This window comes from Candidatus Stoquefichus massiliensis AP9, assembly GCF_000455285.1.
GTDB classification, from domain to species: Bacteria; Bacillota_I; Bacilli_A; order Erysipelotrichales; family Coprobacillaceae; genus Stoquefichus; species Stoquefichus massiliensis.
Window position 1 is genome coordinate 32,344 of sequence record NZ_HG005284.1, and the last position, 83,183, is coordinate 115,526.

General features: G+C 30.8%; 84 protein-coding genes, 6 tRNA genes and 1 pseudogene. 10 read left to right on the top strand and 81 right to left on the bottom strand.

Going from position 1 to position 83,183, the window contains the following annotated elements; genetic code table 11:
• Nucleotides 1-271: 271 nt before the first annotated feature.
• The 12 genes from BN350_RS00160 to rpe all read right to left on the bottom strand — a co-directional run bounded on the left by BN350_RS00160 (nt 272) and on the right by rpe (nt 9,775).
• Entirely contained in the window at nt 272-1,273 is a 1,002-nt protein-coding gene (locus tag BN350_RS00160) for a LacI family DNA-binding transcriptional regulator (protein WP_028041788.1), read from the bottom strand.
• A gap of 230 nt (nt 1,274-1,503) precedes the next feature.
• Nucleotides 1,504-2,016: a VOC family protein gene (locus tag BN350_RS00165; protein WP_028041789.1), complete on the bottom strand. Its 513-nt coding sequence runs from the start codon at nt 2,014-2,016 to the stop codon at nt 1,504-1,506.
• Nucleotides 2,006-3,370, bottom strand: a complete 1,365-nt coding sequence (locus BN350_RS00170) for a glycoside hydrolase family 1 protein (protein ID WP_028041790.1) — start codon at nt 3,368-3,370, stop codon at nt 2,006-2,008. The genes BN350_RS00165 and BN350_RS00170 overlap by 11 nt, the downstream gene beginning before the upstream one ends.
• Nucleotides 3,363-4,331 (bottom strand): Gfo/Idh/MocA family protein, encoded by a 969-nt coding sequence (locus tag BN350_RS00175; RefSeq protein ID WP_028041791.1) that lies wholly within the window; start codon nt 4,329-4,331, stop codon nt 3,363-3,365. Before BN350_RS00175 ends, BN350_RS00170 begins: the two co-directional genes overlap by 8 nt.
• Nucleotides 4,324-5,010, bottom strand: coding sequence for a deoxyribose-phosphate aldolase (deoC, locus tag BN350_RS00180; RefSeq protein WP_028041792.1), 687 nt, complete (start codon nt 5,008-5,010; stop codon nt 4,324-4,326). Before deoC ends, BN350_RS00175 begins: the two co-directional genes overlap by 8 nt.
• Before the next feature lie 13 nt (nt 5,011-5,023).
• Complete coding sequence (locus BN350_RS00185) at nt 5,024-5,671, bottom strand: DUF4867 family protein (RefSeq protein WP_028041793.1); 648 nt, start codon at nt 5,669-5,671, stop codon at nt 5,024-5,026.
• A 1-nt stretch (nt 5,672) separates the two neighbouring features.
• A complete protein-coding gene (gene rpiB / locus BN350_RS00190) occupies nt 5,673-6,125 on the bottom strand; it encodes a ribose 5-phosphate isomerase B (RefSeq protein WP_028041794.1) in 453 nt (150 codons plus the stop codon).
• 23 nt (nt 6,126-6,148) lie between these two features.
• Nucleotides 6,149-6,355: a DUF7916 family protein gene (locus BN350_RS00195; protein ID WP_028041795.1), complete on the bottom strand. Its 207-nt coding sequence runs from the start codon at nt 6,353-6,355 to the stop codon at nt 6,149-6,151.
• A gap of 12 nt (nt 6,356-6,367) precedes the next feature.
• Nucleotides 6,368-7,315 carry a DUF7916 family protein gene (locus BN350_RS00200; RefSeq protein ID WP_028041796.1) on the bottom strand — a complete coding sequence of 316 codons (948 nt, stop codon included), beginning with the start codon at nt 7,313-7,315 and terminating at the stop codon, nt 6,368-6,370.
• A gap of 17 nt (nt 7,316-7,332) precedes the next feature.
• Complete coding sequence (locus BN350_RS00205; RefSeq protein WP_028041797.1) at nt 7,333-8,796, bottom strand: glycoside hydrolase family 1 protein; 1,464 nt, start codon at nt 8,794-8,796, stop codon at nt 7,333-7,335.
• A 17-nt stretch (nt 8,797-8,813) separates the two neighbouring features.
• Complete coding sequence (locus tag BN350_RS00210) at nt 8,814-9,113, bottom strand: PTS sugar transporter subunit IIB (RefSeq protein ID WP_028041798.1); 300 nt, start codon at nt 9,111-9,113, stop codon at nt 8,814-8,816.
• 11 nt (nt 9,114-9,124) lie between these two features.
• Nucleotides 9,125-9,775 (bottom strand): ribulose-phosphate 3-epimerase, encoded by a 651-nt coding sequence (gene rpe, locus BN350_RS00215; protein ID WP_028041799.1) that lies wholly within the window; start codon nt 9,773-9,775, stop codon nt 9,125-9,127.
• A gap of 360 nt (nt 9,776-10,135) precedes the next feature.
• On the opposite strand from rpe, the gene BN350_RS00220 reads away from it, so the two are divergent.
• A complete protein-coding gene (locus tag BN350_RS00220; RefSeq protein WP_028041800.1) occupies nt 10,136-11,161 on the top strand; it encodes a LacI family DNA-binding transcriptional regulator in 1,026 nt (341 codons plus the stop codon).
• A 302-nt stretch (nt 11,162-11,463) separates the two neighbouring features.
• Here the strand turns inward: BN350_RS00220 and BN350_RS00225 are convergent, their stop codons facing one another.
• From BN350_RS00225 to BN350_RS00245, 5 genes are all read right to left on the bottom strand, one after another.
• Entirely contained in the window at nt 11,464-12,882 is a 1,419-nt protein-coding gene (locus tag BN350_RS00225; protein ID WP_028041801.1) for a glycoside hydrolase family 1 protein, read from the bottom strand.
• A gap of 10 nt (nt 12,883-12,892) precedes the next feature.
• Nucleotides 12,893-13,819, bottom strand: coding sequence for a type I phosphomannose isomerase catalytic subunit (locus tag BN350_RS00230; RefSeq protein WP_028041802.1), 927 nt, complete (start codon nt 13,817-13,819; stop codon nt 12,893-12,895).
• Nucleotides 13,820-13,939: 120 nt separating this feature from the next.
• Nucleotides 13,940-14,389 carry a zinc-ribbon domain-containing protein gene (locus tag BN350_RS00235; protein WP_028041803.1) on the bottom strand — a complete coding sequence of 150 codons (450 nt, stop codon included), beginning with the start codon at nt 14,387-14,389 and terminating at the stop codon, nt 13,940-13,942.
• Nucleotides 14,390-14,404: 15 nt separating this feature from the next.
• Nucleotides 14,405-14,872 carry a zinc-ribbon domain-containing protein gene (locus BN350_RS00240; RefSeq protein ID WP_028041804.1) on the bottom strand — a complete coding sequence of 156 codons (468 nt, stop codon included), beginning with the start codon at nt 14,870-14,872 and terminating at the stop codon, nt 14,405-14,407.
• Nucleotides 14,873-14,931: 59 nt separating this feature from the next.
• Complete coding sequence (locus BN350_RS00245; RefSeq protein ID WP_028041805.1) at nt 14,932-16,278, bottom strand: PTS sugar transporter subunit IIC; 1,347 nt, start codon at nt 16,276-16,278, stop codon at nt 14,932-14,934.
• 251 nt (nt 16,279-16,529) lie between these two features.
• Between BN350_RS00245 and BN350_RS00250 the strand changes: the two genes are divergently transcribed.
• On the top strand, nt 16,530-18,443 hold the full coding sequence (locus BN350_RS00250; RefSeq protein WP_028041806.1) for a BglG family transcription antiterminator: 1,914 nt from the start codon (nt 16,530-16,532) through the stop codon (nt 18,441-18,443).
• A 12-nt stretch (nt 18,444-18,455) separates the two neighbouring features.
• Here BN350_RS00250 and BN350_RS00255 read toward each other — a convergent pair whose 3' ends face one another.
• The 6 genes from BN350_RS00255 to BN350_RS00280 form a co-directional block, all read right to left on the bottom strand.
• A complete protein-coding gene (locus BN350_RS00255) occupies nt 18,456-19,022 on the bottom strand; it encodes a hypothetical protein (RefSeq protein ID WP_044599998.1) in 567 nt (188 codons plus the stop codon).
• A gap of 19 nt (nt 19,023-19,041) precedes the next feature.
• Nucleotides 19,042-20,181: an SPFH domain-containing protein gene (locus BN350_RS00260; RefSeq protein ID WP_028041808.1), complete on the bottom strand. Its 1,140-nt coding sequence runs from the start codon at nt 20,179-20,181 to the stop codon at nt 19,042-19,044.
• 24 nt (nt 20,182-20,205) lie between these two features.
• Nucleotides 20,206-20,781: a TIM44-like domain-containing protein gene (locus BN350_RS00265; protein WP_028041809.1), complete on the bottom strand. Its 576-nt coding sequence runs from the start codon at nt 20,779-20,781 to the stop codon at nt 20,206-20,208.
• A gap of 9 nt (nt 20,782-20,790) precedes the next feature.
• On the bottom strand, nt 20,791-22,068 hold the full coding sequence (locus BN350_RS00270; protein ID WP_028041810.1) for a hypothetical protein: 1,278 nt from the start codon (nt 22,066-22,068) through the stop codon (nt 20,791-20,793).
• A gap of 65 nt (nt 22,069-22,133) precedes the next feature.
• A complete protein-coding gene (locus tag BN350_RS00275) occupies nt 22,134-22,952 on the bottom strand; it encodes an Mrp/NBP35 family ATP-binding protein (RefSeq protein ID WP_028041811.1) in 819 nt (272 codons plus the stop codon).
• On the bottom strand, nt 22,949-23,446 hold the full coding sequence (locus tag BN350_RS00280) for a hypothetical protein (RefSeq protein ID WP_028041812.1): 498 nt from the start codon (nt 23,444-23,446) through the stop codon (nt 22,949-22,951). Before BN350_RS00280 ends, BN350_RS00275 begins: the two co-directional genes overlap by 4 nt.
• Before the next feature lie 525 nt (nt 23,447-23,971).
• Between BN350_RS00280 and BN350_RS00285 the strand changes: the two genes are divergently transcribed.
• On the top strand, nt 23,972-25,729 hold the full coding sequence (locus BN350_RS00285; protein WP_028041813.1) for a DUF885 domain-containing protein: 1,758 nt from the start codon (nt 23,972-23,974) through the stop codon (nt 25,727-25,729).
• Between the two features lie 489 nt (nt 25,730-26,218).
• On the opposite strand, the gene BN350_RS00295 is transcribed toward BN350_RS00285, so the two are convergent.
• Nucleotides 26,219-27,079, bottom strand: coding sequence for a YitT family protein (locus tag BN350_RS00295; protein ID WP_028041814.1), 861 nt, complete (start codon nt 27,077-27,079; stop codon nt 26,219-26,221).
• A 115-nt stretch (nt 27,080-27,194) separates the two neighbouring features.
• On the opposite strand from BN350_RS00295, the gene BN350_RS00300 reads away from it, so the two are divergent.
• Nucleotides 27,195-27,869 carry a manganese catalase family protein gene (locus tag BN350_RS00300; protein WP_028041815.1) on the top strand — a complete coding sequence of 225 codons (675 nt, stop codon included), beginning with the start codon at nt 27,195-27,197 and terminating at the stop codon, nt 27,867-27,869.
• Between the two features lie 163 nt (nt 27,870-28,032).
• On the opposite strand, the gene BN350_RS19810 is transcribed toward BN350_RS00300, so the two are convergent.
• The 16 genes from BN350_RS19810 to BN350_RS00380 form a co-directional block, all read right to left on the bottom strand.
• Nucleotides 28,033-28,737: an LPXTG cell wall anchor domain-containing protein gene (locus BN350_RS19810; protein WP_049945472.1), complete on the bottom strand. Its 705-nt coding sequence runs from the start codon at nt 28,735-28,737 to the stop codon at nt 28,033-28,035.
• Nucleotides 28,734-29,708: an LCP family protein gene (locus tag BN350_RS00310; RefSeq protein WP_028041816.1), complete on the bottom strand. Its 975-nt coding sequence runs from the start codon at nt 29,706-29,708 to the stop codon at nt 28,734-28,736. The genes BN350_RS19810 and BN350_RS00310 overlap by 4 nt, the downstream gene beginning before the upstream one ends.
• Nucleotides 29,686-30,357: a CpsD/CapB family tyrosine-protein kinase gene (locus tag BN350_RS00315; RefSeq protein WP_044599999.1), complete on the bottom strand. Its 672-nt coding sequence runs from the start codon at nt 30,355-30,357 to the stop codon at nt 29,686-29,688. Before BN350_RS00315 ends, BN350_RS00310 begins: the two co-directional genes overlap by 23 nt.
• Complete coding sequence (locus tag BN350_RS00320) at nt 30,354-31,094, bottom strand: YveK family protein (RefSeq protein WP_028041818.1); 741 nt, start codon at nt 31,092-31,094, stop codon at nt 30,354-30,356. The genes BN350_RS00315 and BN350_RS00320 overlap by 4 nt, the downstream gene beginning before the upstream one ends.
• 102 nt (nt 31,095-31,196) lie before the next feature.
• Nucleotides 31,197-32,354 carry a tyrosine-type recombinase/integrase gene (locus BN350_RS00325; RefSeq protein WP_028041819.1) on the bottom strand — a complete coding sequence of 386 codons (1,158 nt, stop codon included), beginning with the start codon at nt 32,352-32,354 and terminating at the stop codon, nt 31,197-31,199.
• Nucleotides 32,355-32,730: 376 nt separating this feature from the next.
• Nucleotides 32,731-34,185: a glycoside hydrolase family 1 protein gene (locus tag BN350_RS00330; protein WP_028041820.1), complete on the bottom strand. Its 1,455-nt coding sequence runs from the start codon at nt 34,183-34,185 to the stop codon at nt 32,731-32,733.
• A gap of 128 nt (nt 34,186-34,313) precedes the next feature.
• Complete coding sequence (locus tag BN350_RS00335) at nt 34,314-35,195, bottom strand: MurR/RpiR family transcriptional regulator (protein ID WP_028041821.1); 882 nt, start codon at nt 35,193-35,195, stop codon at nt 34,314-34,316.
• Between the two features lie 27 nt (nt 35,196-35,222).
• Nucleotides 35,223-35,669 carry a hypothetical protein gene (locus BN350_RS00340; RefSeq protein ID WP_028041822.1) on the bottom strand — a complete coding sequence of 149 codons (447 nt, stop codon included), beginning with the start codon at nt 35,667-35,669 and terminating at the stop codon, nt 35,223-35,225.
• A 396-nt stretch (nt 35,670-36,065) separates the two neighbouring features.
• Nucleotides 36,066-36,148: transfer RNA gene (locus BN350_RS00345), tRNA-Leu, on the bottom strand.
• Nucleotides 36,149-36,162: 14 nt separating this feature from the next.
• Nucleotides 36,163-36,238: transfer RNA gene (locus BN350_RS00350), tRNA-Lys, on the bottom strand.
• Nucleotides 36,239-36,243: 5 nt separating this feature from the next.
• A tRNA-Thr gene (locus tag BN350_RS00355) sits at nt 36,244-36,319 on the bottom strand.
• A gap of 14 nt (nt 36,320-36,333) precedes the next feature.
• Nucleotides 36,334-36,409: transfer RNA gene (locus tag BN350_RS00360), tRNA-Val, on the bottom strand.
• A gap of 6 nt (nt 36,410-36,415) precedes the next feature.
• Nucleotides 36,416-36,491 (bottom strand) — tRNA-Glu (locus tag BN350_RS00365).
• A gap of 7 nt (nt 36,492-36,498) precedes the next feature.
• Nucleotides 36,499-36,574, bottom strand: a tRNA-Asn gene (locus tag BN350_RS00370).
• A gap of 85 nt (nt 36,575-36,659) precedes the next feature.
• Nucleotides 36,660-37,001: a hypothetical protein gene (locus BN350_RS00375; protein ID WP_028041823.1), complete on the bottom strand. Its 342-nt coding sequence runs from the start codon at nt 36,999-37,001 to the stop codon at nt 36,660-36,662.
• A gap of 58 nt (nt 37,002-37,059) precedes the next feature.
• Nucleotides 37,060-38,247, bottom strand: a complete 1,188-nt coding sequence (locus BN350_RS00380) for an aminotransferase-like domain-containing protein (RefSeq protein ID WP_028041824.1) — start codon at nt 38,245-38,247, stop codon at nt 37,060-37,062.
• Nucleotides 38,248-38,354: 107 nt separating this feature from the next.
• Here BN350_RS00380 and BN350_RS00385 point away from each other — a divergent pair, with 107 nt between their 5' ends.
• Nucleotides 38,355-38,693: a hypothetical protein gene (locus BN350_RS00385; protein ID WP_028041825.1), complete on the top strand. Its 339-nt coding sequence runs from the start codon at nt 38,355-38,357 to the stop codon at nt 38,691-38,693.
• A 21-nt stretch (nt 38,694-38,714) separates the two neighbouring features.
• Here the strand turns inward: BN350_RS00385 and BN350_RS00390 are convergent, their stop codons facing one another.
• The 16 genes and pseudogenes from BN350_RS00390 to gap all read right to left on the bottom strand — a co-directional run bounded on the left by BN350_RS00390 (nt 38,715) and on the right by gap (nt 59,828).
• On the bottom strand, nt 38,715-41,138 hold the full coding sequence (locus BN350_RS00390; protein WP_028041826.1) for an FtsX-like permease family protein: 2,424 nt from the start codon (nt 41,136-41,138) through the stop codon (nt 38,715-38,717).
• Nucleotides 41,131-41,811 carry an ABC transporter ATP-binding protein gene (locus BN350_RS00395; RefSeq protein WP_028041827.1) on the bottom strand — a complete coding sequence of 227 codons (681 nt, stop codon included), beginning with the start codon at nt 41,809-41,811 and terminating at the stop codon, nt 41,131-41,133. Before BN350_RS00395 ends, BN350_RS00390 begins: the two co-directional genes overlap by 8 nt.
• A gap of 45 nt (nt 41,812-41,856) precedes the next feature.
• Nucleotides 41,857-42,825, bottom strand: coding sequence for a sensor histidine kinase (locus tag BN350_RS00400; RefSeq protein WP_028041828.1), 969 nt, complete (start codon nt 42,823-42,825; stop codon nt 41,857-41,859).
• The gene (locus BN350_RS00405) at nt 42,812-43,495 is read right to left on the bottom strand and encodes a response regulator transcription factor (protein ID WP_028041829.1); all 684 of its coding nucleotides are present in this window, start codon (nt 43,493-43,495) and stop codon (nt 42,812-42,814) included. Before BN350_RS00405 ends, BN350_RS00400 begins: the two co-directional genes overlap by 14 nt.
• A 68-nt stretch (nt 43,496-43,563) precedes the next feature.
• Nucleotides 43,564-44,454 (bottom strand): MerR family transcriptional regulator, encoded by an 891-nt coding sequence (locus BN350_RS00410; protein WP_028041830.1) that lies wholly within the window; start codon nt 44,452-44,454, stop codon nt 43,564-43,566.
• A gap of 59 nt (nt 44,455-44,513) precedes the next feature.
• A complete protein-coding gene (locus tag BN350_RS00415) occupies nt 44,514-45,575 on the bottom strand; it encodes a GTP pyrophosphokinase (protein WP_028041831.1) in 1,062 nt (353 codons plus the stop codon).
• A 118-nt stretch (nt 45,576-45,693) separates the two neighbouring features.
• On the bottom strand, nt 45,694-46,503 hold the full coding sequence (gene lgt / locus BN350_RS00420) for a prolipoprotein diacylglyceryl transferase (protein ID WP_028041832.1): 810 nt from the start codon (nt 46,501-46,503) through the stop codon (nt 45,694-45,696).
• Entirely contained in the window at nt 46,500-47,435 is a 936-nt protein-coding gene (hprK, locus tag BN350_RS00425; protein WP_028041833.1) for an HPr(Ser) kinase/phosphatase, read from the bottom strand. Before hprK ends, lgt begins: the two co-directional genes overlap by 4 nt.
• A gap of 10 nt (nt 47,436-47,445) precedes the next feature.
• A pseudogene (uvrA, locus tag BN350_RS18050) lies at nt 47,446-50,296 on the bottom strand (excinuclease ABC subunit UvrA).
• Nucleotides 50,283-51,629 (bottom strand): CCA tRNA nucleotidyltransferase, encoded by a 1,347-nt coding sequence (locus BN350_RS00435; protein WP_028041834.1) that lies wholly within the window; start codon nt 51,627-51,629, stop codon nt 50,283-50,285. Before BN350_RS00435 ends, uvrA begins: the two are co-directional and overlap by 14 nt.
• Nucleotides 51,629-53,602 (bottom strand): excinuclease ABC subunit UvrB, encoded by a 1,974-nt coding sequence (gene uvrB / locus BN350_RS00440; protein ID WP_028041835.1) that lies wholly within the window; start codon nt 53,600-53,602, stop codon nt 51,629-51,631. Before uvrB ends, BN350_RS00435 begins: the two co-directional genes overlap by 1 nt.
• Nucleotides 53,603-53,615: 13 nt before the next feature.
• Nucleotides 53,616-55,052 carry a S41 family peptidase gene (locus tag BN350_RS00445; RefSeq protein ID WP_028041836.1) on the bottom strand — a complete coding sequence of 479 codons (1,437 nt, stop codon included), beginning with the start codon at nt 55,050-55,052 and terminating at the stop codon, nt 53,616-53,618.
• Nucleotides 55,053-55,301: 249 nt separating this feature from the next.
• The gene (locus tag BN350_RS00450) at nt 55,302-55,670 is read right to left on the bottom strand and encodes a metal-dependent transcriptional regulator (RefSeq protein ID WP_028041837.1); all 369 of its coding nucleotides are present in this window, start codon (nt 55,668-55,670) and stop codon (nt 55,302-55,304) included.
• A 40-nt stretch (nt 55,671-55,710) separates the two neighbouring features.
• Nucleotides 55,711-56,490, bottom strand: coding sequence for a ZIP family metal transporter (locus BN350_RS00455; protein WP_028041838.1), 780 nt, complete (start codon nt 56,488-56,490; stop codon nt 55,711-55,713).
• 78 nt (nt 56,491-56,568) lie between these two features.
• Nucleotides 56,569-58,722 carry a transporter substrate-binding domain-containing diguanylate cyclase gene (locus BN350_RS00460; protein WP_028041839.1) on the bottom strand — a complete coding sequence of 718 codons (2,154 nt, stop codon included), beginning with the start codon at nt 58,720-58,722 and terminating at the stop codon, nt 56,569-56,571.
• 89 nt (nt 58,723-58,811) lie between these two features.
• Nucleotides 58,812-59,828 (bottom strand): type I glyceraldehyde-3-phosphate dehydrogenase, encoded by a 1,017-nt coding sequence (gap, locus tag BN350_RS00465; protein ID WP_028041840.1) that lies wholly within the window; start codon nt 59,826-59,828, stop codon nt 58,812-58,814.
• Between the two features lie 297 nt (nt 59,829-60,125).
• Between gap and BN350_RS00470 the strand changes: the two genes are divergently transcribed.
• On the top strand, nt 60,126-60,704 hold the full coding sequence (locus BN350_RS00470) for an ATP-dependent Clp protease proteolytic subunit (protein WP_028041841.1): 579 nt from the start codon (nt 60,126-60,128) through the stop codon (nt 60,702-60,704).
• A gap of 21 nt (nt 60,705-60,725) precedes the next feature.
• Here the strand turns inward: BN350_RS00470 and BN350_RS00475 are convergent, their stop codons facing one another.
• From BN350_RS00475 to BN350_RS00495, 5 genes are all read right to left on the bottom strand, one after another.
• Nucleotides 60,726-61,115, bottom strand: coding sequence for a hypothetical protein (locus tag BN350_RS00475; RefSeq protein WP_231385207.1), 390 nt, complete (start codon nt 61,113-61,115; stop codon nt 60,726-60,728).
• Nucleotides 61,116-61,141: 26 nt separating this feature from the next.
• Entirely contained in the window at nt 61,142-61,705 is a 564-nt protein-coding gene (locus tag BN350_RS18055) for a nucleoside/nucleotide kinase family protein (protein ID WP_044600000.1), read from the bottom strand.
• The gene (locus BN350_RS00485; RefSeq protein WP_044600001.1) at nt 61,702-62,577 is read right to left on the bottom strand and encodes a DMT family transporter; all 876 of its coding nucleotides are present in this window, start codon (nt 62,575-62,577) and stop codon (nt 61,702-61,704) included. Before BN350_RS00485 ends, BN350_RS18055 begins: the two co-directional genes overlap by 4 nt.
• Nucleotides 62,567-63,547, bottom strand: coding sequence for an asparaginase (locus BN350_RS00490; RefSeq protein WP_028041844.1), 981 nt, complete (start codon nt 63,545-63,547; stop codon nt 62,567-62,569). Before BN350_RS00490 ends, BN350_RS00485 begins: the two co-directional genes overlap by 11 nt.
• A gap of 125 nt (nt 63,548-63,672) precedes the next feature.
• Nucleotides 63,673-63,939, bottom strand: coding sequence for a hypothetical protein (locus tag BN350_RS00495; RefSeq protein WP_028041845.1), 267 nt, complete (start codon nt 63,937-63,939; stop codon nt 63,673-63,675).
• A gap of 157 nt (nt 63,940-64,096) precedes the next feature.
• Between BN350_RS00495 and BN350_RS00500 the strand changes: the two genes are divergently transcribed.
• Nucleotides 64,097-64,642, top strand: a complete 546-nt coding sequence (locus tag BN350_RS00500; RefSeq protein ID WP_028041846.1) for a TetR/AcrR family transcriptional regulator — start codon at nt 64,097-64,099, stop codon at nt 64,640-64,642.
• Nucleotides 64,643-64,667: 25 nt separating this feature from the next.
• On the opposite strand, the gene BN350_RS00505 is transcribed toward BN350_RS00500, so the two are convergent.
• The 8 genes from BN350_RS00505 to BN350_RS20760 form a co-directional block, all read right to left on the bottom strand.
• Nucleotides 64,668-66,062, bottom strand: a complete 1,395-nt coding sequence (locus tag BN350_RS00505; RefSeq protein ID WP_028041847.1) for a glycoside hydrolase family 1 protein — start codon at nt 66,060-66,062, stop codon at nt 64,668-64,670.
• A gap of 93 nt (nt 66,063-66,155) precedes the next feature.
• Nucleotides 66,156-66,734 (bottom strand): PdaC/SigV domain-containing protein, encoded by a 579-nt coding sequence (locus BN350_RS21130; RefSeq protein ID WP_315968788.1) that lies wholly within the window; start codon nt 66,732-66,734, stop codon nt 66,156-66,158.
• Nucleotides 66,735-66,988: 254 nt separating this feature from the next.
• On the bottom strand, nt 66,989-67,294 hold the full coding sequence (locus BN350_RS21135) for an RNA polymerase sigma factor (protein WP_261797079.1): 306 nt from the start codon (nt 67,292-67,294) through the stop codon (nt 66,989-66,991).
• A gap of 21 nt (nt 67,295-67,315) precedes the next feature.
• Entirely contained in the window at nt 67,316-67,468 is a 153-nt protein-coding gene (locus BN350_RS21140; RefSeq protein ID WP_231385209.1) for a sigma factor, read from the bottom strand.
• On the bottom strand, nt 67,465-67,779 hold the full coding sequence (locus BN350_RS00520) for an SGNH/GDSL hydrolase family protein (RefSeq protein ID WP_028041848.1): 315 nt from the start codon (nt 67,777-67,779) through the stop codon (nt 67,465-67,467). Before BN350_RS00520 ends, BN350_RS21140 begins: the two co-directional genes overlap by 4 nt.
• Before the next feature lie 72 nt (nt 67,780-67,851).
• The gene (locus BN350_RS20465; RefSeq protein ID WP_155849085.1) at nt 67,852-67,995 is read right to left on the bottom strand and encodes a hypothetical protein; all 144 of its coding nucleotides are present in this window, start codon (nt 67,993-67,995) and stop codon (nt 67,852-67,854) included.
• 193 nt (nt 67,996-68,188) lie between these two features.
• Nucleotides 68,189-69,622 (bottom strand): 6-phospho-beta-glucosidase, encoded by a 1,434-nt coding sequence (locus BN350_RS00530; protein WP_049945475.1) that lies wholly within the window; start codon nt 69,620-69,622, stop codon nt 68,189-68,191.
• Between the two features lie 102 nt (nt 69,623-69,724).
• Complete coding sequence (locus tag BN350_RS20760; RefSeq protein ID WP_196802932.1) at nt 69,725-69,934, bottom strand: winged helix-turn-helix transcriptional regulator; 210 nt, start codon at nt 69,932-69,934, stop codon at nt 69,725-69,727.
• 231 nt (nt 69,935-70,165) lie between these two features.
• Between BN350_RS20760 and BN350_RS00540 the strand changes: the two genes are divergently transcribed.
• Nucleotides 70,166-70,396, top strand: a complete 231-nt coding sequence (locus BN350_RS00540) for a hypothetical protein (RefSeq protein ID WP_187117083.1) — start codon at nt 70,166-70,168, stop codon at nt 70,394-70,396.
• Nucleotides 70,372-70,485 (top strand): hypothetical protein, encoded by a 114-nt coding sequence (locus BN350_RS21775; RefSeq protein ID WP_081652822.1) that lies wholly within the window; start codon nt 70,372-70,374, stop codon nt 70,483-70,485. The genes BN350_RS00540 and BN350_RS21775 overlap by 25 nt, the downstream gene beginning before the upstream one ends.
• A 449-nt stretch (nt 70,486-70,934) precedes the next feature.
• Here the strand turns inward: BN350_RS21775 and BN350_RS00550 are convergent, their stop codons facing one another.
• From BN350_RS00550 to lpdD, 4 genes are all read right to left on the bottom strand, one after another.
• Nucleotides 70,935-71,666: a carbohydrate deacetylase gene (locus BN350_RS00550; protein ID WP_028041851.1), complete on the bottom strand. Its 732-nt coding sequence runs from the start codon at nt 71,664-71,666 to the stop codon at nt 70,935-70,937.
• The gene (locus BN350_RS00555) at nt 71,663-72,934 is read right to left on the bottom strand and encodes a PTS sugar transporter subunit IIC (protein WP_028041852.1); all 1,272 of its coding nucleotides are present in this window, start codon (nt 72,932-72,934) and stop codon (nt 71,663-71,665) included. Before BN350_RS00555 ends, BN350_RS00550 begins: the two co-directional genes overlap by 4 nt.
• Nucleotides 72,935-73,025: 91 nt before the next feature.
• Nucleotides 73,026-73,883 (bottom strand): alpha/beta hydrolase, encoded by an 858-nt coding sequence (locus BN350_RS00560; protein WP_028041853.1) that lies wholly within the window; start codon nt 73,881-73,883, stop codon nt 73,026-73,028.
• Between the two features lie 414 nt (nt 73,884-74,297).
• On the bottom strand, nt 74,298-74,618 hold the full coding sequence (lpdD, locus tag BN350_RS00565; protein WP_044600002.1) for a prenylated flavin chaperone LpdD: 321 nt from the start codon (nt 74,616-74,618) through the stop codon (nt 74,298-74,300).
• Between the two features lie 61 nt (nt 74,619-74,679).
• Between lpdD and BN350_RS00570 the strand changes: the two genes are divergently transcribed.
• Nucleotides 74,680-75,573, top strand: a complete 894-nt coding sequence (locus BN350_RS00570; RefSeq protein WP_028041855.1) for a LysR family transcriptional regulator — start codon at nt 74,680-74,682, stop codon at nt 75,571-75,573.
• 11 nt (nt 75,574-75,584) lie between these two features.
• On the opposite strand, the gene BN350_RS00575 is transcribed toward BN350_RS00570, so the two are convergent.
• From BN350_RS00575 to BN350_RS18075, 8 genes are all read right to left on the bottom strand, one after another.
• Nucleotides 75,585-76,145 (bottom strand): UbiX family flavin prenyltransferase, encoded by a 561-nt coding sequence (locus BN350_RS00575; RefSeq protein ID WP_028041856.1) that lies wholly within the window; start codon nt 76,143-76,145, stop codon nt 75,585-75,587.
• A 1-nt stretch (nt 76,146) separates the two neighbouring features.
• Nucleotides 76,147-76,872 (bottom strand): DUF554 domain-containing protein, encoded by a 726-nt coding sequence (locus BN350_RS00580; RefSeq protein WP_028041857.1) that lies wholly within the window; start codon nt 76,870-76,872, stop codon nt 76,147-76,149.
• 2 nt (nt 76,873-76,874) lie between these two features.
• Entirely contained in the window at nt 76,875-78,368 is a 1,494-nt protein-coding gene (locus tag BN350_RS00585) for a UbiD family decarboxylase (RefSeq protein ID WP_028041858.1), read from the bottom strand.
• Between the two features lie 151 nt (nt 78,369-78,519).
• Entirely contained in the window at nt 78,520-79,263 is a 744-nt protein-coding gene (locus BN350_RS00590; protein ID WP_028041859.1) for a hypothetical protein, read from the bottom strand.
• Nucleotides 79,264-79,478: 215 nt separating this feature from the next.
• Complete coding sequence (locus tag BN350_RS00595; protein WP_028041860.1) at nt 79,479-80,336, bottom strand: DUF4261 domain-containing protein; 858 nt, start codon at nt 80,334-80,336, stop codon at nt 79,479-79,481.
• Nucleotides 80,336-81,853: a hypothetical protein gene (locus BN350_RS00600; protein ID WP_044600003.1), complete on the bottom strand. Its 1,518-nt coding sequence runs from the start codon at nt 81,851-81,853 to the stop codon at nt 80,336-80,338. The genes BN350_RS00595 and BN350_RS00600 overlap by 1 nt, the downstream gene beginning before the upstream one ends.
• A 1-nt stretch (nt 81,854) precedes the next feature.
• Nucleotides 81,855-82,625, bottom strand: a complete 771-nt coding sequence (locus BN350_RS00605) for a MurR/RpiR family transcriptional regulator (RefSeq protein WP_028041862.1) — start codon at nt 82,623-82,625, stop codon at nt 81,855-81,857.
• A gap of 107 nt (nt 82,626-82,732) precedes the next feature.
• Nucleotides 82,733-83,183, bottom strand: a 451-nt coding sequence (locus tag BN350_RS18075) for a GyrI-like domain-containing protein (RefSeq protein ID WP_187117084.1), incomplete at its 5' end; no start/stop codon positions are given.

Here is an 83,183-nt window from a genome sequence, read left to right on the forward strand (position 1 = left end):
TAATAATGCTAATGATCCAATCATCAAGATAGGTAATGTTGCCATTAACCCTTTGGAAATAGAATCCAAATAAATATTTGTTGCGACTCGCCCAGATATTTCTAAAGCCTTATTAATAAATTTATTATTCTCCATATTACCCTCTCCTTTAATAAATATGAATTTAAAGTTATCGTAGTGTTGCAACTAACTACACATGTAGTATATATAATAAAAAGTTTAAAGTCAACGCTTTAAACTAAATATTTATTTATCATTAACTAAATATTTATTAATTATATTTAGTTACACTATTTCTTTCTACTACTTTTGTTTCAACCAATATCTTTAAAGTCGTCGTCTCATCACTACTTAATTTTTCTACAAGTCTGTGAACAGCAGTTTTTCCCAAATACATTTTATCAACTTGCACTGTTGTAAGTGATGGGTTTGACATACTTGAAAAAGGAATATCATCAAAGCCTGTAATTGATATCTGTAAATGCAATTCAGAAATAGCACGTAATGCTCCTAAAGCAATATTATCATTCACAGCAACAAATGCTGATGGAATGTCCTCTTTTTGTTCAATAAGTTCCTGTAAATAATTTTTAAAATCAGCATAACTCTCCTCTATTGTTGGTGATACAAATGATTCATACTCTGGAATAAACTGGATATTATTATCCATAAGTGCTTGCATGAAACCAAGCTTTCTCTCTTTAAAATTATTAATTTGATTAATAGAATTAATCAATCCAATCTTTTCGTGACCTTTATCAATAAGATAAGTTGTTATTTCATAAATTCCATCTCTATTATTAATAGCGACAAAATCACATTTTTGTCTAATATAAGCATTATCAACAATAACATATGGAATTTTGAAATTTTCAAATTGTATAACATCTTCTAAGTTCATCTCTGTTCCAAGCAGTAATAAACCATCACAAACACTAATATCATCAAGTTTATGAATTTCATCTTTTTGCTGACTATCAATATAAGATATATTCAACTGATATCCATTCGCACTGGCAGCTGTTTCAAAACCACGAATTAACTCTGAAAAGAACGGTGTATCCCCAACAATTCTTTCCTTACGACTGTATATAACCAAACGTAAAACACCAGTTCTTTTCCCTTTTTTAAAATATCCTAATTTCTCTGCGATATCAATAATATGCTGCCTTTTCTCTTCACTTAATGATCCTTTACGATTATTCAGTGCATTACTAACTGTTCCTGGAGATACCCCTGCAGCTTTCGCAATTTGTGCAACTGTTACTTTCATTTCATCTTCACCTCGTTTCTTATTATAACATAATAATAAGTAAACTAAATATTTAGTTTTCAATTTACCTTATAAGATTAACAAATCATCTTCACAAAATTTATAAACAACTCCATATGACATAATTAATAATGAGTTTACAAAAAGTCAGAAGGTGTCACTCCTGACTCATCTTATTAAATAACATGTTTTCAACAATTGTTTCATTGTATATATATCATAGCACATTTCTAATATTCACTTTTACCATACATTTCTTTATCTTCTTCAACATTACCTTTATGCTGTAATGATTTTTCTGTATACTGCATAATTTCAAATTTATTGCCATCAGGATCATGAACCCACATTTGCCATGTTTCAGATTGCCCTTTATTAGGTTCAATATCAATTTTAACACCAGCTTTAACTAACTCTTCTCTTGCCTCATGGATATCATCAACCATTAATGCAAAATGTGAATATCCAAGTCTTGTATCTGGTTCTTCATGTTCTAATTGATGATCAGCTTTTGGAAAAAGTTCTAGATATTGACCTGGTGCTAACTCAATAAAAATATAAGCAATATCATGAGGGCGTGTTTCAGCTCTTGCAGCCCATACTCCTCTCTCTTTTTTACCTTTATATGCTTCATAACGCATAATAATCTTAGCTTTTAAACCTAATTTATTTTCATAAAAATCTCTCATTGCATCCATTTGATCTGTATAAAAAGATAAATGCATCACTTCATTAAATTTCATTTTTACTCTCCTCTCGAATTAATTCTTGATACCAATAAAAAGAATCTTTAGGAATACGTTTTAATGTACCTGAACCATCATCATTTCTATCCACATAAATAAAGCCATAACGCTTAGACATCATTCCTTCACTGGTTGATACACCATCTATTGCAGACCATGTTAAATATCCAATAATATCAACACCTTCTTCAATAGCTAATTTCATTTGTTCAATATGTTTCTTTAAATAATCAATACGATAATCATCATGTATTTTTCCATCTTCTATCTTATCATAAGTTCCTAATCCATTTTCAACAACCAAAATAGGTATCTCATAGCGTTCATACATCTCATTTAATATCAAACGAAATCCTAATGGATCAATTGTCCAGCCAAAAGCTGTTTTTTCTAAACATGGATTATCTTTTACACCTGTATGTGATACTATTGAACTCTTATAATATGAAACAGCTATAAAATCTAATGTATTCTCTTTAAGGATTATAAGATCCCTATCTAACATTTCAATATGATATTTCTGCATTTCCTTTTGAAAATAGTAAGGGAAGATTCCTTTCACCATAACATCTGTATAACGGTTATTCTTTCTCCCATTTTCCATCATTAACTGATAATCAATTGGTGAAGATGTTAATGGATAGCAAGGTGTCCCAGCAACTTCACAGCCAACCTTTAATGTTTTATCAATATCATGACATGTTTTAACTAATAAAGCATTAGCCAATAACATATGATAAGCACATTGATGTAAAACTTCCTCTCTATCCCAATGGGGAGGAAGGACTGTTCCACCAACCATATACAATGCACTATTCATCACATTGATTTCACAAAATGAAATCCAGTGTTTCACTCGATTATGATAACGATTAACAATTGTTTGAATATATTTTTGGTATAATTCAACAGTCCTATAATCATAAAAACCATTATATTTTTGTACAACCCATAATGGCATATCAAAATGAATTGTTGTGACAATTGGTTCTATGTTATATTTCAATAATTCATCAATAACATTGTCATAAAACTGCAAACCAGCCTCATTAGGTTCATCTGTATCATCAAGATAAATACGTGACCAAAGTATTGAAAACCTTAATGCTTTTAGCCCCATTTGAGCAAATAATGCAATATCTTCTTGATAGTTTTCATAAAATTCAACACCATTTTGAGATGGATAGAAATCTGGTGGTCTTTGTAAATATTTTCCTGGTTCATTTAAATATTGAAATCTCATTTCACGACTTTGAGGTATAATATCAACAACTGTTTCACTTCGTGTATCAAATCCACCTTCACATTGTCCTCCACTTATGGAACTTCCCCATAAAAAATTTTTATCCATGATTTTGTCCTTCCTTTTGACTTAAATAAACAATATTTTCTAATAACTGAATACATCTTAAAGAATCATAATGGGACATTTGAGAATGCTGATATTGGTGATTTTTCAAGGCATCATGTACAGCTTCAATCTCGGTATAAAAATCGTCATAAATATAATCTCTTTCCATCGTATAAGATCGATCACCTATAGTTACTGTTGCCTGTGTTGGTCGATAAAATGGTGTACATTCTATCTTTCCTTTTGTTCCGATAATCGTCATTTTCTTTTCTTTATTTCTATCAAATGCACATTCAATCCTTGCTGTTTGTTGTGATTGGAAAGTGATTTCAATTTCATTATAAACATCTACACCATGTTGACGAACTTGATTAATCTGAATATTCTGAAACTGTGATGAAATAAAGTCTAAAATAGCAGCAATATTATAGATGGCTACATCATAAAGTGCCCCACCTTGTTTTCTTTCATAGAAATAATTCTTTTCATTATAGGGAACTTCATTACAAAACGATGTTTCAATTCTTAAAATAGCACCGATTTCATCTCTTTGTATCAAATGAATAATATCATTTCTTAATGGAATAAAGCGGCTCTTCATAGCTTCCATAAAGAAGATTTGTTTCTGCTGAGATATATGTACCAGATCAGCTGTCTGATGATAATAAAGTGTTGCTGGTTTTTCACATAAGACGGCTTTATGTTTCAGCAAAGCTTTTCTTGACCATTCATAATGATCTTTATGCCTTAATGCAATATAAACAACATCAATCAAGGGATCATCCAAGAGTCCATCATAATCATCATAAATTTTGACATATGGATAATTCTGCTGAAAGTGTTCTCTTGTATCAAGAGTTCTCGAAGCAACTGCATAAAGAACTGCATCATCACAATAACTCAATCCTTTTATAAAACGCTGTGAGATTCTTCCTAAGCCAATAATTCCCCATCTAATCATGAGAAATTCCTAGAATCTTTGCAGTAGAAGAACATCCAACCCCTGCACGATCAATTCCTAATTCTATGAGTTCAATGAGTCTTTCACGAGTACGAACACATCCTGATCCTTTTACTTTTATTCTTCCCTGTGCCGTCTCTACAATCAGTCGTATAACATCTGGTGATGCTCCTTCAAGATGTTCACTTTTGAAATAGCCTGTTGAGGTTTTGATGTAATCAGCCTCTCCTTGAATACAGCATTCAACGGCTGCTTTGATTTCTTCTTTTGTCAGTGCATCTGTTTCTACAATAACTTTTAAACCAACATGATGCTGATGACATAAAACACTTATCATTGTTATTTCATGAATAACTGCATCATACTGCTGACTCTTTAATAATCCATAGTTCATTACCATATCTATTTCAAAAACATCACCTTTTTTAATAATAGATTGTGCCTGCAATACTTTAGACTCTGTTGTACTTGATCCAAAAGGAAAATCACAGACAACACACAATAGTGTCTTTGAGCCATAAATGCATTCTTTGGCAATATCAATAGCTGATGGATTTACACAAACGCTCTTACATCCATAATTGACACCAATCATGATCTTTTCTTCCAACTGTTCAACAGTGAATTGTGGATCCAATACTGCATGATCAATATAACTTGCTAAAATATCCTTTTCCATTGTTTTGACCTCATTATTTATATTTGATATCAATCATCTTTCCAATGAATCCTGGAAAATCTCCTGATTGTATTTTTTCTTCATTTTGAACATGTGCAATAAACCATTTGTTTTTCTTTTTTAAAATATCATTTCTTGTAATTGTATCGCCTGTTCCTCTTAAAAGCATACAAATTGTTTTAAATCCTTCATCACTTACACAGATAGGTGTGTAATGAAGGGTTGTACTATAACACTCAACAATAGTCCCTTGGGGAACATAAAAAATCTGGCATAATGATGAATCATAAGTCTTATCTTTCATCTCCCAAAGATGACCAACGACCAAAATATAATCGCTAACAGCAATAATTGTCTCGCTGCCCTGATGATATTCAATACCATTAAACACATGGTTATGGCCAGAAACAACTCCGGCCATAACCTCCATATATCCATAAACCTTTTGTGAAATTTTTTGTACTGATGAAAATTGCTCAACTGCTGGGACGCTTGGCTGATAACGATTTCCAAGTTTGGGAGGATGGACATTTGTTGATACATAAGCAATCACATCACTGACATCTTCATCAATAATCTTTCCAAAAGTTTGGAAGCTTTTATCTTTTATACTTTTGATTGAATAATCTGGATTCAATCTTTGTAAAGTTTGTAAATTCATATTATTTCTTTTGTCTTTCTTCAATATCTTTTAACATATCAATACGTACTTGATGTCTGCCACCTTCATATTCACCTGTTAACCAGGTATCTACTATCATTTTAGCGAGTTCTATTCCAACAACTCTTGCTCCAAAGGCTAACATATTGGTATTGTTATGTTCTCTTGATAACTTCGCTGAATAAGGTTCACTGCAAGTGACACAACGAATGCCATTGACTTTATTAGCGGCTAATGAAATCCCTACACCCGTTCCACAAATGACAATGCCTTTATCCACTTCACCAGATATAACAGCATTTGCGACTGCTTCACCAGCAATAGGATAGTTAAATCTTTCAGTGCTATCTGTTCCAAAATTAATCACTTCATAACCATATTTCTCTTGAATATACTGTATTATTTCTTTTTTATATTCAACTGCCACATGATCATTTCCAATTCCTATTTTCATAATTAAGACCCCTCTCTCATTATTTATCGACGACTACCTGCCATACGTTTCCAGGTCAAACGCCGTCCTTTGGCTGTTATAGCCATTTGATATAAGTTTTCTGGCACACTCATACCATTTAATCCTGCATCTCCAATAGCATGTATATCTGCTCCTGTTTTCTTTAACTCCATTGCATTCATATCCTTAATACCATTACGTGAATTGCTAATCAATCTCATAACTGCCATTATCTATTCCTGCTATCTCAGTGGTGTTGCCATTTTCGCCCAAGTATAAGCTTTTCCTTTCATAGTAATAGCTAACTGGTAAATATTTTCTGGCCACGTTCCACCGCCAAAACCACCATCACCTATCGCATGAATATCAGCACCTGTCTGTTTCATCAAAATAGCTATTTGTCTAATTGTATCCTGATCAGCAATCTCAACATTGCTATCTAAGAAACACATCACAAGTGTTCCTGGTTTATAACGATGTGTGTATTCTGTTAATTCTCTAATCATTTCTACTGTTATTCCATGTCTAGAGCCAGGCGCAGGCAAATCAATGACATCAGCTCCCGAATCAATCAATTCTTTAATGACAGCTTTGGCATCATAATCAGCTAAAGGATCACCTAAGACTTTTTCAACAATACCATCTTCCCATTTCCCTGCAAAGATAAGCATGTCTTCTCCTAATGTTTCTCTAGCTTCCTTAGTTGCACGAATGACATCATAGATTGACGTTCCACTACCAGGATTTCCACCTAAAACAATAAATGAAGCACCAAGTTCTCTGGCTTTTAAAACGTTTTCTTTTGAATACATCATACTTCTCATTTCTGCCTTTTTAGGATCCAATGTTAATTCCTTATCATCAGCTTTTGGACATCCCATATAAATACCAACCGGTTTTTGAGATACCAATGCTTTCAATTCTTTTAGTGAAAGTCCCTGCATCCCATTAGCTCCTTTAGGATTTTCAAAGTGAAAACCATTAAGCATCACCATGTCACCACCAAAAGCAAACATTAATTCTGTACTTGTACAGCCATTGATTAATATAGGATTATTCAGATAAGTCTGTCCCATAATAACCCGACCTTCAGATTTTAAGATAGATTCTTTTAATTGCATTGGTGTATATTTTGCTACCTCACTTGCTTTCGCAGTAATTAATCTTGCAATGTTATAATTCAGTTCCATATCTTTCTCCTCATTTTCTAATCTAAATCTTCACCATTAGACTTAATGACTTTCTGATACCAATAGAATGAATCTTTTCTTGAACGATGTAAATCTCCATTTCCCTGATCATCCATATCTACATAAACAAAACCATACTTTTTATCCATTTGACCCGTTCCTGCAGAGACTAAATCAATACATCCCCAAGTCGTATAACCAAATAAATTCACACCTTCTTCAACAGCTTCTTTCATACATTGAATATGTGCTTTATGATAAGCAATACGAGCAGGATCATGACAAACTCCATCTTCATCTTCAGTTTCAATCAATCCGATACCATTTTCTACATCAAATAAAGGAGCATTGTATCTATCATTAATAATGTGTAAAAAGTGTTTAAAACCAACTGGATCGATTTGCCATCCCCATTCATTTCTTTCTAGATATGGATTTTTAATTGTTCCTAATACATTACCACCTGTTGTATCATCAGATTCTATTTCATGAGTTGTCACAATGCCAGAAGCATAATATGAGAATCCTAAGAAATCAGATTTTCCCTTCATCAAAATATCTTTATCTTCTTGAGTAATCTCTGGTTTTCCATATTGAGCCCAAATACGTTTTGCATATGGAGGATAATACCCTCTCATTTGTGTATCAGCACTATATCCAAAGAAATCCTGGAATCTTTCATATGTTGCGAGAGCATCTAATGGATCAGGTGTTAATGGATAATTCATATTGCCACAAATCATTGCTCCAACTTTAAGATTTGCATCTATTTCATGAGCAACAATTGTTGCCTTCGCTGCTGCAACCAATTGATTATGCAAATAGATGATGTTTCTTTTGGCTGTTTCTAATGGTGTATCAGTTTGAGGCATAATGATATTAATTTCATTAAATGTCATCCATTTATTGACTAAATCTTTATACTCAGTAAAACACACACGTGCAAATTCTACAAACTCATCAATCATCGCACGATTACGCCATCCCCCATGCTGTTCATTTAAAGAAACAGGTTCATCATATTTATATAGAGTAATGACTGGATCCATCCCATACTCTCTTGCGAGTGTAAAGACATGACGATAGAATTCTACACCTTCTTGATTAACACCACCTTTGATTCCATAAGGCATAATACGTGCCCAGGAAATAGATGTATTGAATGTTGTATATCCCATTTCATGCATTAATGCCAAATCTTCCTGATAATGATGATAAAAGTCAGATGCAACATGATTTGTATAATGTAAATCATCAAAGAGTTGATACTGGCACCCTTCTGGTAATTCATCAACTGGTTCCCACATCTTATGTGCTTTTTGTCCATTCTGATCTAAATACCAAATTTCTCTTCTGCCTGTCGTTGAACCTGCTGTACAATAATCAACTGAAACTGGAGATTTACCTCCTTCATTCCATGCCCCTTCAATTTGGGCTGCTGAAATACTTCCACCCCATAAAAAATCTTTAGGAAAACTCATTTTCATATCCTCTCTTTCTATTTATTTAATAATTCAATCGCATGATCTAAAACTTTTTGACCATTCATCATACCATAATCCTGCATATTGATCACTTCTACAGGTTTATCAGGATACATCCCCTGTATTTTCTTTAATTCATAACGCACTTGTGGTCCAAGTAAAATCACATCTGACTGCTCAGCATATGATGTAACAGAACCAACTGGATGGGCCTCAATATGAACAGAGACACCTTTCTTTGAAGCAGCTTCATTCATGCGGTTCACCAATAAACTGGTTGACATTCCCGCTGCACAAACTAATAAAATATTCATCATTTTTCCTCCTATAATTTTCTTAATTCAGGTATGATTTCCTGATAAGTTTTGTCTTTCCCAAATAAAGCACTTGTTCCTAGTATAAATCCATCAACTCCCTTTTTTGATAAAGTTTCAATACGTTCTGGTGAACAGGCCCCATCGAGCATCACTTTATATCCATAATGAGTTTTCTTTTCACATAACAGTTTTAGTTTTTCATCTACAAAAGCAAGATACTTTTGTCCAGCAAAACCTGGATTGACACTCATGACCAAAACATAATCTGCTAATTTTAATATCTCTTTGATAGATTCAAAAGATGTTCCTGGATTAATCGCCAGTCCTGCATAAGCTCCAGCATCCTTAATCATTTGTAAAGTCCTTGTGATATGTGGATCATTTTCTGAGTGAACATAAATAATTCGAACACCCATATCTACAAATTTTGAAACATAATCACTGGCTTTTGTAACCATCAGATGCACATCACAAGGAACTGTTGCTTGCTTTGTAATAAATTCAATATCCTGTAATCCCATTCCAAAGTTTGGAACAAAATTCCCATCCATCACATCCAAATGAAAAATATCTATTCCTGCTTCTTCCAATTCTTTAACTTCCTTTTCTAAATTCCCAAACTTTGCACACATCATTGATGGGCATAATAATCTCTTCATATTTCCCTCCTTGATTAAACGTTTACTCACTTTGTGAAGAAAGAAAGGTTTTCACCTTTACATTTCATTGAAAGTCATTGTTAAAATCTTCAAGATTGACTGTTTCTTCTTATCTTTAGACTTAAAAATTCATATTCTCATGACTTTCTTCTTTCCTTATCTTTGTACTTTTATTTTAAATCTTTTGAGTAAACGTTTCCACACATGTTAATGGCACAAGGTGTGCCATCAAGAACTCTATCTTTTTAAAGACATTATTGTTAAACTTTTAAGAGAAATATGTAATCGTTTTCTTTCGATATTTGAAAATATTGGAAAAATAAATATAAAACATTTATAATGAATGTAGGAGTGAAATTTATGGATAAAAAAAGAAGTATATCTATCAAAGAAATTGCCAAATTATCGAATGTTTCTGTTGCAACAGTTTCAAGAGTTATTAATAATAATGGGCGTTTTTCTGAAGAAACAAGAAAAAAAGTACAAGGTGTTATAGATAAATATGGTTATACAACAAATATGGCTGCGAAAAGTTTAAGGATGTCTAAATCAAAGACAGTTGGATTGATTGTTCCTAATATTGATAATGAATGGTTTTCTCATTTGGTATTAGAAATTGAAAAATATTTTTTTGATCAGAATTATTCGGTTTTTATATGCAATACATCTCAGGATGAGAAAAAAGAAATTGCTTATTTTAAGTCATTGGATTCTAAATTAGTTGATGGTATTATGTGTATTTCTGGTATTGAAGAAATACCAACTGATGTCATCAGTCGAGATATTCCTATTGTTTGTATTGATAGAAAACCTAAAGATCATAATAATGTTTATTATGTTGAATCTAATCATTATAGTGGTGGTTATTTAGCAACTGAAGAATTAATCAAAAAAGGCTGTCAAAGAATTGCAATTGTCTCTAGAAATAAGACATTATCAGTTAATAAGCAGCGTTTAGAAGGTTATCGTCAAGCATTAAAAGATTATGGATTACAGGAATATAAAGAACTACAGATTCTGTTAGATCCTAATTCAGCCAATTATGAAGGCTCACGTGAAGCAATGAATCAACTGATTAAATCTGGTATTTCTTTTGATGGTGTCTTTGCAACAAATGACTGGCGTGCTTATGGTGTAATGGTTGCTTTAGCTGAGAATAACATCAAAGTCCCTGAGCAAGTCAAAGTTATTGGATTTGATGATATTTCTATTTCACATTCATGTCATCCATCACTATCAACTATTCGACAAGATACTGCTGGACTAGCGCAAAAAGCTTCTGGTTTATTATTAAGACTGATGAATGATAAAGAAGTGCAATTAGAAGAAAGACGTTATATATTTCCAGTTGAAGTCATAAGAAGAGATTCTACTGAGAACTTATAGTACTAAACATTTACATGAATACTAACAAGTAAATTCTTTATTAATTAACATAAATAAAGAAAAATCCTGACACGCTTAAATAGAAAACATATTATCTACTACTATTTTTGCAAATATGACTGTTATCAAATGTTGAAACATTATTTATGCTTAAAATATCATCATTGGTAAGTATATATAATAATAATCAGCAAATCGAATATTGGAATGATATCCCTACTGGAAAAAAAATCATTTTTATTAGAAAAAGTGCTATTCATCATTTAAGATGTAGCACTTTTTGCCTTTAAATTCATTCATATTTAGTAGTGAATATCATCACTTAAATCTTCACCATTATTAGCAATCACTTTCTGATACCAATAGAAAGATTTTTTACGATATCGTTTTAAATCTAATAAATCATCAAAATCACGGTTAATATAAACAAACCCATATCTTTTTCTAATTTCCTTATGACTGCTTAAAAAGTCAATTGGACTCCAAGCTAAATATCCCATTAAATCCACACCATCATGTTCAACAGCACGTTTTAAACTTACAATATGTTTTTGATAGTACTGAATTCTTTCATCATCATAAACTTTTCCATCAACAAGTTTCTCATCAATTCCAATCCCATTTTCAACAATAAACAACGGTTTATGATAACGCTGATATAAATCAACAAGTGAATATCTTAATCCTTCCCCATCGATTTGCCATCCCCATTCATTCGCTGTATAATTGGGATTCTTTAACCCACGCTGATCAAATAAAATAGCATCTTCTAATTCAATGAAATCAGTTATATCATCAAATGAGCTTTGTACACTGCTTTGATAATATGAAAATGCAAGATAATCTAATTTTTGAGAAGATTCTAAAATGACTTGTCTTTCTTTTTCATCAAATTTGATATTGATGTTTCGATTTTGAATATAATTTAAAAAGTAAGAAGGCAATTGTCCAGAAGTCATTATATCAAATGGTAAATAATTATGCATCTTATTCTTAAAATCAGCAGCAATGATATCCTCACTCTTACAAGTTAATGGATAAAATGGTGCATGCCCAATCATTCCACCTACCCATGCCTGAGGATCAACACGTTTAATGACTTCCACAGCACGAGCATGAGCAATCGCAGTATTAATAGAAAGATGAACAAACAGTTCTGGCTTACTCATATTGTCTGGACAATATGCTCCAGCAACCAAATCAGATTGATAAGGTGCTAAATTTATTTCATTATATGTTAACCAATATTTGACTTTTCCTTTTAATCTATTGACAACTGTTTCTACATGTTTTGCATAGAAATCAATCACTTTCTTATTTAAGAAACCATTGTATGTTCTTAATAAATGATCTGGCATATCAAAATGAACCAATGAAACAACAGGTTCTATTCCTTTTTCTAATAAATAATCAACCATATCTTCATAATATGCCAACCCTTTTTCATTAGGTTTTTCATCATCTCCTAAAGGATGAATTCTAGACCAAACAACTGAAAAACGATAAGCTTTCAATCCCATTTCAGCCATGAAATCAATATCTTCTTTGTAATGATGATAATGGTCAGTCGCAACTGCTGTGTCACAGAACATGGGTGGAATTCCCTTTTCAGGTGTAACAACCAATGTATCATAAACATTTAATCCTTTTCCATCTTCCAAATAACCACCTTCAGCCTGTACATTACTTAAAGCAGCACCCCATAAAAAATCTTTTTTCATAATCTTTCCCTCACTTTGTTGTCATCATGATTGTCATACATCCATCTAATTGGACATGTGTTTGTACTGGAATTAAAAAACTTTCTCCTATTTTGACTGTCTGCCCATCAACCGTTCCTTGTCCTTTGACAATCGTTGCTAATTGATAGTTAACAGCAGAGTAACAGCATTTTCCTGTTACTTCTAATTTTGTTACTGTAAAAGAATCATTGGAAATAAAGACTGTTTCAATACAGTTTTCTCTCTTTGTACTGACAGGATGAATATTATTCTTCATAGCAGCTGGATTATAAGATAAACAATCAATTGCTTGTTCTAAATGTAATTCTCGTTCCTTTCCATTTTCATCTTGACGATGATAATCATAGAAACGATAAGTAATGTCAGTCGCCTGTTGTATTTCATAAACAATACTGCCTTTCTTTAAAGCATGCAAAAGTCCTGATGGTAAGTAAACAAAATCACCTGGATGTACATCTAAATATTGAATCAAATCATCCCAGCGATCTTCCTTAATATAATTTCTTAAATCTTCTTCATCTTTTGCCAAATGTCCATAAACAATATTAGCATTTTCTTTAGCTTCAATAAAATACCATGCTTCATTCTTCCCAGAAGCATAACCTAATTTCTTGGCATGTTCATCATCAGGATGAACCTGCAAACTTAAATCATCTTCAGGAGCAACCAAAGAAATAATAACTGGAAATTCTTCACCTGGATGTCCAAATAACTCTTGATGATTTTGCCATAAATCATATAATGTTTTACCAAGATAAGGTTCACTCAAACATATTGTTGAAGCATTTTCTTGAGCACTAAATGACCATGATTGACCTATTCCATCAGGAAAATCTTCATATTCAAAATAATCTTTCACTAATGTATGTCCCCAGATTGCTGGTCTAGGAATCGGTTTAAAAAATAATATGCTCATAACTTCCCTCCTTCTTCTATTCTATAAGAATTTGATTTCTTCTCAATAGTTATGATTGTCATAAGTTATGACAAAAAACTTGTTGAAAAAATACGCAATACCCAAAGTATTACGTATCTTTCACATGTTAATTAATGCAAATAGTGCAACTGCAGTTGTAAGTGTTGCAAGCACTGTTGCAGTTGTCACCAATTGAGGCTGAACACGATAACGATATTGAATATTGTATAGATTATTAACTTGTCTTGATTTTGTACAATGATAGTCTGATAATAATGCAATTAATAAAATCAATATTCTCATCCATAAACTTGTTCCTATACCCCACGAAACTGGCCATGGAAATATGGCTAATCCAAATGCTAATATTGCTGTTCCAAGAGCTGGAATAACATAAGGATTTTTTAATTCCTCAATTTTTTGTTGAGATTTTTTCTTGGTTTCTTTAGTTTGACGTTCTTCATATTTTTGACTATCACTTCGTTGTTTTACAACTATAACAGCTTCTCCACAGCTATCACAAAACTTTGCTGTATCATTTAATTTTGCACCACATTTTCGACAATACATATGACCCGCTCTCCTTTATTTTAAGATCACTGTTGAAAGATTCAACAAAGCAATATAACCACTCATAATAATCGCAACCATTGCAAACTTACTATTCCCATTAGGCTGAAAACCTCTTTTTTTATCTTGATGATCAATCACAAATGACATAACACCACAACCAATTGCACCTATATATCCAATCATACTGATAATAAAGACAAATCTTGTATTCATTCCCAATGTTCCAACAATAGACCCAACAATAAAATCAAGTCCTATTAAAGAAATGAGGAAAAGCATGAGTCCAAGTTTACTCCAACTGTTTTGACGAGGATTGTGTTTTAAAGAAGGATCAATCTTTTGATTCTCTCTTTCTTTTTCTAGTTTTTCTTTTGCTTTTTCTAAATCCTGCATACTTACTTTTTGAAGTGGCTTCCCACAATAAGTACAAAACGTTGAATCATCTGGTAAATCTTTATGACAATATGGACATTCTTTCATATTCTTTTCCTCCTCTTGTTTAATAAAGGAGACCTGATTCCAAGTCCCCCTTATTTATTTTATGCGTTTACTGCAGCAGTAACAGCAGCTTCTTCTTCCAATCTTTGCACTTCTGATTTTTCATAAGCTTTCCAGAATGGATAGAAAATAACCATACCAATAGCTAAGTTAATAAAGACAACAACAAATCCGCCAAATGAACCTCCAGCAGCCAAATATCCTAAGATAGGAGATGGTGTTGCCCATGGTAAATTCAAATACATCTTTCCTACAAAACCAATCGCTGTTAACCAATAAGTTAATGCACCAGTAATTGTGTGTGTTACAACAAATGGAATAATCAAGAATGGATTCAATACAACTGGTAACCCAAACATAATTGGTTCAATAATACAGAAGATTGCAGGTGGGAAACAAATAGCAGCCAATGGTTTTAAATGAGGCAACTTCTTACTTGAAATAAACATGTAAATTAAGATAGGCCAGCAGCTAGATACCCATTGAGATAATCTACATAAGTTTGGTGTCCAAGTATATGGTAAATTTGTAACAGCTGTTCCAGCCATAGCAGCAGCGTTATTTTCACCAATCCAAGTATTTAAGAATGCACTTGTTACAGCACCTGTAATGTTATCACCATGTAAACCACAAGTCCATAACAATGCTGATAAGAATTGTTGTAAAGAATAAACAAATATATTGTCAGCAGCAGATAATACAGGTAATAACATATTTCCAATCATTTCTGGAATATTGATACCTATGATTGTTCTAATTCCCCAGCAAATAATTGCAATAATGAAATAAGGAATAATTGCAGAGAAACTATCAGAAATAGCAGGTGGTACTGAATCTGGTAATTTAATACGAATATGATACTTATAACACAAGTGAATCACATTAATTGCAATTGCACCAGCAACCATAGCAGTGATAACACCAGCTCCACCCCAGTAAGTAATCTCTAGAGCACTAGGTAAAGCATCAGCAGCCACACCTTCAACAAATAACTTTCCTACAGCATTGTAGTTTAACAAAATAAATGCGAAGAATGCTCCAACAGCACCTGTTGTTTTGTTGAAACCTTTAATTTCAGCATATTCAGCACCCATTGCAATGACAATGTAAACAGCCATCATCCCCATAGATAAGCTGTTAATTAACGCTAAATCACCAGCCCAAGGCTTCATAAACGGCAATAATGCAGTTTCTGTTAAACCACCATCAGAACATAAAAGAAAAACAATTAAGAAAATCGAACCAACCATAGTGACACCAATTGATCCAACCATACCATTAACAACAGCTTTAATGAATGGAATTTGACCGAACTTTGTCATTGGTCCAGCGATGACATCAACTTTTGCCATCAATTTGTCCATAAAGGACATGTTTTCAGTAGACATATAAATTCTCCCTTCGTTATAGTTTTGAAAACATAGTGTAAACGTTTTCTCTTTACGCTTTTATTCTATCACGTCACTTATTTTTTTCTATATTATCTATCGGCACAACTAATGCCGAGTAACTCTTTTTTTACTTCAAAATCGTTATTTATCAATGTTTTCAAGGAATTTTGAGAAAACTTCTTTTTAGAGAAAACGTTTACACAAATGTCGAAATTTGTTATAATAAATGAAATGAGGAGGAGTTTATTATGAACTTAAAGAAAAATGAAATAGAAATCATAAAATTACTCATCGCATCAACAAATTACATTTCTTCTTATGATATTGCAACAGCAACAGGAATTAATCGACGTTTGGTTAGAGATGAAATGCTGAACATCAAAAAGATTCTCAAATCCTTAGGATATGAATTAATATCTAAAACTTCTAAGGGATATATTATTGAAGGAAAGTCATCCGTCTCTTTACAATCTTTAGCAACGATTATTGAAGATGCTGAACGTCAGCGAGAATCTATTTTTCCAACCCTCCCATGGGAAAGACAAAATTATATTATTAAACGGCTTATTGATAAAAATGATTATATGAAGATTGATGATCTTGCTGATGAATTATTAATTAGTCGCTCAACAATTTCCTGTGATTTAAAACAAGCTCGTCAAACAGTTCTTAAATATGGTCTCACAATGCATCAGAAACCGAACTATGGGATTTGTATTGTTGGTGATGAAGTCAATAAGCGCAAACCTATATGTGATTATTTATTTACAAATTTAAGACAATCAGAAATGTTTTATGATTATTTAAATTCATACATTGTTGAGAAAGATTCATTAGAATATGGAATTATTAAAATAATTAAGAAACATGAAGTTGAAATGTCAGATATTGCTTTGTGTGATTTCCTCCTCAGTCTTTCTGTAAGTATTACAAGAATATTATCTGGGTCAACTATTCATACATCCCAAGATTTATCCATTATTGAAGGACGCCAAGAATTTCTGGCAGCGTATGATATCGCTGTTTTTGTTGAAAAACGTATAAATTGCCATATGAATCAAAACGAAATCAATCAAATCGCTATTCAGTTAATATGTAAAAGATCATCTAAAGGAACAAGACCAATTAACAAACCTGAAACAATTGCCTTAGTCAATGAAATTCTTGATGAAATTTGTAAACAAACACTTTTAGAATTTAATGATCAAAAATTTAAAACAGTTTTTACACTCTATATTGAAGCAGCACTTATTCGTATAGCTTATCATGAAAAAATTCGAAATCCTTTATATGACGAATTAAAAACAACTTATCCTCTTGCATATGAATTGGCCGAAATCACATCATCAGTTATTCAAAAATATACTCACCAATCTTTATCAATGAGCGAGCTTGCATTCTTTGCAATCATTTTTAATACACATATTCATAATCGTAAAGTGACTAAAAAAAGAGTTTTATTATTATGTGGTTTAGGTGGTGGTGCTGAAGATCTTAGTGCATCACAAATTTTAGAACGCTTTGAAAATCAAATAAATATCATCAAAACATCACAATATTATAAATTACCTGATGAAGACTTAAGTCAATATGATTTTATTATATCAACTGTCCCAATTCATAAACAATTACTCATTCCTTATATTAATATCTCTCAAATTATTAATCAGGATGATTTAGATAAAATAGAGAATTATCTCTCTTATCTCTTTAATAAAAATAGAATAGAAACAATTTTTCATCCCAAACTCTTTAAATCACATGCTAAATCTAGAAATAAAACAGATGTTATTAATGAATTTTATAAAATGCTTAAATGTCAATATCCTACATTAAAAGAATCATTTAAAAACACTCTCCTTATGAAAGAGCAAAGAACAATCATTACATACAAAAATAAAATAGGAATAATAAAACTTAATAAACCCTTAAACAATAATAATATTTTAGCTGTCTTAATTTTAAATAACCCTATCACATGGGATAAACAAACTATTCAAATCATCATTCTCTTTTCATGCCTAGATACAAACAATTATATTTATAACACATTAACGAATACACTCACTAATTTAAACGTCAGAAATGTCAATATTAAGTCTTTGTTAGATCATGCTCAATATGCAGATTTCTTACGTATCATGATAAAACACCAGTCATAATGATCTGGTGTTTTATTGGGATATTCTTTCATTAAGTTGTATACTATCTTTCATTATTTCATAAATAATAGTTTTCATTTTCTCCAATGTCTGTTTTTCTTGATGAATATTTATCATGATAATTTTAATCAGTTCTTGATTATCATGATTATGAACAACTTCAATATTATTTTCATCAAAACAATAATAAATATTCAATTCATCATCAATGAGTTCATCATCTTTTTTTAATTTTTGGAATTCATCTTCATTATAATTTGATACAGAATAAATGATTTCTAGATTTTCATCTTGATTAAATGAACCTCCCTTAAAAACTATATTATAATCATCATTGACACTTCCCTGATACCAGATATCTATCTTATTGATATCACTCAATGTTTGTTTAGGTTTATCTACATCAAAATAATATTCTGGTGCATAAAAATCATAAAACTCTTTTGATGAATGAAGATTAAATATTTGAACTGATGCATATGAGTTTCCCATTTTTCTAGGAAAGCCTACAGATAATAACCAAAAAATAAATAGACATATCAAGGCAATCATAAACCCTACAAAGAATTTATTTTTCATTTGGATTCACCTCCATAAGTTAAATGTTATTATTCAATTTTTCACCACACTCAGGACAAAACTTAACATGTGCTTCTACAACTGTTCCGCATTTAGAACATATTTTTTGAAATGCTTTTCCACACTCAGGACAAAATTTTGCTTTCATAGGTACCATCATATGACAAGCTGGACATTCTTTTTCATCGGTTTGTTGCATATCTTCTCCACAATTTGGACAATATTTGACATGTTGTGCAAATTTTTCATGACATTTTGGACATTCTTTCATCTTTTGAGATGGTTTGATTTCGCTTGTTAAATCACTGACTTGTTGACCCATTGGACCACCAATTCCTACTCCCATTCCAAGACCAATTCCAGCCCCCATCATGCCACCTAATCCACCTTCATTTTTAGCAGCACCTTCTAATGTATCAAATGATCTTTCTTGTTGATAGTTATATCCTAAGATATCCATTTCAGCACGTTTAGCCAAAGCATCCTTGAGTTTTTTGACTGCTGAATCATCTTCTGGTACACTGATATCATTAATATTAAAATTGACAATTGAAATCCCATATTTAGACATTTCTGGAATCATTTTTTTATAGATATAATCAGATATTTCTTCTAATGATGCATTAATTTCTAAAACACTTATTCCTTCTTTAAGAATATAAGATGAAATTGCATCTTTTACTTTTGTTAAATAAATACCTTTAAAATAATTTGTTACTTGTTCTTTATCAAAATAAGGTAATGTTCCTACTAACGATGTTAAAAACTGTCTCGAATCGTCTATTCTAATTGCAAATTGTCCATATGATCTCACAGGTAAAAAAACTTTATATTTTGGATCTTGAAGTTGTATTGGAGATGGTGTTCCCCATTTAATATCCATTGAAACAGTTTTGTTGATAAACCATACTTCAGCTGTAAAAGGCGATTTACCTCCAAAAGGAAGACCAATTAGAGCTGTTAATAGTGGAATATTTGCCGTTTCTAAGACATGTCTCCCTGCTCCAAATAAATCTAATGCTTTTCCACCTTTATAAAGAATTGCTTCTTGTGACTCATTCACAATCAATTGCGTCCATGTACTTAATTCCTGTTCAGGATACTTCCATACAAAAACATCTGGACTTCCATCATATTTCACTAAATCAATTATTGCCATTATTTTCCCTCCATATCTGGTATATTATATTAATGTAAGTATCTCTAATTCGTTGATTTTATAACAACTTTGCCTTGCATGAATATCTCTTTGACAATACTCACAATGATTACTCTTTTTTAAATCTATAGGTGCTCCACAATAAGGACAAACATTTAAACTTCTTAATGTTTGAAAACCATTAGAAACCATATTCCTATCTTTTACAAAGACAATTCTATATTTGACACTTCTTTTTTTTATTTGTGAACCTTGTAATATTTCATGACTATCTAATGACTGATAATAATCAATCAACGCGAGTTCTACATGTGTTTCAATACAATCCATATCATTTTTAGATTCATATCCAACAATATCTATCTTTTTAACATCAATATCTTTAACTATATTTTGAACATGTCTCTCTACCATATTCTTTAATTGTTCTTGATGAATTATAAAAAGCTCTTTTGTTTCATAAGATTTTAATAAATCAATATCTTTACAAGACCATGCTTCCTCTATTTCCAAAATAACATCCTGACACCAAATATAAAAATCTTTTTCCTCAAATTGTGAATCAGCCTTAAGTATATTCAATTTTATGTTCTCATTCATTATTTTCACCTATTTCTTTTCCAATTTCCCCTCAATTAAGAAAAGATACTGACCTTCTTTTAAAGTAATTGTTTGCATTTGATCATTTTTCACTTTTCGATATTTTAAACTATGATATTTATTAAACATTTGTTCTACAAAATCCGAAAGTCCTGACTGATCAACAATCCAATAATCACATGGATATCGACTTTGAGCTTTTAATTCATATGTCCCTGGTTCGATATGTTGACCAACTTTAAAAACACCACTCGTAAAACCTTCTGTATTCAGTTTTGGAGAATTCTCCAAAGAGTAAAGCAAAACATCTTTTGATATAGACACTTTTTGATCATCTTTTAAATAAAAAATAGTATCTTGTTTCCATGAATACTGCTGATATATGCTTTCCATTTGTGGATGATCTTGACTCACTGCAATATAATAGCCTGCTAATATATCTTGTCCTACAGTATACTCACCTTGTTTATAAACTTTTTCTTTGAGTTCCTTTTGAAGTGATTTTTGAAGTTCACTTCCTTCAAATGAATGGGATTTTAATAATTCAGCATATTGATTCCAACGCTGATAATATTTTTCAAACATAGGAATATCTTTAAGAAATATATTATCTTGTTCTATTGTTTTTTGATCTATTTCATGATTTAACATTTGAATAGTTAATAATTCATCAGTCTTTTGCATCACTTGCATAAATCTTTCTTTAATGATTTCTGTAGATAATTTTTCTATTTCCAACAAATCACTTCGACTTGGTTCAACAGTATTTTGCTTTGCTAACTTTTTAAAAGCATTTAAATATTGTGTTTTGATATTTTCATCTATACTTGCATCAAAAATAATGACAATATTTTTTTCAACATAACCTTCAGATATAAAATAAGGTGATTGAACATGCGATAAGAATTTTGTAAATTGGGAAGAATCATCAATTTTACGTATATATTCATTGATTTCATCTAGCTGATAATATCGTTGTTTTGCAAGTGACTCATTTTGATAGAATTCAATATTAAAATATCTTTGAGAACTATCGTATATTGTATAACTATTGTTATAATGACCAGAACCTATTGATTTATTATATCCAGTCACGTCTTTAACAAGTTTAGATGTAAATTGATAAGCTGATATCATTGGTATTTCCTTATTTTGAGTTTGTGTTATTCCAATAATCATCACTAAAATAATAACAACACCTAATACCAAATACGACTTCCTCAATTTTAACTTTTTCTGTTGTTTTTGAAATTCTATTGGTGTTGTAAAATCTTTTGAACCTATCACTTTTATCACCTCACATCTATAATATCATTATTCTAAAAAGAAAAGAATCAAAATGAATTGATTCCTTAAAATTCTTTGATTTTTTCATTGAATTCATCTAACCAATTTGATGAATAATTTTCAATTGAACCCATATCACATAATTGTGCAAGTTCACTATCCAAAGGCAAATGACCTAAAATATTTAAATCATATTTTTGAGCAACTTCTTCAAGATGACTCTTTCCAAAAACAAAAATCTTACGTCCACAATCAGGACAAGCAACATAACTCATATTTTCAACAATTCCAAGAATTGGAATATTCATTTGTTTTGCCATATTAACTGCTTTTCCAACAATCATTCCAACTAACTCTTGTGGACTTGTCACAATGACAATACCATCCAATGGTAAAGACTGAAATACAGTTAATGGGACATCACCAGTTCCTGGTGGCATATCCACAAACATATAATCAACTTCTCCCCAACGCACATCAGTCCAGAATTGTTTAATCATTCCTGCTAATATTGGACCTCTCCAAACAACGGGATCCTCAGGACGATCTAATAAAAGATTTGTAGAAATAATCTTAATACCACCTTGACTAACAGCAGGAATAATCTCTTGACCATTAGAATAAAGTTGTGTTCCTTCCACACCAAATGTTGTACCAATAGAAGGTCCCGTAATATCACCATCTAAAACTGCTACACTCTTTCCTTCTCTTTGTTTCAGCACTGCCAATAAAGATGTGATAGAAGATTTTCCAACGCCACCCTTACCACTCACAACCCCAATCACTTTTTTAATTTGAGAGTGAGCATTCATTGGTGCTAAAAAACTTCTTTCATCACATTCTTCCTGACATGAACCACAATCATGATTACATTCATTACTCATCTTTTTTCCTCCATACTATATTTTTTAATGACCTTTGCATATAAATTATTTTCATCAATTCTTACGATATCAGCTGCATCTTCATAATAAGAATTCCCATTTTCAAAATAAATATCCAAGACGCTTTGACAGTTTCGGATATTCATTTTTAACAAAAATGATTCAGACCATTGTGTTGTTCCAATCATAACAGCATCCAATCTTGTTCGATAAGCATCTACCATTGTATTGCGTATTTTCATGATTGTCTGCAACGATTCTCTATGACCAGATATTCGCATGATTTGTTTATACAAATCAACATAGTCTAAAAATCTTTGGGGTTCTATCTTAATAACAAGACAGTTTTTATACATAAGAAGATCAGTTTCTTCAATGACTAGGTTACCTTTATACAAATAATGAATTGAATCCATAATCTTTTGTTTAGACAAAGTCTTTATAACGATGCAAGCATCAACTTCTTTATCTAAATATATATCTTTCCATTCCATTATCATCACCTGTTATTTATTATAGCATAAATTTATATATTATTGTATTGAAGAAACTTATAAATATTAATCATGAGTTTGTTGAATATAGAATATGATAAATATTGTGTTATGGATAATGCAATTGTTATACTATCTGGTTGGCATGTTTTTAATGTGCTTATATTATCATTATAGATCGAACAAGAATAAAGTCATATTACTGATTGTTCTGATCATCAATTTGATAAATAGCCATCCACTGAATATTCATTTTTCATATAGTCAAAAATGGACTTTAACATAATTTCTAATTATTGTCGTGCTTCCAAAAAAAGCAATCAATAGTGGACGAATTGTTATCTTTGCAATCCAATTGTTTGTTCAAGTCACTTAAAATAAATGGAAAATAAATTATGATAACACGACTTATACCCACTATAATCATTTTTTATAATATTGCAAAAATATGTCATTTGATTTGTTCTATTTATATTGCTGATAAATTAAAAACACATTATACTTATATATAAGGGGGAATATTTTATGAAATTTATAAAGAAATTATCACTTGTCTTTTTATCAACTATTTTAGCTGTTTCTTTAATTGGATGCCAATCAACAAACAACGAAGATGTTCAAAAGAAATTCAATGAATTTATTCAAACACAATTCGTAAAAACAATGGAAAGTGATTATACAACTGCTCATACATTTATGGTCAATCCTAAGAATTTTGGTGTTGATATGAGCAAAGTTAATGTCAATTTAGGAAATCGCATTACTGAAGAGAATATAAAAAAGAGTAAAGAAGATAATCTTTCTGCTCTTAAAGAATTGAAATCATTTGATCGTGATGTTTTAACAGATGATCAAAAAGATACTTATGATATCTATAAATATCAAACAGAATTAGAAGAGAAGTTGAATGATGACAAATTTGATTATTATCAACAAATCTTTGAAAGTATGACTGGTATTCATTATCAATTACCAACAACGTTAGCAGATTGGCAATTACGCAATGAACAAGATGTAAAAAATTTAGTTACTGTTGTTAACGATATTAAACCATATATAGATAGCGCCTTAGATTATACAAAGAAACAAGAAGAAAAAGGTCTATTGATGGTTGATCTTAATGAAGTGATTGCATATTGTGATAAAATCATTAAAAAAGGAGATCAAAGTGCTGTTTTAGAGGCTATGAAAAAAAGTATTGATGAACTTTCACTAGAGAAAGGATCTGAATACAAAAAACAACTGAGTCAAGCATTTAAAGATTCATTTATTCCTGCTTATGAGGATATTAGAGACACAATGAAATCCTTCAAATCAGGAACAAATAATACTGAAGGATATGCTAAATTTAAGAATGGAAAAGAGTATTATGAACTATTACTACAAAAAAATATTGGCTCAAATAAATCAGTATCTGATATTCGTACTATGATGACAAAAGCATACAATAATCATTTGAAAAATTTAATGGCAGTTGCCGCAAAAAATCCAAATATTAACCAGTCAGAACCAAAAACAAATTATAAGAATTACACAGAAATGTTAGACGATATTCAAAAGAATTTATTTAATGATTTCCCTGAAGTTAAAAATACAAGTTATCATATTGAAGATATTAATAAAGAAATTGCTTCATCTTCGGGTGTTGCTGCTTATTTTAATATTCCTCCACTTGATGGAACTGAAAAGAAACAATTACGTGTCAATCCAAATTCAGCAGATGTTTCAACTGTTTCAACTTATCATACCGTTGCGCATGAAGGATTTCCTGGACATATGTATCAATATGCCTATATGTATGAAAACATATCTTCTCCTTATCGCAAAGCATTAGCAAATAGTTCTGCTTATTCTGAAGGTTATGCTGTTTATGCACAATACTATGCCTTTAATTATTTAACAGATATTGATCAAAACTATTTGGAACTGACAAAAGAAAATGAATTGGCAACTTATTGTATTATTATTTTAGCAGATATTGGCATTCATTATGAAGGTTGGTCATTTGAACAATTTAAAGATTTCTTAAATGCTAAAGGATTAACTTTAGAGGATGATGAACAATTCAAAAATCAATATTATCAATTACAAGCAAACCCTTCTGCATTCCAACCTTATTATGTTGGATATGAAGAAATTATTGCTTTAAAAGAAAATGCCGAAGATAAACTCGGCACAAAATTCAAAGATAAAGATTTTCATACAGCACTTTTAAAAAGCGGAACTGCTCCATTCAGTGTTGTTGAACGCAATATAGATGCATATATTGAACAGAACAAATGATAGGTAAAAGAAAATTTACTGTCTCATCCTATTCGCAACATATGGATGTCTCATATACAGCACTATATCTATATTCGTTAGAGACTACTTAGATAATATGTTAACGGATTGATCAAATCTTGGTCTATCCGTTTTCTTTATAAGACTCAAAATCTTTTTAGGTCAAATCATATTAAAATTCTCCAAGAATATTGCTTAAATAACTTCTATTTTTCTTAATAGCATAGACAACTTTATAGCCATTAGATACACCGTTAAATAAATCTGCTAACTTAACTGTTCCAATACAAATCATAGAGGTCCGCTAATGTACATCCCTTATAATATCTGGGAAAGCAAATCTATTATACCCGCTATATTGTATGATTTCTGTTATTTGCAAATCCATGTATCATTTTCAAAATGATATTATCTACAGAAAATCAGTCACATATATAGATTGTATCTTGCAATATTATATACTTTTAAACTTTGACGAATCCAGATTTTTTAAGATTCAATATATTCCTTTTTAAACGTAAATCCTCTACCACGAACTTCATTCACTTTGCTAACAACCATAAAAGCATGTTCATCAATATTCAAAACCAAATCATTTAATTTTGGCAATTCACGATTAGAAACAACCGTCATAACTACTGGATATTCATTTTTCATATAACCTGAAATTGACTTTAACATAGTTGTTCCGCGATCTAAATCATGAATAATTGCTTCATTAATTTTGTTATATTCCTTAGAAACAATCATTACCTCAGTCTGGGCTTTTCCTACAACTAAGACCTTATCTAAAACAATTGTATATGTGGCAACTAATACAATTCCATATAAAACCATCTCTTTATCTGTATAAAATACCTGCATTAATAGAATCATAAAATCAAATATATACATTGATATAGAAACTGGAATACCTATCTTTTTATTAATAACCAATGGCGGAATATCCATCCCACCAGTTGAGGCATTACACTTAATCACAATACCTATTGCGCTTCCTATAAGAACTCCACCTAATAATGCAGCAAGTAATGGATCAGTTGTCATCTGTGTATAACCCATTGTTTTTTCAAATACACTTAAAATAAAAGGAAAATAAAAAGTACTAATTAATGTTGTTAATGCAAAAGTTTTTCCTAATATCCAAAATCCTATTCCAAACATTACAATATTAAAAATTGAAACAAATGCTGTTATAGACATACCAAAAACATGGTTAGCAGCAATTGCCAATCCCGTAGATCCACCTGTAATCAGACCATTAGGAACAATAAACAATATAACTGCTAAAGCATACAATGTATTTCCAAGTATTATACCTATGATATTTTTTATTGTTTTATATGACATAATATTCCTCCAATTCTAAACCATTTGATATTATAACATGTTTTAAGGAATAAGAAATCATTTTCTCTGTATATATCTTCTTATTATGTAAATAATACTTTTGAGGTGAAATATAATGTTTAAATATGAAAGTCGTTATTTACATCCTGTAAAAGTTGATAAACCCAATCCCAATTATGCAACTCTTTTACAAGAACAGCTTGGTGGACCACAAGGTGAATTAAAATCAGCAATGCAATATTTTGCTCAAAGTTTTAGAATCCGTGATAAAGAAATAAGAGATCTATTTTTAGATATTGCAACTGAAGAATTATGTCATCTAGAAATGATTGCTGAACTTGTTAATTTATTAAATGGTCACAAACCTTGTGCACAAGATGCAACAATCGGTAATGTTGAAGCACATGTTTTAACAGGATTAACACCGATGCTAGCAAATGCATCGGGATATTTATGGACTGCTGCTTATGTTAATGAGACAGGTGACTTAGCTGCTGATATCTTATCAGATATTGCTTCAGAACAACGTGCTAAAGTTGTTTATGAAAATTTATATCGTCAAATTGATGATCAAGGTGTTAGAGAAACGATTGATTTCTTATTAAATCGTGAAGAAGCACATAACACAATGTTTAGACAAGCATTTAATAAAATTCAGGAATCTTCTCGTTCCCAGCAGAATTGGGGTGTTACAAAAGATTCACTTATCTATTTCGATTTATCTAATCTTGATGGTCAAAACTTTGATCCTAATGATATCCCACCAAGTTTCAATTTAGATAAATTTTGAAATTTAAAAGATAACTCATTAAACAGTTATCTTTTATTTTGCAAACATAATTATACCTATAAAACAAATAAATAGCACAAAAGAGTGATAGTATTTCACTCTTTATCTTCTTATATTACCAAACTTGAACAATCTCATTTATACTTATAAAACTTTCATATTCCTAATTTTCATGTTTTTTTCTTAATAATACAAATACTAAAGCTCCTGATAATACACATACAGCAGCAATAGGTAAAATCATATTTGTATCTGCAGTTTGTGGTTTATCAGTTTTTGATCCTGTTGTATCGCCACCTGCTGAAGGAACATATACAACAGCAACTGGTGATAAGTCTTTGAAAAATTGAGTAATTGAATTTGTAGCATAATCTATTTCTGAAGGTGTTAAAATTTCCCATACATTTCTAACAGTACTAAAATGAAGAACACGTATGTCTCCTAACCCTTTCACTAGATTAGGAACTTCCCAAGTTACAGTAACATTCTTAACATCCTTCATTGGTTCACCTGTTGTTTTATCAATAAGTGTTAAGTCTTGAACCTGTGTTAAAACTTCTAATTGTTCTAATTTCGTTTCATCTAATCCTTGAATATCAATATTTGTTGCTTTTAATGCTTCTACTAATTTTTTAGGATCAGTATTCAGTTGTTGAATAGCTTCAACAACTTCTTTTTTGACCACTGTTGTTGAAAAATCACTTTTGAAACCAGCAGTTACTTTTGTTGCATCTACTTTTTTTCCATCAATTAAGATTTCATTTGTAGATATAGTTCCATTGTGTGAAATACTTGGTTTTGCAAATACTGGTGTTAAACAAACACACATTGTCACAGCAACTGTCAATACTTTCATTAATTTTTTCATTTTTTACTCTCCTCGTAAAATAATTTTAGTTTTAAATCTTCTAATTGAACTTGATCAATAAATACTTCATCATGATATTTACCAACTTGTTCTTTTCCCTCCAAAGTATAAAAAGATTGTTCAAAATCAATTTGATAATTCATTAATATTTCAGCATATGCTGATATCTCTTCTAAAGATATATTCGTTGTAGTATCTTCATAAAGATAATAAAGTTTTTGAATAACCTGCTGAAAATCTGCTTTCAATAATTTTTTTAATTGAGTCATGTAAGCTTCAATATAAACTTTATGTTTCTTCATTCGAGCAGTATTAGAATAATCTTTATCAGTATCTCTAGTTCTTAAAAACTTCTCTGCATCTTTTGCTTTCAACTGTATGGTCTTTCCACTTTTCCATTGTTGATTCAAGTCTGTATAATCCTCAGATAATTGAATTGACAATGATCCTACAACATTTTGGATAGTTTCCATTGAAGACATATTTATTGCTACATAATTAATAATTGGAATACCTCCAAACATACGAGAAACTGCATCAATTGCTAACATACAGCCATTATTTGATGACTTTCCATATGAATACGCCAAACCTAAATGTTGTTGTTTCCAACCAAGATCTTCACCAGATGCACTAAATATGCGTATATCTGTCATCATATCTCTAGATAATGATATGATCTTCATAGTCATCTGTTTTTGGTTAAGAATAATAAGTTGAATCATATCTGATTGCCCTAATTCATCCATATTTTGAGAATCAATGCCCAAAAATAAAATCATTTTTAAATCAGTATTAAATTTATACTCTTGATTATTAACAGTGATATATTGATAATCATTCATTTCATCATGATTCATCTTCTCACTTTTCTTTTCACTGTTCATTGTCATAAATATAATTCCACCTGCCATACAGCATATTATAGATATAACAACAATAATCTTCTTATGATGAGTAATATTCACCATAACCATACTCATAATAATCAGTTTGATGCTTTTCAATACGATTTAAAACCGCTCCAACAACTCGACCACCATTACGCTCCAATTCTTTTTTGACACGCTTACAGGTATGTTTCTTGACAAAATTATTACGAATAACCAAAACAATTCCATCAGCGACTCTTCCAATAATAGAAGCATCTATTCCTGCACTCATTGGTGATGTATCAATAATAACAATATCAAATTCTTCTTTTAACGTTTGAATTAGACTATCAAATTTTGAACTTGTTAATAATTCAGTTGGATTAGGTGGTATTTGACCTGCAAATATTACAAATAAATTTTCCTCACTCGTTTCATGTATAAATTCTTGACTCTGTTGACTCAAAAAATCACTTAATCCTTTTGCCTTGACTTTCACTGTAAAGAACTTTCTTAAACTTGCCTTTCTTAAATCACAATCAATTAAAATAACTTTCTTTCCAATTTCAATATAACTCTTTGCTAAATAAAATGCTGAAGTTGTTTTTCCTTCATTGGGTGTCGAACTTGTGATAGCAATAACCTGCAAATCTTTTGTATATAATAAGTTTGTCCGCAATGTATTAAACGATTCTAAAAGAAACTTATCTTCATGTAACTTCTTAATCTCTGCTTTTCCAAACTTCATTGAAACACCTTCTGACTTGCAATCTTACGTGCATTTCTTTTTTCTCTTTGTATGACTTTACTTTCAACAACTCCAGCTAAAACAGGTATATTTAACGTTTTTTCAATATCCTCTGCTGAACAAATTCTATCATTGGTTATAAACTGAATAAACAATGCACAAATACTTATAAAACATCCTATCAATAATCCCATTAAGAAAACCATTTTAGGAGAAGTATTTACCTTATGATCATTGACAATAGCATTCTCAACTAAATAAGGCTGCTTTGAATCAATCTCTTTTATACTATCCATTCCATAATTTGCTAAAGTATCAGCTATCTTTTTAGAAATAATAGGATCATCAGTTGTCACTGTCATTTTTAATATTCTTGTATTTGTCGGATTAGAAATCTGAATATGTTGCCCTAAACTTAGATAATCCATATCCAAGTCCAGCTTTTTAATAACCCTTTCCAATATAGGTCTGCTCTTTAAAATAATCTCATAATCATTCGTTAACTCTGACCCAATTTGTAAATCTTGTAACGAAACGGATGTCTTTGACCCTCTCATATAAATCATTGAACTCGCTTCATATTGTGGGACTTCAAATTTCCATAAATAAATACCAGCACAGAAAATTCCAATCAATGCTCCAATCACTACAGCATACCAATAATGTCTTATATGTAGAAATAAAGCTTTTAAATCTATTTCAATTTCATCTTCATATTGATCAGACTGTATATCCATTATATCACTTCCCTTATTTTTTATAATTAATGAATAAACATGCCTTTCTTAGAGTATCCTACTCTAAGAAAAACATGTTTTCTATTAAAGAATATATAAAACTCAACTCATAGTGACGTTATTTTTGACGTTAATAAACTGATTGAACTTATTCATATTTTCTCTCTTTAAATCAAAGGTTGGATGAACATATTTATTAAGTGTAATATTGACATTTGCATGTCCAAGTATTTCACTCAAGCATTTAACATCAAAGCCCAACTCAATACATTGTGTTGCAAATGTATGTCTTAGAGTATGAAAATGAATATTTTCTATATGATTTATGTTCATGAAAGTTTTAAATTTATACTCAAGGCAACGTGGTTCTATATATTGTTGATTTTTTCCTGTTAAAAAGTATTCATTATGATGACATTCAAATGGTTTTAATAATGATATAAGGTACTGGGGAATAGGAATTTTCCTAATAGAACATTCACTTTTAGGCATTGTCATGATAACTTTCGTTTTTGTTTGAGATAAAGTATCTTTTGTTTGAATTCTTTGCATTGTCCACATAACATAAAGTTCACCTTCATTAAGATGAATATCATCCCATCTCATTGCACACAATTCACCTATTCTTATACCAGTAGATAAAGCTAAAAGTATTCCTAAATTAATAAGATTTTGATTTTCTAAAATATAAGTATATAATCTTCTCATTTCTTGATGATTAAGAATTCTCATTTTAACTTCATTATGTTGTTTAACAGTAATTTGATGAAAATCGAAACAAACATCTCCATAATGATACTCAATATACTTCATAATATTTTTAAAGACAGAAAGAATATCAGAAACTGTCTTCGTAGACAATCCTTCACCTTTTTTAGAGCCTTTTGCTAAAAGTTCTTGAATATAACAATAAACACATTGTGTTGTCATATATTTTAATTTAATTTTACCTAAATAAGGAACAATATGTAGTGTAACAACATTATAATATTTTATATAACTTGACTCTTTCACATACTTCTTGTGAGCATTTAGCCATTCTTTACAGAATAAGGAAAACGGATATTCATTATACTGATGACCATAAATATTTAAAGTTATTTCTTTCTTACATTCTCCTAATTTTCTTTTCACCTCACTATAACTTGATGCATAAACTGACTTATACTTTGCTTTTCCAGAGATACTTCTTGATACGATAAAACGCCCTTCCCATCTTCCATCCTTCCTCTTATATATATTTTCTCCACGTCTTGGCATGAATATGCCTCCTTTCTTTATGACGACAATATTGACGGTAATTATTCTATAATCAGCAAAATGAAGTTTCAATATATAAAATATATCTGACTTTTCATTTTTATTTTGTATATTACCCTTGACAAATTGCCATATATTGCATAGAATAAAATAAATAATTGATGAATTTCTATATAAGACGACTTAAATTAGTCTTCTTATATTAGGATACTTCAAGAAACAAATCATTTCTAAAATAAAAAAACTGTTATCATTCAATAACTTTATGTTAATGATGTTAACAGTTTTATTTTATATTTTTTATGCTCTTAGTAAGTGACAATCGCTTTTAGACTGAATCCTATCAATAGAACTAACTTGAATTCCTTACATTCCCTTATAATATCTTTCCATTTGTTGCAATGACCTTTTTATACCAATCAAAAGAATCTTTCTTCATTCTCTGATATGTACCTTTTCCGTAATTATCTGCATCTACATAAATAAACCCATAACGCTTACTCATTTCACTTGTTGACATACTAACAATATCAATACATCCCCATGTTGTTAATCCAAAAAGATCAACACCATCTTCAATAGCATCACTGATTGCCTCAAAATGCTGTTTGAGAAATTCTATTCTATAACTATCATGAATCTTTCCATCTGGACTTATCATATCTTTTTCTCCTAAACCTAATTCAGCAATAAATAACGGAGCCTGATAACGATCATATAGACGTCTTAATGTAATTCTTAAACCAACTGGATCAATTTGCCATCCCCATGAAGATGAATCTAAATATGGATTTTTGACACCAAATAAATCATTACCTGTCGTCATCTCAGTATTTTCATCAATCTGTGCTTGAGAAACAACTGTCATATAATAACTGATAGATAAGAAATCACAACAATATTGTTTTAATAGTTCATCATCACCATCCTCTTTATGAATATGGATATGATGTTCTTTAAAATATTTATTCATATAAGTTGGATAATAACCTCGCATTTGTACATCTGTAAAGAAAAGATTCATTTGATCTTCCTCTAAACATTGTAAATTATCTTCAGGTTTACATGTTGCCGGATAAGATTCACGACGTGCTAACATACATCCTATTTGTGCACCTGGTATCAATTCATGTCCCCATTTGACAGCCAAAGCACTTCCTAAAAACAAGTGATGAATAGCCTGAAAACAATCTTGATCATGATTATTAGATGTGTATTCTTTGAGAATCGCTCCACCAATATACAAACTATGAAGAATTACGTTAATTTCATTAAATGTTAACCAGTATTTCACTTTATCTTTGTATCTTAAGAAAACTGTTTTTACGTAATTTTCATAAAAACCAATTGTTTTCCTATTCAACCATCCCCCATAATCTAACGCTAATCCCAATGGTGTTTCATAATGCGAAAGAGTCACTAATGGTTCTATTCCATATTTCAAACACTCATCAAAAACACGATCATAAAACGCCAAACCTTTTTCATTGGGTTCACTCTCATCACCATGTGGAAATATCCTAGACCAGGCAATTGACATTCTTAGGACTTTAAACCCCATCTCAGCAAATAACTTGATATCATCCTGATAATGATGATAAAAATCAATACCTTTTCTTTTAGGATAACATCCTTCCTGATCATTTAAACAAGCATAAACATCATCTTTGGACATCATATGAAAACATACATAGTCCTCATAATCCTGTTTACTTCCAAAATATGGAGCAGTATCTGCAATACTTGGTCCTTTGCCATCTTCATTCCATGCACCTTCACATTGATTAGCAGCAAGCGCTCCACCCCATAAAAAACCTTCTTGAAATCTCATTATCTTTACCTCCATCTCTTGCTATTATTAAACTACAAACGAACATAAAAAACTATATATCATGATGTGAAAAAAAAGACTTTTCGATTTTTTATATCAATCTCAGTCTTTATGCGAAATATCATTTCTTATTCTTCTTTTAAAATATCAGTCAAAGCAATCTTATTGCTTTCAACCATATGAGATAATTCTTTTTTCTTTATAAAATTATTCTCATAATCAAGTGCAAAATAACAAGAATATAATATATCTAAAATCAATTTAATGGATGTTTCATTGCTAAATCCAGCAATCTTACTATACATTTTTTCTTTGGTTGTAATAGTGACGGTCACATCGGCACGACTTCTTAAATAAGATTGACCTAATGATGTTATTGCAATAATTGGAATATGTTTAGATTTATACATATCTATCATATTCTTAATAAGTGGCAAGCCTCCACTATAAGAAACAATAATCGCCATATCATCTTTATCTATTAATGCACTTGTATATAAATACTCTTGTTCTAATTGACTTATCAGAACACGTTTTCCAATCCTAGACATCTTCAATGCAAAGTTATCTCCTAATAAATGTGAAAAACTCACACCACAAAAATGAATTGTCTTTGATGACTTCATCATATTTAAAGCCACTCTTAATGTATCATGATCAATTAAAGAAACTGTATCATCTATTGTTTCTTTTTCTAAAGCTGCTATTTTATGAGTAATAGACATAATATTATCAGATGCTTCAAAAGGTCTATTAGCATCTATTTGCTGAACATGTGAATTGAGATATTCCAATTCCTTTAGATAAGCTTCTTTTAACTCAACGAAACCTTGAAATCCTAACTTCTTTGAAACTCTAATCAAAACAGCAGGCGAAGTATATGTATATCTTGCTATATCTTGAATAGTCATATCTTCTAAATGTTCTTTTTCCTTTAACATGAAATCAATAATTGCTTGTTGTGAAGGAGATAAATCTTTGATATTTTTCATTAATTCTACAGTGAGCATATATTATTCTCCTAATATCTTAATTTTTTATTTATGAGTGATTTTAGCATCAATTGTATAATCTAGTGGTATGTCTTTTTGATAATCTTCAGTTTGTCCGTCCATTGTTGTTACAATTCCAGAATAGTGAAGTATAAGCAAATCATCAGTTGACTCAATATTCAGCTTAATATCTGATGTTTTATAACTATCTTTGATATATGTACAAATAAATTCATGTTGCATAACAAGATTACTCCCTTTCATCTCAATAGATGCAGCTGGTGCAGCAATTCCATTTGATGTAATTGATATATGTGGAGCTTCCATCTCAATTCCTTCTTTACCTGTCGGACCATCACTGATTACGATTTGAAAATCAGGATGATAGGAGCACCAATAATAATAACCACTAAATCCACAAATCAATACTACAACTACAACAATCATAATCAAATATAATTTCTTTACTTTAATAACAACATAATCGCTCATTGTTTCACCCTCATTTCCATTCATCTTTCTTCTATTTATTATATATAACATTTTTATAAAAAGGAAGAACTATCACTTATCCAAAAAAAACAGTTCATTTTTATTGAATTAAATATTATCTTCAATTATTAACATAAACAACTCTGTTTATTTAAACAATGATAAATACAATGAATATCTTTCTCAATAATCACTTTTTTTCATATTTTTTGTTGATTCAAGAATATATAATTCCAGAATAGTCTTCCATATTTTTGATTGTACCTAGTGTATAATAACCAAGCAGCGATTTTAATATTTATTTAAAATTGAAAGTCATTAATATTTTCATCCATTCTTAGCATAAATTATGATAACAAACAAAAAAACCTTGATTAATTCAAGGTTATTGTCTATTGGTGCGGATGACAGGACTTGAACCTGCACGCCGAAGCACTAGATCCTAAGTCTAGCGTGTCTGCCAGTTTCACCACATCCGCAGCATATATTAAAATGGTGACCCGCAGGCGACTCGAACGCCTGACCCTCTGATTAAAAGTCAGATGCTCTACCGACTGAGCTAGCGGGTCAAATCTGGTGCCGGCTAAAGGACTTGAACCCTCAACCTACTGATTACAAGTCAGTTGCTCTACCAGTTGAGCTAAGCCGGCTTATAAATAAAAAATGGTGGAGGTTAACGGGCTCGAACCGCTGACCCTCTGCTTGTAAGGCAGATGCTCTCCCAACTGAGCTAAACCTCCAAAAAATGGTGACCTGTACGGGATTCGAACCCGTGAATGCATGCGTGAAAGGCATGTGAGTTAACCGTTTCTCCAACAGGCCACAAAAATGGCGCTTGAAGTAGGACTCGAACCTACGACCGATCGGTTAACAGCCGATTGCTCTACCAACTGAGCTATTCAAGCATCTCGTTTGTGCTTAAATATATTATCATATCATTAAGATTATTGCAAGTCTTTTTATAAAAAAAAAGAAGCCATTTTTTGACTTCTATACATATTCTCCATTTTTACCCCAATGATCATATTCTTGAATTGATATATATTGTTGAGAAACAGGTATTTTTGTAATACTTTCTACTTCTTTCATAAGTTTTTCTACAAACTCTTTTTTATATGCATAATCAATTTCATGAAAGAGTTGACATTCTATTTTCATACAGTCAATTTCCTTTCCTTTAAAATACATAACCTGATTATCTTCAATATGAATCATTAGATTCTCTTCTTTTTTGTTCGGTAAAATTGAGATCAATTTTCCAGCACTGTTTTTCAATGCTTTCTCTTGATTTAATGTTAATGTTTTTGTAGTTGTAAATGTTATAAATGGCATTTTTTATTCCTCCCGACTTTCTATTATATGTTATATTTATTGAAAAATATGACGAACTTTAATACATATTATGTGTTAATTGTCCTAAAATTTTAACACCCTCTTTAATCTTCTCATCTGTTGGTGTAGAAAAATTCATTCTAAAACTATGACATTCTTTATTATCATCATCTAAGAATGCATTACCTGGTACAACAGCAACTTTTTGTTCCAATGCTTTTTTTACAAATAACTGCATATCTATATGTTTAGGTAATGTTACCCATATAAACATCCCACCTGTTGGTTTGGTATATTGTACAGCTGGATGAAAATATTTTTTCATTTCTTCTAGCATAAGGTAACATTTTGCTTTATAAATTTTTTGTATTGATGCAATATGTTGATCCATATCATATTGTGTTAAATATTGAGCCATTACTTTTTGAGCCCATAAATTAGAATGAACATCACTAGCTTGCTTTGCTACAGTAAATTTATTCACGACTTCCTGAGGACCAATACAACAAGCAACACGCATTCCTGGTGCAATAATTTTTGATAAGCTGGCTGCATATATAACTAATCCATCTTGATCTAATGATTTGATTGAAGGAATAGCCTCTCCTTCAAATCTTAAATCTCCATAAGGGTTATCTTCTAATATAAGAACTTCATATTTTTTTGCTAATTCTAAAACTTTTTTTCTGATTTCTAATGACATAGTCATACCTGTTGGATTTTGATAATTTGGAATAAAATACATAAATTTAGGTTTTGGTTGCATTTTTAATGATTCTTCTAATGCGACTAAATCTAATTGCCCATCTTTATATTCCACTCCCTGTAATATTGCTCCTAATGATTTAAATGCATTTAATGCACCTAAAAAACTTGGATTTTCACAAATCACAACATCCCCTTCATTACATAAGCATTTTGCAGCAAATTCCATAATCTGTTGAGATCCAGATGTAATTAACATTTTATCCCCATCTTTCAATGCTAGTTCATTTCTATTAAAAAATTGAGTTGCGGCTTTTATCAAACCTTGATCTCCTTCAGTAATTCCATATTGGAGAACACTAATAGGATCATTATGCAAGATTTCAGCAGAAATCTTTTCTATTTCTTTTACTGGAAATGCTTCTGCAGCTGGATTCCCACCAGCAAAACTAATCATTTCAGGATTAGATGTTGCTTTTAATATTTCTCTAATAGCTGAAGCTTTCACATTAGCCATTCTTTTTGTAAATTGATATTCCATCATTTCCACTCTCCCTTGTTTGTTATTTATTATTATAACTCAATTTTTTGATAATAACTAGATATTTGTTTCAACAAGCGATATAATAAAACTAGGTGGTGATAGTTATGCAAGTTATATTTGTTGTCTTAAATAAGATAGATTGTTTAGATGATTTATTAGCTCGTTTAAAAAAAGCAGGAGTCAATGGTGGAACAATTGTCGAATCAACTGGAATGGTCAAATCTTTAGATGAATCAGATGAAAGTTATCTTTTAGGATCACTTCGTTTATTTCTTGAAAACCCTTTGCCTGAAAGTCGCACTATATTTTTTATTGTGAATGATGATCAGGTTGATTTGGTCAGAAAAACAGTTGATGATGCTGTAGGTGGTATTAATAATCCACATACAGGTATAATATTCGGAATACCTATTAGTTTTGCAGATGGACTCATGAAAAAATAAAGCATTCACATGCTTTATTTTTTATTGCTTTGTAATTGTCTGCATTAAGTTTTCTTTCAGTTCACTATGAACCGGTAACATAAATGCTATCATGAAAATAATTCCTAAGAATGCTACATAAGGACCTTGTTGTGCAACAAAGTTACCAACAAAAGTTTCTTCAATAGGTCCTTTCATATTAATAACAATTATAAAGATAACTATACAAATTGCAATAACATAAATCATCAACCCATATATCAGATGAATAAGATAAATCTGTCTTTTGGTTGCTCCAATGGCTCTATATAAACCAATTTCATGTTTAGCTCCCAGAATTTTTACTTTTCTATACAGATATGTTAAAACAACGATTCCAGCTAAGAAAGTTCCACAGAATGGACCAACTTTTAATATAAATTGTAAACTCCACATAATACTCTCTTGCATTTCTTGTTGAGTATCCTCAAATCTGACATTATGTTTACCATTAATAACCTGTAATATTGCACTTTTTAATTGAATACCTGCTTTTTGAGTATTGGCATCAAATAATAATTTCGTTGAAGAATCATCCGGAATGTATTTTTGATAAGTTGACTGATTTGTAATCAATTGATAATAATTAGTAAAAAGTGATTGTTCTTTTCGTGTAATTTCCTCAAATGTAATAGTGCCAACAATCTTTAATGGCTGATCTATCAAGTGATTTGCCTCTGCCATTCCTTCATCAGCATATGCAATTGTTACATAATCCCCAATTTCTAGTCCAACATCCTTAATATATTCTTTATCCTCATGCGGATTTGCCAGACTGCTATCATAATATCCATCATGAACGTTTATCCAAGGTTTGACAATCAGAACTTCATGATCATTTTGCGGATATCTTCCTTCCATATGATGCTGAGATAAAACTTCCTTAATCATCTCTTCATTCTCATAATAACTTAATGATGATCTTTCAGCATATTTCATCTGTGAAGGTCTTATTCGATAATTTAATATTGATTTTATTTCTTCAATTCCCTGCCATGTCATTTCAATATCATGAACATGATGAACTTGTGATGTCATATCTTTAATTGATGTCAAAGGCTGAATATCAGAACTTGTTAAATCTCCATCATCATAAAGAATATAATCAAAATCAACATTTGTTTTTGATCGTGCTACAACCTCCTGATAACCTTCAATACTGTCAAAGAACATACTTCCCATCACAATACCAATCATAATAATAACGATCATGGATATAGATATAAATTTATGTAATAAAAATTCTCTGATAGCTAATGCAAAAATATTTTGTCTGCGGACTTTACGTACTCTAGATATTGACACCTTTTGCTTAACACTTTGCGTTAAAGAGACATAATAAGCTTCAAAAGATGGTAAATAAATACCAATAATAATGGTAATAATTGAAATAATGATTTGACTATATAACTTACTTCCCATCACAAACATAAAATCAGATTTCATAATAAGATGATAGCAAAATAAAACAATAAAACTAAATAAGCATCCTATAATAAAACCAATAATTCCTGCAATGACACTTAATATTAATCCTTCATAAACAATCATTTTTTGAATTTGTTTAGACGTTGCTCCAATGGCTTTCATTAAAGCAAAATGTTCTGTACGTTTAGTCAATGATGAAACCATTGTTCCAAATACACCAATAAATCCTAATACAGCAATTAAATATCGAAATACATTTGTAATATCATCATCAATATAATGTGGCTTATCTATATTGATTGTTTTATATTGATCATATGTTTTATCATTATAAACTGTTTTTTCATGAAGTCCTTCTTCTATCATTGTATTCCATAGTTGTTTTGTATCTTTTGCATAAAGTAAAGCTATATCTTGGGTTGTAGAATATTGGGTTGTAATAAAATCACCTATCTCTAACATTCCCTTATGTAATTGATTATCTATAATACCTACAATTTCAAATTGTTGAACTTCTGAAGTCTCACCTGTTGTGACTGTTAATTCGATATTCTGATGAATATCTTTAGCAATTCCCAGTATCGTACACTGGTTTTCTGTTAAGATTAACTCTTTTTGTTGATTTGGTAATCGCCCTTTTAATAATGTTAAGGGTGCTAATTCCATGGCATTCTGATCTAATGAATCCAATCTTCCTGCATCATAATCCTGATAAGACACATTTCCCGCATAACTAAGATATCCAACCTGAGCATCCTTGACTTTTGATTTTAAAGCATCAATATCTGATTTATTGGGCTCATAAAGAATTGCTGACCATCGGCCAAATTCTGTACTTTTTTCTTTATATCCAATAGCATCATATGAAGAAAATAAAATAGCTATACATGATGATAAGGCAAATACAAGAACTAAAGATATAAATATAAAGCGGTAAAAACTCTTTTGTTTACGAATATTATCATATGCTAATTTTTGTAAGTAATTATGTTTAAACATTCTCATCACCTACAATTTGTCCATCTTCAATTGTGATAATTCGATCAGCTTTATTGGCCATCATAGCATCATGCGTAACCATCACAATCGTCTGATTATATTTTCTTTGTGAAAGTCTTAATAAATCTACAACCTCATGACTGTTCTGTGAATCAAGGTTACCAGTTGGTTCATCTAATAGAATAATAGAAGGTTTAGATGCCAATGCTCTTGCAATCGCTACTCTTTGTTGTTGTCCACCTGATAACTCATCAATATAGGCATATTTTTTATCATCTAAGCCTAAAACATGAATAATATCATCAACATATTGTTGATCTTCTTTACGTCCATCCAAACGCATTGGTAATATAATGTTTTCATAGACATTTTGACTTGGTATAAGATTAAAGAATTGAAAAACGAAACCAATTTGACGTCTCCTTAATATTGACAAAGCATCATCTTTCAATTGATACAATGAGATATCCTGAATATTAACTTCACCTGTATCTGGTTTTTCCAACCCTCCCATAACATGTAAAAGTGTTGATTTCCCCGAACCACTCTTACCTATCACAGTTACAAAAGTTCCTTTTTCAATTTCAATACTCACATCACGCAAAGCATGAACTTTAGCCGCTCCTTCACCATAGGTTTTTGATACATGACTCATCTTAACAACTTTTTCCATCATTTCCACCTCCTATCTTTATTATAGATAGGCTTTCTTACACTTCTATGACACTTTCTCTTTCATTTCATATTTTAGAAACATAATTTCAAAAACAACACCATGATCATTATAAACATCAATATATCCATGATGTCTTTCAATAATTTCTTTTGATAAAGCTAATCCAATTCCTACACCTTTTTGATGCTGTGTATGATAAAATCTCTCAAATATATGTGGTAAATCTTTTTCATCAATGATTGGTCCATCATTATAAATCTTTATTTTAAAAGAATTTTGATATTCATCAAAAGAAATCTGAATCAATGAACAGTCATGCTCTAAAGCATTTTTTAAAATATTAGAAATCGCTTCTTGTAACCAGCTTTCATCATAATAAAACATCAAATGATTTTCTTCTATTTTGATTACTACATTCCTCTGTTGGATAAGTGAATAAACTGATTCTAGAGAAAGTTCAATAACATCTTTAATTGGTAAATAATCATATTCAAAAGAAACTTGATGACTTTGTAATTTTGCTAGTTTTAATAAACTACTTATAAGATATTTCATCTTTTCTATTTGTTCTTGTATTTTTTGTGAATTTTCATTATTTTCTTCTTCATTTAATATTAATTCATTATAAATAGAAATACTTGTTAAAGGTGTTTTTAATTGATGACAGATATCTTCAATTGTTTCTTTGAGTTTATCTTTTTCTTCTTGAATAGTCTCTTCATAAGCTTTTGTACGATTTTTTAAATGACGCATCTCATCATATAATAAACCTAGATCTCCATCTTTTATCTGGGCTTTTTGATCTTGAGAAGCATATCCAATAACGTTTCTGACATCAGTATAGAGTTGAGCAAGCATGTAATAAGATTTTAAATAAAGAATACTTAAACCAACTAAACTACTAACTAATAAAAAAGAATTATCTAATGTTATATAAATCACAATATTGATAAGTATTGTGATTAACCAAAGATTTCTCAGTTGAATAAATTCACGATTATTTGTTTTCATATAATACCTCTCTATTAATCCTATACCCAACACCTCTCACTGTTTCAATATAAGAAAAACCATGATAAGTCCCAAGCTTTTGTCTTATTCTTTTCATATGTACAGAAAGCGTATTGTCTTCTACATAATATTCATCTCTTTCAATAGCTTCTAATAATTGTCGACGTGTTAAAACTTGATTCTTATGAATAACAAGCATTCTTAACAATTCAAAATCTATAGTCGATAAATGAACATTCTGCCCCTGTATATAGACCTCCTGACGATTTATATCAATCATAAGATGTCCAATACCTAATTGATCATTTGTTTGACTACGTCTCATTAAAGCTGTCATACGTGCATAGAGTTCCTTAATACGAAATGGCTTTGTCATATAATCATCACCACCATTATTTAATCCCTCTACCAAAACATCCTCATTATCATTGGCAGTCAAAAATAAAATAGGCACTTCAGAAGACAAACGAATTTCTCGACATAAAGAAATACCATTACCATCAGGTAACTGAATATCCAATATCACCAACTGAAACAATCCATCACAAAATATTTCTTTCGCCTGATTATAACTTTCAGCAGTCACAACATCATATGCCTTAATTTCTAATGCCTTTTGTAACGAATGACATAAAGCCAAATCATCTTCTACCAATAATATTCTACTCATAAGATCACCCTCTTTTATTCTATTATATAATGATGACACTTCTATGACAAAAGAAAAGAAAGAACAAATTATTCTTTCTTACATAATTGCATTTTATGATTATAATACAACCCTAAATCCTGACAAACTTTATCATTGAGTTCTCTCCATTTTAAACTATATTCATTATACTCTGGTGATAAATCACATAATGCTGGAAGAAAGATATCATTATATCCAGCATTTTGTAATCTAATCTTCAACTTCCTTTGTGGATACTGAAATATTCTATATGACAAACGGTGTGAATTCTTATACACATATTTCATCAATTCTTTTGCTTTTTCATAAGCATCTTCACTTTCTAACAATTCACGTTTCATATTTTCTGATTTTTGAAATGCTGACATCATTTTCTCTTCACTCTCATGTCTATTTAGCCAGTAGATAAAACGTATACTCCAAGGTAATTGAAAATCAACATCATCCCAAAACCTAATAACTCTTTGATAAGCTTGTTTTTGTTTAACAGTTGTCATTGTACCTTGTAAATACGGATAAAAATGTTGCATAAACATTTTTCCATAAATACCTGGAATTTGTTCTTGTATTGCCTTGGAAATATTTTGATAATCAATTTGCTCATCAAGTTTTTTCCAAGATTTTGTTTGTTCAACCAATTGTTCTAACAATTCAATAGATTTTTCTTGTATTTTAAGTGCCTTTTTCTTTTCAACACAAATATTCCTCAACAAATCATTTTTTTCATCTTTGTTAGCCTTCAATAACCTTTTGATATCACTCATATGTATATCTAGTTTCCTATATAATGATATTTCATGGAGTTGTTCAATATCATGATCATTAAAGATACGATATCCATTCTTATCTTTGTGTACATTTAAAAGCCCCTGTTCTTCATAATAGTATATAGCTTTCTTTGTTAAGTTCAACAAGTTACAAACTTCTTGTATCTTCATTTCTCTCACCTCAAATTTAGCATACACTATCCTCCAGGGGCATAGTCAATATTTTATATTTAATTTCTTAACTGTTCTTCAATTTTTATTGATTCTTTTAATTTTTGTAAACGTTCAATACTTTCCTGAGAGAAGATTTCTTCAGGATCACTTACTCCATCATTAGCAAGCATCACTAAAGAAATCCAAATCAGGACATTGTAAATATTAATGATATGATTTTCTTTAGAATTTTCAACGCGTTCTCTTGATAACCATTCTATTTCTTTCATATGATTTTCCACAAAATCATCTAATTCATTAATATATGTATAACCCATATAATGAAATCTTTGTATAAGTCTTGATTGTGATATTAATTCAGAATCTCTTTCAAATTTAAACTGATATTCTGTATGTAGCCTTTCTAGAATACCATTAATACGTGGAGACGTATTGACATACTGGATAAGAGAATTCACATTAATATCCGTCCTTAAAACTTTCTCAATATGAACAATCCCTTTATTATATTCATCCACTTCTTTGGCAATCTGGACAAATTCTTCATCTAAGAGTTCTAATGATGCTGACAATCTCGTTAACCGTCTACGAATATCTTTAGGTATCTCATATTGTGATTTATAACCTAGTCCATGTTCAATTTCAGCCCATGAATGTTGTAAAGTTGTACGGATTTGTAATTCAAAAACAATATCTTTATATGCCGCATATTCAATTAACTGACACCTTTCATCATTGAACTTAATTAAAAGATGCAATGAATTATAGCCAAAATCTATACGATCATCATAGTTCTTTTTTCTTTTATCATTGTATTCTATAATTTCAAAATTATCTTTCACACATTCATATATCAAATCTACATCATTTTCAAATAATGTAATAATTCGACATGCAACAACATCTGTAATTTCATTAATATCATTATACTTATTTTTATAAGTAATCTTTTTCATAAGTGCATCTTCACTTTTAATTCGAATCGCCATATTAGAAATACGAAAATGATGTGTATCTATAATACGTGTAAAAATATCTTCAATATCATGTTTAAGAGATCTATAAATTTCCTGATTATCATGATATTGCTTAATAATTCTTTTAGCAGAATTATGCATGTTATCACCTCATGTGTTTATTATATACATTCTATATGAAATATTCGTGAACATTTTCAAATATCATTCTCAATTTATAATTCCTTTTTTTCTATAAGAAAAAAAGGAGTAGATGATTCTACTCCACCTGAAATTCTTCAACTTTTTTGCCTTTGAAATGTACATAGATAATCCCTGCAATACCAGCAATTAAGAAAACAATAGAAATGAGCTGTGCCATACGAATAGGTCCAAACATTAAACTATCTGTTCTCATACCTTCAACAAAGAATCTCACAATACCATATAAAACAAAATAACTAAAGAATTGAATACCTATATGTTTTTGGAATTTTCTGATTACAAAAATAATGAGTAAAAAAGCAATAATATTCCCTACAGATTCATATAAAAATGTTGGATGATGATAAGCACCACCAATATACATATTATCAACTATAAATTGTGGTAGATGTAATGATTGTAAGAAGTTTAAACTCACTTCTCCTCCAAATGCCTCATGATTAAAGAAGTTTCCCCATCTTCCACAAGCTTGAGCAATTAAAACACCAGGCATAATCGCATCTCCTGCTACAAGAAAAGGAATATTACGTTTCTTAAAGAAGAAATAACTATAAATCAGTCCCGTAAATATACCACCCTGTATAGCTAAACCACCATGCCACACCGCAAAGATTTCAATTGGATTATTAATATAAATATCATTAAAAGTAAAAATGACATACCAAATTCTCGCTCCAACAATACCAATAAATAATAATGCAAAGAAATAATCTGATAATATTTCTTTATTATATCCTAGCTGTTTAAAACGATATTGTCCTAAAAAATAAGCAAAACATGCCCCAGATAAAATCACTATCGCATACCATTGAATATGGAAAGGACCTATCGATACAAAGGTAGAAAAATTTTCAAAAAATCTCATGATGACTTACTCTTAATATTATCTAAAATACGATTCACAAATTCTTTACTAGAATCAAATCCAGAATCTTTTAATTGCATATTCATAACAGCTGCTTCAATGATAGCAGACATACTTCTTCCACCTGTAACTGGCACAACAATTTTAGGAATTTGGACAGTTAAAATCTCTTCTGTCACATCATCTTCTTCAACACCAATACGTGTATATTCTCGTGATGGTAACCATCTTTCTAACTGGATAATCAAATCAACATTATCCTTTGGCAAAATAGAAGCTACACCAAACATTTTAGAAACATCAATAACTCCTATACCTCTAATTTCTAATAAATTCTTTAATACTTCTGGAGCTCTTCCAACAATACCTTGTCCTATATGATAAAGTTCAATAGCATCATCAGCAATTAATAAATGACCTCTTTTAATTAATTCTAATGCAATCTCTGATTTTCCAATTCCACTATCTCCACGAATAACAACACCTTTTCCATAGATATTTAAAAACACTCCATGGATCAAAGTTTCTGCTGCTAATGCTTCATCCAATGTTCCTGTTAAATCAATAGAAACACGGCCTGTTGCCTGTTTTGTTTCAAAAATTGGAAAATTTCTCTTAACTGCAATATTCTTAAGTATTTCAGGACATTCATATCCTTTAGCAATAATAATACACGGTGTCTCATCATTCACAAGTTTAGAAAAACAAGCCAACTGTGCTTCTTTACTCATTTCTCTAACAAATGCAATTTCCTTCTCTCCAAAGAGAATAATTCTTCGAAAATCAGTATGTTTAAAAAATCCTGCTAGTTCAAATCCAGGTCTATTCATTTCAGCAACAAAAATTTCTCTTTCTAAAGAATCCTCATCCCCTGAAATACGTTCATAACTTGGTGATTTTAATAAATCTTTCAATTTGACTGATTTACCCATAAAACTCCTCCTACTCTAATACTTTCTTAAGAAAACGCCCTGTGTGGCTTTCTTCGCATTTTGCGATTTTTTCAGGTGTACCTGATACTACAATTGTACCACCATTATCGCCACCTTCCAATCCTAAATCAATAATATGATCAGCAACTTTAATTACATCAAGATTATGTTCAATAACAATAACTGTATCACCTTGATCAACAATACGATTTAAAACCTCTATCAATCGAGCGACATCATGACTATGTAACCCAGTTGTAGGTTCATCAAGAATATAGACAGTCTTACCAGTTGCCTTCTTTTGAAGTTCACTTGCAAGTTTCACACGTTGTGCTTCTCCTCCTGAAAGCGTTGTTGCACTCTGTCCTAATTTAACATAACCTAATCCTACATCATAAATAGTTTGGAGTTTAGAACGAATACGAGGTAAATTATCAAAAAATTCTAACGAGTCTTCTACTGTCATTTCTAAGACATCATAGATTGTTTTATCTTTATATGTTACCTGTAAAGTTTCTTCATTGTATCGTTTACCTCCACATTCTTCACACGGAACATAAACATCAGGTAAAAAATGCATGCTAATACGTTTCACTCCATCACCTTGACATGCCTCACAACGCCCTCCTTTTACATTAAAAGAGAAACGTCCTTTATCATATCCACGCATCTTTGCTTCTGGAGTTTTTGCAAATAAATCACGAATATCATCAAAAACTCCAGTATAAGTCACAGGATTAGAACGAGGTGTTCTACCAATAGGATCTTGCGACACTTCAATGACTTTATCAACATTATCTAATCCTAATATAGATTTATGTTTTCCTGGTTTTTCTTTTGAATGGTAAAGTTTTGCACGTACCGCTTTACATAAAATTTCATTAACTAACGTAGATTTTCCACTTCCTGAAACACCTGTTACACAGACAAACTTACCTAATGGAAATTTCACATTAATATTTTTAAGATTGTTTTCCTGTGCTCCCTTAATTTCAATATACAATCCATTTCCTTTACGATGCTTTTTAGGAACTGGTATTTTATATTCACCAGATAAATATTTACCTGTAATAGAGTCAGGATGATGCATAATTTCTTCAGGAGTTCCTGCTGCTACAACCTCTCCCCCATGAACACCTGCTCCAGGTCCAATATCAATAATATAATCCGAAGCACGCATCAATAATATAATCCGAAGCACGCATTGTATCTTCATCATGTTCTACAACAATAACACTATTACCCAAATCACGCATATTACATAATGTTTTGATTAATTTCTCATTATCTCTTTGATGTAATCCAATTGACGGTTCATCTAAAACATAAAGAACGCCTGTTAAACGTGATCCAATCTGCGTAGCCAAACGAATACGCTGAGCTTCTCCTCCAGACAAACCTCCAGCACGTCTTGAAAGTGTCAAATATCCTAGACCAACATCATTTAAGAAAGTTAAGCGATCCTTAATTTCCTTTATAATTAAACGTGCAATGTTTGTTTCAGTCTCATTCAATTTTAATTCTTGAATAAAAGCAAGAGCTTTTTCAATAGACATATCAGTGAATTCACTAATATTTAACCCACCTACTAAAACACTTAAAACCTGATCATTTAAACGTCTACCCTGACAAGTCGGACAAGTATGTTCAGCCATAAAAGACGCATACCATTCTTTAGACCATGATGAAGTTGTTTCTTCATAACGTCTTTCAATTAATGTCTTAACTCCTTCGATATACTTTGTTGTCTTTGAAACATTTCCAGAACTAGATTGAATCGTATATGTAATCGGTTTATCCGATCCTCTTAAAATAATATGAAGTTCCTTCTTGGTAAAATCTTTTAATGGTTTGTCTAAGTCAATATGATATTCACGACATAACACTAAAAATCTCTGCCATTCAATTCGATCTGTACCAACTGAAGTTTTAAAATAACGCAATCCTCCCTGATTAATACTTAAAGACCAATCTGGAATCAAAAGGTCATCATCCACTTCATTCTTTACACCTATTCCTTTACAATCAGGACATGCTCCTAAAGGATTATTAAAAGAAAATAATCTTGGTTCTAATTTTGGAACACTAAATCCACAATGTGGACAAGCCAAATGCTGTGAAAATAGTTTCTCAGTCTTTGTTGTTAAGTTCTCAACAATGGCTTCACCACCAGTAAGTTTTAAAGCAGTTTCCAATGAATCAGCTAATCGTGAACGATAACCTTCTTTTTTTATAATTCTATCCACAATAACATCAATATTATGTTTCTTATTCTTGTCTAATACAATCTCTTCCTCTAATAATCTTGTTTCACCATCAACTTTAACCCTTACAAAGCCTTCTTTCATTAAATCATCTAATAAATCTTTATGTGTTCCTTTTTGATTCTTACACATTCTTGCAAGAATCTGTAATTTTGTTCCATCTTCATACGTATCCACAGAATCAACCATCTGCTTAATTGTCTGAGATTCAATCAAAACATGATGAGTAGGACAATATGCATGTCCAACCCTCGCATAGAGCAGTCTCAAATAATCAAATATCTCTGTGACTGTTCCAACTGTAGAACGAGGATTATTTGATGTTGTTTTCTGGTCAATCGCAATAGAAGGTGACAAACCTTCAATACTATCTACATCTGGTTTTTCTACACCACCTAAAAATTGTCTTGCATAAGCACTTAATGACTCAACATAACGTCTTTGACCTTCAGCATAAATCGTATCAAAAGCTAAAGATGTTTTCCCACTCCCAGACAACCCTGTCATAATAACAAGTTTATCACGTGGAATTTCAACATCAATATTCTTTAAATTATTGACCCTTGCTCCTTTGATAATAATTTTATCTTTTATCATACTTTTTCTTCAAACTCCTTAATATCTTCTCTCTATTTAATCCCTGAAGTTGTAAATCATATGCTTCTTCTAACACATCTTTAAAAATTTTTTCTTCAGTCCATCCCGCTCCTATTAAATCATAGCCATTAATGATAGCTAAAGGAGCTTTCTCTCCTAATCGTTCTTTTTTATCTCTTATAAACTCTAAGAAATCATTATACTGTGATTGAACAACTTTTCCTCTACCCAACTTATCACAACAACTTATATAAATCAAATCATTTAATGAAACTTTTCCTTCAATCTTTTTCAAAAGCCTCAAATAAGATATATCTCGACTATGATTTCTTGCCATATTCATCAAATGCATATGGTACATAATCATTGTTTGAATATATTGTCTTTGTTTTTTCGAAGTTATAAGATCAACTTGCTTAAATATATCAACACCTGATTCATTATGACCAGGAGCATGTCCCTCGCTTGTTGTAACAAGCGGTTTTCCAATATCATGCAGCAAACATGACCACATAAATGAAAGTGGCTGATCTGTCTTCTGCTTGCACAATGCTGCAACATCAATCACCAGCATCGTATGTGTAAATACATCACCTTCTGGATGATAATCCAAGCGTTGATGAGTCATTGTTAAATTTTCTAGAAATGAAGGCAAAGCCTTGATTTCTTTTAAGAAATAAAAACCAATAGAAGGTTTTGGAGACATCAATATTTTACAATATTCTTCATAGATACGCTCTTTAGATAAATGATCTAACATACCATCTTTAACCATCTGATAGCACAATTGTTTTGTTTCTAAATCAATGGACATATCAAATCTAGCAGCAAACTGTGCAATTCTTAAAACTCTTAAAGGATCTTCCCCAAATGTCTGTAATGAAACACAACGAATCACTTTCTCTTTTATATCATTCATTCCGCCACAAAGATCAATAATCTTATCCTGATGATAATCATACATTAATGCATTCATTGTAAGATCACGTCTTAGAATTGCTTTTTCTATAGGTAAATCAGGATCGATGATAATATCAAAATCCTGATGTTTTTCTCCACTCTTCTTTTCTTTACGTGGTAAAGCAAAATCATAGTGTGGCAATATGCTTAATTGCATTATCGCAAATGACTGCCCAAAAGTATTAACAGTTCCATGTTTTGATAAAACATCATACAGCTGCTGATATGATAAATGATAAACTTCCACATCAATATCATGTTCTGTATGAATATTTAAAATATCATCACGAACACTTCCGCCAACAATATACACATATCCACCTGCATTAGAAATATCATTAAAAACAGACTTTGCTAATGAACATATTTCCATTACTTCTCACCTTTCAATTCCATAATGATATCTCTTAATTCCATTGCCCTTTCAAAATCAAGAATTTTCGCTGCCTGCTTCATTTCTTTTTCCAGATCATTAATCAATTTCTTCTTCGCTTTCTTATCAGCTTTCTTTCCTTTTTGAATAAAAGAAGTTGCCTCATCTACTGTTTCTTTACCTTGAATTAAATCTCTAATTTCTTTATGTATTGTTTGTGGTGTAATATGATGTTCTTTATTATATGCTTCCTGAATTTCTCTTCGTCGAGAAGTTTCATCTATTGCTTTACGCATTGAATCAGTTATACGATCACCAAACATAATAACTTTACCATTTGCATTTCTCGCAGCACGACCAATCGTTTGTATTAAAGAGCGCTCACTTCTTAAGAACCCTTCTTTATCAGCATCAAGAATACAAACTAAAGAGACTTCTGGTAAATCCAAACCTTCTCTTAACAAATTAATTCCAACTAATACATCATACTTTCCTAGTCTTAAATCTCGTAAAATTTCGGTTCTCTCTAACGTCTTCGTATCAGAATGTAAATATGCAACTTTTAATCCAACTTCTTTTAAATAAGCACTTAAATCCTCTGCCATTTTTTTAGTTAAGGTTGTAATAAGAACCCTTTCATTTTTTTCAACTTTATCATTAATCTCACTAATAATATCATCAATCTGGTTCTTTGATGGTCGAACTTCAATCACTGGATCTAAAAGACCTGTTGGTCGAATAATCTGTTCAGCATATTCACCGTGTGTTTTCTCTAACTCATAATCACCAGGCGTTGCTGAAACATATATAACCTGATTAATAATTTTTTCAAATTCTTCGAAACGAAGCGGACGGTTATCCAAAGCACTTGGTAAACGGAAACCATATTCAACTAATGTTTCTTTACGACTGCGATCTCCATTAAACATACCTCTTACCTGTGGCAACATAACATGACTCTCATCCACAATCATTAAGAAATCCTTAGGAAAATAATCAATCAACGTATAAGGACGCTGTCCAGCAGCACGTCCATCAATATGACGTGAATAATTTTCAATACCTGGACACATACCAACTTCCCTTAACATTTCAATATCATGACGTGTACGTTGATCTAATCTTTCGAATTCCAATGGTTTCATACCCTCTTCAAAATAACGCAAGCGATCTTTAAGTTCTTCTGAAATCGTCCCACATGCACGTAACATCTGTTCTTTTTTTGTCACATAACCATAAGCTGGATAAATCGTATAAGTATGATAACTTCCTAAGACTTTTCCTGTTAAAGGATCAACTTCACTAATACGTTCTACTTCATCTCCAAAAAGTTCAATACGAATAAGCCAACTCTCAGTATGACCAGGCACAATTTCAATAACATCACCACGAACTCTAAATGTTCCCTTCGATTGTTCAATATCATTTCTTTGATATTGACGATCAACAAGATATATTAACAATTCTTTACGGTCAATCTCTTGTCCTACTCGTAAAGAAAAAATCATTTCTTTATATTGTTCTGGATTACCTAGACCATAAATAGATGCAACAGAAGCAACAACAATTGTATCTCTTCTTTCTAATAAAGAATTCATGGCTGCTGAACGTAACATTTCAATTTCATAATTCGTTTGTGCAGTCTTATCTATATAAACATCACTTTTAGGAATATAAGCTTCAGGCTGATAAAAATCAAAGTTTGAAACAAAATATTCTACTCTATTTTCTGGAAAAAACTCCTTTAATTCAGAATAAAGTTGTCCTGCTAATGTTTTATTATGAGCCAAAACAAGCGTTGGTTTATTAACCTCAGCAATGACATTAGAAACAGTAAAGGTTTTTCCTGTTCCTGTTCCTCCTAACAAAACCTGCTCTTTTTTACCTGCACGAATTCCTTCAACCAATTGCTTAATAGCTGATGGCTGATCACCCATTGGTGAATACTCAGAAACAAGTTTAAACTTTTCCATTTCCAACACCCCTTTACTTCATTAATTCTATAACTTTCTGATAACACTTATCATCCAGTTTTTGATAAACATGATAAGCTAATGCGCTTAATAAGATAAGTGAATCATTTTTATCATATTGTCCATCATCTTTCAGCTGATAAGCATTTTCAAAAGTTTTTAATGCATTTTCTGTCTTTTTAGAAAAATAACCATCTTGACGATCAACATCATATCCTAATTCTTTTAAAATTTCTTGCATATATTTGATATTACTATCAACTTCATCATAATGATAAGTCTTCTCCATTTTTGCTAAACCAAAATCATGAATAGTAGTCGTATCTATTTCATAATCTGGCTTTATTCCAATTTCATTTATCCACTCACCTTTAGAAGTCAGCCATTTCGCATGAGTATATTTTAAAATCGAACCATCTGATAATGTCTTTTGCGTTTGAACAACACCTTTTCCATAAGTTGTCTCTCCAATGACTTTATACCCTAAAACTTCTTGAAGTGCAGATGTCACAACTTCTGAAGCACTCGCACTATCATGATTCACCAATATATATCCATTTTCAAAATTATATTTTTCTCTATCCGTTGCCTTATATACTTCTTCTTTTCCTTGCTTTGATTGAGTTCTAAAAAGAATCTCATCTTTTTTTATAAATAAATCCAAGATATCCTGAGCGGCTTGTAAATAACCACCACCATTATCTCTCAAATCAATCACTAAATTTTTTACATTCTCTTTTTGAAAAGTTTTCAATGCATCTTCAATCATAATGCTAGTCCCCTCACCAAAAGTTGTTATAGATAGATAGCCTATCTTTTGGGAAACAGTCGTTCTTAATTCAGATGCAACTGAAGTTTCTACACTTCCTCGCTTAACTGATATTTCCTTTGATTTTCCATCACGTAATATTTTTAAAAATACATTTGATCCATTCTCACCCTGAATTGCATTTTTTATTTTTTCAGATGTGTAATCAGCTATTGAAGTTCCTTCAATATGAGTAATGATGTCTCCTGCCAAAAGTCCAGCTTTAGCTGCTGGTGTATTTTGATAAACATTTAAAAGAAGTGCTCCTTTTTCTTCAACAGCTGTATAAGTCACACCAATTCCTTGAAACGATCCATTAATAGATGTTTCTAAATCAAGAGATTGCTGCTGATTCATATATGCCGAATAAGGGTCCTGTAATCCAGCCACCATCCCCATTAATAAACGTTCATTCATACTATATTGACTATCAGCAGTATCAACAAAATCATTGTCTACTATTTCCCCTATCTGATCAAAAACTGTTCCTTCAAGATTAGTATTTGTTTCCTTTGTTCCATGTATGAAATAACCTCCAATTCCTCCAACAACAAAACATATAATACAGATAAGAATAAAGAGTGGTTCTTTTTTTATTTTTTTCTTCTTTTTATTTTCAAATTCAAAATTAAAATCGTCCATAATTACACCTCGTTTCCTTATTTTACCATATATTTCATCAAAATATAACCTTGAAGTCTTATTAATTCAATGACTTCATATGAGAAATATTGACTTTATATAAGCAAATTAATCCAATACATAAAAAATCAATAGAGATATTTCTATGAATTAAGAAAACATTTCACTATATTATACATTATATCACATTTAGTTGCATATATACACACAAATATGCAACTTCTTATCATAAAACAAGAAAAGCAATCTTTACGACTGCTTTGATAAATACTTTTTAATACATGTATAACTTTCTTCACTTATAATATGTTCTAAACGACAGGCATCATCTTCAGCTTGTTTCTCACTCACACCTAGTCCTACAAAAAAATGCGTAAGTGTTGTATGTCGATTGTATACTTTCTCAGCAATTTTTCTACCATCATCTGTAAAATCAATATATCCTTTTTGATCTACTGTCAGTAGTTTTGATTCCTTAAGAAGTTTGATTGCTCTAGAAACACTAGGCTTAGAGAAATTCATTTCATGCGCAACATCAATCGAGCGTACATACTCATTTTTCTTTTTCAACATAAGAATCGTTTCTAAATACATTTCACCTGATTCATGCAAATCCATCTGCATCACCTCATATCCTTATTTATTATAACATATTTCCTTATCCTAATGCCACATCCAATATCATCATTACAGTAAATCCAATAGCAAATCCAATCGTCGCAACATTAGAATGTTCACCTTCCGATGCCTCAGGTATCAATTCTTCAACAACAACATACAACATTGCTCCAGCTGCAAAAGCTAGTAAATAAGGCAATACTGGAACAACAAATTTTGATAGTAAGATAGTCACAACAGCTCCAATAGGTTCAACAACACCAGAAGCCGTTCCATATAAAAACGCCCTTTTTCTACTCATTCCTTCACTTTTTAAAGGCATTGAAATAATTGCTCCCTCAGGAAAATTCTGGATTGCTATACCAATCGCAAGAGCCATTGCCCCCATCAATGAAACTTCACTGTTCCCAATCATAACGCCTGCAAAAACGACACCAACTGCCATTCCCTCAGGAATATTATGCAGTGTAACTGCCAAAACTAACATTGTTGATTTTTTTAAATTTGCTTTCTTTCCTTCAATTTCATTGTCTAAATGCATATGTGGAATTGTATGATCTAATATTAAGAGAAAAGCAATACCAAGCAAGAAACCAATAGCTGCTGGCATAAATGCAAATTTCCCTAGAGATTCTGACATATCTATTGCAGGAATCAACAATGACCAGACTGACGCCGCAACCATGACACCTGAAGCAAATCCCAACAGAATTTTCTGTATTAATGTATTCATTTTCTTAGCCATGAAAAAGACACATGATGAACCCAATGTTGTTCCTAAAAAAGGAATAAGTAAACCTAATACAATTGATGTATTCATGTTTTTCCTCCTCTCTTTCTTTTGATTATCATACTATATCTTTTTTCATTGGTCAAAAAATATGCAATAGAAAAGCATTTATTGTGATGTTTTGTCAACCTTACAATAAAAACAAAAACAAGACCTACCAGAATTTTTGGCATAATATAATGCCTGATCTGCATTTTCATAAAGTTCTTCATAAGTCGTTGCGTCATCTGGATAACAGGCAATTCCAATACTACAGGAAACTTGTTCCATAATTTTTTGAGAATCTTCGATAATATGTTGTGCTTTCAATGTAATTGTTTCCTTGTCATAAATATCTTTAAAAAACACAACAAATTCATCTCCACCAACACGACCAACTATATCCGTAGAACGACAATGTCTTTTCAGCAGATTACCAAAATCTTTAATCACCTGATCACCACTCAAATGACCATATGAATCATTAATATTCTTAAAATGATCAATATCTATAATCATTAAACTTCCCTGATGCCCATCCAAATACACCTCTATTAATTCACTCGTATTCACTTTATTCAATAATCCAGATAAAGGATCCATACGCATTTTCTGTTTTAAAGTCTCTTCCGTTTTTTTAGCATTCAATAAAGCACCATTCTTTTCTTCCAATAATTTATTCTTTTTAAGAATTTCCCGATTAAATCGTATTTCTAAAACAATAAAAACAATCAACCCTATAACAATTCCACAAACAGCTGCAATCAATAGTGGATGATTTTGAATAAAGGATTGTAAAGATATTGTATCAATGTGACCAAGCATATTTTCAATTACAATCGCATCTATTTCCTTATCACTCATCTTATGAATAGATTTATTAAGAATACTGATTAAAATTTCATCAGTATCTTTATTTAAACCTAAAGAAATAGGTGCTTCAACTATTCTTGGTAAAACCTCCATTAAATCAATATATTCTTGAAACACCTGATAACTATGCAAATAAAGTGTTGACAATAAAGCTCCGTCAATCTTTTTTTGATTTAAAGCCTCTAAACATTCATTTGCTGTATCGTATTCAATAATCTCCCATTGACTATATTTTTCCTGAGTAAAAGATATGAGTCCTGGTTCTGACCCTAACATCGCAATTTTCAAATGATCATCTACATCTATTTGTGTTTGTTTGCGGGCAACAAGGGAACTCATTTTTGTATAGTAAGAATCTGTAAAATTCATATGATATTCTTTTTGTAATGATTGTGATACAGTTGAACTTAATATGATATCTGCTTCTTTATTTTTTACCATATTCCAAGCTGATTTTCCTTGAGTATCTATTATTTGAAAATCAATACCACTATTTTTACTTATTAAGTTCATTAAATCAATCATAACGCCTTTGTATTGCTTTGACTGTTTATCATAATATTCTAAAGGATAGTCATGATTTTCTATAGCTATAGTTAACTGAGGATGTTCTTGAATGTATTGTTGTTCGTGTTTTGTAAAACCAATTGATTTTCGTGTGGTATCACCATAATATTTTTCATGTAACTTAGCTACATAATAAGGATTATTTAATTCAATTTGAGCAAGGGCCTGATCTAATTTTTTTAGGACTTCCATATTCTTTTTTGATGTCATAAAATATGCAGGCAATGATCCTAGTTTTGCTATATATTTTTTATGATTATAATCATTCATACTCCAATTCACAATCATATCTACTTCTTTATCTTCTAATGCTTTATTTAAACATGTTAAATCATCATAATACTGCCTTTGAACATCTATATGATTTTCTTTTACATAATCTTCAAAGATCTGATTGAGATAATTTCCCTTAATCATTCCAATCTGAAGCTGCTGATATGATTGTGGATCATCAAAAAATAAATCATCACGCTCTTCTAAAGCAATTAATGCTACATAATCTTGACAGCATTTATTTTGACTAAATAAAAACTTTTCAGCCCTTTCTTCAGAATATTGGGCAGGCATCAATAAATCTATCTCACCCTTTTCAAGCCAATCTAAACACTCTTCCCATGTTCCTTCAACATAATCATATTTCCAATGTGTATACTTTTGAATTTCATCTAAAAATTCTGCCCCATAGCCACTCACTGATCCATCAGTATGCAAACTTAAGAATTTCTCTAAGTCTACACATCCTACCCGTATTGTTTCCTTTGCATATAACGGAACAATCATAAAGCAGCATACCATAGTCAAACAACAGATAACTCCAATCCATAGTTTTCTTAAATATTTCATCTTCATCACCTTGTACCCTCTAATACACATATTATATACAATATCAGAAAAAATGCAAAAAAAAGAACACCGAAGTGTTCTTTTCATCATTATTTAGTTAATTCAGCAAAATATTTAATAGTTCTAACCATGTTAGAAGTATATGAATTTTCGTTATCATACCAAGCAACTGTTTGAACTTCAGTAGTTCCGTTATCTAATGGTTTAACCATAGTTTGAGTTGCATCAAATAATGAACCATAGTTAATTCCGATAATATCAGAAGATACTAATTGTTCTTCAGTATATCCAAATGATGGAGTTGCTGCTGCTTTCATAGCTGCATTAACTTCTTCAACTGTAACTTCACCATCAACAACTGAAGTTAAGATAGTTGTAGATCCAGTAGGAACAGGGACACGTTGAGCTGAACCAATTAATTTTCCATTTAATTCAGGAATAACTAAACCAATAGCTTTAGCTGCACCTGTAGAGTTAGGAACGATATTAACAGCAGCTGCACGAGCTCTTCTTAAATCACCTTTTCTATGAGGTCCATCTAATACCATTTGGTCACCAGTGTAAGCATGTACTGTCAACATGATACCTGATTTAATTTTAGCTAAGTTATTTAAAGCGTTAGCCATAGGTGCTAAACAGTTAGTTGTACAAGAAGCTGCAGAAATAATTGTATCTTCAGCTTTTAAGATACCTTCATTTACACCAAATACAACTGTTGGTAAATCATTTCCTGCTGGTGCAGAGATAACAACTTTTTTAGCTCCTGCATCAATATGAGCTTGAGATTTAGCTTTAGATACATAGAATCCTGTACATTCTAAAACTACATCTACACCTAATTCCCCCCAAGGTAATTTAGAAGCATCTGCTTCTTTGTAGATTTCAATTTCTTTTCCATCTACTACGATAGAAGATTCTTTTACTTCTACTTTATCAGCTAATGCATATCTACCTTGTGCTGAATCATATTTTAATAAATGTGCTAACATTTTTGGATCAGTTAAATCGTTAATTGCGACAACTTCATATCCTTCAGCACCAAACATTTGTCTAAATGCTAGACGTCCAATACGTCCGAAACCATTAATTGCTACTTTTACTGCCATTTTATTGACTTCCTCCTTGATTTATTTTATGCCTATATTATAGTCTACAAACCAAAATAAATCAATAAAAGTTGTAAGTATTATATAAAAAAATTCACATGAAAGGTAATGTAACCACTTCCAAACAGAAAAAGACTTTTTACTACATCATTTTTGATGAAAGAAACACTTTTTACCAGTTTGATATCGAAATTTTTATAAAATTTCTATTTAATGTGTCATTTAAAACAAACTCTTCACCTTTCATGAATATTAACTCTCATAAAACTCTATAATGAACTATGGAGGTCAAAACTTATGAACTTTATTCCAACAGTTATACTAAAAAAACAATCTAAGGAGTATGCTTATGATATTTATTCACGACTTTTAGAAGACCGTATTATCATGTTATGTGGTGAAATCAATGATGAAATGGCAAGTTCTATTGTCAGTCAGCTCTTATATTTAGAATCACTTGATCCGAATGCTGATATTGATATGTATATCAATTCACCTGGTGGTAGTGTTTCAGCCGGTTTAGCTATATTTGATACAATGAATTTTGTCAAATGCGATGTGTCAACAATCAGTATTGGACTTTCTGCTAGTATGGGAGCATTTCTTCTTGCTGCTGGTCAAAAAGGAAAACGCTGTGCTTTAGAAAATAGTGAAATTATGATTCATCAACCCTTAGGTGGAACAAATGGTCAGGCAAGTGACATTGAAATTACAACCAAACATATTCTTAAGCAAAAAGAAAAACTGAATCGTCTTCTTTCAGAAATGACGAATCAGCCATTACGCCGTATCAAAAAAGATACTGATCGTGATTATTTTATGAATGCTTATGATGCTTTAGAATATGGTCTTATTGATGAAGTCCTAAAGAAATAAGCGTCATTCTGACGCTTTTTCTTATGTTTTTTCTAGTTCTATACAAAGATGTTTATCTTTAATAAAAAGTTGCTGAATTGGCAAATCACACACATAACAACAAGATCCATCTTTAAAAAGCAAATGTTCATCATGAATCATTTGTTTTAAAGCACTTAATAAACTTAACTGTAAAAACAAATATTCTACTTTACCATCAACATTCTCAAAAATTAATTTTCCATTTTGATAAGATAAAGTAAATCTTGCTTGCATATCAAAAGTATGATCCTGATAAGCAACAACAGCTTTCATTTCAATACATTCATTAATTGTTAATTGTGATTCTTTAATCATAATAGAATATTTATTTAAAAATGGTTTTAATCCATATTCCAGACAAGTTTTCACTTCATTTTCATTTAAAATCATTATATCACCCATATAGTATATGCATTCTATAAAGATATATGTATATCCTTTATCACAAGATATTTTTCATAGATACGATAATATTGGAAATATTTATTTTCTAAAGGAATCCAAATTTGCTGAAATTGAGTGATTTGATGAGGATTCCGTATTTTAATTCTTTTTGTTTGTAATTCTGGTTCGATTTTTAAAACAAGACAATGCGTATAATAAGGAACGAATTCAGGTCGTAAAGCATAACTTCCTTCTATGATATTGCGTGGGTAATAAGGAACATCTAAAACATTCTGTTTCAATTGCATAATAGAGCAATCAAAGGGTTGATAATGAACTGTTTGTTTTTGACTCAAAGGCATTAAAACAGTTTCTAAAAATCTTTCATAGTCTACATTACCCCCTGGTTCAGATAATCTTTCTGGTGTACGTTTATGGAAAGGCAAAAAGAAATCATCCATATGAAAAACATGAGCATCTAATCTTTGTTGTAAATAAGCTGCCAGTGTTGACTTCCCTGATGCACACATTCCATCAATAGCTAGTACAAATGAAGTTGTTTTTTCTAAATCTAAAATAAGTTCTTCTAATGTCATACCTTCTCTCCCTGAGCCTGATTTTTAACAAGTATAAATGTTGATAACAACACCAATAAACATCCTACAATCTTCATGAGAGTTAATTGCTCATTTAAAAACAATATGCCAACAATAATACTTGTAATAGGTTCTAAGGTTGAAAGAATAGCTGTTAAAGATGCCCCTAAACAACAAATGCCTTTTTGAAACAAAACCACACCTATCAATGATGTAAAAACTGCAACAACCATTGATAACAGATATCCAGATAGTGGCATGATTGAAAGACTCTTTGTTATAAGAGCTAAAAGTAAAATAACTGTACTATTCATGATCACCAAATAGAAGTTAAAAACATAAGGACTAATATAACGAATTGTTGAATGATCCATGCCAATCATATAATATGCAAAGAATATTCCAGATCCTACAGCAAGTAAAAATCCAAACATAGAAGATGCTGATTTTTCAATAAAACATAAAATACCTACCATTGCTAAGACCAAACATAAGATTTGTTTATGATTGAGTTTTTGCTGATACAAAATAAAATTCATAATACATACAAATAAAGGATAAAGGAAATGAAGAACTGTAGCACTTCCAACACCTATATAACTATATGAAGAATAAAGTAAAACAACGGTTAACGTATTTCCAAAAAATCCGACTTTTAAAATATCTTTGAATTGCTGTTTTGTCACTTTTAAAGATAACTTCTGATACAAGACAATAAATAAAAACAAAGGTACCACAAACAAATGTCTTAAGAAAGCTAATTGTATACCATTATTTCCCATACTATAAGTGAATTTGCCAATAGCTGGCGTAATTCCAAATATAATTGTTGAAATAACAGTAAATACAATACCTTTTTGTTTAATATTCATTAAATATCTTCCTTATCTCATCATGATTTAATGAATATGTTAAAGCGAGCATTAATAAAACTCTTGCCTTTTGTGGTGTTAATGTATTTCCTGGAATACAGCAATGCTGTGGATCAAAAATTTCATCATCAAAAACAATTCCTTGCGCAACTCTTGAACAGCGTACAAAAACAATCCCCTGTGAGGATAAATCTTCAATAGCGCGCATCCATTCCCGATTATAATTTCCACTACCTGATCCTGTTAAAACGATCCCATGATGAAACTTTGCTAAATCATATAATAACTGACTAGATGCTCCTGCATAAAAATAAGCAATACCAACAGATGATAAATCCTTTAATACTCTTTTTGAGAACATAGAATCAATCGTATGTATCTTAAATGTTCTTGAAAAGAAGTAAACTTCATGATCTTGCATATAACCTAAACATCCAAAAGCTTTCTGATCAAAAGCATCAACTTTATAATTGTTAACCTTTTGAATATCTCTACCTGAGTAAATTGTATTCGAAAAAAGTCCCATAACACCCTGATGCCATGCTTCATTATGAGTTGCTAAACAAACTGCCTGATATAAATTATAAGGTCCATCAGCACTCGTTGCGGTTGCTGGACGCATGGCTCCTGTAATCACAACTGGTTTTTCTGTATGAAGCGTTAAATTTAAAAAATAAGCTGTTTCATCTAGTGTATCTGTTCCATGTGTCACAACAACACCATCTATATGCTCATCTTTAACTATTTCATTGATTGTATTGGATAATACTATCCATCTTTGTGGATTCATTTCATTACTATCAATATTCATTAACTGATATTCTTTAATATGTGCAATATTTTGTATCATAGGAATTGATTGAATAATTTCATCCACATTCATTTCACCTGCCCGATAAGCAACAGTCTTTCCTTGCTGGCCTGTTCCTGCAATCGTTCCACCAGTTGCAACAATCGCAATTGTTTTCATATTCATCACCCTTTCATATCTTAGTTATTCTACCATTTTGTCTTTTTATACACAATATAAAAGGACACTTTTCTCATTTTCTAAAAGTGCCCTTTTACCAATCATCCTTTAACATACTTCCTCCACTATTCCATTTCTTGAATCAAATATTTTTCTTCTATAATTGGTTTGAATTGACGACATATCTTTGGATTTGTTTCTTTCGATATTTCAAACAATAATATTGGAGTATATTCTTCATTTAAAACAGGATAAGGATTGTTTTTGATGATACGAAGTATAACTTTTAAATCTCCATCACCAATAACGATATCATGGCTACTACAGATTTTTCTAAAAACCTTTAATGTTAATCTTTGTAAGCGATGATTCATGAGACTCCAATTTGTCATAAGTCTACCTCCTCTCAGGTATTTTATTAAATATGTACCTTTTTTGTTCTATTTATATTATAATGTTAGAAAACAAAAACAACAATATGCAATATTTTCAAATTTATTTAATATTAGATAAATTCTTAAAAATTGTATAGTATTGGAGGGAAAAATAATGAGAACTGAATATCGTAATGCCACCAGATCTAAGCTTTTGATTAAAAATGCGTACATTCAATTGCTAAAAGAAAAACCAGCAACTAAAATTACTGTTACTGATATTATCCATCTTGCTGATATTAGTCGTGGGACTTTTTATGCTCATTATAAAGATACCCTTGATTTATGGGAAAGTTTTCAGAGAGATTTTTTAAATCAGTTAATTCATTTTACTGAAAAACATAAAGAAAAACTGCTAGTAGATAAAATTGATTTATTGTTAGATAAAACGATTGATATTTTAAAGAAAGATTATGAAACTTATTGTGTTTTAGCAAATCAGGATTTCTCTTTCTATTTTTATCATGATGTGAAAAGAGTTATTCTTAATGAATTAACCAAAGAATATGGTGTATCTAAGGAAATAGAAAGAAGTTTAAATATTTATATTGGTGGCTTTATTATGTTACTAAGAGAGTGGCTAGAGAATCCAAACTTTGAATCTATGGGAGAATATAAAAAAACTTTATCAAGGCTCATTCATCAGGGAATCATCATTTAAAAAGATGGTTCTTTTTTTGAACCATCTAATCTAAATCTTCACCATTACTTTCAATCACTTTTTTATACCAGTCATAAGATTTTTTCTTATATCTTTTTAACGTTCCATTACCATCATTATCTCTATCTACATAGATAAAACCATAACGTTTTTTCATTTCACCAGTACCAGCACTCACAATATCAATTGGTCCCCAATACGTATAACCAATTAAATCAACACCATCAGCTACTGCTTCTTTCATTGCCTGAATATGTTCTCTCATATAATCAATACGATAATCATCATTCACTGTTTCATTTTCTAATCTATCAACATTTCCCATACCATTTTCTACAACAAATAATGGTTTTTGATAACGGTCATATAATTCATTTAAAACATATCTAAATCCAACTGGATCAATTTGCCATCCCCAAGGTGTTTCTTTTAAATATGGATTCTTTTCACCTACAATACCACCAGTATGTCCTAAAATAGGCATTCCATCTTTATAAGTTGTTGTACGATAATATGAGAATCCTAAATAATCACTAGGATATTCTTTCATGATCTCTAAATCTCCTGGCTGAATATCTAAATGAACATCAAATTCTTCAAACCAGCGTTCTGTATAACTTGGATAATAACCTCTCATCATCACATCACTAAAAAATAAAGAACGTCTTCTTAATTGATATGCTCCTAAAACATCTTCTGGTTTACATGTATTTGGATACACACCACTTAATGAGAGCATACATCCAATATGTGCTTCAGGAATCATTTCATGGCATAATTTATTTGCTTTAGCACTCGCTACAAACATATTATGAGCTGCTTGAAATTTACACTGCATAGGATGATTTGTTTTCTCTGGTTTAATAGCAGCTGCTGCAAAAGGAATTGTATGCACATTATTAATTTCATTAAAAGTCATCCAATATTTAACCTGATTCTTATATCTATCAAAAATAACTTCACAGTATCTCACAAAGAAATCAATCAGTTTGCGATTCTCCCAGCCACCATAAGTATTATATAAATAAAGTGGTGTTTCATAATGTGAAATCGTAACAACAGGTTCCATCCCAAGTTCTAACATTTCATTAAACATATCATCATAAAATTGTAAACCGGCTTCATTTGGTTCTGTCTCATCTCCATGAGGAAAAATTCTAGCCCATGAAATACTTGTACGAAAACAATTAAACCCCATTCCACTCATTAACTTTAAATCATCTTTATACGTATGATAAAAATCTATTGCCTCATGTGATGGATAATATTTTCCCTCAATGACTTGATCATCAGCATCATACATTAATCCTCTTGAGACATCTGTTACATTGACACCTTTCCCATCTTCTAAATATGCCCCTTCAGCCTGATTAGCAGCAATTGCACCACCCCATAAAAATTCTTTTCTTAATTTCTTCATTATGTTTCACCTCTATTTTAGTATACTATCGTTTATTTTCTCATCTTTACTTTTTTCATTTTGTGAAACCAATTTTCATAATTAGAAATAAAATTATTTTTCAATATGATTTATTAAAAAAGAAATAAGCATAATAAATTCAACAGATCCTGCTGCAATTTCATATTTCTGAAACTTAATATCTAATTGACCATTTTCATTAATATAGAAAATACGTTGAGAATTCATAAAATCTTCAATCTCTACATCATTAAAATAGTAAAAACGTTGATTTTTAGGCATACATGCAATCTGTTGTTTGATTTCATCAGCAATCTTCTTTTGATAATCTTTTCCTACCAAGTCTTCTAAAGATAGCACTTTTCCCTTTACTAAATCAATATTATAGTATAGATATTCCTGATAAGAAGAAGCTAATGTTTCTGTTTTTTCAATCAGAAAAGAGACAATAGAATTCTGTTTATACTTCACCTCATAATCAATATTTAAGGAGACAGGAATAAACTCTTCAGCTTTTCCACCTGTATCAATATAAGCTTGATAATAATCTTTTGCTCGAAGAGAAGCCTCTTTTACTTCACGATCAATTACCATTTGTATCTCATCATTAATCTTTTTCTCTAATTCACTGTGTCCAGTTTCTGAAAGTGATGGTGCATTGACATGTATGATTTTATTTCATCTTCTTCAATATGAATAAATGTAAAGATTTGACAAATATCTCCTAAATAAGGAATTTTTGCAATAGTCGCTGCAAAAACGGGACTTGTATTTAAAACAAAAATAAATACACAGCATGCCACTAAAACGACTTGAAAAAGATTTTTTTACTTTTTGATGTTTATACCCATAATGAATAGTTTCCTGTACTTTGAGATGGTAATTGTCTGGTATATCTATATTTTGATAATCTTTTTTCATCTGCTTTAACATTCATTTTCAATTTCTTCTTCCCAATCTGCTTTTAAAGCTTTATATAATCTCGTTTTTACGCTATTCACACTCACATGTAGAATTTGAGATATTTCTAATAATGACATATCTTCATAATATCTTAAATAAATAATATCTCTGTATTTTAATGGTAATTTCTCTATCATTTCCCAAACCTCTAATGTTATTTGAATGTCTAATGTTTGTGATGCAATTGATGCTTCATAAAAAGGTTCTACAATTTTCTTCTTTCGTAAATAGAGTTTACATTCATTTATCAATATGCGAAAAAACCATATTTTTAAATATTCTTTTTTCCGTCATTTAGGATAATTTAAAATAACTTTGATAATAGCATCTTGTACAATATTCATTGCTGCCATCGAATCCTTAACATAAGTCAAGCACAACCGATAAAAATCATCCTGATATCTTTGAATCATTTGTATCAGTTCACTTTCTTCATCAATCATTCTATTTCCCCCACTAGTTTTATTTCATGACTTAATTCACGACACCATAACTGGTATATATTATAATCATAATAGTTATGTCTTTGTTCATCATTTTTCATTCTTGTCTGTAAAAAAGAACTGCCTTGTAAGTAAGGCACTTGTTTTTGCAAACATAATTGTTTAAGAACTTTATTATAACAATTTATTTTCTTTTCAGATATATCTTTATCAGATATAGTACCAAGACTTTGAATATAAATTTTCACACCAGGTAGTTTACTCTGTAGGATATCAATAATATTGCTATATTTCTCAATAAACATTTGCATAGATATCCATTCTAGTTCTTGATAGCCATGATTTAAATATATTTGCTGATATGGATTGTTTGTAATAGCTTCTCATATGGTTAACATATGTCCTTGGGTTGAGACACATTTTTTATTCATGAACATATCAAAAGACATATCATGCATTGCATAAAATGTTGCTTTTTCAAATAATGAATTATTTTTTAATCCTAAAATATGTAAATCACCAATCATCGCCGTTTCTTCTATTAAATATGTCTGACTCTTTGATGATTGAGTATTTTTTGTAGTGTAGATTGTCTACAGTCTATCAATAAACAAACACTTAATAAAAATATGATTTTTTTCATAATATCCCTCTTTTAACTTTTCATATATTAGATACATTAATTATATAAAAAGTTTTAAAAAAGTGCTCATAAGAGCACTAATCTGATAAATCTTCTCCATTTGTTGCAATAACTTTTTTATACCAGTCAAAAGATTTCTTCTTGCTTCTTGAAAAATCTCCTTCGTGATTATTATTATAATCAACATAGATAAAACCATAACGTTTATCATATTCACCTGTAGATGCAGAAACAATATCAATTGGAGACCACATTGTATAACCCAATAAATCTACGCCATCATAATCTACAGCATCTTTCATTGCTTCAATATGACTTCTTAAATAATCTATACGGTATTGATCGTTAACTGTTCCATCAGCTTCTTTTTTATCATAAGCTCCAAACCCATTTTCAACAATCATCATTGGTAATTCAAAACGGTCATGAAACCAGTTTAAAGACCAACGCAATCCTAATGGATCAATTTGCCATCCCCAATCAGATGCTTTCAAATATGTATTTCTGACAAAATCTTCTGGCACATAATCAAATGTTTTTTCATTACGTCCCTGATACTGTGTTGCAAATGACATATAATATGAGAATCCAATATAATCAACTTTACCATTCTCTAAGATTTTCTTATCTTCATCAGTAATAAAGTCATATCCTTTTCTTTCAAATTTCTTTAAGATATGAGCAGGATAATGTCCTCTTGCATGAACTTCTACATACCAATACTTCTGATGCATTGCTCCTAATGCGTTCATCACATCTTCAGGATTTGGTGATGCTGGATAAACAGCATTCATCCCAATCATACATCCAACCTGCAAATTAGGATTCACATCATGAGCAGCTTTAACTGCTAATGCTGAAGCCACTAATTCATAGTGAGCAGATAAATACATTAAATATTCAGGATCATCACCCTCTTTTAATAAAACTGCACCTTCTTGAATCAAGTTATGCTGATTCACATCAGCCTGATTATTAATTTCATTAAATGTCATCCAATATTTCACTTTATGCTGATATCTTTCAAAACAAACACGAGCAAATTTGACAAACATATCAATAGCAGCACGATTAGTAAATCCACCATATTCTTTCGCTAATGCCCAAGGCATCTCAAAATGTGATAAAGTAATAACAGGTTCAATACCATATTTATGACATTCATCAAATAAATCATCATAAAATTGTAACCCTGCTTCATTAGGTGTTTCTTCATCACCTCTAGGGAAAATTCTTGTCCATGCAATAGATGTTCTAAAACATTTGAATCCCATTTCAGCAAATAACTTCACATCTTCTTTATATCGGTGATAGAAATCCACCCCAACATGATTTGGATAATCTTCTCCTTCAATGATACCATCAGTTAAACGTCGAGGTGCTCCTGTCACATTATCACCAGCCGTTTCAACATCTGTACAACTGATTCCTTTTCCTCCTTCCTGCCATGCTCCTTCACATTGGTGTGCAGCTACTGCTCCACCCCATAAAAAATCTTCTCTAAATCCCATGATTATATCCTCCTTTTCTTTTATTATACTACATAAATTCATGTGAGTTTATCTTTATTTTTCATGATAAGAAAAATATTTTTAAATTATGAAAAAACAAATTTATTTATCTCTATCTATCAAACTTTCTTCATGAAACAAACCACATTGTTCAATATAAAACTTACCCCAATTTTCCATAGCTTGCATGACTGGTACAAAACTTTTTCCTAACTCAGTTAAATTATATTCTACTCTTAGAAGAACTTCATTATAACAATGTCTTGTAACTAAGTTATCTTTTTGTAATTCTTTAAGATGCTGTGTCAGCATTTTCTAAGTTAATTGTGAATCTTCAAATGCTTCTTTCAAACGTGAATAACGCATTGTTCCATACTGATTCAGAAACCAGATAATTGATCATCTCCATTTCCCCAAAATAATTCTTTGTGTTAATAGTAATGGACATCCTTCTTCCTATTCATTGTAATCCATAAAATCACTCTCCAATTTATACTTTAAAGTGCCATCTTGTACTTTTTTTATTCTCTCTTATAATGGGATATGAAAGCGAAGTATACAATGAAAAAGATAACTATTGGAAAACGGTTAAAAACAAGAAAAATAAGGGGACAAATTATTATTGCAACAAAAGTTGGTGCTCGTCCTCAGAATTTATCACAAAATGATTTTTCAAATATGGAAGGATTATCTAAGAAAACAATTAAAAATCTGTTCAAACATCACTACAAAATCTTCAAACTGATTATATTGATCTTCTTTATTTACATTTAGATGATTTTTCAATACTACGATTTGAAGTTATGCAAACACTTAATGATTTAGTAGATCAGAGATTAATTAAAGAAATAAATAGACTGTAGCCATTTTTTATGCATGATGGATTGAAAGTGCCAGAAAGATATGTGCCGAAAATAATGTTCATTTCTTTAGTGCTATTCAACAAAGATATAGTTACCTAACACCTACTACTGATGCCAATTCCTATCCTCAAGTAGCTATGAATCAAGATTTACATGAATATCTTCATCACTATCGTGAGCTGACACTAGTTGCTTATTCTCCTTTATTAAAAGAACAATACAATAAAGATGTAATAGAGAAAAAAAGAATATCAGACTCAAATAAATAAAGAACGTTTAGCATATTTGAAAACACAAATTATTGATCCTAATATATGGGTTATTGATTATATTGTCCATTCTTTTACAAAATCAATTGCTTTATTAACAACATCAAACCAACAACATTTAGAACAAATAATGAAAGCTTTTAAGTCAGAAAAAGTAAGTTCAAAGAGTAAACTTTGATCTTACTTTTTCATTACAGTATCCCAACCAACAAGCTGATATCCTAAATCTTGATAAACCTTTTGAAATTCTTTTGATGTTACTAATGCATAGTCTCTCATTCTTTCCATATTCAATTGACTGATTTTCATGATTTCCTGATTTACAAAGCCCACATGACAAGGCATTTCAATTAAATCTGTCGTTAAATAAGATTTAAATTTTGATAATTCAGGTTGCATAAAATATGCTTGATTCAAAGCATATTCATACGAATAGCCCTCTTCCTCTCTTTCTAATCGCATTGGTAATTGATACGTAGTAAACAGATGTTTTGCTAGTGCAGGATAATGCTTATAAAAATCATACTGATGATGATAATTAATATGCCCTGGTTTTTGACCTGTCAATTTTTCAAATAAAGCAATTTGACTATCAAACTCTAATATCAGTTCATCAACATTTGCTTGATGAGTTTCCCACCAGTCACTCTTATGAAAACATCCAGATTCATCAACTAAGGAAGGAATGTCTTGGATCTTTGATATCGGATAGCCAAGTGTTATATTCACATGAATACCAACACAATGAATCTGATAATGTTTCATAAGTTCTATTGCTTCTTGACTATGAGGGGCATTCACAATTAGACTTATAGATGATATAGAATGCTGAAGATAAGCATCAAGAATACCATAATTAATACCAGCCGTTAACCCAAAGTCATCAGCATTTAAAATTAATCTTTTATTCATTTCTGTCCTTCCAATTCATTTTCTTTTTCAACCAAGGTTTTGTCATACATCTTATAAAATGGTAAGAATAAGATAATCCCTAATGGAATAGCTAGAGCTTGCCATAGAGCAACCATCCAATTTCCCTGAACTAAGCCATAAAGAATAACTGGCACTTGCATTGAAACCTGAGCACCTGATAAAGGTGTCACAATGCCACTTACAAAACCAAAATAGAAGAATAAGTTTGTAACGATTGGTACCAATATAACGGTTGGAATAAACATATATGGATTTAAAACATTAGGAACACCAAAGACAATAGGTTCACCTATATTAAATAAAGCTGCTGGTGTTGCAATCTTACCAATTTGTTTTAATTGTTTAGACTTACAGAAGAAGAGCATAATAATACAACAACAAATTGTTGATTGTCCAACAACTGTCATTAAACTCATACCAATCGGATTTGTCGTCTCACCAGCCATTCTTGCCATATCAATTCCTAAGAAAATTGGCATCATAACTCCCATAACAACATTAAAGCCATGAATTCCAAACCACCATAATAATTGGATTAATACAGTAGCAATTAAATATCCCCAAATAGATCCACCTAAAGCTGTTAAAGGTGTTTGTAAATAATGATAAATCAATTCATGAATATTCCCAAATGATGTTAAACTCAATGCATAAGCAACAATCCCACAAACACCTGCACAAATAAATCCAGGAATTAAAGATGCAAATGATTGTTCAACATAAGGAGGAACACCATCAGGCATATGAATTGTCCAACCTTTTTTCTCAAATAAACAATAAACTTTGGCAACAATGATTGCTGTTAACATAGCAACAAATAATCCTTTACTCCCTAACCATCCAAAACTATAAGCCAAGTCACCTTCAGCAAATAATGCACCTTTAATATCAGTGACATATGGTGTTAAAACCAAAAAGCAGATCAATGCAATAATTCCTGTTGATAACCCATCACAATTTTCATTTTGAGCGTAACTATATGCAATCGCAAACACTGCATACAAAGCAAATAATCCCATTGTGACATTATAAGGAATTAAAATATAGTTTCCAATTCCTGAACTGGTTAACCAATCAGTCCAAGCTGTAATTGGAAAATTAGCAATTAAATAAAATAGTGAACTTAAAATCGTTACAGGCAAAATTCGCATAAATCCTTTGGCAATTCCTTGTAATGATTTGTTTGCTGATACCCACGAAGATATCGGCATCAAAACTTTTTCTAATACATTTGTTAAAGTTTCCATTTTCTCTCCCTCTTTATTTTTTCCTTTTTATATTTTGTATTTGGAATTCATTCCATATTAAACTAAATTTTTATACCAACTTCCATTGGTATTAACGTAAACATTTTTCTATAAATTGATATACTTTTGCTATATTCTCTGGTGTACTAAATAACAAATCACCATGATCTGCATTTTCAATGATTTCATATTGAATATTTTGAATGCCACATTCTTTGGCCTTTTTTACAAAATCTTCTGACTGTTGATAGGGGACTATTCTATCAATTCGCCCATGCTGAATGAACATAGGACATACATTTATATGCAAATATGTTTCTGGATTGGCTTTTTGAACGCAGTCACTATTTTGAGTAATAGGTCCACCGATAAATAATGATTCAGGTGACTGTTCATCATCATGATCTGGATAATCTTTCAACAATCCTGACTCTTTTAACTGATCATCCATATTTGCAAAATTCACTGGTGGAAACCATGCTATTAAACCTTGAATTTTAGTATCCGTTGTACTTGAATACTCATCGTCAAACATATCATAACAATCAATCAGTCCAGCCATCAAACTAAAGTATCCACCAGCACTACCACCCCAAACAACAATCTTATCTTTGTTTAAATGATACTCATCAGCATGATCTTTTATAAAACGAATGGCTTGTTTGATATCTTTGACTGGTTCTGGAAATTGTGCCTCACCACTTAAACGATAATTCACACCAATCACTGCATAGCCTTTGTCTAATCCATGTAGCATATCTAAAATCATTTCTTCATCACGTTTATCACACTTTTTAAATGCACCACCATGAATAGAAACAATGACTGGAAATGGTCCATTCCCTTCTGGTAGAAAGATATCCATCTTGCATGTTGACGATACTGGGCTATACTGAACATCAAAGTTCCCTTGATATTTTGTTACATCAATTTGCTTTCTTTCTCTCATCTTCTCACCTCACATTTATAGTATAATACAATAAATTCCATAAATCAAGTTATTTTCGGAATTTATTCCATTTCGTTTCTTTGGCGATACTTTATTCCACTTTCATAGTTCTTATTAGCAAATCCGCTATAAATATAAAGTTTTCTCTGTGCTATAATAGTATCATGAAATAATCATAACGGTAGGTATGCTTTGGTCGAAAGGCCAGAGATCATAAACTCTGTTGAAATAGATATCTCATAAGAGAAATTTGAAGCAACGGATGTGGTGAGACATGAGCGATTATGAAATGTTCTCATTAGTGATAGCTCTTATCGCAATTATTGTGAAGCTACTTCTTGACAAGGAATACAGTTTACTTAGGAAAGGAAAACTTTGGTAGTTATTTCAACTATTACAAATCCAAGGCATAACCTATAAATTTTGTATATCTTTTTTTACCCATGTGAGTATTTTCTGCATTTCTTCAGGAGTAATATCATCTAAATGAACTCCACATACACATGTGACAACACATTCATATTTTAATACAGCAGCTTTGACATACATTGTTGCTACAATATCATCTTTATGTCCAAGTTGATTCCATGTATTGAATGTGACATGAATTTGATCATCTCTAACATATGGTTGTCCTATTACAACACTTCCAATATGCCCATTTTCATTTCGAATATGAATGACTAAATCTTTACCCATCCATTTCATTGTTCTTTTGATAAAAATCTCTCTCATCGTTCATTTCCTTTCTTTTAAAACTATGGTATACTATTCCATATCAGAATAGGTGGTACTTATGACAATTGATCAATTACAATACTTTTATGCAGTGAGTGTACATAAAACATTTTCATTGGCTGCATTAGAAATGAATATTACACAGTCTGCATTATCAAAACAAATTGCAAAATTAGAACAAGAATTAGGTGTCTTCTTATTTGATAGAAGTCATCGCCAAATTACTTTAACATATGTTGGTGAACAACTTTTAAAAGATACAAAAAACATCTTAAAAGATTATGAAAAGATGACTGAACATCTACAAACTATAAAAGAAGAAAATAGAAATACAATTAGAATTGCAATGCTGCCCATTTTTTCACAATATGATTTAGCACATAAATTAAGTGATTTTTCTCAAAATCATCCTCATATTCATCTTATAATTGATGAAATTGAAGAGCGTGATCTTCATCATAAACTTGATTTTCATGATTATGATATTTATATTTTAAGAGGAGACTATGAAGAACTGCATTCTTTTCATAAGATACTGCTTTACGAAGATCAATTGGTTGCTGTTGTGTCTCAGTATCATTCTCTTTCTCATTTTAAAGAAATATCTATTGATCAATTAAAAGATGAAAAAATTTTGCTGCCACCAAAATATACAACAATCTCAAATCTAGCGATTGAAGCATGTCATCAAGCAAGTTTTAATCCACAAATTGCTAGACATGGTCGTTTAGAAACGATTTTAAGTGCAGCCAGTGAAAATGAAGGTATTGGATTGGTCATGAAAAAATCATTACATATCTTTCATCTTAAAAACGTTCATATATTATCATTTAAAGAAAACATTCAAGGTAATGTTCATCTTTACTACTCAATAGATTTGATTCATAAAGATGCCATATTAGAGTTTGTGAAAACAATTCAACCCATTCAATATCAAGAGAGCAGCCATTAAGACTGCTCTTTTTATTGCCAACGTTTAAAGTTTTTCACATCAAGATGAAATTGAGCCAATATTTTACCAATCAAATGTGTTTCCATATCTTCAATTGTTCGAGGTAAATTATAGTATGTTAACATGGGTGGCATAATCATAATATTAGATATTTTAGATAAATAAGCTAAATTATCTAAGTGAATTGATGACAAAGGTGATTCTCTTGTTACTAAAATTAATTTTCTTTGTTCTTTGATCATCACATCGCAGGCTCTTAATAATAAATTATCAGAATATCCATGAGCAATTCCTGCAACTGTCTTCATAGCACAAGGAATCACAATCATGCCATCCGTCTCAAACGTTCCACTCGCAATACTTGCACCAATATTATTATTATCATATACAACATCAGCTAAATTTTTCACTTCTTCTATTGTCATATTTGTTTCTTGAAGAATAGTCATTTCTGCCCCACGACTTATCACCAAATGTATTTCCACATTCTCTTGTTCTTGCAATATCTTTAATAAACGAATCACTAGCGGCATCCCACTCGCCCCACTAATACCTACAACAATTTTTTTCATACTAAACCAAAGCCATAATATAAGTCATCCAAATATAACTTAATGGCATAACAATAACCATGGCAGGAATCATATCAGCAATTGGAAAATTCTTGACTTTAATCATTCTAAATCCTGTTGCTAACATCAAAAATCCTCCACAAGCTTTAAAATCAGCTATCATATCAGGCGTTGTTAATGGAAAAATAAGACCTGCACATAAAAATAATACAAAGAAGATTAAGAATTGTGGAACTGAAATAATCGAAACAACATATCCTAAATGACATGCAAAGATGGCTGCTGTAAAGAAATCAAGAATTGATTTAGAAATAAGAATAGAGTTATCTCCTGTCATTCCTGATGTTAACGAACCATAGATTCCAGTACCACTAGCACAAAATAAAACAATAATTGTCACAAGTTGAGTTAAGAATTCATCTTCACTTAACTCAGAACTATTTTTAAATATTTTAGCAATTGGCTTTTGCATAAGGGCTGCACCCTTATTAATCCAATCACCTAAATGAAGTGCTAATCCAATAGCTGTCCCAATAATAATCGCAAAAATAACTGCTGGCATATTTTTCATCAGTCCAATTGTGCTAATTCCCATCCCCATTGAACATACACCAAAAATAAGATTAATTTCTGTTTTAAATTTTGGACTTAACTTATGTCCAACTAATGCTCCTGCAATACCCCCAAACAAAACAGAAGCAGCATTTATTATAACTCCTATAGGCATGATTATTCCCCTTTCTTCTTAAACATATCTGGCAACCAGTTTGCTGGATCAACATCCATAAACTGTGCTCTTTCAAAACGATTCTTTTTATCAAAAGGAACAGTACAATCAAAAATAGCTTTGCAAGCAACACCACGTGCTCTAATATGTGATGAATATTCAGGTTGATTTGATGGATCTAATGGATGACATTGAACCCCAGGAATTGGAATCATATCTATATCAGCTTGGAAACGTGTTGTCATTGCCCACATCACATCTTTCATATCAAATGGATCAACATCTTCATCAACTAAGAAGACATGTTTTAATTCTGCAAAAGCACTAAAAGCAAGTAATGCAGCTTGTCTTTGACGACCTTCATCTGAAGGAACAGACTTCTTAAATTGCATAACTGCGATATACTTTCCACCACCACTTGAAGCACAATAAACATTTAATAATTTTCCTGGCATTGCTTTATCTACCATTGTTAAAATACTTGCTTCAGTTGGAATCCCTGCCATCGAAACATGTTCTTCACTTGGTCCAATACATGTTTGCATAATTGGATTTTTTCTTGTTGTAACAGCTTTTACTTTAATAATTGGTAATTCTGGATTAGCCGGTCCACAATATCCAGGAAATTCTGGCATCGCTTTGCCAGTATTCGAATTGATATCTTCACGAATACGTTTGCCTGGCAATATCTCTCCTTCAATAACATATTCAGCATTCGCAATCGCTCTTTCATTGATTGTTAAACATTGAACAAGTTCAACAGGTTCATTTCTAATGGCTCCGGCAGCTTGTAATTCATCATAACCCAAAGGAGTTGTAGGCGCTTCAAAACATGATGCTATTTCAATAGCTGGATCAACACCAATACTAATGGAAATCGGTAAAGCTTCTCCTTTGACTTCTGCTAATTCTCTAAAGTAACCAATATGACGTGCTCCTGGTTGTAAGAAAATAGAAATTTCATCTTTTGATTGGAAACACATACGATGAATGGTTACATCTGATTCTTTTGTATCAGGATTTGATGCATAACACATTCCTAAAGTAATATATGGTCCAGCATCTTCTAATGTATTGGTTGGAGCTGGAACTAACTTTCTAATATCAAATCCTTCATCAGTTGCATAATATGTAACTTCCTGACATTTTGCTTGTTCATGAGGAAGCACAATAGGTTTAATTGGATTATTCACTGAATCTTTTAATAAGAAACCTAATTTTTCAGGTTCACAATCTAATAAATAACCTACACGCTTACGACTAGCAAGTAATCCAATTGCTACTCTCGCACCTGGATGTCCTTTCACATTATTAAATATCATTGCTGGTCCTTCTTGTGTTGGTCTCATTACTGTTCCACCTGCTCCAACATGACGATATACGCCTGAAAGTTCACCCATTGGATCAACTTCTACATCAGTTTCTACTAATTGTCCATCAATAGATTGTAATAATTCTATTGCTGAACGTAAATCTTTTACTTTGTTTTTTGTCATTCTTCTCTCTCCTTTTTATGTAAGTTGGTACAACTCTGTTTTCCCCTCTTTGACCAAACCATCTTAACACATAAAAAGATTGTCAAACAATTCTTCTTTTGTAAGTTTGTATTCCAAATTGGAATACAAAAAAAAGACCAGCATAACGGTCTTATAAATCATGATTGATTAATCTTTTCTCTAATTCTTTTATATCATCTCTTAATATTCCACCATCTTTATGAATCAATAATGAATCTTTTAATAATATATGAGATTCATTTTCAAGTGATACAAAAGTTATCTTTTGTAATTCTGTTTTCACTTTTAAAATATAACTATATTCCCTCTTCATATCTATTCCTTGATAATGATCAGATACAACAAAAATAAAATTACTGCACATATTAATAACAAAGTCTAAATCATTATGAGTCTGTAATTCATGGTCATTGAAACAGACATGCCAACCATCACTTGTTAATTCAGCAATTATATCATTAATCCATAATGTATCTTTAAATGAACCAGCAATATAAATATTCTTTTCTTTATCTTTAAACTGAAGATGATGAGGTGATGTATAATCTTTTAACAACATTCTTATTAAATGACTTTCATTAATCAATTCATTATGTTTCGCTGAAAATTTCTTAATCTTTGGATGTCCTCTTAAAGAAATACGATTCAAATGATGAACGACATGATAATAACGATCCACCAAATCAATAAGTGTAATATCTGAACTTATATATTTCTTTGAAATTGTAGAATATACTGGCCATGATAAGAAATCCTGATCATAACTAAATGTCATTTTCACCTTACCTTTTTCATCATCTTCTATATATCTTGCTATCTTATCTTTATGTGTACCTTGAGTAATTCTCACAAAACCAAATTGTACTTGTTCCATTCTTTTCCTACTTTCTTAATAAAAAGCAATAAGCTTATTTATAAACTTATCACTTTCTTCACATTATTGTAAGTCTGTTCTGTTTTAATTTTCATATTTACAACACCCCATCACAAATTTTCAATAAGAAAGATAGTTTTGTAAAGTTTTTTCGATGTATCGAAATTATTTTACTATTTTTCTATTTATTTCGATATAATATGATATTTTTATAATTATCTATTTCCAGCAGCAAATTCATTGGCATTCACATCTAAAACAACACGTGTAGGTGTAATTAATGCATCTTCATGCTGACATGTCCAACGTTCATTTTCATCTCTTCCATCCATTGTATCTCCATCTTTCACAATATCTCCATTTTGAAAGAGATAAGATGCAAAATTAAAAATATAATTAATCACAAAGTTATGATCTAATGTATGAAAATGCATTTGTAAATCTGGAAGTCCCAGTGAAAACAATCCTGTTGTATCTACAACCATATCCTCACTATTTTGAACATTAAAGAATCTTACATTTAATCCACCATCTAAGAAATGAAGTTCAGGGTTATTCCATTGACTTTGTAAATATGCAATTGCTGGCATAAATTTTTGTGAATGCGGCCAATATAAAGCAATACATTCTGGTAACATTTCTAATAATATATCTATATATTTCGCAAGTATTTGGCAACGTTCAACAGTGTCAAGACCACCTGCCATAAAATCACTAACCATTATTTCATAATGACAGTCCGTTAATAATGCTTGAGGATTTTCACTTATCCAACATTGTTGCATTGCCATTTCTGGAATTGTAGATTGATTAAATGGAACAACCTCTGTGATCAACAATTGTGATGGAACCTGTTCACCATCTTTATAAGTCACTAAATGATCACGCAAGGCGAACGATGATAATTTTCCTTTCGCAACTCTATCTACATGATGAAATTGATCTTCTAATCTTTGATAAAGTTCTTCATGATCAACCTCTATTCTTTCTTGGAATAAAAGTTTAATATAATAAACATTTGCAAATTTCTCAGCAAACTCATCCATATTTACTGACTTTCTTTCTTCGCTCATTATTTCTCTCCTCTACATACAAATCTCAAATCAAATATAATCGATTCTTTAATATCATCATCAATAGCATTGTCTTTACAATTAAGTTCACACATAATTTTCTCTTTTAATGCATATGATACTTTTTTATAAGGATTTCTTTGATTCACTTTCACTTGAATACGATTTTGCATTTTCGCTTCTGGATATTCATATAATTTTAATAAATATGGTAATCTCTCCCAAGAATCTTCCTCTAATAAAAGAGATAACAAATATCGCTGATGATGTTCTAAAGAACTTGAAAGATAATGTTCATAAATAAAATCAGCACCATAATGAACCTTGTTTTTGATAATTGTGAGATAAGCAACTTTTGATACAGAGATACGTTCATCTAATAAGAACTGCCAATAAATATCGCCTCCATGATATGTCAAAAGACGACTTATTGATTGAATAGCTGCTTTAACCATTTTCTCATCATCGCTTTCTAAATATGGTAATAATAATTCCACTTGTTTATGATTTCCACATTCCCCTATACCTAACAACCCTTCTGGACAATCTAAATGATTCAAATAAAATCCAAGTATATCAAACTGTTTATGTTTATTAATCACAAAACGAATATAATCTCTAATTGAATAACTTCGATCTAATAACCCGTTTTCAATACCATCCCATGCATCTTGCATTATTTCATAATAACGAATATAAGCTTCTTTCCTAATATAAAATGAACGATGCTTCATTAAAAATGAAATCTTTTCTAAGTCATCAAGTCCTTTCAGCATATTTCTAATCACCAACAACAAACAAAAAGTATCTTTTTCATAGTGAAGAAGCTGTTCTAACATATCACTAGAAAACAAATTTTCTTCATTCATTAATAAATAAAAGGCTTTACGATTATGAATATCTTGCTTCATAAAATGATGAATATCAAAAGTTTTGATTGTTTCTTTCAACCTATCTTTATAAAGTTTTTCAATATGACACCAATTCATTTGTGAACGTCTTTGAGAATTTCTCACTTTCATCAATACATATGAGACATGAATAAGTTCATTCAAAGAACACTTTGATAATTGATTATATGTCAATTGATAAGCAGTATTTTGAATTTCTTCTACCCAATCATTCATTCTTAACATAACTAAGGATAATGTATATGGATGATGCGTTAATAAACGAATACATTTTTCTCTAAAATAACCACTTGGATGAAAACATCCCATTATAAGCAAACTTTTATAATCTTCTATATGATCAAAATACTGAGACATTGATTTCACATCAACATCACGCCAGTTAATAGACCATAATAAAGATGTATAACTGCTAAACTGTTCTCCTAATTTAATAAGCCTTAAAATACTCATATCAGATAAATAATGATGTGCTATCTTTCCCATTCTCACAATATCTTCCTGATTTCCATGTCTTAAAGATTGGTATCCCACTGCAAAAAGTGATAACCAATCATCAGGATATTGTTCTAATTGAAAAAGAGAGTTATGAATATAATCATTCATTTTATTCTCCTTCGCTATTTAAATAATGTAATAGTATTTCCACAAAGACAGAATAAATAGGTACACTATCCAATAACGATTTATTTTTTAATGGAGCAACACTTGGTAACAATAAAAAGATATCAGACTTTGTTTCTAAAGGAGTGGAAGGATTCATAGTCACTAAAGCAATTTGACAGCCATTATTTTCTTTAAGATTATATGCTTCTTTCACAATATCACTATTGGCACTAGCTGACATCACAATTAATAAATCTCGTTCATTTGTTATTAAATCAATTGCTTTGACATTGGCTTTACTTGGCAACACATCAGCATCTATACCATACATTGCTAAAGCATATTTTAATTGTAAACATGTCACTTCTGAATTGATTTCACCTACACATCTCACTTTTCTAGCAGATTGGATCATAATTGCGAGTGCTTTAAAATCTTCATCTTTCAATGTATAATGAATTAATTTAATAGTATCCATATAAATCTTTTCAACATTTATAATTTTCTCATTCTCATCTTCAATTAATCTTTCAGCATTACTTAAACTATTGACATACTTCACACAGTCATAACGAAATTCAGTATAACCACTATATCCCATTTTCTGACAGAATCTTAATATTGTCGTTTTTGTAATCTTAATTTGTTCTGACATTTCTGTTAGTGAATACATCTGTACTTTATTTAAGTCTTTTAAAATCAATTCACATGCTTTTAATTCATTTTTTGTTAAAGTATTCTTTTTTAAATTAATATTTGATAAAAAGTCCATAATATCCTCCTCTAATATTATTGATTACCTTTCATTATACCTTAAATAAGAATATATTCCAAAAACAATTAAAAAAAGAAACAAATTACATAATAAAAGCGTAACTTTTACGCTACACCTTCTTCTTTTAATTTTGCCCATAATTCAATATAACAATTTTTAGAAAACGGATGAAAATACTTCTGAATTAATAATGCATCTGGCTGAAGATGATGATGAGGTAGCCAAACATCATATAAATACTGACTGGCTTTATACAATGCATCATTTACTAATTGTTCGAAGTTCTCCGCTTCATAACGACAAACCATATATTTTCCTTTAGGCATAATTCTCATTTCTTTTGCTTCATCATTTTGAATCACCTCTACACCTACAAAATAATGAAAATATTCAGGACTCATATCCGGAGTTAAAATGTCAACACCAATCTGTCTTTCATCATATTTCAAGTCTTTCCATAACTCAACCAAATAATTTACTTTGGCTTCTCCTAAATCTTTCACAGATGCTTTTTTGCTTTTCCCTGCAAATAAAATATCATGATTTAAATCATGT

Bases quoted from the DNA above. Each gene is read 5' to 3' on its own strand.
- BN350_RS00160 (WP_028041788.1), bottom strand. From the start codon at position 1,273: ATGAAAGTAACAGTTGCACAAATTGCGAAAGCTGCAGGGGTATCTCCA.
- BN350_RS00165 (WP_028041789.1), bottom strand. From the start codon at position 2,016: ATGAAATTTAATGAAGTGATGCATTTATCTTTTTATACAGATCAAATG.
- BN350_RS00170 (WP_028041790.1), bottom strand. From the start codon at position 3,370: ATGGATAAAAATTTTTTATGGGGAAGTTCCATAAGTGGAGGACAATGT.
- BN350_RS00175 (WP_028041791.1), bottom strand. From the start codon at position 4,331: ATGATTAGATGGGGAATTATTGGCTTAGGAAGAATCTCACAGCGTTTT.
- deoC (WP_028041792.1), bottom strand. From the start codon at position 5,010: ATGGAAAAGGATATTTTAGCAAGTTATATTGATCATGCAGTATTGGAT.
- BN350_RS00185 (WP_028041793.1), bottom strand. From the start codon at position 5,671: ATGAATTTACAAACTTTACAAAGATTGAATCCAGATTATTCAATCAAA.
- rpiB (WP_028041794.1), bottom strand. From the start codon at position 6,125: ATGAAAATAGGAATTGGAAATGATCATGTGGCAGTTGAATATAAAAAA.
- BN350_RS00195 (WP_028041795.1), bottom strand. From the start codon at position 6,355: ATGGCAGTTATGAGATTGATTAGCAATTCACGTAATGGTATTAAGGAT.
- BN350_RS00200 (WP_028041796.1), bottom strand. From the start codon at position 7,315: ATGGAACTGAATTATAACATTGCAAGATTAATTACTGCGAAAGCAAGT.
- BN350_RS00205 (WP_028041797.1), bottom strand. From the start codon at position 8,796: ATGAGTTTTCCTAAAGATTTTTTATGGGGTGGAAGTATTTCAGCAGCC.
- BN350_RS00210 (WP_028041798.1), bottom strand. From the start codon at position 9,113: ATGAATATTTTATTAGTTTGTGCAGCGGGAATGTCAACCAGTTTATTG.
- rpe (WP_028041799.1), bottom strand. From the start codon at position 9,775: ATGAAGAGATTATTATGCCCATCAATGATGTGTGCAAAGTTTGGGAAT.
- BN350_RS00220 (WP_028041800.1), top strand. From the start codon at position 10,136: ATGGATAAAAAAAGAAGTATATCTATCAAAGAAATTGCCAAATTATCG.
- BN350_RS00225 (WP_028041801.1), bottom strand. From the start codon at position 12,882: ATGAAAAAAGATTTTTTATGGGGTGCTGCTTTAAGTAATGTACAGGCT.
- BN350_RS00230 (WP_028041802.1), bottom strand. From the start codon at position 13,819: ATGAGCATATTATTTTTTAAACCGATTCCTAGACCAGCAATCTGGGGA.
- BN350_RS00235 (WP_028041803.1), bottom strand. From the start codon at position 14,389: ATGTATTGTCGAAAATGTGGTGCAAAATTAAATGATACAGCAAAGTTT.
- BN350_RS00240 (WP_028041804.1), bottom strand. From the start codon at position 14,872: ATGAAAGAATGTCCATATTGTCATAAAGATTTACCAGATGATTCAACG.
- BN350_RS00245 (WP_028041805.1), bottom strand. From the start codon at position 16,278: ATGTCTACTGAAAACATGTCCTTTATGGACAAATTGATGGCAAAAGTT.
- BN350_RS00250 (WP_028041806.1), top strand. From the start codon at position 16,530: ATGAACTTAAAGAAAAATGAAATAGAAATCATAAAATTACTCATCGCA.
- BN350_RS00255 (WP_044599998.1), bottom strand. From the start codon at position 19,022: ATGAAAAATAAATTCTTTGTAGGGTTTATGATTGCCTTGATATGTCTA.
- BN350_RS00260 (WP_028041808.1), bottom strand. From the start codon at position 20,181: ATGGCAATAATTGATTTAGTGAAATATGATGGAAGTCCAGATGTTTTT.
- BN350_RS00265 (WP_028041809.1), bottom strand. From the start codon at position 20,781: ATGAATGAGAACATAAAATTGAATATACTTAAGGCTGATTCACAATTT.
- BN350_RS00275 (WP_028041811.1), bottom strand. From the start codon at position 22,952: ATGAGTAATGAATGTAATCATGATTGTGGTTCATGTCAGGAAGAATGT.
- BN350_RS00280 (WP_028041812.1), bottom strand. From the start codon at position 23,446: ATGGAATGGAAAGATATATATTTAGATAAAGAAGTTGATGCTTGCATC.
- BN350_RS00285 (WP_028041813.1), top strand. From the start codon at position 23,972: ATGAAATTTATAAAGAAATTATCACTTGTCTTTTTATCAACTATTTTA.
- BN350_RS00295 (WP_028041814.1), bottom strand. From the start codon at position 27,079: ATGTCATATAAAACAATAAAAAATATCATAGGTATAATACTTGGAAAT.
- BN350_RS00300 (WP_028041815.1), top strand. From the start codon at position 27,195: ATGTTTAAATATGAAAGTCGTTATTTACATCCTGTAAAAGTTGATAAA.
- BN350_RS19810 (WP_049945472.1), bottom strand. From the start codon at position 28,737: ATGAAAAAATTAATGAAAGTATTGACAGTTGCTGTGACAATGTGTGTT.
- BN350_RS00310 (WP_028041816.1), bottom strand. From the start codon at position 29,708: ATGGTGAATATTACTCATCATAAGAAGATTATTGTTGTTATATCTATA.
- BN350_RS00315 (WP_044599999.1), bottom strand. From the start codon at position 30,357: ATGAAGTTTGGAAAAGCAGAGATTAAGAAGTTACATGAAGATAAGTTT.
- BN350_RS00320 (WP_028041818.1), bottom strand. From the start codon at position 31,094: ATGGATATACAGTCTGATCAATATGAAGATGAAATTGAAATAGATTTA.
- BN350_RS00325 (WP_028041819.1), bottom strand. From the start codon at position 32,354: ATGCCAAGACGTGGAGAAAATATATATAAGAGGAAGGATGGAAGATGG.
- BN350_RS00330 (WP_028041820.1), bottom strand. From the start codon at position 34,185: ATGAGATTTCAAGAAGGTTTTTTATGGGGTGGAGCGCTTGCTGCTAAT.
- BN350_RS00335 (WP_028041821.1), bottom strand. From the start codon at position 35,195: ATGCTCACTGTAGAATTAATGAAAAATATCAAAGATTTATCTCCTTCA.
- BN350_RS00340 (WP_028041822.1), bottom strand. From the start codon at position 35,669: ATGAGCGATTATGTTGTTATTAAAGTAAAGAAATTATATTTGATTATG.
- BN350_RS00375 (WP_028041823.1), bottom strand. From the start codon at position 37,001: ATGCCATTTATAACATTTACAACTACAAAAACATTAACATTAAATCAA.
- BN350_RS00380 (WP_028041824.1), bottom strand. From the start codon at position 38,247: ATGGAATATCAATTTACAAAAAGAATGGCTAATGTGAAAGCTTCAGCT.
- BN350_RS00385 (WP_028041825.1), top strand. From the start codon at position 38,355: ATGCAAGTTATATTTGTTGTCTTAAATAAGATAGATTGTTTAGATGAT.
- BN350_RS00390 (WP_028041826.1), bottom strand. From the start codon at position 41,138: ATGTTTAAACATAATTACTTACAAAAATTAGCATATGATAATATTCGT.
- BN350_RS00395 (WP_028041827.1), bottom strand. From the start codon at position 41,811: ATGGAAAAAGTTGTTAAGATGAGTCATGTATCAAAAACCTATGGTGAA.
- BN350_RS00400 (WP_028041828.1), bottom strand. From the start codon at position 42,825: ATGAAAACAAATAATCGTGAATTTATTCAACTGAGAAATCTTTGGTTA.
- BN350_RS00405 (WP_028041829.1), bottom strand. From the start codon at position 43,495: ATGAGTAGAATATTATTGGTAGAAGATGATTTGGCTTTATGTCATTCG.
- BN350_RS00410 (WP_028041830.1), bottom strand. From the start codon at position 44,454: ATGAAGATACAAGAAGTTTGTAACTTGTTGAACTTAACAAAGAAAGCT.
- BN350_RS00415 (WP_028041831.1), bottom strand. From the start codon at position 45,575: ATGCATAATTCTGCTAAAAGAATTATTAAGCAATATCATGATAATCAG.
- lgt (WP_028041832.1), bottom strand. From the start codon at position 46,503: ATGAGATTTTTTGAAAATTTTTCTACCTTTGTATCGATAGGTCCTTTC.
- hprK (WP_028041833.1), bottom strand. From the start codon at position 47,435: ATGGGTAAATCAGTCAAATTGAAAGATTTATTAAAATCACCAAGTTAT.
- BN350_RS00435 (WP_028041834.1), bottom strand. From the start codon at position 51,629: ATGGAAATATGTTCATTAGCAAAGTCTGTTTTTAATGATATTTCTAAT.
- uvrB (WP_028041835.1), bottom strand. From the start codon at position 53,602: ATGGAAAAGTTTAAACTTGTTTCTGAGTATTCACCAATGGGTGATCAG.
- BN350_RS00445 (WP_028041836.1), bottom strand. From the start codon at position 55,052: ATGGACGATTTTAATTTTGAATTTGAAAATAAAAAGAAGAAAAAAATA.
- BN350_RS00450 (WP_028041837.1), bottom strand. From the start codon at position 55,670: ATGGATTTGCATGAATCAGGTGAAATGTATTTAGAAACGATTCTTATG.
- BN350_RS00455 (WP_028041838.1), bottom strand. From the start codon at position 56,490: ATGAATACATCAATTGTATTAGGTTTACTTATTCCTTTTTTAGGAACA.
- BN350_RS00460 (WP_028041839.1), bottom strand. From the start codon at position 58,722: ATGAAATATTTAAGAAAACTATGGATTGGAGTTATCTGTTGTTTGACT.
- gap (WP_028041840.1), bottom strand. From the start codon at position 59,828: ATGGCAGTAAAAGTAGCAATTAATGGTTTCGGACGTATTGGACGTCTA.
- BN350_RS00470 (WP_028041841.1), top strand. From the start codon at position 60,126: ATGAACTTTATTCCAACAGTTATACTAAAAAAACAATCTAAGGAGTAT.
- BN350_RS00475 (WP_231385207.1), bottom strand. From the start codon at position 61,115: ATGATTTTAAATGAAAATGAAGTGAAAACTTGTCTGGAATATGGATTA.
- BN350_RS18055 (WP_044600000.1), bottom strand. From the start codon at position 61,705: ATGACATTAGAAGAACTTATTTTAGATTTAGAAAAAACAACTTCATTT.
- BN350_RS00485 (WP_044600001.1), bottom strand. From the start codon at position 62,577: ATGAATATTAAACAAAAAGGTATTGTATTTACTGTTATTTCAACAATT.
- BN350_RS00490 (WP_028041844.1), bottom strand. From the start codon at position 63,547: ATGAAAACAATTGCGATTGTTGCAACTGGTGGAACGATTGCAGGAACA.
- BN350_RS00495 (WP_028041845.1), bottom strand. From the start codon at position 63,939: ATGACAAATTGGAGTCTCATGAATCATCGCTTACAAAGATTAACATTA.
- BN350_RS00500 (WP_028041846.1), top strand. From the start codon at position 64,097: ATGAGAACTGAATATCGTAATGCCACCAGATCTAAGCTTTTGATTAAA.
- BN350_RS00505 (WP_028041847.1), bottom strand. From the start codon at position 66,062: ATGAAGAAATTAAGAAAAGAATTTTTATGGGGTGGTGCAATTGCTGCT.
- BN350_RS21140 (WP_231385209.1), bottom strand. From the start codon at position 67,468: ATGATTGATGAAGAAAGTGAACTGATACAAATGATTCAAAGATATCAG.
- BN350_RS00520 (WP_028041848.1), bottom strand. From the start codon at position 67,779: ATGCAAATGTTTATTGAGAAATATAGCAATATTATTGATATCCTACAG.
- BN350_RS20465 (WP_155849085.1), bottom strand. From the start codon at position 67,995: ATGATTGGTGATTTACATATTTTAGGATTAAAAAATAATTCATTATTT.
- BN350_RS00530 (WP_049945475.1), bottom strand. From the start codon at position 69,622: ATGGGATTTAGAGAAGATTTTTTATGGGGTGGAGCAGTAGCTGCACAC.
- BN350_RS20760 (WP_196802932.1), bottom strand. From the start codon at position 69,934: ATGCTGACACAGCATCTTAAAGAATTACAAAAAGATAACTTAGTTACA.
- BN350_RS00540 (WP_187117083.1), top strand. From the start codon at position 70,166: ATGAAAGCGAAGTATACAATGAAAAAGATAACTATTGGAAAACGGTTA.
- BN350_RS00550 (WP_028041851.1), bottom strand. From the start codon at position 71,666: ATGAATAAAAGATTAATTTTAAATGCTGATGACTTTGGGTTAACGGCT.
- BN350_RS00555 (WP_028041852.1), bottom strand. From the start codon at position 72,934: ATGGAAACTTTAACAAATGTATTAGAAAAAGTTTTGATGCCGATATCT.
- BN350_RS00560 (WP_028041853.1), bottom strand. From the start codon at position 73,883: ATGAGAGAAAGAAAGCAAATTGATGTAACAAAATATCAAGGGAACTTT.
- lpdD (WP_044600002.1), bottom strand. From the start codon at position 74,618: ATGAGAGAGATTTTTATCAAAAGAACAATGAAATGGATGGGTAAAGAT.
- BN350_RS00570 (WP_028041855.1), top strand. From the start codon at position 74,680: ATGACAATTGATCAATTACAATACTTTTATGCAGTGAGTGTACATAAA.
- BN350_RS00575 (WP_028041856.1), bottom strand. From the start codon at position 76,145: ATGAAAAAAATTGTTGTAGGTATTAGTGGGGCGAGTGGGATGCCGCTA.
- BN350_RS00580 (WP_028041857.1), bottom strand. From the start codon at position 76,872: ATGCCTATAGGAGTTATAATAAATGCTGCTTCTGTTTTGTTTGGGGGT.
- BN350_RS00585 (WP_028041858.1), bottom strand. From the start codon at position 78,368: ATGACAAAAAACAAAGTAAAAGATTTACGTTCAGCAATAGAATTATTA.
- BN350_RS00590 (WP_028041859.1), bottom strand. From the start codon at position 79,263: ATGGAACAAGTACAATTTGGTTTTGTGAGAATTACTCAAGGTACACAT.
- BN350_RS00595 (WP_028041860.1), bottom strand. From the start codon at position 80,336: ATGAGCGAAGAAAGAAAGTCAGTAAATATGGATGAGTTTGCTGAGAAA.
- BN350_RS00600 (WP_044600003.1), bottom strand. From the start codon at position 81,853: ATGAATGATTATATTCATAACTCTCTTTTTCAATTAGAACAATATCCT.
- BN350_RS00605 (WP_028041862.1), bottom strand. From the start codon at position 82,625: ATGGACTTTTTATCAAATATTAATTTAAAAAAGAATACTTTAACAAAA.